Annotated in this window: 97 protein-coding genes and 1 tRNA gene (2 of these 98 only partly in view); 47 read left to right on the top strand and 51 right to left on the bottom strand. The window is 61.6% G+C overall.

Annotation, left to right across the window (positions count from 1 at the left end; translation table 11 throughout):
• The 4 genes from K3166_RS12240 to K3166_RS12225 all read right to left on the bottom strand — a co-directional run.
• Positions 1-209: the beginning of a YjgN family protein gene (locus tag K3166_RS12240; protein ID WP_221422483.1), read on the bottom strand. 877 nt of this gene lie to the left of the window's left edge; 209 of the gene's 1,086 nt are visible here — the first part of the coding sequence; its start codon is at positions 207-209; its stop codon lies beyond the left edge, outside the window.
• A 97-nt stretch (positions 210-306) separates the two neighbouring features.
• A complete protein-coding gene (locus tag K3166_RS12235) occupies positions 307-498 on the bottom strand; it encodes a helix-turn-helix transcriptional regulator (RefSeq protein ID WP_221422482.1) in 192 nt (63 codons plus the stop codon).
• Complete coding sequence (locus K3166_RS12230) at positions 495-1,100, bottom strand: hypothetical protein (RefSeq protein WP_221422481.1); 606 nt, start codon at positions 1,098-1,100, stop codon at positions 495-497. The genes K3166_RS12235 and K3166_RS12230 overlap by 4 nt, the downstream gene beginning before the upstream one ends.
• Entirely contained in the window at positions 1,097-1,282 is a 186-nt protein-coding gene (locus K3166_RS12225) for a hypothetical protein (protein ID WP_221422480.1), read from the bottom strand. The genes K3166_RS12230 and K3166_RS12225 overlap by 4 nt, the downstream gene beginning before the upstream one ends.
• 162 nt (positions 1,283-1,444) lie before the next feature.
• Here K3166_RS12225 and K3166_RS12220 point away from each other — a divergent pair, with 162 nt between their 5' ends.
• The 4 genes from K3166_RS12220 (at position 1,445) to K3166_RS12205 (ending at position 6,858) form a co-directional block, all read left to right on the top strand.
• Complete coding sequence (locus K3166_RS12220; RefSeq protein ID WP_221422479.1) at positions 1,445-3,109, top strand: alkaline phosphatase D family protein; 1,665 nt, start codon at positions 1,445-1,447, stop codon at positions 3,107-3,109.
• Positions 3,110-3,345: 236 nt separating this feature from the next.
• Positions 3,346-5,361, top strand: coding sequence for a threonine--tRNA ligase (gene thrS / locus K3166_RS12215; protein ID WP_221422478.1), 2,016 nt, complete (start codon positions 3,346-3,348; stop codon positions 5,359-5,361).
• A gap of 10 nt (positions 5,362-5,371) precedes the next feature.
• A complete protein-coding gene (locus tag K3166_RS12210) occupies positions 5,372-6,118 on the top strand; it encodes a sulfite exporter TauE/SafE family protein (protein ID WP_221422477.1) in 747 nt (248 codons plus the stop codon).
• Entirely contained in the window at positions 6,115-6,858 is a 744-nt protein-coding gene (locus K3166_RS12205) for a sulfite exporter TauE/SafE family protein (RefSeq protein ID WP_247714646.1), read from the top strand. Before K3166_RS12210 ends, K3166_RS12205 begins: the two co-directional genes overlap by 4 nt.
• Here K3166_RS12205 and K3166_RS13525 read toward each other — a convergent pair.
• From K3166_RS13525 to glnE, 10 genes are all read right to left on the bottom strand, one after another.
• Positions 6,847-6,975 (bottom strand): hypothetical protein, encoded by a 129-nt coding sequence (locus K3166_RS13525; RefSeq protein WP_282098799.1) that lies wholly within the window; start codon positions 6,973-6,975, stop codon positions 6,847-6,849. The two genes, K3166_RS12205 and K3166_RS13525, sit on opposite strands and share 12 nt — an antisense overlap.
• Before the next feature lie 34 nt (positions 6,976-7,009).
• The gene (locus K3166_RS12200) at positions 7,010-8,014 is read right to left on the bottom strand and encodes an agmatine deiminase family protein (protein ID WP_221422476.1); all 1,005 of its coding nucleotides are present in this window, start codon (positions 8,012-8,014) and stop codon (positions 7,010-7,012) included.
• An 87-nt stretch (positions 8,015-8,101) separates the two neighbouring features.
• Positions 8,102-9,835 carry a flotillin family protein gene (locus tag K3166_RS12195; RefSeq protein WP_425594583.1) on the bottom strand — a complete coding sequence of 578 codons (1,734 nt, stop codon included), beginning with the start codon at positions 9,833-9,835 and terminating at the stop codon, positions 8,102-8,104.
• Between the two features lie 39 nt (positions 9,836-9,874).
• Positions 9,875-10,501 carry a YqiJ family protein gene (locus K3166_RS12190; RefSeq protein ID WP_221422474.1) on the bottom strand — a complete coding sequence of 209 codons (627 nt, stop codon included), beginning with the start codon at positions 10,499-10,501 and terminating at the stop codon, positions 9,875-9,877.
• 331 nt (positions 10,502-10,832) lie between these two features.
• Positions 10,833-12,146, bottom strand: a complete 1,314-nt coding sequence (locus K3166_RS12185) for a cytochrome P450 (protein ID WP_221424105.1) — start codon at positions 12,144-12,146, stop codon at positions 10,833-10,835.
• Complete coding sequence (locus tag K3166_RS12180; RefSeq protein ID WP_221422473.1) at positions 12,146-13,693, bottom strand: acyl-CoA synthetase; 1,548 nt, start codon at positions 13,691-13,693, stop codon at positions 12,146-12,148. The genes K3166_RS12185 and K3166_RS12180 overlap by 1 nt, the downstream gene beginning before the upstream one ends.
• Positions 13,694-13,848: 155 nt before the next feature.
• Positions 13,849-14,487, bottom strand: a complete 639-nt coding sequence (locus K3166_RS12175; RefSeq protein WP_247714645.1) for a M23 family metallopeptidase — start codon at positions 14,485-14,487, stop codon at positions 13,849-13,851.
• A 190-nt stretch (positions 14,488-14,677) separates the two neighbouring features.
• Positions 14,678-15,478 (bottom strand): ferritin-like domain-containing protein, encoded by an 801-nt coding sequence (locus K3166_RS12170; RefSeq protein ID WP_221422471.1) that lies wholly within the window; start codon positions 15,476-15,478, stop codon positions 14,678-14,680.
• Positions 15,475-15,945 (bottom strand): peroxiredoxin, encoded by a 471-nt coding sequence (locus tag K3166_RS12165; RefSeq protein ID WP_221422470.1) that lies wholly within the window; start codon positions 15,943-15,945, stop codon positions 15,475-15,477. Before K3166_RS12165 ends, K3166_RS12170 begins: the two co-directional genes overlap by 4 nt.
• Positions 15,942-18,626 carry a bifunctional [glutamate--ammonia ligase]-adenylyl-L-tyrosine phosphorylase/[glutamate--ammonia-ligase] adenylyltransferase gene (gene glnE, locus K3166_RS12160; RefSeq protein WP_221424104.1) on the bottom strand — a complete coding sequence of 895 codons (2,685 nt, stop codon included), beginning with the start codon at positions 18,624-18,626 and terminating at the stop codon, positions 15,942-15,944. The genes K3166_RS12165 and glnE overlap by 4 nt, the downstream gene beginning before the upstream one ends.
• Positions 18,627-18,730: 104 nt before the next feature.
• Here glnE and K3166_RS12155 point away from each other — a divergent pair, with 104 nt between their 5' ends.
• Positions 18,731-20,419: a M28 family metallopeptidase gene (locus tag K3166_RS12155; RefSeq protein WP_221422469.1), complete on the top strand. Its 1,689-nt coding sequence runs from the start codon at positions 18,731-18,733 to the stop codon at positions 20,417-20,419.
• Positions 20,420-20,498: 79 nt separating this feature from the next.
• Here K3166_RS12155 and galU read toward each other — a convergent pair whose 3' ends face one another.
• Positions 20,499-21,377, bottom strand: coding sequence for a UTP--glucose-1-phosphate uridylyltransferase GalU (gene galU, locus K3166_RS12150; protein WP_221422468.1), 879 nt, complete (start codon positions 21,375-21,377; stop codon positions 20,499-20,501).
• A gap of 125 nt (positions 21,378-21,502) precedes the next feature.
• On the opposite strand from galU, the gene murA reads away from it, so the two are divergent.
• The 3 genes from murA (at position 21,503) to K3166_RS12135 (ending at position 24,264) form a co-directional block, all read left to right on the top strand.
• Complete coding sequence (murA, locus tag K3166_RS12145; protein WP_221422467.1) at positions 21,503-22,786, top strand: UDP-N-acetylglucosamine 1-carboxyvinyltransferase; 1,284 nt, start codon at positions 21,503-21,505, stop codon at positions 22,784-22,786.
• Between the two features lie 161 nt (positions 22,787-22,947).
• On the top strand, positions 22,948-23,973 hold the full coding sequence (locus tag K3166_RS12140) for a hypothetical protein (protein WP_221422466.1): 1,026 nt from the start codon (positions 22,948-22,950) through the stop codon (positions 23,971-23,973).
• 63 nt (positions 23,974-24,036) lie between these two features.
• Positions 24,037-24,264, top strand: coding sequence for a hypothetical protein (locus tag K3166_RS12135; RefSeq protein ID WP_221422465.1), 228 nt, complete (start codon positions 24,037-24,039; stop codon positions 24,262-24,264).
• On the opposite strand, the gene K3166_RS12130 is transcribed toward K3166_RS12135, so the two are convergent.
• Entirely contained in the window at positions 24,265-24,558 is a 294-nt protein-coding gene (locus tag K3166_RS12130; RefSeq protein ID WP_221422464.1) for a ribbon-helix-helix domain-containing protein, read from the bottom strand.
• Between the two features lie 86 nt (positions 24,559-24,644).
• On the opposite strand from K3166_RS12130, the gene K3166_RS12125 reads away from it, so the two are divergent.
• Positions 24,645-25,418: a helix-turn-helix domain-containing protein gene (locus K3166_RS12125; protein WP_221422463.1), complete on the top strand. Its 774-nt coding sequence runs from the start codon at positions 24,645-24,647 to the stop codon at positions 25,416-25,418.
• Positions 25,419-25,434: 16 nt separating this feature from the next.
• Here K3166_RS12125 and phbB read toward each other — a convergent pair whose 3' ends face one another.
• Positions 25,435-26,160, bottom strand: a complete 726-nt coding sequence (gene phbB / locus K3166_RS12120) for an acetoacetyl-CoA reductase (RefSeq protein WP_221422462.1) — start codon at positions 26,158-26,160, stop codon at positions 25,435-25,437.
• A gap of 131 nt (positions 26,161-26,291) precedes the next feature.
• Positions 26,292-27,047: a hypothetical protein gene (locus K3166_RS12115; protein ID WP_221422461.1), complete on the bottom strand. Its 756-nt coding sequence runs from the start codon at positions 27,045-27,047 to the stop codon at positions 26,292-26,294.
• A 319-nt stretch (positions 27,048-27,366) separates the two neighbouring features.
• On the opposite strand from K3166_RS12115, the gene K3166_RS12110 reads away from it, so the two are divergent.
• The 4 genes from K3166_RS12110 to holA are packed head-to-tail and all read left to right on the top strand — an operon-like array spanning position 27,367 to position 31,906.
• Complete coding sequence (locus tag K3166_RS12110; protein WP_221422460.1) at positions 27,367-27,816, top strand: DUF3576 domain-containing protein; 450 nt, start codon at positions 27,367-27,369, stop codon at positions 27,814-27,816.
• A gap of 45 nt (positions 27,817-27,861) precedes the next feature.
• On the top strand, positions 27,862-30,375 hold the full coding sequence (leuS, locus tag K3166_RS12105) for a leucine--tRNA ligase (RefSeq protein ID WP_221422459.1): 2,514 nt from the start codon (positions 27,862-27,864) through the stop codon (positions 30,373-30,375).
• Positions 30,375-30,872, top strand: a complete 498-nt coding sequence (lptE, locus tag K3166_RS12100; protein ID WP_221422458.1) for an LPS assembly lipoprotein LptE — start codon at positions 30,375-30,377, stop codon at positions 30,870-30,872. Before leuS ends, lptE begins: the two co-directional genes overlap by 1 nt.
• The gene (gene holA, locus K3166_RS12095) at positions 30,869-31,906 is read left to right on the top strand and encodes a DNA polymerase III subunit delta (RefSeq protein WP_221422457.1); all 1,038 of its coding nucleotides are present in this window, start codon (positions 30,869-30,871) and stop codon (positions 31,904-31,906) included. The genes lptE and holA overlap by 4 nt, the downstream gene beginning before the upstream one ends.
• Here the strand turns inward: holA and K3166_RS12090 are convergent.
• The 4 genes from K3166_RS12090 to K3166_RS12075 are packed head-to-tail and all read right to left on the bottom strand — an operon-like array spanning position 31,903 to position 34,909.
• Positions 31,903-33,048: a nucleotidyltransferase domain-containing protein gene (locus K3166_RS12090; protein WP_221422456.1), complete on the bottom strand. Its 1,146-nt coding sequence runs from the start codon at positions 33,046-33,048 to the stop codon at positions 31,903-31,905. The genes holA and K3166_RS12090 overlap by 4 nt on opposite strands.
• Positions 33,048-33,599: an LptA/OstA family protein gene (locus K3166_RS12085; protein ID WP_221422455.1), complete on the bottom strand. Its 552-nt coding sequence runs from the start codon at positions 33,597-33,599 to the stop codon at positions 33,048-33,050. Before K3166_RS12085 ends, K3166_RS12090 begins: the two co-directional genes overlap by 1 nt.
• Entirely contained in the window at positions 33,599-34,267 is a 669-nt protein-coding gene (gene lptC, locus K3166_RS12080; protein WP_221422454.1) for an LPS export ABC transporter periplasmic protein LptC, read from the bottom strand. Before lptC ends, K3166_RS12085 begins: the two co-directional genes overlap by 1 nt.
• An 18-nt stretch (positions 34,268-34,285) precedes the next feature.
• Positions 34,286-34,909, bottom strand: coding sequence for a ribonuclease D (locus tag K3166_RS12075; protein WP_221422453.1), 624 nt, complete (start codon positions 34,907-34,909; stop codon positions 34,286-34,288).
• A gap of 79 nt (positions 34,910-34,988) precedes the next feature.
• Between K3166_RS12075 and K3166_RS12070 the strand changes: the two genes are divergently transcribed.
• Positions 34,989-35,669, top strand: coding sequence for a uracil-DNA glycosylase (locus K3166_RS12070; protein ID WP_221422452.1), 681 nt, complete (start codon positions 34,989-34,991; stop codon positions 35,667-35,669).
• 38 nt (positions 35,670-35,707) lie between these two features.
• Here the strand turns inward: K3166_RS12070 and K3166_RS12065 are convergent, their stop codons facing one another.
• The 5 genes from K3166_RS12065 to K3166_RS12045 form a co-directional block, all read right to left on the bottom strand.
• The gene (locus tag K3166_RS12065) at positions 35,708-36,826 is read right to left on the bottom strand and encodes an endonuclease/exonuclease/phosphatase family protein (RefSeq protein ID WP_221422451.1); all 1,119 of its coding nucleotides are present in this window, start codon (positions 36,824-36,826) and stop codon (positions 35,708-35,710) included.
• Positions 36,827-36,963: 137 nt separating this feature from the next.
• Complete coding sequence (locus K3166_RS12060; protein ID WP_221422450.1) at positions 36,964-38,400, bottom strand: glutamate synthase subunit beta; 1,437 nt, start codon at positions 38,398-38,400, stop codon at positions 36,964-36,966.
• Positions 38,400-43,061: a glutamate synthase large subunit gene (gltB, locus tag K3166_RS12055; protein ID WP_221422449.1), complete on the bottom strand. Its 4,662-nt coding sequence runs from the start codon at positions 43,059-43,061 to the stop codon at positions 38,400-38,402. Before gltB ends, K3166_RS12060 begins: the two co-directional genes overlap by 1 nt.
• Before the next feature lie 263 nt (positions 43,062-43,324).
• Complete coding sequence (locus tag K3166_RS12050) at positions 43,325-44,122, bottom strand: hypothetical protein (protein ID WP_221422448.1); 798 nt, start codon at positions 44,120-44,122, stop codon at positions 43,325-43,327.
• Positions 44,119-45,357 carry a TIGR04063 family PEP-CTERM/XrtA system glycosyltransferase gene (locus K3166_RS12045; RefSeq protein WP_221422447.1) on the bottom strand — a complete coding sequence of 413 codons (1,239 nt, stop codon included), beginning with the start codon at positions 45,355-45,357 and terminating at the stop codon, positions 44,119-44,121. Before K3166_RS12045 ends, K3166_RS12050 begins: the two co-directional genes overlap by 4 nt.
• A gap of 102 nt (positions 45,358-45,459) precedes the next feature.
• On the opposite strand from K3166_RS12045, the gene K3166_RS12040 reads away from it, so the two are divergent.
• The 6 genes from K3166_RS12040 (at position 45,460) to K3166_RS12015 (ending at position 49,911) form a co-directional block, all read left to right on the top strand.
• The gene (locus tag K3166_RS12040) at positions 45,460-45,648 is read left to right on the top strand and encodes a hypothetical protein (RefSeq protein WP_221422446.1); all 189 of its coding nucleotides are present in this window, start codon (positions 45,460-45,462) and stop codon (positions 45,646-45,648) included.
• Complete coding sequence (locus K3166_RS12035; RefSeq protein WP_221422445.1) at positions 45,641-47,035, top strand: DUF5935 domain-containing protein; 1,395 nt, start codon at positions 45,641-45,643, stop codon at positions 47,033-47,035. The genes K3166_RS12040 and K3166_RS12035 overlap by 8 nt, the downstream gene beginning before the upstream one ends.
• A gap of 114 nt (positions 47,036-47,149) precedes the next feature.
• Complete coding sequence (locus K3166_RS12030; RefSeq protein WP_221422444.1) at positions 47,150-47,599, top strand: MaoC family dehydratase; 450 nt, start codon at positions 47,150-47,152, stop codon at positions 47,597-47,599.
• Positions 47,600-47,659: 60 nt separating this feature from the next.
• Entirely contained in the window at positions 47,660-48,838 is a 1,179-nt protein-coding gene (locus tag K3166_RS12025; RefSeq protein WP_221422443.1) for an acetyl-CoA C-acyltransferase, read from the top strand.
• A 21-nt stretch (positions 48,839-48,859) separates the two neighbouring features.
• The gene (locus K3166_RS12020) at positions 48,860-49,246 is read left to right on the top strand and encodes a nuclear transport factor 2 family protein (RefSeq protein WP_221422442.1); all 387 of its coding nucleotides are present in this window, start codon (positions 48,860-48,862) and stop codon (positions 49,244-49,246) included.
• 53 nt (positions 49,247-49,299) lie between these two features.
• Positions 49,300-49,911 (top strand): DUF4126 domain-containing protein, encoded by a 612-nt coding sequence (locus K3166_RS12015; protein ID WP_221422441.1) that lies wholly within the window; start codon positions 49,300-49,302, stop codon positions 49,909-49,911.
• Here the strand turns inward: K3166_RS12015 and metW are convergent.
• Positions 49,871-50,488 (bottom strand): methionine biosynthesis protein MetW, encoded by a 618-nt coding sequence (metW, locus tag K3166_RS12010; protein ID WP_221422440.1) that lies wholly within the window; start codon positions 50,486-50,488, stop codon positions 49,871-49,873. The two genes, K3166_RS12015 and metW, sit on opposite strands and share 41 nt — an antisense overlap.
• Positions 50,485-51,573 carry a homoserine O-acetyltransferase MetX gene (metX, locus tag K3166_RS12005; RefSeq protein WP_221422439.1) on the bottom strand — a complete coding sequence of 363 codons (1,089 nt, stop codon included), beginning with the start codon at positions 51,571-51,573 and terminating at the stop codon, positions 50,485-50,487. Before metX ends, metW begins: the two co-directional genes overlap by 4 nt.
• A 105-nt stretch (positions 51,574-51,678) precedes the next feature.
• Here metX and K3166_RS12000 point away from each other — a divergent pair, with 105 nt between their 5' ends.
• Positions 51,679-52,758 carry a pyridoxal phosphate-dependent aminotransferase gene (locus K3166_RS12000; protein WP_247714643.1) on the top strand — a complete coding sequence of 360 codons (1,080 nt, stop codon included), beginning with the start codon at positions 51,679-51,681 and terminating at the stop codon, positions 52,756-52,758.
• Here K3166_RS12000 and K3166_RS11995 read toward each other — a convergent pair.
• From K3166_RS11995 to ftsE, 4 genes are read right to left on the bottom strand one after another with little or no spacing between them, the layout of a single operon-like run.
• On the bottom strand, positions 52,755-53,435 hold the full coding sequence (locus K3166_RS11995; protein ID WP_221422437.1) for a lysophospholipid acyltransferase family protein: 681 nt from the start codon (positions 53,433-53,435) through the stop codon (positions 52,755-52,757). The two genes, K3166_RS12000 and K3166_RS11995, sit on opposite strands and share 4 nt — an antisense overlap.
• Positions 53,436-53,439: 4 nt before the next feature.
• Positions 53,440-53,970, bottom strand: coding sequence for a YdcF family protein (locus tag K3166_RS11990; RefSeq protein ID WP_221422436.1), 531 nt, complete (start codon positions 53,968-53,970; stop codon positions 53,440-53,442).
• Positions 53,967-54,899 carry a cell division protein FtsX gene (locus tag K3166_RS11985; RefSeq protein WP_221422435.1) on the bottom strand — a complete coding sequence of 311 codons (933 nt, stop codon included), beginning with the start codon at positions 54,897-54,899 and terminating at the stop codon, positions 53,967-53,969. The genes K3166_RS11990 and K3166_RS11985 overlap by 4 nt, the downstream gene beginning before the upstream one ends.
• Complete coding sequence (ftsE, locus tag K3166_RS11980; protein WP_221422434.1) at positions 54,896-55,630, bottom strand: cell division ATP-binding protein FtsE; 735 nt, start codon at positions 55,628-55,630, stop codon at positions 54,896-54,898. The genes K3166_RS11985 and ftsE overlap by 4 nt, the downstream gene beginning before the upstream one ends.
• A gap of 159 nt (positions 55,631-55,789) precedes the next feature.
• On the opposite strand from ftsE, the gene K3166_RS11975 reads away from it, so the two are divergent.
• Complete coding sequence (locus K3166_RS11975) at positions 55,790-56,626, top strand: MJ0042-type zinc finger domain-containing protein (RefSeq protein WP_221422433.1); 837 nt, start codon at positions 55,790-55,792, stop codon at positions 56,624-56,626.
• Between the two features lie 113 nt (positions 56,627-56,739).
• Positions 56,740-56,827, top strand: a tRNA-Leu gene (locus K3166_RS11970).
• A gap of 110 nt (positions 56,828-56,937) precedes the next feature.
• Here the strand turns inward: K3166_RS11970 and K3166_RS11965 are convergent.
• A complete protein-coding gene (locus K3166_RS11965; protein ID WP_221422432.1) occupies positions 56,938-57,705 on the bottom strand; it encodes a sulfite exporter TauE/SafE family protein in 768 nt (255 codons plus the stop codon).
• A 235-nt stretch (positions 57,706-57,940) separates the two neighbouring features.
• Between K3166_RS11965 and K3166_RS11960 the strand changes: the two genes are divergently transcribed.
• From K3166_RS11960 to K3166_RS11930, 7 genes are all read left to right on the top strand, one after another.
• Entirely contained in the window at positions 57,941-59,245 is a 1,305-nt protein-coding gene (locus K3166_RS11960; RefSeq protein ID WP_425594566.1) for an MBL fold metallo-hydrolase RNA specificity domain-containing protein, read from the top strand.
• A complete protein-coding gene (locus K3166_RS11955) occupies positions 59,242-60,783 on the top strand; it encodes a thymidine phosphorylase family protein (protein ID WP_221422431.1) in 1,542 nt (513 codons plus the stop codon). Before K3166_RS11960 ends, K3166_RS11955 begins: the two co-directional genes overlap by 4 nt.
• Positions 60,780-61,691, top strand: a complete 912-nt coding sequence (locus tag K3166_RS11950) for a ribose-phosphate diphosphokinase (RefSeq protein ID WP_221422430.1) — start codon at positions 60,780-60,782, stop codon at positions 61,689-61,691. Before K3166_RS11955 ends, K3166_RS11950 begins: the two co-directional genes overlap by 4 nt.
• A gap of 457 nt (positions 61,692-62,148) precedes the next feature.
• Positions 62,149-62,775: a Crp/Fnr family transcriptional regulator gene (locus tag K3166_RS11945; RefSeq protein WP_221422429.1), complete on the top strand. Its 627-nt coding sequence runs from the start codon at positions 62,149-62,151 to the stop codon at positions 62,773-62,775.
• 143 nt (positions 62,776-62,918) lie between these two features.
• Positions 62,919-64,247 (top strand): erythromycin esterase family protein, encoded by a 1,329-nt coding sequence (locus K3166_RS11940; protein WP_221422428.1) that lies wholly within the window; start codon positions 62,919-62,921, stop codon positions 64,245-64,247.
• A 13-nt stretch (positions 64,248-64,260) separates the two neighbouring features.
• A complete protein-coding gene (locus K3166_RS11935; protein WP_221422427.1) occupies positions 64,261-64,917 on the top strand; it encodes a dienelactone hydrolase family protein in 657 nt (218 codons plus the stop codon).
• Entirely contained in the window at positions 64,914-65,594 is a 681-nt protein-coding gene (locus tag K3166_RS11930) for a phosphoribosyltransferase (RefSeq protein ID WP_221422426.1), read from the top strand. The genes K3166_RS11935 and K3166_RS11930 overlap by 4 nt, the downstream gene beginning before the upstream one ends.
• 23 nt (positions 65,595-65,617) lie before the next feature.
• On the opposite strand, the gene K3166_RS11925 is transcribed toward K3166_RS11930, so the two are convergent.
• From K3166_RS11925 to K3166_RS11905, 5 genes are all read right to left on the bottom strand, one after another.
• Positions 65,618-66,193 carry an NAD(P)H-dependent oxidoreductase gene (locus K3166_RS11925; protein WP_221422425.1) on the bottom strand — a complete coding sequence of 192 codons (576 nt, stop codon included), beginning with the start codon at positions 66,191-66,193 and terminating at the stop codon, positions 65,618-65,620.
• 83 nt (positions 66,194-66,276) lie between these two features.
• Positions 66,277-67,203, bottom strand: a complete 927-nt coding sequence (locus K3166_RS11920) for a 1-phosphofructokinase family hexose kinase (protein WP_221422424.1) — start codon at positions 67,201-67,203, stop codon at positions 66,277-66,279.
• Entirely contained in the window at positions 67,200-69,614 is a 2,415-nt protein-coding gene (gene ppsA, locus K3166_RS11915) for a phosphoenolpyruvate synthase (protein ID WP_221422423.1), read from the bottom strand. The genes K3166_RS11920 and ppsA overlap by 4 nt, the downstream gene beginning before the upstream one ends.
• Positions 69,611-77,830 (bottom strand): glycoside hydrolase family 94 protein, encoded by an 8,220-nt coding sequence (locus K3166_RS11910; RefSeq protein ID WP_221422422.1) that lies wholly within the window; start codon positions 77,828-77,830, stop codon positions 69,611-69,613. Before K3166_RS11910 ends, ppsA begins: the two co-directional genes overlap by 4 nt.
• Positions 77,827-78,762, bottom strand: a complete 936-nt coding sequence (locus tag K3166_RS11905; protein ID WP_282098814.1) for a universal stress protein — start codon at positions 78,760-78,762, stop codon at positions 77,827-77,829. The genes K3166_RS11910 and K3166_RS11905 overlap by 4 nt, the downstream gene beginning before the upstream one ends.
• Positions 78,763-79,098: 336 nt before the next feature.
• Between K3166_RS11905 and K3166_RS11900 the strand changes: the two genes are divergently transcribed.
• From K3166_RS11900 to K3166_RS11885, 4 genes are all read left to right on the top strand, one after another.
• Positions 79,099-80,133: a sodium:calcium antiporter gene (locus K3166_RS11900; protein ID WP_221422420.1), complete on the top strand. Its 1,035-nt coding sequence runs from the start codon at positions 79,099-79,101 to the stop codon at positions 80,131-80,133.
• 79 nt (positions 80,134-80,212) lie between these two features.
• Positions 80,213-80,953: an ABC transporter ATP-binding protein gene (locus tag K3166_RS11895; RefSeq protein ID WP_221422419.1), complete on the top strand. Its 741-nt coding sequence runs from the start codon at positions 80,213-80,215 to the stop codon at positions 80,951-80,953.
• On the top strand, positions 80,950-83,313 hold the full coding sequence (locus K3166_RS11890; protein WP_221422418.1) for an ABC transporter permease: 2,364 nt from the start codon (positions 80,950-80,952) through the stop codon (positions 83,311-83,313). Before K3166_RS11895 ends, K3166_RS11890 begins: the two co-directional genes overlap by 4 nt.
• Positions 83,313-84,479, top strand: coding sequence for an efflux RND transporter periplasmic adaptor subunit (locus tag K3166_RS11885; RefSeq protein ID WP_221422417.1), 1,167 nt, complete (start codon positions 83,313-83,315; stop codon positions 84,477-84,479). The genes K3166_RS11890 and K3166_RS11885 overlap by 1 nt, the downstream gene beginning before the upstream one ends.
• Here K3166_RS11885 and K3166_RS11880 read toward each other — a convergent pair.
• Positions 84,476-85,042, bottom strand: a complete 567-nt coding sequence (locus tag K3166_RS11880) for a CC0125/CC1285 family lipoprotein (protein WP_221422416.1) — start codon at positions 85,040-85,042, stop codon at positions 84,476-84,478. The genes K3166_RS11885 and K3166_RS11880 overlap by 4 nt on opposite strands.
• Before the next feature lie 76 nt (positions 85,043-85,118).
• Positions 85,119-87,770, bottom strand: coding sequence for a cation-translocating P-type ATPase (locus K3166_RS11875; RefSeq protein WP_282098813.1), 2,652 nt, complete (start codon positions 87,768-87,770; stop codon positions 85,119-85,121).
• A gap of 284 nt (positions 87,771-88,054) precedes the next feature.
• Between K3166_RS11875 and lptB the strand changes: the two genes are divergently transcribed.
• The gene (gene lptB, locus K3166_RS11870; RefSeq protein ID WP_221422414.1) at positions 88,055-88,846 is read left to right on the top strand and encodes an LPS export ABC transporter ATP-binding protein; all 792 of its coding nucleotides are present in this window, start codon (positions 88,055-88,057) and stop codon (positions 88,844-88,846) included.
• 37 nt (positions 88,847-88,883) lie between these two features.
• Here lptB and K3166_RS11865 read toward each other — a convergent pair whose 3' ends face one another.
• The 3 genes from K3166_RS11865 to K3166_RS11855 all read right to left on the bottom strand — a co-directional run bounded on the left by K3166_RS11865 (position 88,884) and on the right by K3166_RS11855 (position 91,279).
• Positions 88,884-89,327, bottom strand: a complete 444-nt coding sequence (locus K3166_RS11865; RefSeq protein WP_221422413.1) for a DUF2267 domain-containing protein — start codon at positions 89,325-89,327, stop codon at positions 88,884-88,886.
• Between the two features lie 245 nt (positions 89,328-89,572).
• Positions 89,573-90,061: an Hsp20/alpha crystallin family protein gene (locus K3166_RS11860; RefSeq protein WP_221422412.1), complete on the bottom strand. Its 489-nt coding sequence runs from the start codon at positions 90,059-90,061 to the stop codon at positions 89,573-89,575.
• Between the two features lie 105 nt (positions 90,062-90,166).
• Entirely contained in the window at positions 90,167-91,279 is a 1,113-nt protein-coding gene (locus K3166_RS11855) for a L,D-transpeptidase family protein (RefSeq protein ID WP_221422411.1), read from the bottom strand.
• A 204-nt stretch (positions 91,280-91,483) separates the two neighbouring features.
• Between K3166_RS11855 and K3166_RS11850 the strand changes: the two genes are divergently transcribed.
• On the top strand, positions 91,484-92,641 hold the full coding sequence (locus K3166_RS11850; RefSeq protein ID WP_221422410.1) for a sensor histidine kinase: 1,158 nt from the start codon (positions 91,484-91,486) through the stop codon (positions 92,639-92,641).
• On the top strand, positions 92,634-93,269 hold the full coding sequence (locus K3166_RS11845) for a response regulator transcription factor (protein WP_221422409.1): 636 nt from the start codon (positions 92,634-92,636) through the stop codon (positions 93,267-93,269). The genes K3166_RS11850 and K3166_RS11845 overlap by 8 nt, the downstream gene beginning before the upstream one ends.
• Here K3166_RS11845 and K3166_RS11840 read toward each other — a convergent pair.
• The gene (locus K3166_RS11840; protein WP_221422408.1) at positions 93,266-93,631 is read right to left on the bottom strand and encodes a hypothetical protein; all 366 of its coding nucleotides are present in this window, start codon (positions 93,629-93,631) and stop codon (positions 93,266-93,268) included. The two genes, K3166_RS11845 and K3166_RS11840, sit on opposite strands and share 4 nt — an antisense overlap.
• 163 nt (positions 93,632-93,794) lie before the next feature.
• On the opposite strand from K3166_RS11840, the gene K3166_RS11835 reads away from it, so the two are divergent.
• Positions 93,795-94,613, top strand: coding sequence for a universal stress protein (locus K3166_RS11835; protein ID WP_221422407.1), 819 nt, complete (start codon positions 93,795-93,797; stop codon positions 94,611-94,613).
• Here the strand turns inward: K3166_RS11835 and K3166_RS11830 are convergent.
• Entirely contained in the window at positions 94,610-94,792 is a 183-nt protein-coding gene (locus K3166_RS11830) for a hypothetical protein (RefSeq protein ID WP_221422406.1), read from the bottom strand. The genes K3166_RS11835 and K3166_RS11830 overlap by 4 nt on opposite strands.
• 235 nt (positions 94,793-95,027) lie before the next feature.
• Here K3166_RS11830 and K3166_RS11825 point away from each other — a divergent pair, with 235 nt between their 5' ends.
• The 4 genes from K3166_RS11825 (at position 95,028) to K3166_RS11810 (ending at position 101,275) form a co-directional block, all read left to right on the top strand.
• Positions 95,028-96,203 (top strand): DUF8173 domain-containing protein, encoded by a 1,176-nt coding sequence (locus K3166_RS11825; protein WP_221422405.1) that lies wholly within the window; start codon positions 95,028-95,030, stop codon positions 96,201-96,203.
• A gap of 15 nt (positions 96,204-96,218) precedes the next feature.
• Positions 96,219-97,121 (top strand): fructose bisphosphate aldolase, encoded by a 903-nt coding sequence (locus K3166_RS11820; RefSeq protein WP_425594565.1) that lies wholly within the window; start codon positions 96,219-96,221, stop codon positions 97,119-97,121.
• Positions 97,122-97,319: 198 nt separating this feature from the next.
• Positions 97,320-97,871, top strand: a complete 552-nt coding sequence (locus tag K3166_RS11815; protein WP_221422404.1) for a PAS domain-containing protein — start codon at positions 97,320-97,322, stop codon at positions 97,869-97,871.
• Positions 97,868-101,275, top strand: coding sequence for a CheR family methyltransferase (locus K3166_RS11810; RefSeq protein ID WP_247714642.1), 3,408 nt, complete (start codon positions 97,868-97,870; stop codon positions 101,273-101,275). Before K3166_RS11815 ends, K3166_RS11810 begins: the two co-directional genes overlap by 4 nt.
• 3 nt (positions 101,276-101,278) lie before the next feature.
• Here the strand turns inward: K3166_RS11810 and K3166_RS11805 are convergent, their stop codons facing one another.
• A complete protein-coding gene (locus tag K3166_RS11805; protein WP_221422403.1) occupies positions 101,279-101,638 on the bottom strand; it encodes a response regulator in 360 nt (119 codons plus the stop codon).
• Positions 101,639-101,738: 100 nt separating this feature from the next.
• Positions 101,739-103,121: a patatin-like phospholipase family protein gene (locus tag K3166_RS11800; protein ID WP_221422402.1), complete on the bottom strand. Its 1,383-nt coding sequence runs from the start codon at positions 103,119-103,121 to the stop codon at positions 101,739-101,741.
• Between the two features lie 112 nt (positions 103,122-103,233).
• Here K3166_RS11800 and K3166_RS11795 point away from each other — a divergent pair, with 112 nt between their 5' ends.
• Positions 103,234-104,829, top strand: a complete 1,596-nt coding sequence (locus K3166_RS11795; protein WP_221422401.1) for an FAD-binding oxidoreductase — start codon at positions 103,234-103,236, stop codon at positions 104,827-104,829.
• Between the two features lie 3 nt (positions 104,830-104,832).
• Here K3166_RS11795 and K3166_RS11790 read toward each other — a convergent pair whose 3' ends face one another.
• Entirely contained in the window at positions 104,833-107,607 is a 2,775-nt protein-coding gene (locus K3166_RS11790) for a phosphoenolpyruvate carboxylase (protein ID WP_247714641.1), read from the bottom strand.
• Positions 107,608-107,846: 239 nt separating this feature from the next.
• Between K3166_RS11790 and mtnP the strand changes: the two genes are divergently transcribed.
• From mtnP to K3166_RS11770, 4 genes are all read left to right on the top strand, one after another.
• On the top strand, positions 107,847-108,719 hold the full coding sequence (gene mtnP / locus K3166_RS11785; protein WP_221422400.1) for an S-methyl-5'-thioadenosine phosphorylase: 873 nt from the start codon (positions 107,847-107,849) through the stop codon (positions 108,717-108,719).
• Complete coding sequence (gene glpD, locus K3166_RS11780; protein ID WP_221422399.1) at positions 108,716-110,203, top strand: glycerol-3-phosphate dehydrogenase; 1,488 nt, start codon at positions 108,716-108,718, stop codon at positions 110,201-110,203. The genes mtnP and glpD overlap by 4 nt, the downstream gene beginning before the upstream one ends.
• Positions 110,204-110,287: 84 nt before the next feature.
• Positions 110,288-113,425, top strand: coding sequence for a bifunctional proline dehydrogenase/L-glutamate gamma-semialdehyde dehydrogenase PutA (gene putA / locus K3166_RS11775; RefSeq protein WP_221422398.1), 3,138 nt, complete (start codon positions 110,288-110,290; stop codon positions 113,423-113,425).
• Between the two features lie 48 nt (positions 113,426-113,473).
• Positions 113,474-114,001: a hypothetical protein gene (locus K3166_RS11770; protein ID WP_221422397.1), complete on the top strand. Its 528-nt coding sequence runs from the start codon at positions 113,474-113,476 to the stop codon at positions 113,999-114,001.
• Here the strand turns inward: K3166_RS11770 and K3166_RS11765 are convergent.
• Together K3166_RS11765 and gyrB are read right to left on the bottom strand one after the other, a co-directional pair.
• On the bottom strand, positions 113,998-115,068 hold the full coding sequence (locus K3166_RS11765) for an AI-2E family transporter (RefSeq protein ID WP_221422396.1): 1,071 nt from the start codon (positions 115,066-115,068) through the stop codon (positions 113,998-114,000). The genes K3166_RS11770 and K3166_RS11765 overlap by 4 nt on opposite strands.
• A gap of 16 nt (positions 115,069-115,084) precedes the next feature.
• Positions 115,085-115,343, bottom strand: partial view of a DNA topoisomerase (ATP-hydrolyzing) subunit B gene (gene gyrB / locus K3166_RS11760; RefSeq protein WP_221422395.1) — the 3' end only. Its footprint extends 2,282 nt past the window's final position; 259 of the gene's 2,541 nt are visible here — the last part of the coding sequence; its start codon lies off the right edge, out of view — the gene reads right to left on this strand; its stop codon occupies positions 115,085-115,087.

The raw sequence follows: 115,343 nt of genomic DNA, 5'->3' as shown, positions 1-115,343 counted from the left end.
TCTTTGCCGGTGCCGGTCCATTCAAGCCGTTCATCGACGAAGCGGCTGTGCGCCCACAGATATTGCCGTTCGCGCGTGGTTGCCCAGAAACGGTAAATTCCCAACGTCACGATGGTCAGCAAGAGGTTGGGAAATGCGATCTTCGCGAATTCCTGCCACGTGCCATCGAAACCGAAGGCGCTTTCCGCCTCGATATCAGTCTGTTCCATATTAAGGTTGCGACCCCCCGGTCCTTAAATAATTGAATTGAACACCCGTCGAATTCGCATTCTTCAAAGCGGGGAGGTCACAAGTCAAGCGCGGGTATCAGCCGCGTAGGAATATCTCTTCTATTTGTGTCTCGAAGACATCGGCGATTCGAAACGCCAACGGTAGGGAAGGATCATACCGGCCGGTTTCGATTGCATTGACCGACTGGCGGCTGACTTCGAGCAGGTCGGCGAGATGTTGCTGGCTCCAGTCGCGTTCGGCGCGGAGGATCTTGAGGCGGTTCTTCACAGTGCGCCCCACGAACCGTAACTGATCTTGTTGGATGCCGCGCCCACGAATTGGCCGAAGAACCAGGATACCGCGAACCAGTAGGCATCGATATGCGGCACCACGTTGGATGCCTCGAGAAAACCCCAGATCGTGGCGAAGCTCAGCGCCAGGGCAGTGGCAATCAGTGCCTGCCGGACGATCAGCATGCGCATGAATTCATCGGTCTCCTCGATGATGAGGCGGCCAATTGCCCAGAAGATGCCGATCAGCGCCAGTCCCGGCAGCACCGCCAGTCCGGCGCGCATGGCGATGGGCGGATCGGTATCCTTCAGCACCATGACCTGAAACGCGAAGACCAGCAGATATGCCGAGCTGAAGATCGCGACGCGCTTGATATAGCGGCGCTGCGCCTCGCCCTTCGCCCCGCACGCTGATTTGTTTCCTGCAACCCGCATCGCCTGAAAGAACAGGGCAGCCGGGACAATCATCAAAATCAGCGTAGTCGATGTATTGATCGCGTCGGTCAGCGCCAGGCCCATGACCGCGCCAAATGCCGCGAAGGTCAGGCCGGTCCAGAACGGGACCGATTTCGTGAAACCGGCTTTCTGCTGCGCATTCATGGCCGCACCCGCTTCAGAAGACTGCAGGAACGATCACGATGCAGCCAAGCACCGGGGAACAGGGCGAGGAGGAGAAAGGGCGCAATTTGCGCTGCCTCCTGTGGAACGATGCCGGCCACGGCCAGCAGCGCAATTCCAATGATCGATGCTGCGAGCAACAGGCTTGCGTGGATCTGTTTCATGACAAGTCTCCTTTTCTTGGTGTAAAGGACATTTGTCATATCAATTCTTAGATGTCAAGTGAGCTTTCCAAAGTGGAGCGGGTGCTTGTCATAATTTATCGAGAGACTTGTCATTCTCCTGCCATCCGGCGCAGTCATGGCGTGAGAGAGAGGACTTGCCGCATGACCCAAACCCAGCCGCCTGCAATTTCACCGATACTGCCGCTCGACCGGCGGAACCTGCTCAAGGGCGGGGCGCTCGGTTTGGGTCTGGCGGCAACGCCACTTTCGGCCACAGTCAGCAAGGGTGGTTTCACCCACGGTGTGGCGAGCGGAGAGCCGGGACGGGAGCGGGTGCTGCTGTGGACGCGCTTTGCGGCCGACCGGGAAACCCGTCTCGTGTGGGAAATCAGCGAGACCACGTCGTTTGCGTCCCCTCATGCGGCGGGCGAAACTGTGGCGAGCCCGGCAAATGATGGCTGTGTGAAACCGTGGGTAGAAGACCTCAAACCGGGGCGCTGGTATTACTATCGCTTCGTCGCACCCGGCGGGGAAGTTTCCGACATCGGACGCACCCGCACCTTGCCGGAAGGCCCGACCTCGCGCTGGCGCATGGCGGTGTTTTCCTGTTCGAACATCGGGTTCGGCTGGTTCAACGCATATGCTCATGCCGCCGGTACGAACGAGTTCGACTGCGCCCTGCACCTCGGCGACTATTTCTACGAATATGGTCCCGGCACCTATCCGTCGGAAGGAGAATGGCTGGGCGACCGTGCCTCGCTCGACCCGGCGTCAGAGATCATTGCGCTGGCCGATTACCGGGCGCGCTATGCCCAGTATCGCAGCGATCCGGACCTGAGGCGTCTCCACCAGGTCTATCCGATGATCTGCGGCTGGGACGATCACGAAAGCGCGAACGACAGCTGGAAGGACGGCGCGCAGAACCATCAGCCCGATAGCGAAGGCGAATGGAGTGTGCGCAAGGCCGCGGCAATCCGCGCCTACCGCGAATGGATGCCCGTTTCGGACGCGCCCTGGGCCGCTTATGAAGTCGGCGATCTGGCCACCCTGTTCCGCCTGGAAACGCGGCTGTCGGCCCGCTCCGAGCAATTCGATTACGGCAAGCTGCTGCGCGGGATGACTTCCCCCGAACAGGGTGTCGCAGCGCTGACCGCGTTCCGCGAAGAGACATACCGCGACCCCTCTCGCGAAGTGCTGGGCCAAGACCAGCAGGCCTGGCTGGCTGACGGGCTTATGCGGTCCAGCAAGGGCGGAACGACGTGGCAGGTGCTTGTCCAGCAGGTGTTGATGGGCAAAACGGCCTCGGCAACTTCGCTTACCGACAGCCTGCCCGATGGACTTCCCGATTTCATCATGCGCCGCATTGTGGCGGGCGCCATCGCTTCACGCGCCGGATTGCCGCTGAACATGGATGCGTGGGACGGCTATCCAGCCGCGCGCGAGCGCCTCTACGAGGCCGCGCTTGCCGCCGATGCCAATCTCGTCAGCCTGGCCGGCGACACGCACAATGCGTGGGCTTTCGACCTTGCTCATTGCGATCAGCAGGTTGGCGTGGAATTTGGCGGTCAGTCGGTCAGCTCGCCGGGTTTCGAAGGGTTTCTTCCGCAGATTGCGCCCGATGACGTTGCGGGCGCTCTGGTCCAGCGCAACCCCGAGCTGAAGTGGATGGATTCCGCGCGGCGCGGCTACATGGCGGTCGAACTTACACCCACCCGTGCCACCAGCGAATACCGGTTCCTGTCCAGCGTGCGCGAAAAGGGAGCTGGGGTGGTCGCTACCAAGCGTATCTCTACCCTCGCCGGGGCGCGGACACTCGATATCGGTTGAGCTTTCGGCCCCTCGGCGCTATCTCGTTTCCCATGATGCAAGCTTGCTTCACGGCCACGACTACCACCACCCCGGGTTCCCGGGGGCGGGTGCGCGCGGCCTGACGCAGCGCTCCGCCGCCCGGTTTCGGGCGGTGCGGTGTCAGCCTCCCGAAATCGCAGCTACAGTGACACCGCCCTTCCGGTGCGCGCTCCATTGTGGCAGGGCGCCCGGAAACGAGACGGAATGCGAGTGACATGACGGAACTGCTCAAGATCAGCCTGCCCGATGGTTCGGTGCGTGAAATGGAAGAAGGCTCCACGCCTGCCGATGTCGCGGCCGCTATCGGCCCGGGCCTGGCGAAGGCCGCGATCGCAGCGCGCGTCGACGGCGAACTGCGGGACATCAACCGCCCCTTCGAAGGCGACGCCGAATTGGCGCTGGTCACCGCGCGCGATGAAGACGACGCTCTGGAACTGGCGCGGCATGATTTCGCGCATGTCCTTGCAGAGGCCGTGCAATCGCTGTTCCCCGGAACTCAGATCACGTTCGGCCCGGCCACGGACGACGGCTTTTACTATGACGTGAAAGCCCCCGACACGCGCGACCCGTTCAGCATCGACGATCTTCCTGCGATCGAGGAAGAGATGCGCCGCATCATCAAGGCCGACAAGCCGCTTACGCGCGAGGTCTGGAGCCGCCAGCAGCTGATCGAGAAATGGGAAGCGGACGGCGAAAGCTTCAAGGCCGAGTGGGCCAGGGAGCTTCCCGAGGGCGAAGAGCTGACTGTTTACCGTTCTGGCGAAGACTGGCTCGACATGTGCCGCGGTCCGCACCTTGCCAGCACGGGCAAGCTTGATCCGGACGCTTTCAAGCTGACCCGCGTGGCCGGCGCATACTGGCGCGGCGATCAGAACAATCCGCAGCTGACACGCATCTATGGCACGGGCTGGCTCAACAAGAAGCAATTGAACGCGCACCTCACGCGGCTTGAAGAAGCCGCCAAGCGCGATCACCGCAAGCTGGGCCGCGAAATGGACCTGTTCCATCTGGCCGAAGAGGCACATGGCAGCGTCTTCTGGCATCCCAACGGGTACATGATCTGGCGCGAGTTGGAGGCTTACATGCGCCGCAAGATGGACGCCTCGGGCTATCAGGAAATCAAGACGCCGCAGCTGATGGACGTGCGCCAGTGGGAGCAATCCGGGCACTGGGGCAAATATGCCGAGAACATGTTCGCCGTGCCCGACATGGTGCCCGAAGTGGACGAGCTGGGCGATGGCCCCGCCGCACCTTCGGTCGCACCCGATGCCGACTGGATGGCGATCAAGCCGATGAACTGCCCGGCCCATGTGCTGGTCTTCAAGCAGGGTATCACGTCTTACCGCGACCTGCCGATCCGTCTGGGCGAAATGGGCTGCTGCCACCGCAACGAACCGCATGGCGCGCTGCATGGCCTGATGCGCGTGCGCCAGTTCACGCAGGACGATGCACACATCTTCTGCACGGAAGCCCAGGTGGTCGAAGAAGTCCGCGCCTTCTGCAAGCTGGCGGACAGCGTCTACCGCGACTTTGGTTTCAGCTACCACGTCAAGCTCGCCCTGCGGCCTGAGAAACGGTTCGGCAGCGAATCGGATTGGGACAAGGCCGAGCAGGAACTGCGCGATGCCGTTGCCGAAGCGGGCATGGCGAACGAGGAATATGGCTGGGAAGAGCTGCCCGGCGAAGGCGCGTTTTATGCGCCGAAGCTGGAATGGCACCTGACAGATGCCATCGGCCGCACATGGCAGGTCGGCACGATCCAGGGCGACCGCGTGCTGCCCGACCGCCTCGATGCGACATACATCGGGGAAGACGGCGACAAGCATCGCCCGGTCATGCTGCACCGCGCAATTTTCGGCTCCTACGAACGTTTCATCGGCATCCTGATCGAACATTTCGCAGGCCGCCTGCCTGTATGGCTTGCCCCGACGCAGGCCGTTGTGGCGACCATCATTTCGGACGCCGACGGTTACGCCAATGAAGTAACAGCGAAGCTCAAGGCAGCAGGCATCCGCGTGGAAAGCGATCTGCGCAACGAGAAGATCAACTACAAGGTGCGCGAGCATTCCGTAGCCAAGATCCCGCACCTGCTGGTTGTCGGCATGCGCGAAGCCGAAGAAGGCACGGTCGCGGTCCGCACACTCGGCCAGCAGCACCAGAAGGTGATGCCGCTCGATGAAGCGATCGCCATGCTCAAGGCCGAAGCCACCCCGCCGGATCTGCGCGACTAACGTGGAATAGATGCCGCTGCTCGACGCATTTGACACGGCGCAGATCGCGGCGGCGTTGCTGGCGGCGTTCGGCTCGGCCTTCATTCGCGGGCTGACCGGGTTCGGCATGGCGATCATCCTCGTGCCGATCCTGGCGCTGGCGCTAGTGCCGATCGAGGCGGTCCTGCTCACCAATTTCCTGTCGCTGTTCATCGGCCTGTCGCAAATCCGCCGGCTGGTGCGCGGGGCAGAGCGATCGGCCTGGATCATCGCTGCCCTGGTAGCGGTGGGGGCACCTCTGGGATTGTTTGCCCTGAGCGTGACGGGCATCGATGCCGCGCGGATCGTGATCGCATTCATCGCTTTGTCTGCCTTCGGAGCCGTCCTTCTGCCGCGGCGCGGCGCACTGGCACATGGGCCGGTAACGACAAGCGGCGTTGGCTTGCTGAGCGGGTTGATGACGGGTTACGCGGGAATGCCCGGCCCGCCGGTCGTGCCGTATTATGTCGGCCGCGATATCCCGCGCGAAGTGACCAAGGCTTCGATGATGCTGGTGTTCACTCTCGCGTCTGCGGCGGGCCTCGTGTCGGGCGCGGCGCTGGGCGTGCTCGACTGGCAGCTTCCCTGGCTCGCGGTACTGCTGTTCCCGGCCATCCTGCTGGGCAATTGGGCGGGCGACAAAGCGTCGGGCAGGATCGAAGACCGCGTCTGGCGGCTGTGTGTAGGGCTGGTCCTTGGCGGGGCAGCAATCGCTGCAATGGCGAAAGCTTTCGGATGATCCTAGGCCTAGCTGCCAGCGCGCTGACCCTTGCTGCCGTGACGGCGCTCGTCGCCGGTTTCGTGCGCGGGTTAGCCGGGTTCGGCCTCTCGGTCGTTATGGTGCCAGTGCTGGCACTTACCATTGCGCCGAAAGAGGCGGTGCTGGTTGGCAATGTCTCGCTGTTCCTGATCGGCCTCACCGATATCGGCAGGGTCCGGCGTGAAGCCGACCGGTCAGCGATCCCGGTAACGCTGCTGGCGATTGCCTGTATGCCGCTGGGCCTGTGGGCACTTGTCGCGCTGAGCGCGGATTGGGCGCGTTTGCTGATCGCGCTCGTGTCGCTCGGCGCATTCGTGCTCGTGGTGATCCCGCTGGGCAGGATCGCCATGCCGCGCCATCCTGCGATGGGATTGTCCGGCTTCTTCACCGGCTTTTTCGGCGGTTTTGCGGGGATGCCCGGACCCGGGATGGCACCGTTCTATTTGCGCGGACGGCTGCCCCCACGTGAGGCGCGTGCCTCAATGATGGCGATATTCCTCGTCCTGACGCCGCTGTCCTCCGCGCTGTTTATCGCGCTTGGTGTCGGGGGGTGGCGCGAGGTTGCGTTGGCATTGCTGCTATTCCCGGCGGTCCTTGCCGGCGACCTGCTGGGTCACGCCGCATTTGGCCGCGTTACGGCGCGGCAATGGCAAGTCAGCGTCGCGCTCGTACTCGGCACGGCGGCTGCAGGCGCAGTCTGGAAATTGTTAGTAGGGTAGCGCGGGTCCGGCGAGGATCAGCGCGAGGGCGCAGCCGCTCACGATCACCATCCGCGCGATATCAGCCGCCGGAACGGCCGGGACATGCGTGCGTGCGAGAGCGATAGCTTTTGCCATGGCTCCATTCTCGCGGAGAAATCCTAACGAAGCGTTAAGGTCGCCATCCGGGCGAGGGCATTTGCTGGCTGGCGCAGTGAAAGCCGCCGCCGCCTGCCAGCACGGCATCACCGGGCAGGCCGATGACTGCGCGGTCGGGGAAGAGTTCAGCGATGGCTGCCACGCCATCCGCGTCATGCGGGCTGCCAAATGTCGGCACGGCGACCAGATGGCTGGTGATTGCAAAGTTCACATAGCTGGCTGGTTCGATATGGTCGCCGCTGGACACGAGCCCGGGCGATGGGATTTCGCGCACCGTGACGCCCGCTTGCTCGGCCCGGCGTTTGGCATCGACATAGATTGCCGCATTGGGATCCTCGCTGCCTGTGGCACGCGGAATGACGATCGTATTGGCGGCCACGAAGCGCGCCAGATTGTCGACATGGCCATCGGTATGGTCATTGATCAGCCCGTCGCCCAGCCACAACACGCGGGTAAAGCCGAGATCGCGCCCCAGCCTCCGCTCGATCTGGGTCCGCGACAGTTGCGGATTGCGATTGGGGTTGAGCAGGCATTGCTCAGTCGTGGCGACAAGGCCGGTGCCATCGCCGTCGATTGCGCCGCCTTCCAATATCCAGTCTGCGGTTTCGAGTGGGAGCGCCTCGTCTTTGGCCAGTTCGGCCCCGATGGTCTGGTCGCCTTCCATCAAGTATTTGCCGCCCCAGCCGTTGAAGCCAAACCGCCGCGCGGCCTGTTCACCTTCCCGGTTTGCAACGATCAGCGGTCCGGTATCGCGCAGCCAGACATCGCCGTAGCTGCGTCTTTCCAGCTTCACTCCAGCTGTTACCAATTGCCTGGCGCGGGCCTCATTGGCACCGCCGCGTACCAGCAGGCGCACTTCCTGCCCGCTTTCCGCAACCGCATTGGCAAAGGCAGCAATCTGCTCCTGCGCGCGCGGAAGAACTTCGGGCCATTCCTGCGGATCGTGCGGAAAGCCGATCCACAGCCAGTCTTGCGGGGCCCATTCCGGGGGCATGATCCAGTCGGGCGTGTCGCTCATGCCGCGCGGTTAGGCTCTTGCGGTGTCGTCGCGCAATAAAAAAGGGGACGCAGTGACGCGCCCCCTCCTCGTTTGTGGTTGAAGCTATCAGGCTCCGGGCTGGGTGCCCTTGCCTTTGGCGCCTTCGCCATCGGCCTTCTTCCTGGCTTTCGCTTCGACTTCCTGAACCTGCTCGGCGATGTCTTCCATCACCTCTGCAAGGCGCGGACTGCTGCCTTCAAGAGCCGGTTCCTTGACCAGCCCGCCGAGCGAGGATCCGTCGAGACCCAGCTCCTTCATCAGGCCGTCGAGAACCGGTGCCTGTGCCCGATACGCCAGTGCTGCGCTGACTGCGTCGGTAGCAAGGTTGCCCGAGCCGCCGCCAGCACTTGCCGCGCCGCTTCCAGCGCCCCTGCCGCCGTTCTGGGTAAGACCGTCCACCTGGACGATCTTGATCGAATCGATCGCTTCCATCGGCTTGGCGCTTTCCCGGATGAGTTCCGGCAGGACATTGAGCAGCTGCAGCTTGGTCTGCAGGCTGATCTGGTCCGAGGACAGGATGTTGGCCGCCTCGTTGATCGCCTTCTGACCGGCGGCTTCGACTTCGAAGCGCACGCGGGCAGCTTCGGCACGCAGCTTCTCGGCTTCGGCTTCACCCTGTGCCTCGAGGCGGAGCGCTTCGGCGCGGTTGGCCGCAGCGTCCTTTTCGGCTTCGGCTTCCACCTTGACCGAGATGGCTTCACGTTCGGCCTCCTTCGATGCCTCGATCAGCTGGATGCGCTTGTCACGCTCTGCAATCTCGGTTTCGCGGGATGTCGCAACCTGCTCCTCGGCGGCAACCGCCTTGGCGCGGGCTTCGTCGGCTTCGGCCTTGGCCTGGCTCTCTTCGCGGCTCTTGTTCTGAACTGCGATCTGTTGCTCCTGCCGGGCAATTTCGAGCGCGCGCTGCTGGTCGATCCGCGCCTCTTCCACGAGGCGGTCGGCCTCGATCTGCTGCGCGTCGACCTGCTTCTTGGCTTCGATCCGGGCAGCATCGGCCTCGCGGCTACGCTCGGCCTGCTCGCGGGCGATTTCCGAGGTCTGCTTGGCGCGGCGCATTTCGACTTCGCGCTCTTGCTCGAGGCGGGCATATTCATTGTCGCGGCTGATTTCGAAGCTGCGCGTATCGGCTTCCAGGTTCTTGGTTTCCATCTGGACGCGCGTGTCCTGCTCGATGTCGTTGCGCAGTTTCTTGCGCGCCTCGATCTGCTCGGTCAGCTTGGTGAGACCTTCGGCATCGAAGGCGTTGTTGGCGTTGAAGTGCTCGATGCTGGTTTGGTCGAGACCGGTAAGCGAGACCGATTCCAGTTCCAGGCCGTTCATGGCGAGGTCGTTGGAGGACACTTGCTGAACCTTCTGGACGAAGTCGGCACGCTGTTCGTGCAGCTCGTTCATGGTCATGCCCGCAGCGACAGAGCGCAGCGCGTCGACGAACTTGCCTTCGACGAGGTCCTTGAGCATTTCAGGCTGCATCGTGCGCTGGCCAAGCGTTTGCGCGGCCATGGCGATTGCATCACCGTCCGGCTTCACGCGAACATAGAATTCTGCCTTCACGTCGATCCGCAGGCGGTCGAGCGTAATCAGAGCCTCTCCATCCCGGCGCACCACGGGCAGTACCAGCGTGTTCATATTGACCGGCATGGTCTCGTGGAACACGGGCAGGACCAATGCGCCGCCATTCATGACAACTTTTTCCCCGCCGACACCGGTCCGCACGAATGCGACTTCCTTCGAAGCTCGGCGGTACAGTTTTGCCAGGAACAGCCCGATTGCCAGAATGCCGATGATAACTGCGCCAGCCATCACCAGCGTGTTTGATAGAATGTCCATTTCCTCTCCTTCTTATTTTGTCATGGGCGACAGGCGGCGTTCGGCCAGCGCGGTCGCGTAAAATGTGTTTCCATCGCGGCGGACGAGCAGAATTTCGTCCCCTGCGTGGAATTCGCTGTCTGCTTCGTGCGGTTCGACCATCACGTGGTGGGGCTGGCCATGAATATCCTTGACCCGGGCCCGTGCAGGCGAACCGCTACGCGAAACACCATCAGTGATCACCGCGCGGCGTCCGACCAGCGAGGCCGTGCTGACCGCAGTGGTTTCGTCCTGAGGCACAATGCGCCCCAGCGGGCGGGCAAGAACGCCTGTTACCGGTAGCGCGCCAGCCCCGGCGAACAGGGCGGCGAGCCAGGGATAGAGCGGCGCGCCAATTAGGCTATCCGACAATTCCTGTATGCTTACCCCGATAGCCGCGAACGACAGCAGGAACACGATCAGCCAGATCGTGAAAGGTATCCGCCCAAGACCGAGCAGCGTTAGCAGCCCGTCGACCGGACCGGCACTGATTGCACCGTCGCCGCCCTCGTCGAGATCGAAATCGATATCGAGAAAGCCGAGCAACTGGATCACGAACACACCCAGCATCAGCGCGAGCGCGCCTGCGAATGGCAAATTGTACGGCTCCAGCAATGTCATGATCCCCCCTTTAAAATGCGCAAAACGCCGCGCTCTCAGCCGAGGCCGAAAGCGTATCGTGCTACTGTTTTATCCATGTCATTCACCTAGCAGAAAGGTCCCGAAAAAGCGAGGGAAATCGGATTTCGCTTGTACGATTTTTCCCGTTTCTACGGGCCTTTGACTTGAATCCCGGCTGTTTCGTCTTGGCCGGTAGTGAGCTTTGCTGCGCGGTCTCTTGGGGCCTAGTCTAATTCGGCACGTCAGCGGCTATCGTGACTTGGAGTGCAGTTAAGGCAAGTCTGTACCGCAGGGACCAAAATGGACACCCTATGGCTTTCCCCGCGCTCGGTCAGGACGCGGCTGGCGTCAATTTGACTGGCAGCGTCTTCAACCCGCCCACGAATGTCGATTTCGCGCGGCGCGGCTCTCCAGCAAGCTCGATGCTCTCGATCCGGTCGAGCAGGGTTTCGAACAATATCCGCATTTCCAGCCGCGCAAGGTGCAGGCCCAGGCACTGGTGCGCTCCGGCGCCGAAAGCGAGATGGCGGTTCGGGCTGCGGCTTGCATCGAAGCGGCGCGGATCGTCGAATTGCGCGGGATCGTGGTTGGCGGCGACGTAATTCATCATCAGCCAATCGCCTTCCGCTATCGGCTGACCGCCAACTTCGGTGTCGTGTGCGGCCGTGCGCATGAAATGCTGGACCGGACTGGTCCAGCGGATCGCTTCTTCAACGATGCCGGGTAACAGCGAGCGGTCGGCCTTCACCCTTGACCACTGCTCCGGGTCATTGGCGAGCGCGAGCATCGCGCCAGCAGTGCTCGCGCTGGTCGTGTCATGGCCTGCCGCGGCAACGATGATGTAATAGCCCATCATGTCGCGGTCGTTCAGCGGTTCGCCGTCCACGACTGCGTTGGCGATAGTGCTGGCAACATCGCCTGTCGGATTGGCACGCTTTTCCGCCGTGATCTTGGCGAAATAGGCTTCGAAATCCTTCACCGCTCCCGCGACGATCATGGTCACCTGTTCGGGTGTCATGTCCTTCATTCCGGACTGGTTCAATTCTTCGTCCTGTCCGCCAAACATCTGCTGGGTAAGCATCAGCATGCGCGGCTCGTCCTCTTCCGGCACACCAAGGATCTGCATCACCACGTGGAGCGGGTAGGGCTGCGACACGAGCTTGCAGAAGTCAGCGGTCTCGCCGCCTTGGGCTGCACTGAGCAGACGGTCCACCGTGTCGCTTGCAATTCCGCGGATTTCATCTTCGAGGCCGCGCAGGTTCTTGGGCATGAACCAGTCCTGCGTCAGCTTGCGGTACTTCATGTGAACCGGCGCATCGAAGGTCACCAGGCTGGCGACCATATGTTCGCTCCCGCCAGAGAACTGCTTCGCAAACTCGATGCCCTCGGTCAGGCTAAAAACGACCGAGCGCGGGTTGTTGAGGAAGGTCGCATTGTCCTTCGAAATGCGCATCACGTCATCATAGCGTGTCACCAGCCAGAACGGAGGGTGTTGCCCCTCGGGCGCTTCGACCAAAGCAACGGGGTTTTCCTCGCGCAGGCGGTCGAACGTGTCGAGCAAGGTGCCCCATTCGGCGTAACTTGCGGGAGAGATCACTTCATAGGCAGTGTCGGGATCGAGGCGGGGCTTCTCCTGCGTGGCCATCATGCCTGCTCCGTCTCTATCTCGGCCAGCCTGGCGTATTCGTCGCGCAGTTCGCGCTTGTATAGTTTGCCATTGGCTTCGCGCGGCAGTTCGGGCCGGAAATCAAACAGCTTGGGCATCTTGATCTTGGCAAGCTGCGGTTCGAGGTAGTCGCGCAGTTCGGCTTCCAATGCCTCTCCGGCTTCGGCCATGTCCATCGGTTGGACCACGGCGACGACCTTCTCGCCGAAATCGGGGCAGGGCGCACCGATCACGGCCGCATCCATGACCTTGTAATGCGTGACCAGCAGGTTTTCGATCTCTTGCGGATAGATATTCACGCCGCCCGATATGATCATGTGGCTCTTGCGGTCGGTGAGGTAGAGGAAGCCGTCTTCGTCCACATGTCCAATGTCGCCCAGCGTCATCCACCCCTTGGGGTGCATGGCATCCGCGGTTTTTTCCGGATCGTTGTGATAGGTCGGGATATTCTCGTTTTCGAAATACAGCAGGCCATCGGTCTGCGCCGGGACTTCCTCGCCGCTTTCGTCGCAAACGTGCAGTGTGCCATGGATCGCCTTGCCGACACTGCCCGGGTGCGTCAGCCAGTCTTCGCTTTTGATCAGCGTCATGCCGATGCCTTCGCTGCCGGCATAATATTCGATGATGATCGGCCCCCACCATTCGATCATTTCGCGCTTCACCGGAACGGGGCAAGGCGCGGCTGCGTGGATCGCGCGGGCATGGGTCGACAGATCGTATTTCGTGCGCACCGATGGATCGAGCTTGAGCATGCGGACAAAATGGGTGGGCACCCACTGACTGTCGGTAATGCCGTACTTTTCGATGGCGGCCAGCGCGGCTTCGGGATCGAACTTTTCCATCACCACGATTGTCGCGCCGACACGGTGCGCCGTGGTGCACCAGCCCAGCGGTGCGGCATGATACAACGGCGCCGGTGAGAGGTAGACCATCGACCCGTCAGCAGGCCAGCCTGCGCCCATCACGGCAAGGCCGACCAGCGGGGTTACCGCAAGAACATCGTCGTTTTCGGGCGGAGCAGGGCGGATACCCTTGGGCCGGCCCGTCGTGCCGCTGGAGTAGAGCATGTACTGCCCGGGAGCTTGATCCGGGATCGGCCCGGCGGGCTGGTCAGCGAGCGCGCTTTCGAGGCTTTCGTCTCCCTCACCGCCGACCAACAGCAAGGGAATGTCGGCGCAATCCGCGCGAATACCGGCCAGCACATCGTCGAAGGCATGCGAAGTGACCAGCAGCTTCGCACTGGCATCCTTCAGGATGTAGCAAATTTCGGGTGCAGTCAGGCGGGTGGAGATCGGGACCATCATCGTCCCGGCGCGCTGCGCGCCCCATACGATCTGGAGGTACTCAGCGTTGTTTTCCATCAGCACCGCGAAATGATCGCCGCGTTTCAATCCGCGGGCGCGCAGCAGGTGGGCAAAGCGATTGGCATAGGCATCCATCTCGCCGTAGGTCACCGTCTTGCCGCTGCCGGCCATTATGATGGCGGGATGGTCCGGGCGTGACTGGGCATGGGTGATGGGGTGCATAGTGGCCTCTCTCAGTGCTGGCGGTCCATTGATTGGACTCGTCCGGTTGCGCAAAGAAACCTACCTGCCTGTGGCCAGTGGGCAAGAAAAAAGGCGCCGGTTTGATCCGGCGCCTACTTGCGACCCTTAAGGCCCTGTCTGATCAGATTGCGATCTTATTCTTCACCGCCACCCTGGCCGCCTTCGCCGACAGCAAGAGCGAAAGCCTGCTGAGCGGACGATTCGACCATGTACGGAACCGGGTTCACGGCCTCGCCGTCGATGCGGACTTCATAGTGAAGGTGCGGTCCGGTCGAACGGCCGGTCGAACCGACATAGCCGATAAGCTGGCCCTTCTTGACCTTCGCGCCGTCCAGAACCGCAATGCTCGACATGTGTGCGTAGCGCGTCTGGATGCGAGCACCGTGTTCGATCGAAACGAACTTGCCGTAGCTTGAGAAACGTTCGGCCTTGCTGACGACACCGTCGGCGGTGGCGTAGATCGGCGTGCCGGTCGGGGCTGCAAGATCGACGCCCTTGTGACCCATGCGGCGGCGCAGCACCGGGTGGGTGCGCATGCCATAGTCACTGGTCAGGCGCGCATCTTCAAGCGGCATGCGCGAAGGCACGGCCACTTGCGGGGCAATCGCCGAAAATGTGTTGTCCTGCGGGTTTTCCCAGCGAGCAAACAGTTCGGTGAACTGTTCGTCGGCTTCGCCTGCGCCTTCGGAGGTTACCTTCGACACGTCGATGGCACCGACCGCTGCTGCTGCGGTGTTCGTTTCCGCGTGAGCTGGTGCGGCTGCGATGCTCATGCCAGCGGCAAACATCATAGCTGCAATTGTGCTGCGCTTGGAAATCATTGCTAAACCCGTCCATCGGGCGCTTTTTGCGCCCTTTTCTTTCTGACCGAGTGGGTAATCCCTTCCCCGCTCGATCAAGTTTTTAATTCTCGCCGGAACCCCCCGGCATCTCGTGAGTTTGGGTTATCGGTGTAAATCTTAATCAAGCAATAGCGCCGTAGAACTCTCGCGATAGACCGGCAGCCGAACGCGCCGAGTCGTTAAATGGCGGCTTCAGACCTCCCGAAAAATGCGTTGTCACTAATTTCTGCCATGATTCTGGCGGGTTCTGACCGCGATTCTCGCACACCCTACAAAAGTGCTTGGCGCCAAAGGCGACATGCCGAATTTCATCGTCAAGGATTCGCTGCAGAATACGAACGCCATTTTGATCGCCTTGCGAGCGCACACGCTCCAGCATGGCAGGTGTGACGTCGAGCCCGCGTGCTTCCAGAACCATGGGCACAATGGCCAGCCGGGCCGCGACGTCATGCGCGGTGTCCTGAGATGCGCCCCACAGTCCGTCATGGGCAGGCAGAGCGCCGTAAAACGAACCCATGGACACCAGTTTGCGCTCGATAAGTGCGAAATGCATCGCTTCGTCGGCTGCGACTGACAAAAAGTCCGAAACGAATTCCTCGCCCATCTGCTCGCCGAAGCGGCCAGCCATGTCGAGCGCCAGGTCGATCGCGACGAATTCGATATGCGCCAATGCGTGCCACAGTGCGATCCGGCCCTTCTCGGAGCCGCCGCGCCCACGCCGGGGCATATTCTGCGGTGCGGCCAGTTGCAGTTCGGCGGGCCAGGTAGGGCGCGCGGGCATCGCTGTCCCGAACGAGAATTCCAACCGGCCCAGCCGCCAGTCTCGCGCAACCTGCCGCGCAGCGAAAACCTTGGCGGACTTCTCGCCGGTCGAGAGTACGTCGTGGATGGCGCTGGAAACGGATCGGCGGAGTGACGTCATGCGGAGCGAGCTGCCTCCAGCACCTCGTCCACATGGCCTTTCACGCGCACCTTGGGCCATTTGCGCAGGATTTTGCCGTCCTCTCCGATCAGGAAGGTCGAGCGGATCATCCCCATGTAGGTGCGCCCGTAATTCATCTTTTCGCCCCAGACGCCGAGCGTGTCGGACAGGCCGCCTTCTTCCGCATCGGTGGCTAGATCGACGCTGAGATCATGCTTCGCGATGAAGTTCTGGTGTTTCTTGGGCGAATCCTTGCTGACGCCAAGCAGGCGGGTGCCCGCTTTCTCGAATTCGGATTTCATCGCGCTGAAGTCCTTGGCTTCGGTGGTGCAGCCCGGGGTGTTGTCCTTGGGATAGAAGAAGATCACCGCCTTCGAGCCTGCCAGATCGGCCTTGGTCACGGTTCCGCCATCGGGCGTTTCCATCGTGAAATCGGGGAAAGCATCGCCCGGTTCGAAACTGCTCATTCGTCCATCTCCAGTGTTTGTCCAAAGACATCCTGCCAGCATGCCGCGACCTCGCTCCGCGCATCGCCCAGGCTGGCCTTCAGCGCCTTGAAATCCGCAGCCCGGCACAGCCTCGCCAGAATTGCTTTTTGCGGTCCGGCAGGAATCGCAAGGTCGGGTGCGAGGAGCCGCGTACCCACCAGCAGGCGGGTCATCAAGTCATGCGCTTCGCCCAGGCCTTCAGGAAGCAATCCCTCATCAATCAATTGGGCAATCGCGTGGTCAAGCCGCGGCGTCAGCGCCGTGCCGTCGCGCAATTGCAGGTAATGCACCACGAACTCCAGATCGACCAATCCGCCGCGCAGCAATTTGACGTCAAGCGGGCCGCGAGGATGTTTATATGCCGCCATCTCGCTGCGCATTTTCATGACGTCGGTTTGCAGGGCCTGGCGGTCGCGCGTGCGGCACAGGACCTCGCGCAGCCCGCTCTCGATCTGGACGCGCGCTTGATCGTTTCCGGTGAGCGCCCTTGCCCTGATCAGGGCCATGTGTTCCCAGGTCCAAGCGTCCTCCGCCTGATAGCGCAGGAAGCTGTCCAGGCTGACGGCAAGCGGTCCCTGTGCGCCTTGCGGCCGCAGGCGCGTGTCGACTTCGTATAGTGCGCCCTCCGCCGTCGGAACGGATAGTGCGGCGCTTACACGCTGGGCCAGGCGATTAAAATAAAGGGTGGCTCCCAGGGGCCGTGCTCCATCCGACTCGCCCTCGTGACTGCCAGTGAAGACGTAAACGATGTCGAGGTCGGAGGCGTGGGTTAGCAATCCTCCGCCGAGCCGGCCCAAACCCAGGACTATGAGCTCGCTGCCTTCGATCCGTCCGTGCCGGGCGGCAAACTCCTCTTCGGCAGCGTGCTGTGCTGTCTCGATTGCCGCTTCCGCAGTGCGCGACAGGGCCGCGGCGATTTCCAGCGGATCATGCGCGGTTTCGATCAACTGAACGCCCAGCGCAAAGCGAATCTCTCCGGTCACAATCCGGATGCGGTCCAGCTTGTCTTCGTAAGTATCGCCGCGCTCACCGCGCTGCATGGCTGCAGTAAGTTCTTCGCGGCTTCCCGGCAGGTCCAGCGCGCTGCGGTCGATCAGGGCGTCCACCAGTTCCGGCCTCATCGCGATTGCGTTGGCCAGCGGCGGGGCGAGAGTAAGCGCATCTGCGAGCAATTGGAAAAGCCCTGGCCTGGCTTCGAGCAAGCGGAACAGGTTGATCGCGCTTGTCAGCCGGGACAGCAAGGTTTCCCACCGCGCCACTGCACTTTCAGGTTTGGTCGCCGATGCGAGCGAATCCAGCAGCGGCTCCTGTATGGCCTCGAAAGCGGACAGGGCTGCGGTGCTGCGCAGCGGAGCAAAGCGCCCGTCGGTCCATGCTTTCACGCGGGCTTCAAGTTCCGGCGACAATGCCGCCCTGGCTTCGGCCGGCCCGACGTGCGGACTGTCGGAAGGCACCGATACCTCGTCTTCCGCCAGGAGGGCGTCATATCGCTGCGCCGCGGGAGCGGTCAGGCCGGTGATGTGCTTCAGCCATACTGCGCCGTCTGCATAACCGTCCAGCTTCGCCGCATTATCGAGCGCCTCCCCGGAAGGCAGCGTATGGGTCTGGCGGTCGGCCACCATCTGCAGGCGGTGTTCTATGCGGCGCAGGCCATCATAGGATTCGCCCAGAGCCTCGGCATCGGCCGGAAGGATATGTTCTGCCTTGGCCAGCGCGTCGAGCGCCCCTCGGGTGTGCTTGTGCCTCAGGTCGGGATTGCGTCCGCCATGGATGAGCTGGTGGGTCTGGGCGAAGAATTCGATTTCCCGAATTCCGCCGCGGCCCAGTTTCACGTTGTACTCCGGTGCCGGTGCCGCCGGTCCGCTCTGCTGTTCGCGGATCCGCCGGGTCAGCTGGCGAACCGCGTCGATTGCGCCGAAATCGAGGCTGCGGCGCCAGACGAACGGCCGGATCTGGTCGAGGAATTCTTCGCCGGCCGCGATGTCGCCTGCGCAGGCACGCGCCCGGATGTAGGCCGCGCGCTCCCATGCCAGCGCCGAGCTTTCATAATGCGTGATCGCAGCCAGCACCGGAATGGCGAGCGGCGTGACTTCCGCTGCGGGCCTCAGGCGGAGGTCGACGCGAAACACGTAACCCTCGCTCGTGACCTCGGACAACAAGCGCACGATATCGCGGGCGTAGCGCTGTGCGGCTTCGCCCGGCTCGTCGCGGTCCCTGCGCGCCAGACGATCCGGATCGTACAGCAGGATGGGGTCGATATCGGAGGAATAATTAAGTTCGCCTGCGCCGTGTTTGCCGAGCGCGAGGGCGATCATGCCTTCGCAGCCAGCCCCTTCGACCCGGCGGCTAATTGCCGCTTCGATTGCCCGGTGCATGGCGCGATCCGCAAATAGCGATAGTTCGCGCATGACCTTGTCCAGGTCGAATGCGCCGGCCAGATCGCCAATGGCCAGCACTGTGGCGAGCGCCCGTTTCTCGCGCCGCAGGGCCACGGCGGTATCGGAGATGCCCTGTCCGGCAGATTTGGCGCGGCTCAGCGCGGCATCGCCGTATCCCTCTGCCAGCAATCCGGCCAGTTCCGGCCATAGTTCCAGCCCCCGCGCCAGATAGGGTGCATGAGAGCGTGCTCTTGCGAGCGCATCGGTCCAGTCGGCAGGCATCGGCAGCGGTGTGCCCTTGGTGATAGCTGCGCGCAAGCTTGCCCTGCCGCGCAAGCGCTGCAACAAGCGCGCGTCACGAATTCCCAAGAGAGGTTGCCAAGACAATGATCCGTACAAGCCTGACCGCCGCAGGAGCCTTGCTGCTCGCTGCGTGCACTGCCGGCGGCGAGGACCCGGCCACCACCGGCCTCGATATTCCCGAAATCGCCGCCACCGAAATTTCCGAAACCACGATGAAGGAAATTACCGAAGCGCTGTCTTCGGATGAATTCGAGGGCCGCATGCCCGGCACTATTGGCGAGGAAAAGACTGTTGCCCTGCTGACCGAACGATTTGCCGCTGCTGGCCTGGAGCCGGGCAACAACGGATCCTGGGTGCAGGAAGTGCCGCTGGTCGAAATAACCGGCAGGGATTATTCGCCGCTCACCATCTCGGGCAAGGGCACCGACATGGCGCTGGAATACGGCAGAGACTGGGTCGGCGTTTCCTACCGCGAAGATGCCAAGACCAGCCTTGAGGATAGCGAACTCGTCTTCGTCGGTTACGGCATCAACGCGCCGGAGCGCGGCTGGAATGATTACAAAGGCGTGGACATGGCCGGCAAGACCGCCGTCATCCTCGTCAATGATCCCGACTTTGGTACCGAGAGCCTCGAAGGTCCGTTCGGCGGCAAGGCGATGACCTATTATGGCCGCTGGACCTACAAGTATGAAGAAGCTGCACGCCAGGGCGCAGCCGGGGCCATCATCATTCACGATACCGAACCGGCTTCTTACGGCTGGAACGTCGTTGAAAGCAGCTGGTCGGGCCCGCAAGCCTATGCCCAGCGCGGGGAAGATGCTCCGCCGCTGACGATCATGAACGGCTGGGTGCAGAACGAAGTCGGCAAGAACATCCTTGAAGCAGCCGGTCAGGATCCGGCCAAGCTGTTCGCGGCTGCCAAGAAAAAGGGTTTCGCGCCTGTTTCGCTCGGCCTGACCGCTTCGACCAGTTTCTCCAACGATATCCGCAAATTCGCATCGCAGAACGTCATCGGCATCTTGCCCGGCTCGGAAGTGCCGGACGAATATGTCATTCACACCGCGCACTGGGACCATCTTGGCCGCTGTACCGCAGCGCCAGATGGCGATGATATCTGCAATGGCGCGGTCGACAATGCCACGGGCACCGCAGCGCTGGTTGCCCTTGCCGAAGCACACGCCAAGGCCGGTCCGGCCCGCCGCACGCTGGTTTTCCTGGCCGTTACGGCAGAGGAATCGGGCCTGCTGGGCGCGGACTATTACGCGGCAAATCCGGTCTTCCCGCTCGACCAGACAGTCGGCGGGATCAACATGGATGCGTTCCTGATTGCCGGACCCAGCAAGGATGTGACCGTGGTTGGTCCGGGCAAGTCCCAGCTCGACCAGTTCCTTGAAGCTGCGCTGACGGCGGATGGCCGGGTGTCGACGCCCAATCCCAACCCGGAAGCCGGTTATTACTATCGCAGCGATCATTTCGCCTTCGCCAAGCGCGGTGTGCCGATGCTCTATGTCGATGGCGGTGAAGACCTGGTGGATGGCGGCACCGAAGCTGGCGCAGCAGTTGCACTCGACTACCGCGAAAATCGCTACCACGGGCCCAAGGACGAATACGATCCGAACTGGGACTGGTCCGGCGTCATGGCCGACCTGCAGCTGTTCTACCGCCTCGGCCGGATGCTGGGCATGAGCACCAGCTGGCCCAACTGGAACGAGGGTGACGAGTTCAAGGCAACGCGCGACGAAACTTGCACGGCGGCCGAAACCGGCTGCTGACAGCTTGGTTCGAGCAAAAAACGGGCCGGTCTGCCATTGCGGCGGACCGGCCCTTTTCTTGTCTGGTTAGTTTATTTCCTCAGCGGGCAAGAAGGCGTTCGGCAATGGCGCGCACTTCGGCGCCCATGTCTTCGCGCGCCAGCGCCAGCGCCAGCGTGGCTTCGACGAAGCCGGTCTTGCTGCCGCAGTCATAGCGATTGCCCGCAAAGGTGACCGCATGGAATGGCTGGTTGCCGATCATGCGCGCCATCGCATCGGTGAGCTGGATCTCGCCGCCTGCACCCTTGCCCTGATTCTCGAGCGTCCGCATGACTTCGGGCTGCAGGATATAGCGGCCCGAAATGATCTTGTTCGACGGCGCTTCTGCTCTCGGAGGTTTTTCCACCAATCCGGTGACTTCGGTGAGCGTATCGGAAATTTGCGCGCCCGGCGCGATGACGCCGTAGCTGGATACCTCTTCCTCTGGCACCTCGAGCACCGAGATCAGGTTTCCGCCGACTTCGTTATAGGCCTCGACCATCTGCTTCATGCAGCCCGGCTCGCCCACCATCAGTTCGTCGGGCAGCAGAATTGCAAAGGGCTCGTCCCCGACGATCGCGCGGGCGCACCAGATGGCATGACCAAGGCCGAGAGGCACCTGCTGGCGGACGGTGATGATATCGCCCGGCGTGGCGCGGGTCGCGTCCAGAACGCTCATGTCCTTGCCGCGCTCTGCCATCGTGGTTTCGAGTTCGAAGGCGACATCGAAATGCTCGACAATCGCGGTCTTGCCGCGCCCCGTGACGAAAATGATCTGCTCGATCCCCGCCTCGCGCGCTTCGTCCACGGCATATTGGATCAAGGGGCGGTCCACGATCGGCAGTAATTCCTTCGGGATCGCCTTGGTGGCGGGAAGAAACCGCGTGCCGAGGCCGGCGACGGGAAAGACTGCTTTTTTGATGGGTTTATGCTGGGTCATGGGGCCGGGATTAGGTCTGCCTGCGGAACAGGTCAATCGATTGGCGGTTGAGCCAGCATTCGGCGGGGGTACTGACAGGCGCGTGATGCTTGCCAGCGCTTCTGCGAACGTTAAAGCAGGGGCTCATGGACAAACTTATCGTACGCGGCGGCAATCGCCTATCCGGCACCATTCCGATTTCAGGCGCAAAGAACGCAGCTTTGACGCTGATTCCCTGCGCGCTTTTAACCGAAGAAGCGGTCACGCTGCGCAATCTGCCGCGGCTTGCCGACATCGACGGCTTCCAGCATTTGATGACGCAGTTCGGGGTGAGCCACACCATTCCCGGCAAGCGGCCCGAAGATTTCGGCCGCAACGTAACGCTCGAAGCGATGCGCATCACCAGTTCGACCGCTCCTTATGACTTGGTGCGAAAGATGCGCGCCTCTATCCTGGTGCTCGGCCCGTTGCTGGCCCGCACCGGCGAGGCGACCGTCTCCCTTCCCGGCGGTTGTGCCATCGGCAATCGTCCGATCGATCTTCATTTGAAAGCCCTGGAAGCGTTCGGCGCGCACATTGAAATGGCGCAGGGCTATGTCCGTGCAATGGCACCCGATGGCGGTCTTCCCGGCGGCGAGTTTGACTTTCCCGTGGTCTCGGTCGGTGCGACCGAAAATGCCCTCATGGCAGCAGTGCTGTGCAACGGCACCAGCATCCTGCGCAATGCCGCGCGTGAGCCTGAGATCGTCGATTTGTGCAATCTGCTTGTCGCCATGGGCGCACAGATCGAGGATATCGGATCGTCCGAAATCACCATCCACGGCGTGAAGAAGCTCCATGGCGCTACCTACCGTGTCATGCCCGACCGGATCGAAGCAGGGTCCTATGCCTGCGCGGCGGCGATCACCGGCGGCGAAGTCATGCTGAGCGGCGCAGATGCGGGCGACATGGGCTCTACCCTGCATGCGCTCCGCAACATCGGCGTCGAAGTCGAGACATCGAAGGAAGGCGTACATATCGCGGCCAATGGCCCGCTCAAGGCGCACAACCTCACGACGGCACCTTTCCCGGGCCTCGCCACGGACATGCAGGCGCAGCTGATGAGCCTGCTCTGCAAGGCCGAAGGCACCAGCGTGCTGAAGGAAACGATCTTCGAAAACCGCTTCATGCATGTGCCTGAGCTGATTCGCATGGGCGCCAATATCGAAACGGCTGGCCGCACCGCAATCGTGCGCGGGCCGGTCGATCTGACCGGCGCTGAAGTCATGGCGACCGATCTGCGCGCTTCGATGAGCCTCGTGATCGCGGGCCTCGCGGCAAAGGGCGAGACGACCGTGCGCCGTCTTTACCACCTCGATCGCGGCTACGAGCGCCTCGAAGAGAAGCTACAACTAGTTGGCGCGGATATCGAACGGGTCGGCGACGATTGATGGCCCGGGCGGTTTGGCTTCTCCCAGCCTTGCTGCTGGCGAGTTGCGAAACCGTTCCGATCACTGAAGACTCGGTGCAATTGACGGTGCTGGGCCCGCCAATCGCCGCGGAGGAAACGGGCCAAAAGTTCATTTATCAACGCCCCCGCGTGCCAGAAGGCATGCCAGACGACGCCAGCACTGCCGGTTTGCGTGCCCAAGGCTGGTCGATGCTCGGACGCGAAGATCGCGGTGCAGCTCTGGGGGGAGCTGAGTACCGGGAGAAGGCTTGCGAGCCGCTCCCCGAATCTCCGGCGGGTCTGGATGCGATCGCCGACCACATAGCGAAGCGTGCCGCCGACCACCGAATCGTCATCATCAACGAAAGCCATATCGTCACCAGGACGAGAGAGCTAGCCCGCATGCTCCTGCCCCGACTGCGCGCGATCGGCTTCACGGTCCTCTCAGCGGAAGCCTTCAGCAGTTCGAAGGACAGTTTGGCCCCCAAGGCCGAGTATTTCGAAAACGGCTGGCCGCATTATCAGCTTGGATATTATTCGCGTGAACCGGCATTCGGACGGCTTGTCAGGGACGCGCTCACCCTTGATTATCGCCTGGCAACTCACGAGCAGTGGCATGATCCCAATGCTTCCCCAGAAGCAGATGTGAATCTATCCATCGCAAACCGTGAAGAGGCCCAAGCGCGCAATCTCATGACAGTTTTGGACGGGATGGGCTCCGACGAACGCCTGCTTGTTCATGTCGGCTATTCCCATGCTCGCGAAACGGCGATTACTCGGGATGATGGCACGAAGACCGAATGGATGGCCGCACGGCTGAAGAACTATACCGGCCTCGACCCACTCACAATCACGCAGACGCAATGTCGCAAAGCTTCCGGTGCCGCGCGCCTCGCCCAGACGCGCTCGCGGATTGAGGGGGCATTCGATATCGTCGTGGACCATCCGGTTGATACATTCGAGCAAGGCCGCGCCGCGTGGCGAACCCAGCGCGGTGATCTGCTCGTTCCAATTCCGGCTACGTTGCGGCCCGTGTCCGCACCCCTGGTGATCGAAGCTTTTTCTGAAGGCGGACCGCAAGACGCTGTCCCCATGGACCGGGTCTTCGCCGAGCCGGGCGAAGATATCGCCCTGTCATTGCCTCCCGGTAGATATTACGTGCGCGCGGTGCGACTGGACGAATACTAGCTGAGGACCTTTCGCGTTTCTTGTCCGTTGGATGGATAAGAAACAGATTTGAAAGGTAACACCATGATCCTCAAGCTCGCAGCACTCAGTGCACTCGGTTATGCCGGGTACAAGTATTACGAAAAGAACCAGCGCGACCAGAATGGCGTCGCTTTCGCAAAAGGGCAGCCGGAAGGTTCATTCCGCAATGCCGGTGCCGAAGCGACTGCATCCAAGGGCGACACAATGAGCACGACTGACGAAGCGCTCGACGAAACATTTCCGGCCAGCGACGCGACCGCGAAATACTGATCAGTCGGTCAGATCATCTTTGAGGGCGGTGGGAGCGATCTCGCCGCCCTTTTCTTGTCTGGCCGCCAGTTCATGGGTGGCCAGCCAGACGCGTATCGCGCCGGCAAGGCCGGGCGGCGTCTCGCTCCGAATGCGGTCGGCATCGATACTGGCTACCAGAGTATTCACAGCCAATCCGCGCCGCGCTGCGGCATGGCGCAGCAAATCCCAGAACACCGGCTCGAGGCTGACCGACGTGCGGTGACCTTCGATGCGGACCGAGTATTTTTTCGGAGGGTGGTAAGGGGTGCTCATAAGTCGCTGATATAAAGGCTTTGGGAAGACCAATACGATTTTTTTGGGGTGTGATCCGGCATGGCATCATCCTAAACTATCCGGTGATGTCGAATGGTCTTGATACACTCACACTCAAGGAACGCGAAACCCTTCGCCTGATTTTGCGCGGGCACGACGCAAAGTCGATGGCGCGTGAGCTTGGCCTGTCGGTCCATACGATCAACGAACGTTTGCGCGGTGCGCGGCGCAAGCTGGAGGTGACCAGCAGCAAGGAAGCCGCTCGAAAGCTGTACGAGAGCGAGGGCGGTATGGCCGAAATGCTGGGGCACAAGCATTTGGGGGATGCGTCGATAGAGGCATCCGCTGATGCTGGGGCAGTTTCGGGCGATGACCGTCCGAGGCAAACTCGAACAATACTGATTGGAGTTGTCCTAATGTCCCTCATTCTTGCCGCATCGCTTGCCCTTCAGGCCCCGACAACAGATGTCCCGTCTGTAGCCCCTCCGGCCACTGTTGCGAAAGAAAGCCCAAGGCAACCCGTAGGCCCGGCGATGCGTGAAAAGCTGGAGTCGGCCGAGCACGCCGCCCTCGTCATGCTGGAGGTGGCAGACGATGAAGAATTCGAACTCACTGCCAAGTCTCCCATTCCCAACGACAGCAACTTTGCTGCATGGAATGCGCTCATTGAACGGCGGCAGCAATTCGGCCGGGCCCTAAGCCGCGACACTCATCGGATCGACGTCATCAACCGGGACGGCCTCGACGAATGGATCGTTCACTTCCTCACCGATTTCGAGCACCTGCAAGGGACTTACGAAAAGGTCACTCTCGCCTACGACGGAGCTGGTTTCATCGTAAAGGAATACGAGATCGAGTAGCAGCACTCCTGCCCGATCAGTACATGTGTTGGCCGCCGTTGATGCTCATGGTCGAGCCGGTCACGAATTCGGCATGCTCGCTGCACAGGAAGCTGACGCCGCGCGCGATTTCGCTGGCGTGCCCAAGGCGGCCGACGGGTATCTTGGCGACGATCTTTTCAAGCACCGGTTCGGGGACGGCGGCAACCATGTCGGTATCGATATATCCGGGCGCGATTGCGTTGACCGTAATCCCGAAGCGCGCGCCTTCCTGCGCAAGTGCCTTGGTGAAGCCGTGGATCCCGCTTTTTGCGGCCGCGTAATTGACCTGGCCATACTGGCCCGCCTGGCCGTTGATCGAGCCGATGTTCACGATCCGGCCCCAGCCGCGCTCTTTCATGCCGGGAAAAGCGGCCTTGGCGGTGTTGAAGCAGCCGCCGAGATTGGTTCGCATGACCGCTTCCCAATCTTCGTAGCTCATCTTGAGGAGCGTGCCGTCGCGGGTGATCCCGGCATTGTTGACCACGATATCGATCGCGCCGTGCTCATCCTCGATCTGCTTGCAGGCAGATTGGACCGCATCGTAATCGCCCACGTCGAATTTCACCGTCGGGATGCCGGTTTCTTCGGTGAACTTGCGTGCCGCCTCATCATTGCCCGCATAGTTGGCGATAACAGTGCAAGCGCGTTCGTCGCGCAGTCTTTCGCCAATTGCGCGCCCGATGCCGCGCGTCCCCCCGGTTACGATGGCTACCCGTCCCATATCGATTCTCCCAAGCATTCCGTAGCGTTCAGCATATCTCTAAGCATGCGAATGCTGTGGCGCAAAGGCAATCGAGCCATCTGCGTGAAAGGAAAATCGTATTCGTTGGGAATTAGCCGGAAAGTACCGGATCAGAAGCGGATCTGCGTGCCCACGTAGACGGCTTGGTCATCGTCGACGCCGCTGGTTAGCGGAGCCAGGCGGTCACGTTCCTGCGACAGGCGAACACCGGCAGTCACATCAAGGTTACGGCTGAGGCTGTAGGAGCCGCCAAGGTCGAGCTGCTGGGAGCCAGCGGCCTCGATCGTACCCGGCGAAGAACCTGCGCGGCCCTGCCGCTCCAGCGCGATACGCGACTGGAACCGGCTGGGTTCACGGCCATCGTCGGCGCGGTAGGTCGACAGGTCCGGCATGGCGATATCGCGGATGCCCGAAGGCACCGCTGCCGCCGAACGAGCGGGCTGCGCGAAGCTCTGATAACCGCGGGCAACCCCGAGATTATAGCGCGTCGGCGTGATCATCAGTTCGGTTTCGATCGCGCTCTTTGCCGCCATCGTGTCGCGCACCGTGCGGCCGGAAATCGACGCTGCGACATCCTTGTCCACGCGGACAGCGAAATTGACTGTGCGTTCACCGGACGGGCGCGGTTTGTTGGCCGGAGTGAAACGCAGGGCATCCTTGCCCATCACCTCGGCCACGCGGGCCGCCAGTGCGGGATCGACACCTGCAGGAGTGAACGGCAGGTATTCCATGCTTACGGAAGGCTTTTCAGCAGCACTCGACACGACCGCCATCCCGGCACCGGGAATGGCCACGGCAAGGCAGGCAGCCGCAAGCACGATCGGAGCGAGCCGACCTGTACCTGAACTGTTGCGCCGTGCGGCCATGGTAAAATGCTACCTCTCTCTCGTGTACGAGGGTCAAGCTATATTAAAGCAGGCCCCCGCTTAACCGTTCCCGAACATGAGAATCGCTTCAAACGACTCGGTACGGACTAGGAAGACTACGACTCCATCCCTCATGTGGCTAGCTTTTCCACAAGCGGTGAAGCTGAACGCAGCAAAGTGTTGCAATACCCCCACAAACGCCCCCGCAATTCAGCGGTCGTTCACGGCTTTCGGGCGTCTATGCGGCCAAGCCAGCGCTTGCTCACAGGCGCGCAGTCTTTATAGAGCCGCACAACACATTTTGACCCAAGGACCGTTCATGACTTTCACGCGCAGTATTCGCCGCCCCGCCGCCATCGTCGGCCTCGTGGCTGCCACTCTGGCTTTGGGCGCCTGCGCCAAGGCGGATCGCCCGCGTGCCGACCTCGCCGCCGCGCAGGTTTCGACGATCGGTGTGAACTCCTATCTGTGGCGCGCTTCGCTTGAAGCCGTCAGCTTTGCTCCGCTGCTTCAGGCAGACAGTGCAGGCGGCGTGATCGTGACTGACTGGTACGCAAATCCCAGCAATCCGGGCGAGCGTGTGAAAATGACCGTCACCATCCTCGACCGCGACCTGCGCGCCGACGCGCTGCGCGTCGCCGCCAGCCGCCAGGTCAACCAGGCGGGCAACTGGGTCGATGCGCCTGTCCAGGCTGCCACGGTCCAGAAGCTGGAAGACATCATCCTGACCAAGGCCCGCGAACTGCGCCGCGAAGCAATCGCGAACTAATCTAGCGGGTTCCATTTGGGCCCGAATTGCCTAATGGCTTCGGGCATGACCGATACCCGTTTTGATCCATCGTCCGCCGACCCGCGCTGGCAAGTAGCGTGGGATGATGCACAGACATTCCGCGCGGACAGCAATTCCGACAAGCCCAAGAGCTACGTGCTCGAGATGTTCCCCTATCCCAGCGGGCGCATCCACATCGGCCACGTGCGCAATTACACGATGGGCGACGTGCTGGCGCGCTACAAGAAAGCGACCGGCCACGAAGTGCTGCACCCCATGGGCTGGGATGCTTTCGGTATGCCTGCCGAAAATGCGGCGATGGAAAAGGGCGTCCATCCCGGCGGCTGGACGCGCGACAACATCGAACACATGAAGGCGCAGCTGAAGCGGCTTGGTTTCGCGCTCGACTGGAGCCGCGAGCTGGCCACCTGCGAGCCGGAATATTACGGTCACGAACAGGCGCTGTTTATCGACCTTTACGAGGCAGGCCTCGTTTACCGCAAGGAGAGCCAGGTCAATTGGGACCCGGTCGACATGACCGTGCTCGCTAATGAACAGGTAATCGACGGCAAGGGCTGGCGCTCGGGCGCCGAGGTCGAGAAGCGCAAGCTCAACCAGTGGTTCCTCAAGATCACCGACTTTGCCGAAGACTTGCTCGACGGACTGGGTACGCTTGATGGCTGGCCTGAGAAGGTCCGGCTGATGCAGGAAAACTGGATCGGCAAGTCCAAGGGTCTGGAATTCAGCTTCGATCTGTCGAATGGCGAAAAGCTGCCCGTTTATACCACGCGTCCCGACACCATCTTCGGCGCGAGTTTCGTTGCCGTGGCGGCTGACCATCCGGTTGCGCAAGGCGTCGACAGCGACGCCGCGCGCGAGTTCATCGCGCTGTGCAAGAAGGGCGGGACGACCGCTGCCGAACTCGAAACCGCCGAGAAGCTCGGTTTCGACACCGGCATCACGGCCAAGCATCCATTCTCAGGCGCAGACCTGCCGGTATACATCGCGAATTTCGTGCTGATGGATTACGGCACCGGCGCGATCATGGCGGTTCCCGGCCACGACCAGCGCGACTTTGAATTCGCGACCAAATACGGCCTGCCGATCCCGCGCGTCGTCGCGCCGAGCCTCGAAGAAGCGGCAAAGCCATTCGATGGCGAGGCCGAAGCGGGCGAGGGTGTTCTGGTGAACTCTGATTTTCTCGACGGGATGGAGGTCGAGGACGCCAAACGCGCGATCATCAAGCGGATCGAGGAACAGGGCCGCGGCCAAGGCAAGACCGTTTGGCGCCTGCGCGACTGGGGAGTTTCGCGCCAGCGGTACTGGGGCACGCCGATCCCCTTCATCCATTGCGATGCCTGCGGGGTCGTTCCCGCTCCCAAGGACAGTCTGCCAATCACGCTGCCCGAGGATGTCGATTTCCAAACACCGGGCAACCCGCTTGTCCGCCACGCGACGTGGAAGCATGTCGATTGCCCGAAATGCGGCGGCAAGGCCGAACGGGAAACCGACACGCTCGACACGTTTACCAACAGTTCGTGGTATTTCCTGCGCTTTGCCAGCCAGCCGGCTGACAAGCCGTTTGACCGCGAAGAGGTCGCCAAGTGGCTGCCGGTAGAACAGTATATCGGCGGCATCGAACACGCGATCCTGCACCTTCTTTACGCCCGCTTCTGGACCCGCGCGCTGGCGCATATCGGGATGCTGGATGTGAAGGAGCCCTTTGCTTCGCTGTTCACGCAAGGCATGGTGACGCACGAGACATACAGCCGCTCCGAAGGCGGCAAGACGGTTTACTTTGCACCCGATGAAATCAGCCGTGAAGCAGAACGCGCGCTCCTGACCAGCGATGGCGGTGAAGTCGAAATCGGCCGCATCATCAAAATGTCGAAGTCGAAGAAAAACGTCGTCGACCCCGACACCATTATCGACACGTATGGTGCCGACGCGGTGCGCTGGTTCATGCTCTCCGACAGCCCGCCCGAACGCGATCTGCCGTGGTCGGAAGCAGGCATCGAAGGATGCTCGCGCTTCGTGCACCGCTTGTGGCGATTGTTCGCCTCCCATGACGGCAGTGCACAGGGCGAAGACAAGCAACTCGATCGCAAGACCCACCAGACCGTCGCTGCCGTCGCCGAAGACATAGAGGCGCTCGGCTTCAACAAGTCGGTCGCGCGCATCTACGAATTGACCGGCGCTATCGAGAAGGCTTCGTCTTCCGCAAGCCGGTCCGCCGCAATCCGCACATTGATACAGCTTGTCGCGCCGATGATGCCGCACCTGGCAGAAGAGGCCTGGGCTTCTCTCGGTCAGGGAGGATTGGTCGCCGACGCCGCTTGGCCCCAGGTCGATCCTGCGCTGCTGGTCGAAGACGAGGTGACGATCGCGGTCCAGCACAAGGGCAAGCTGCGCGACACACTGACAGCGCCCAAGGGTGCCGCAAAAGAAGACCTCGAAGCGATGGCCCTGGCATCCGAGAAGGTTCAGCGGAGCATCGACGGGGCAGAAATTCGCAAGGTTATTGTCGTGCCGGACAGATTGGTGAATATCGTCACGTGATGCGCACGATCATCTCATCTCTGACCCTTGTGGCGGCCTCTGTCGGACTGGCGGCATGCGGGCTGTCGCCGATGTATGCGGGCGGCGGCAGTGGCGCTGTCGCGCAAGGTCTGGCAGCGGTCGATGTACCGCCGATCGCAGGGCGCGCTGGCTGGCTTGTGCGTACCGAGCTCAACGACCGGCTCGGCGCTGCGGGCGACGTCTCGCCCCGCTACCGGCTTGATGTGCGCCTGGACGATAATCTCGAGGCGCTCGGCATTCTGGCCGACGATACCGTGAGCCGCGAACGCAGGACCCTGCGCGCGCGCTACCAGCTCGTCGATGCGAGTACCGGCGATATTCTGCTTGATGCGACCGAGGGCGCGGATGCCGGTATCGATGTCGTTTCCAGCGAATATGCGACCATCGCGGCCGAACAGACTGCGCTCGAGAACCTCTCGCGCGAGATTGCAGACAGGATCGTCACCCGCGTGGCGCTGACGCTGCGCGAGCAGTGAAGCTAAAGGGCGCAGAATTCGCCGCGAAGGCTCCGGGAATTGTGCGTGACTGCTCAATTTACTTCTTCTGCGGGCAGGACGAAGCCGGGGCCAGCGCGGCCGCGGGCGAACTTGTCGCCATGCTTCCCGAACCGGGCGAGCGAGTGGAAATTCCCGGCCCCGATTTGCGTTCAGATCCGGCAAAGCTCGGCGACGAGGCGCGCTCGTCATCGCTCTTCGGGGACAAGCGGCACATCTGGTCGAGGGTAACGGGCGATGAAGCCCATGCCGCACTCGAAGCGCTGATCAAGACCGGCGATATGGGCGCGGGCGAAGCCTGTCCGGTCATCATCATCGCCACCTCTGCTACCGACAAGTCGCGCACCGCAAAGCTGCTGGAAAAGCGCAAGGATGCGGTCGTTGCGATGTTCTATCCGCCGGACCTGCGTTCGGTCACGCAGGCGGTGCGTGCGATGGGTGATGCGGCAGGAGTGCGGCTCGACGGCGCAGTGGCAGAACGCATCGCGAGAGGGGCCAATCTCGATGTCCGGTTAGCGCAGAGCGAGGTGACCAAGCTGGCCACCTACCTCGATGCCAACCCTCAATCGCCCAAGCCCGGCTCGATGGACCATCTCGATGCCGTCGGTGCGGCAAGCGAGGAAGACGGGTTCGCAAGCCTCGTGAACGCAGTGCTTGGTGGCCAGACAAACAAAGTCAGCGGCGAAATCGCTCGCATGAAGCAGATCGGCCTCAATCCGGTCGGCACACTGCTGGCGATCGAGCGCCGCGCGGCCCAGTTGGCGCGAATTTCTGCCGCGCTGGGCAATCGCCGTTACCAGGATCTGGACAAGGGCCAGAAAGCGCGGCTCGGCATCTTCTGGAAAGAAGAGCGCGACATCGCCGAGCAGGTCAATCGCTGGCGCGGCCCCAAGCTCGACCGGCTGACCAACGGCCTGGTCAAGCTCCACCGGGAACTGCTGTCGAACAGCCAGGCGGCAGAGCTGCTGCTCTCGCAAGGCCTGACCAATCTCGCCCGGCTCGCCGCCCGGCGCTAGCCGCCGCTCATCCAGCTTGCGACACTTGCGGTGGCTGCGGCGTCTTGGCGGGTTTGCCTGTTCAGCATGCTGCCCGCCAGCGACACGCCTCTTCCGGCAAGCGATTTCAGCCGCGCTGCCTTGCCTTGAGGGGCCTCCGCCGCATCTAGCGGATGTTGGTGCAACCGGTTTGCCGTATCCCCCAGCGCGAGGCCGGCAAGGGCGTTAATGTCCTTTCTCGCCGCGGGGTTTTGCACCAGCAATTGCTCCGCCTGCGCCAGGACCGCGCTACCCACCTCGATTGGCAGGCCGCTCGCCTCGATCAGGCCAGGGCGGCGCCACTTGTCCACCAAGGTCAGGACAAGTCCAGCAGGCCGATCGAATTGATGTTCGCATGCTCTTTGCCAGAAAGCCCGCCAGTCGATTGCTTCGGCGGCGACCAGGTAATCGATATCCGCCAGCGCCAGCGGGCCGACGTTGAACAGGTGGGAGGATGCGCAGTGAACGACCAGATGGGCCAGCATGTCTTCAGGCGCAGGAACCCGTATCCCCAGTTCCTCATCCTTCCTTGACCGGCGCAAGATGCCGGCATCGTCGCAATGCGGCATGGAAATACCGGCGAGAGGCGCGCTCGACCAGGCGTGAGGATGGAGCTCGCACATGACCCCTTCCGGGGAATAGAGCGGCGGCAGGTGAGTCTCGTCCCGCGCCATCGCGGCAAGCGCTTGGCGCGTCATGGCCGGAGCTTGCCATCCAGCCTCGCGCAGCAATTCATATGCCGTGGCGGCGCTGTCCAGCGGCACGAGGATATCGATATCGCGCATCACCCGCTCCGCAGGTGCCGGCCAGATACTCCACGCCAATGCAGATCCCTTGAGGGCGACCAATTCTATAGAATGCTGGCGCAAGAGTGCATTGGCCTGCACCAGCGCGCGGCGCTGCAACAGGGCAGCAATTGCATTGTCGCGGTGGGCCTCGCGCCACTTATCGGCGATTTGCTGCGGCACGTCGGCGGCAAGCTCGCCTCGGGAAAGGCGGCCATGAAGATGCGGTCTGAGCCTGTGGCCATCGGCCAGCTTGTCCAGCCGATACCATTCATCCGGCGAGAGCGGACCAAGGCCGTCCGCGCGAAAGCCTGAAAGCGCGAGCAGCCGTTCTCGCATCAGTCCTGCGGGACGGAGAAAGTACCTGTGACACGGCCGCCGGATTCCTGCGTCTGGCCGGTGACCGATGACGAACCGCTAGCTTGGCCATCCACGCTGGAGACCCCGCTGGCGAGATCGATCACAAGGCGCCCACCGTTGAGCCTGTCGTTTCCGCGATCGAGGCGGACGTTGCCAGCCATCGTGATGATACGGCGATTGAAATCGTAGATCGCCGTGTCGCCGCTGGCGCGTTCGCTGCCGCGTGAAACGGTGACGCCGCCGGTGGCGATAATCCGCTGGATTTGCAGAGTGCCCGCATCGCTATAGTCAACCACGGTCCGCGCAGCGTTGAGCGTCAACCCGGCCTGCGTGATCTTTACATTGCCGGACAGGACCACGCGGTCCTGCCGGTCCTGCAATTCGATCCGGCCCGCGTCGAAGGACACGGGCGCATTCGAATTGTGGCTGGCGATTGCCTGGGCATTCAATTGCATTCCGCCCAGTGCAGCGCAGGTCAGCGCAAATCCGGCGACAAGCGATTTAGTCATGGCGGGCAGGTGCTGCTTCATCAGGGCATTCTCAGCTTTCCAGGCTCCATGCGCAAGCGCGCATTGCCCGAGAGGGTTACAGTTCGTGCCGAAAGGTCGGCGTCGAGACGGTTGGCGCGGAATGTGCCGGCGGGCGTAGCGCCTTCGACGCCGTCCGCGCCGGTCACGGTCTTGTCGTTGAGCTGGACCGAAACGCCGCTGGCGCGCATCCAGTAACCGTCGGCCGCTTCCATTTGCATGGTGCCGGTCACGTCGATCCGCTCGGCATCGATATCGTACTGGCCGCCTTGTGCGCTGATCCGCGCCGGGCCGTCCGCCATCAGCAATCGCGCGACCAGATCGTCCATTCGCACGATGCCTTCCGCGCTTGAACGCTGGACGGCCTCATCGGCAGTCAGCGAGAACGGGCGCCCTTCGGCGTCCGTGCCTCGGTACAGGGCATTGTCCACGCGCAGGCGTTCCTGGATGACGGCCACTTCATTGCGGTCGAGCAGGAAACTGATTTCGCCGCGCGGCGACAGCGGTGTGATAACCATCAACGCCGCCAGGACACCGACCCCCATCGGCAACGCCTTTGCAAGAAAGCCAACCAGCTTGTCGTGACTGCCGCCGGGCTGCGCGAAATGCTGGCGGCGCGAGCGGAGTTGCTGCGCTTCCTGCGTTTCTATCCTGCGGTTGCGCCGGTTCATGCGTGTCTCTTGCGCGTCCTAGGCTGACATGTGGCTGAAGATGTCGTGATCGTCCCATCCGAGGATGTCGAGATGAGCGCGAGCAGGCAGGAAATCGAAACACGCCTGCGCAAGTTCCATCCGGCCTTCGCGAACGAGGCGGCGGTCGAGCTCTTCCTTCATGCGGTGAAGGAAGCGCACGTCGCTGGCAGCGTAATCGCGCTGCGCATCGCTTAGTACCGGGCCGCCCCAGTCGCTGCTCTGCTGGACTTTGGACATGCTTTCGCCGAGTAATTCCTCGACAAGGTTCTTGAGGCCGTGCCGGTCGGTATAGGTCCGCACCAGCTTGCTGGCGATCTTGGTGCAATAACAGGGTGTTGCCGTCACGCCGAGATAATATTCGATGGCGGCAAGGTCGAAGCGCGCGAAGTGGAACAACTTCAGCCGCTCGGGATCTGCGAGCACGGCCTTGAGGTTCGGCGCGTCGTAATCGCTATCGGGACCGAAGCGCACGAGATGCTCGTCGCCATTGCCGTCGCTGATTTGCAAGACGCACAGCCGGTCGCGGATGGTGACGAGGCCCATCGTCTCTGTATCGACGGCCACGGGACCCGCGGCGAGGACGCCTTCGGGAATGTCTTCTTCATGAAAATGTACTGCCATGGCCCGCGCCTTAGGCTGATTGGGGATTAGAGGGAAGTCCTACTGGCCCGCCAGGCGCGCGAAGGCCAATATGTGCGCGATGATCGAGAGCATACCTGCAAGCTGGAGGCCCGCGCTCCAGCCGGTTCTGGAAACCGACGAGGCACGGCGACTGGGCGGCTGGCTCCAGGCGGAAGAGGACGCGGGCAAGAGGGTCTATCCGCCGCGCGGCAGCAGGCTGAGGGCGCTCGAGCTGACCCCGCTCGACCAAGTGAAGGTCGTGATTCTCGGGCAAGATCCCTACCACGGCGCCGGCCAGGCGATGGGGCTGAGCTTTTCGGTGCCGCAGGGAGTCAAGGTCCCGCCAAGTCTCGTGAACATATACAAGGAACTGGAATCCGATCTCGGCATTGCGCGCCCCGCACACGGCGATCTGAGCCGCTGGGCGCAGCAGGGCGTATTGCTGCTCAACAACACGTTGACGGTTGAGGACAGCAAGGCGGGCAGCCATGCGGGCCGCGGCTGGGATGCGCTGACCGATGCAAGCGTGGCCGCAGTTGCCGCGCGCGAGGCGCCGTCGGTTTTCATCCTGTGGGGCAGCCACGCGCAGGCCAAGGCCAAGCGGATCGGCGGACTTCGCAGCGGCCCGCACCACATCATCGAAAGCCCCCACCCGAGCCCGTTGTCCGCCTACCGCGGCTTTTTCGGATCAAGGCCTTTCAGCCGCGCCAATGAATTTCTAAGCGCGAATGGACGCTTGCCAATCGACTGGTCACTGTGACTCGATGACGGAAAGCGAAGCGAAAGCCTGGTTGAGGCCTAGCCTTCTTCGCCTTCGATCCGGTCCTGCGCTTCGTCTTCCTCGAAATCTTCCATCACGCCCTCGGCGTCTTCCCGATCTTCAGCGCTAGGGCCCTCGGCGTCTTCGTTTCGCTGCCGCGCAGGTCTCGGATCGAGGCATAGCTCAGCCAGGACCGGCCGATGGTCCGACCCGACAGCCTTGCCGACGCTCATGTCGCGAAGCAGGAATTCCTCGGTCACGAAAAGGTGATCGAGCGGCCAGCCAAGCCAGGTGTAATCGGCCGGGAAGGTAGCATAAGTGCCTCGGCCAATACGCGGATCGAGGAAGCTGCCAACCTTCTTGAACAGACGGGTCGTGTCCGACCATGCCACATCGTTGAAGTCGCCGATGGCAAGCACGGGCATCGACAGTGCACCGGACTGCTTTGCAGCCATGATGATTTCCGCGTCACGTTCTTCTGTGTCCTGGTTCACGGTTGGAGGGCGCGGATGGAGCCCAATCATCCGAAACGCGCTCTTGCCGACCCTGAGTGTCGCGACGACAGACGGCGTGTCTGCCTGCGCGAAGTCCTGGATGGACGCATCGCTCATCGGCAGGCGGGTGGCGAACATGATGCCATAGGTGTTGTCCAGCGGACGGTGGATCTGACCTGGATAGGCCTGCATTACCGGTGCCATAGCGTCGGCCCACGCCTGGTCGGTTTCCATCAGGAGGAGCACGTCCGGATCGACGCGGCGGATCAAGTCGGCAGTGCGCTGATATTCCCGGTTGGTCTGAAGCACGTTTAGCGTGAGGAGCGAGAAGCATCCGTCGCCGTAATTTTCCTCCGGCAGGGTGCGCGCGACTTCGTGTCCTGCGAAAGAGGTGTAGGGATAAACACGGTACACCTGCCAGATGCTCAGACCTGCCAGGACGAGCGGTATCCATGGCCGCCATCCGCGATCAAAAAACCACAGTGCAGCGCCTAATACGATCATCGCAATCAGGATCTGGACCCGCGGGAAATCCCAGATCCGGATCCACCACTGATTGAGATCGGTCGTGCTGAGCAGCGTCCCGGCAATCAAAAGTATCGCAAGCACGCGCAAGAGCCAGAGCCCAGCCGTCTTCCACTTGCCAGTCTGACCGGCGCTCATGCAGTTTTCCTCATTCGGCCAGCGCTAGCGGGTTCGCCGTTACAGCGCCAGCCCGGAGGGGGCGTGATCGAGTTGAAGGTCTTCACATGCGAAGGCCACCAGACTGATTGCGGCGGATGAGTAATGCATCCGTTCGATCAGCGCGGAAGTTCGGTCTTCCCCATCAGGGCTTCATCCACTGCGCGCGCCGCCTGGCGCCCTTCGCGGATCGCCCAGACGACCAGGCTCTGGCCGCGCCTCATGTCGCCGCACGCGAAAACATGCGGTTCGCTGGTGGCATAGCGATCGGTGTTGGCCTTCACATTGCCGCGGCCGTCGAGCTCTACGCCCGCCCGGTCGAGCAATCCGCGCCGCTTGGGCCCGGTAAAGCCCATGGCGAGCAGGATCAGGTCGGCCTTCAGCGTGAATTCGCTGCCTTCGATCTCCTGGATCTTGCCGTCCTTCCATTCGATCCGAACGCAGGTTAGGCCGGCGACATCGCCGTTTTCCTCGACAACCCGCTTGGTCAGGACAGCCCAGTCACGTTCTGCGCCCTCTTCGTGGCTGGACGTGGTGCGCAGCTTGACCGGCCAATCCGGCCAGGTCAGCGCCTTGTCCTCATGCTCGGGAGGTTTGGGCATGATTTCGAGCTGGGTCACGCTGGCCGCGCCCTGCCGATTGCTGGTGCCGACACAGTCCGATCCGGTATCGCCGCCGCCAATAACGATGACGTGCTTGCCCTTGGCCGACAGTGTCCCGCGCGGTGCGGCGCGAACTTCGTCGTCGCCGGCATTGCGCTTGTTTTGCTGCGTCAGGAACTCCATCGCATAGCGCACGCCGGGAAGCTCAGCGCCGGGAATGTCGAGCATCCGGGGCTCTTCCGCGCCGCCTGCCAGGACGACTGCGTCGAAATTCTCTTTCAGCGCCTCGAAGCTGACTTCGACCCCGACTTCGCTGGATGTGCGGAACTGGACGCCCTCGGCCTCCATCTGCACCGCGCGGCGATTGATCAGGTGCTTTTCCATCTTGAAGTCGGGAATGCCGTAGCGAAGCAGGCCGCCGATCCGGTCGGATTTTTCAAACACGGTCACCGCATGGCCAGCCCTGGCCAGTTGCTGTGCGGCGGCGAGGCCAGCAGGCCCGCTACCGATCACCGCTACCGATTTGCCGGTCTGCTTTTCGGGCAGCTGCGGTTTGACCCAGCCTTCCTTGAACCCGCGGTCGATGATCGCGCATTCGATGCTCTTGATGGTCACCGGACTGTCAACGATGTTGAGCGTGCAAGCCGCCTCGCACGGAGCAGGGCATATCCGGCCGGTGAATTCGGGGAAGTTGTTGGTCGATTGCAGGACTTCGAGCGCGTTCTTCCAATCGTCTTCATAGACGAGGTGATTCCAGTCCGGGATGATGTTGTTCACCGGACAGCCGTTGTGACAATACGGGATGCCGCAATTCATGCAGCGGGCCGCCTGCTTGCGCAGTTCGTCCTCGCTCGGCGGGACGGTGAATTCCTTGTAATTGGTGACGCGCTCGGACGCGTCGAGATAATCGACATCGCGCCGATCGTATTCGAGGAAGCCGGTTTCCTTACCCATTATTCTGCAGCCTCCATTGCTGCCTGCTCGCGCTCGTCCTCGAGGGATTTGAGCGCGCGCGCATAGTCGCGCGGCATGATCTTGCGGAAGTTCTTGAGCTCGTTTTCCCAATTGCCGAGCAGCGCCTTGGCGCGGGCCGAGCCGGTGTGCAGGTAGTGCCGTTCGACCAGCACCTTCAGGCGTTCGGCGTCATGATACAGCGGATCGCCCATGCCAGGGTTGTCGACCGAGACAGCGCGTTGTTCGGGGTGTCCCCAGCTCTTCTCGGCGCCATCACCGTCACCCGGTTTGACGTCGAGGACGTCGACCTGAGCGTGGTTCACCCGCTTCTCGAACTCGCCGTCGGGATCGTAGACATAGGCAATGCCGCCGCTCATCCCCGCGCCGAAATTGCGGCCGGTCTTGCCCAGCACGCAGACAACGCCGCCGGTCATGTATTCGCAAGGATGGTCGCCCGTACCCTCGACAACGGCAATTGCGCCCGAATTGCGCACGGCGAAGCGTTCGCCGCCGACGCCGGCAAAATAGGCCTCGCCCGCAATCGCGCCGTAAAGCACCGTGTTGCCGACGATGATGTTCTCGGTCGGATCGCGGCTGACATTTTGCGGCGGTTTGACGATGATGCGTCCGCCGGACAGACCCTTGCCGACATAGTCATTGGCATCGCCGGTCAAACTCATGGTGACACCGTGGGCGAGCCATGCGCCGAAGCTTTGCCCGGCTACCCCCGTGAGGTCGATGCGGATGGTATCTTGCGGCAGGCCTGCATGGCCATAGGCCTCCGCGATGCGGCCCGACAGCATGGTGCCAACGGTGCGGTTCACATTGCGAATGTCGCGGGTCAATTGGACTGCCTGACCGCTCTCGATGGCGGGTTTGCAGGCCTGGATCAGCTCGACATCCATCGCTGCGCCCAAGGCGTGATCCTGGTTTTCCGTATGGTGGAGCGCCTGGCCTTCTGCGCGCGGCACTTCGTGCAGGATACGGCTGAGGTCGACCCCGTGCGCCTTCCAGTGACGGCGCACCCGGCGCATGTCGACGCGGTCCACGCGTCCCACCATTTCCTCGAGGGTGCGGAAGCCCATTTCGGCCATGATCTGGCGAAGTTCTTCGGCGACGAAGAAGAAGTAATTGATAACGTGCTCGGGCGTGCCGGTGAAGCGCTTGCGCAGTTCCGGGTCCTGAGTGGCAACGCCGACCGGGCAGGTGTTGAGATGGCATTTGCGCATCATGATACAGCCCGCCGCAATCAGCGGGGCGGTTGCGAAACCAAACTCGTCAGCGCCCAGCAATGCACCGATCGCGACATCGCGTCCGGTGCGCAGGCCGCCATCGACCTGCACCGCGATGCGGCTGCGCAAATCGTTGAGCAGCAGTGTCTGCTGTGTTTCGGCCAGACCGATTTCCCACGGAGAACCGGCGTGCGTCAGCGAAGTCAGCGGACTTGCGCCGGTGCCGCCTTCATAGCCCGAGATCGTCAGGTGATCGGCCTTGGACTTGGAGACGCCCGCTGCGACCGTACCCACCCCGACTTCAGATACGAGCTTCACCGAGATACGTGCTGCGGGCTGGACGTTCTTCAGGTCGTGGATCAGCTGTGCGAGGTCTTCGATCGAATAGATGTCGTGGTGCGGCGGTGGCGAAATCAGACCCACACCGGGCGTTGCATGACGCACTTTGCCGATGCGCTTGTCGACCTTGTGGCCGGGCAGCTGGCCGCCTTCGCCAGGCTTTGCGCCCTGCGCCATCTTGATCTGGATGTCGTCCGAATTGACGAGGTATTCGGTCGTGACGCCAAACCGGCCCGATGCCACCTGCTTGATGCGGCTGCGCATGGAATCGCCGTTGGGAAGCGGCTTGAAGCGCTCGGGCTCCTCGCCGCCTTCGCCGGTATTGGAGCGAGCACCCAGGCGGTTCATCGCAATTGCGAGCGTGGAGTGCGCCTCATGGCTGATCGAGCCGAAGCTCATCGCGCCGGTGCTGAACCGCTTTACGATATCCACTGCGGGTTCGACTTCCGACAAGTCCAGCGGGCGCGGGGCCTTCTTCAGTTCCATCAGCCCGCGAATGGTCAGCAGGCGTTCGGACTGCTCATTCACGCTCTTGGCGAATTCGTCGTAATTCGTAACGTCCCCGCCGCGAACGGCGTGCTGGAGACTGGCGATGTTCTGCGGGGTCCATGCATGGTCCTCGCCGCGGATGCGGTATTGGTAGATACCGCCCACATCGAGCATGCCCTTGTACAGCGGATTGTCACCGAATGCCTGCGCGTGGCGGCGGACCGCTTCTTCGGCGACTTCCTTAAGGCCGATGCCTTCGATGGAAGTGGCTGTGCCCGTGAAATAGGTGTCGATGAACTCGCTCGACAGGCCGACCGCGTCGAAGATCTGCGCGCCGCAATAGGACTGGTAGGTGGAAATGCCCATCTTGGACATGACCTTGAGGATACCCTTGCCGACAGCCTTGACGAAATTCGTCTGAACTTCCGCCGGATCGAGGTCCGGCAGCTTCTTGGCGCGCAGATCTTCCAGCGTTTCGATGGCGAGGTAGGGATTGATGCCTTCTGCGCCGTAACCCGCCAGTGCGCAGAAATGATGCACTTCGCGCGCTTCGCCGGTTTCGATGACGAGGCCGGTCTGCATGCGCAAACCCTGCCGCACCAGCTGATGATGCACGGCGGCTGTCGCCAGCAAGGCCGGCATGGCGATCCGGTCGGGGCCCTGGGCCCGGTCCGACAAGATCAGGATGTTTGCATCGCCCAGCACCGCTTCGGTTGCGGCCCAGCACATTTCCTTGAGCGCCATGGCAAGCCCGTCGGCCCCGGTGCTGGCATCCCAGGTAATATCGATGGTCGCGGTGCGGAATGCGCCGTCCAGAGCCACTTCGACCGAGCGGATTTTCGCCAGGTCGTCATTGGTGAGGATAGGCTGCTTCACTTCCAGGCGCTTGTGCGTACCGCCATCGCGGCCGAGCAGGTTCGGGCGCGGGCCGATCATCGACAACAGGCTCATCACCAGTTCTTCGCGGATCGGATCGATCGGCGGGTTGGTGACCTGTGCGAAGTTCTGCTTGAAGTAATCGTAGAGCAGGCGGCTGCGCTGCGACAGGACAGCGATGGGCGTGTCGGTGCCCATCGATCCGATCGGGTCCTCGCCCTTGGCGGCCATGGGCTCGAGGAAGCGCTGGATGTCCTCCTGCGTATAGCCGAACGCCTGCTGGCGGTTGAGCAGCGAAAGCTCGGACTGCGGGATTCCCGACAGGTCGGGCTCGATATGGTCGAGGTCCTCGAGCTTGTACTGCGCCTTTTCCAGCCATGCCTCGTAGGGCTCGGCAGCGGCGAGGCTGTTCTTGAGTTCTTCGTCCTCCACGATGCGGCCTTCTTCGAGGTCGATCAGCAGCATCTTGCCAGGCTGGAGGCGCCACTTGCGGGTGATTTCTTCTTCTTCGAACGGCAGCACGCCGCTTTCCGAAGCGAGCACAACGAGATCGTCCTTGGTCGTGCAATAGCGCGCCGGACGCAGGCCGTTACGGTCAAGGCACGCGCCGATCTGGCGGCCATCGGTAAAGCACACGGCAGCAGGGCCGTCCCACGGCTCCATCAGGGCGGCGTGATATTCGTAGAACGCGCGGCGGGCGGGATCCATCTGCTCGTTCTTGGCCCAGGCTTCAGGCATGAGCATCATCATCGCGTGGGCCAGGTCGTAGCCGCCCGCCAGCAGCAGTTCGAGCGCATTGTCGAGGCAGGCCGTGTCCGATTGCCCGTGCGGGATGAGCGGCCACATCTTGTCGAGGTCGGCGCCGAGCAGATCGCTTTCCATCGTGCGGCGGCGGGCTTCCATCCAGTTCACATTGCCGCGAACCGTGTTGATTTCGCCATTGTGCGCCATGAAGCGGTAAGGGTGGGCCAGACGCCAGCTGGGAAAGGTGTTGGTGCTGAATCGCTGGTGCACGAGACCAAGGGCGCTGACACAATCTTCATCGCGCAGATCATCGTAGAATGTGCCGACCTGATTGGCGAGCAGCAGCCCCTTGTAGACCACCGTCCGGCTCGAAAAACTCGGGATATAGGCTTGGCTGAGGCCCGGAATTCCGTGCTTTTCCTCAAGCGCGGCAAGCGGGTTGAGCGTTTGCTTGCGAATGACCACCAGCTTGCGCTCGAAGGCATCGTTATCGGCGCAGTTCATCCCGCGCGCGATTACGCACTGACGTATGACTGGCATGGAATCGACAACCGCCCTGCCCAGCCCATCGAGGGTGACCGGAACATCGCGCCATCCCACGATGCGCTGGCCTTCCTTTTCGGCGAATCTTTCCAGCTGCTTCTCGACGAACTCGCGCGCCTCGTCCTGCTGGGGGAGGAAGCACATCGCGATGGCGTAATCGCCCGCTTCGGGCAGGTCGAAGCCGCCGTTTTTGGCCCATTTGCGGATCAACGGGTCGGGCGTCTGGATAAGGATGCCAGCACCATCGCCGAGCAAGGGATCGGCACCGACCGCGCCGCGGTGATCGAGATTGGCAAGGATCGTCAGCGCCTGGCTGACAATCGAATGGCTCTTCTCGCCCTTGATATGCGCAACCATGCCGACGCCGCACGCATCGTGTTCATTGCGCGAATCGTAGAGCCCTTGGCGGTCGGGGTAAGAAGAGTGCGTAACCTGCATGCGCCGAGGCGTCCTCCAGTCGGACCCGCCTCGTATACCAGCCTTGGCGGCGGGCAGAAACGGGTGAAAATGCCGCAGTGCCGCAAGCGCGCACTGCCAAAATTTCGCGAACCCTTCCTTTGAAGGCACGAAAGCACTTTTGCAATGCCGTGAGAGTGTAGCAAAATTTCACATGGCCCAAGATTTCGCGCATTTTGCCGCATTGCAGCAAACGCGAATTCGTATCCATCAAGCGATGGACGGGCTGGGGAATTGCCGAATTATCAGTCGGGTTTGCCGACGCGTCCCAGTTTGTCGAGCGCGCTGCGCAGTGCCGCTTGCGGATCATCGCCCTGCGGCACGTCTTCTCCATCGCGGCGAGATGCTTCGCGCCGGAGGAAGGAGATGACGTGGTCCGGATCGTCTTCTTGAAGTGGTGCCTGTGGGGCTTTTGGACCAGACTTGCTGGCTTGAAGCGCAGCGCCCAGGCGCCGTGTCAGCTGATCGAGCGAGAGATCCGCTAGCGATTCGTGGCGGGGCGCGGTGTCGGGCACTACTTCCGGAGGTTCGGCTGGAGCTTCTACGAATGGCTTCGGGGCCGGTGCCGTGATCACTTCTGGCTCCTCGGCGGCGTCCACATCCTCGGCCTCGTCTATCTCCACGGCGGTTTCGGTGATCGCAATCCCTTCTTCGCCAATATCGTCCCGCGCGGAAAACATGCGTTTGCGGCCGTGATCTTCAGGCTCGGCGTCTTCTTCAATGAGCTCGGGCTCTTCCCACTCGTCCCATTCTTCCTCGTCAGAAGATCGGGCGAGCCGGCGCGCAACAACCAGGCCGAACAGCAGGCCCAGCAAGCCGGCCACTATGGCCACGGCGGCGAATCCGGCCATTCCGACCGGCGGTTCGAAAAAGCGGTGCAGTCCTGAGAGGCCGGCCTGCTGGAACAGCCCATCGCGGGTGGCGGGAGGCGTTACATAGAGCACTCCAAGAGTGCCTGCGCCGATAAGCATGCCGAACCACAGGCCTACAGCCGGGCGGAACCAGGCGCGGCTGGTCAGGCCATGATCATTGTCGCTGCTCATGCGTGTTCGATCCTCAAACGTGACGTCCCAACTTCGCGCCTGCCTAGCAGCTCATCGTAAAGGTCGCGATAACGCGCGATATTGCGTGCCCAGTCATGTTTTGCAGCGACATGGACCACCCCGGCTTCACGCATGGCCTCCCAGCTCTCGCGGCGATCGATCAGATCGGCGAGGGCAGACGCAATGGCGGCTGGATCATCCGGCGGGAATAGCGCGCCAGTAACCCCGTCCTCGATCAATTCGCGGTGGCCGCCGACATTGCTTGCCGCCACGATCCTTCGCTGGGCCATCGCCTCGAGCGGCTTCAGCGGCGTCACGAGATCAGTCAGGCGCGAGCGTTTGCGGGGATAGGCAAGTACGTCGATCAGCGAATAGTACTGTTCAACCTGGGAATGCGGCACGCGCCCGGTGAATGTGATCGCATCTGCCGCTGCGGAGTTCATGGCTTGTGCGCGCAGCGCGTCGTCCATGGGGCCGCCGCCAACCAGCAACAAACGGGCATTCTCATGGCGGGCGCGCAAAGCGGGCATGGCCGCGATCAGATCGTCCAGGCCTTCATAATCGTAGAAGCTGCCGATGAAGCCGATGACGGGCCCGCCGCCAATGCCAAGTCGGCTGGCCAGCGCGTCATCGCGCCCCGGCGGATCGCCGAACAGCGACAGGTCGACCCCGTTGGGCGAAATGCGGATCTTCGAGGCATCATGGCCGCGATCGACAAGGTCGCCGCGCAATCCTTCGCAGATCGTGAAGACGGCATCTGCCTTTCTGACCACGCGGTTCTCGAGCGCGCGGGTCAGCCGGTATTTGGCCGATCCTTCCCGGCCGGTGCCGTTCCCTACGGCGGCATCTTCCCAGAACGCGCGGATTTCATAGACGAAGGGAATGCCGAGCGCGCGTGCAGCCTTCAATCCCGCCATTCCGCAAAGCGCGGGCGAATGGGCATGGATGACGTCAGGACGCCAATCGCGCGCAGTCTGCTCGATCTGGCGGCGCAGCGCCGCGATCTCGCGCATCTCGCGGGCGACCGGCGGTCCCGAGGGTGTTCCAGGCGTGCGGTAAAAGCTCAGCCCGTCAGCCACCTCGACGTCAGGCCCATTGGCCGAGTGGCGCTGGCCCGTGATCCCGCGCACTTCCACCCCGCCCGCTTGCAGGCTCTTCAGGATTGCGCGCGTGCGGAAGGTATAGCCCGAATGCAGGGGCAGCGAATGGTCGAGGATGTGCAGGGCCCGTGTCATTACGTGCATCCTGTGTCACAACAGCCTTAACGCCGCGTCAACTGCGTTTCGCTATGGCGGCGGTGAAGCATCAACAAGGTTGCATCAGGAAAACCACACGGCTTGATCGATTACTTCGCCCTTGCGCTGACCCATGCGTTGATCGTGATCGCGCTGATCAGACTGTTGTCGCGTCCGGAACTGGATAGCGAGGACCTGCTGGCGCGCGAGGAAGAAGAGGTCGCCGAGGCCGAAATGTCGCCGCGTGAAAAACGCCGGGCACGGGCCCGTGCGGAGGCGCGCGATGCTTGATCTTGCGCTGTTCCTTTCCGTCATCGGGATGTTCCTGCTGGGCCTGCGCAAACCGTTTATCTGGGTGCTCGCCTATCTCTATATCGATATCCTTGCCCCGCAGAAGATCGGGTGGTCGCTGGCCCAGTTACTGCCGGTTTCGCTGGTTGCCTTCCTGCTTGCATTCGGCGGCTGGGCGGTTGCGGAAAAGAAGGACGGCTTTCGTTTCTCCTTCAGGCAAGGCATTCTGCTGGCTCTGCTCATCTGGTGTTTCATCACCTTGCAATGGGCCGATTATCCGGATTCCGCTGCGGAGAAATGGGCATGGGTCTGGAAGGCGCTAATCTTTGCGATCTTCCTGCCGCTGACGCTGACGACCAGGCTCAGGATCGAATCTGCCATGCTGATAATGGTGCTGACGGCTGGCGCAATCATCATTTCGGCGGGCCTCAAGACGGTCGGCGGAGGCGGCGGCTACGGCAATCTCTATCTGTTCGTGAACGACAATTCGAACATCTACGAAAGCTCCACGCTGGCGACGGTTTCCATCGCGCTGATCCCGATCATCCTGTGGTTTACAAGGCACGGCACCATCTTCCCGCCCGACTGGCGGGTTAAGGGCTTCGCCGCCGCATTGATCTTTGCTTGCTTGATGATCCCGATCGGGACGGAGGCGCGAACCGGCCTGCTCTGTATTGCCGTTTTGGGAATGATGTTGCTGCGCGATGTGAAGAAGCGCTTCGTCTATATCGGTGCAGCGGCTGCTCTGGGCCTGGTGTCGCTTCCGTTCCTGCCTTCATCGTTCACCGACCGGATGGCGACCATCAAGGAAGCGCAGTCCGAACAATCCGCCTCGACCCGGATGCAGGTGTGGGCGTGGACGCTGGACTATGTCGAGCGCAAACCGCTTGGCGGCGGGTTCGATGTCTATATCGGCAACAGTTTCTCCTACCAGATGCCGGTCAAGGAGGTGGACGGCAACACCACTCGCGTGCGCTACCGTGAGGTGACAGAAAGCAGCCGCGCGTTTCATTCCTCGTGGTTCGAAATGCTGGGCGAGCAAGGCTGGCCGGGCCTTTTCATCTGGACCCTGCTGCACATCACCGGGATCGTCCAGATGGAACGTATCAGGCGGCGCTATGCAGGGAAAACCGGGAAGATCGAAGGGTGGCAAGGGCCGCTTGCCAGCGCGTTGCAGTTCTCGAATGTCATCTACCTTGTCGGCGCGACCTTCCAGGGCATCGCGTTCCAGCCGGTGATCCTGATGCTTGTCGGCCTGCAGATTGCACTGGCGGAACACGTCAAACGGCGCGAATCAGCGATCGACAAGGCTGCCTTCAAAGCTGTCAAAGCGGCGAACAAGCGCGCCGATGCGCGCGGCTCCGCTCCCGACCCTGCTATTCCGTAAGGGCACGCTGCGCACAGTTGCGCGCAGGTTCTCCATAGGCCATGACGACGCCCATCCGTGCGGGTTTCGCCCGCGCGCCCGCCTATTTTTTGAAGACAAGACAGGAGAGAGCGCATGACCCCCCAGGACGTTGCAGGCAAGGTCGGCGAACAGGTCGGCACCAGTGAATGGGTCGAGATGAGCCAGGAGCGCATCAACCAGTTCGCAGAAGCGACAGGTGACCACCAGTTCATCCATGTGAACGAAGAAGCCGCCAAGATGACGCCTTTCGGCGGCACTATCGCGCACGGTTTCCTTACTCTTTCGATGATCCCCTACCTCACCGCGAACAGCGATGTGCCGCGCGTCGACGGGATCAAGATGGCCGTGAATTATGGCGGCAACAAAACCCGTTTCATCGCGCCGGTCCGTTCGGGCAAGCGCATCCGCGGTCACTGGAAGCTGCTCGAAATGAACGAGAAGCGCCCCGGCCAGTGGCAGCAGACCATGGAAATCACCATCGAGATCGAAGGCGAGGACAAGCCTGCCCTGATCTGTGAATGGATGACCATGTACTTCGTCTGATTTCATTCTCCTCCCCGGGGGAAACAGACGTTTCACAACCAAAGAATTGAAGGAATGACCATGCGCGACGCAGTCATCGTATCCACCGCCCGTACCGGTATGGGCAAAGCCTACAAGGGCGCATTCAACTCCACTCCGGGCGCCACGCTCGGGTCCTATGCGCTGGCTCCTGCCATCGAACGTGCCGGCATCGAAGCCGGCGAACTTGATGACGTGCTGTGGGGCGCTGCGCTCCAGCAGGGCGCGCAGGCAGGCAATCTGGCCCGCCAGGTCGCGCTTCGTGCAGGCTGCCCCATCGGCGTGTCCGGCATGACCATCGACCGTCAGTGTTCTTCGGGCCTGATGACCATCGCCACGGCTGCCAAGCAGGTCATCACCGACCGTATGCAGATTGTCGGCGCAGGCGGCCAGGAATCGATCAGCCTCGTGCAGACCAAGGAAATGCGGGTGATGCCCGATCCCGAACTGATGGCCATGCACGGCGCGGTTTACATGCCGATGCTGCAGACCGCTGAAACTGTTGCGCAGCGTTACGGCATCAGCCGCGAAGCGCAGGACGAATACGCCCTCCAGAGCCAGCAGCGCACCGCTGCGGCTCAGGAAGCTGGCCTGTTCGACGACGAAATCGTCTCCGTCAGCACCAAGCACAAGGTGATGAACAAGGAAACGCAGGAAGTCACCGACGAAGACGTGACCATCGCCAAGGACGAAGGCAACCGTCCTTCGACCACGCTCGAAGGCCTGTCCTCGCTCCAGCCCGTCATGGGCCCGGGCACCACGATCACGGCAGGTAACGCCAGCCAGCTGTCTGACGGTTCGGCTGCGGTCATCGTCATGGAAGCCAAGGAAGCTGAAAAGCGCGGTCTCCAGCCGCTGGGCCGTTACATCGGCATGGCTGTCGCCGGAACCGAGCCTGACGAGATGGGCATCGGCCCGATCTTCGCCATTCCCAAGCTGCTCGAACGCTTCGACATGAAGGTCGAGGACATCGACCTGTGGGAACTGAACGAAGCGTTTGCCGTGCAGGTCATCTATTGCCGCGACAAGCTGGGCATCGATAACGACAAGCTCAACGTCAATGGCGGTTCGATCTCGATCGGCCACCCTTACGGCATGACCGGCGCACGCTGTGTCGGCCACATCCTGCGCGAAGGCCAGCGCCGCAAGGCAAAGTACGGCGTCGTGACCATGTGTGTCGGCGGCGGTATGGGTGCAGCCGGACTGTTCGAGATTTTCTAATCACCAGAGGAACCTGATCCCATGAGCAAAGCCACCGAAGTTCTCGAAAATCTTTACGGTGCCTTTGCCGCGGGTGATGGCGATCGCCTGGGGGCACTGCTTGGCAACACCCATTGGGTGGAAGCCAGCGGTGGCCCCTACGGCGGCACTTACAACGGCTTTGCCGAAGTCGCGGCCAATGTCTTTGGCCCCATCGGCAATGACGTGACCGATTTTTCGGCCAGGCCCGACAGCATCTCTCCGGTTGGCGACGATGCAGCGCTGGCGCTGGGGTTCTACCGCGGCAAAACGGCACACGGACCGTTCGAAATCCGCTTCGCCCATCTTGCCCATGTAGATGGCGATGCAATCGTGCGCTTCGAACAGTTTACCGATACACATCAATGGCAGGCGGCAACCGCAGGCTAACCCCTTGATCGCGGATCAATAAAGGCGCACTCCGGCATCAGCAGGAGGGCGCGATGGGTGTAATGGAGATCATCGGCATAGCAGGCAGCGTAAGCCTGCTGGCGGGCTGGCGGCTTTATCTGAGCATCTTCGCCACCGGACTGGCCATGCGGCTGGACGCGATCCCGATACCCGAACACCTGCAAAGCCTCGACGTGCTCGCCAACCCATGGGTCATGGGCATCGCCGCGATTGCCGCGATCGCCGAATTCTTCGCCGACAAGGTCATGTGGCTCGATAGCGCGTGGGACGCGGTGCACACCTTCATCCGGCCCATTGGCGGCGCATTGCTGGCTCTCGCCATCGTCGATCCATCGGACCCGGCAACGCAAGTGGTGGCATTCCTGCTCGGCGGCGGTGCCGCGCTGACGGCTCATGCAGGCAAGGCAGGTGCGCGCGGTGTGATCAATGCCAGCCCCGAACCGGTGAGCAATATTACCGTATCCAGCGCCGAGGACGTGGCCACTGTCGGTCTGCTCTACCTGGCTTACGAATATCCCTATGCAGCCGGCGGCATTGCGCTGGTCCTGCTTGGCCTGACGGTCTGGCTGATCTTGCTGGCGCGCCGCGTAATCCGCTCGTTCTTCAAGCAGGGCGGGGAGCCTGCAGATCCGCCTGGCGGCTGAGCTGGAAGACTGCGAATTCCGCGCGCCAGTTTGCACCGCTGCTGACCCGCTTCTCGCTGGAGAAGAACCATTCCTGCTCGATTGTGGCCCGTTTCTCCCGCGCAAGTTCGCGAAAATCCTTCACGGTGACATGGTGGATGTTCTGCGTTTCGTACCAACTGACAGGGATAGCCCGCGTGACCGGCATTCTCCCCCCGAACATCAGCGCGCTGCGTGTGCGCCAATGGGCGAAATTCGGGAAGGAGACGAATGCCTGCTTGCCGACCCTCAATAGCTGGTCGAGCATAAGGTCCGGCCGCCGGGCAGTCTGCAACGTCTGGCTGAGGACCGCGTAGTCGAAGCCCTTGTCGGGATAATCGGCCAGCGCGCTATCGGCATCGCCCTGTACGACCGAAAGTCCCTGTGCAACGCAGCGCTCGACGCATGATCCGTCAATTTCAATGCCGCGTGCATCGACCTGCTTTGTATCGCGCAGTTCGGCGAGCAGCGCACCATCACCGCAGCCGATATCGAGCACACGGGTGTTCGGCGCGATCGCGGCGGCGATTGCGGCAAGGTCGGGCCTCAGCGCGTTCATTCGATGAAACCCTTCACCACCCGGTCCAATGCGGGCACATCGAGCAGGAAGCTGTCGTGACCGAACGGAGCCGATAGCTCCACGAAACTGACAGCCGCGCCCGCTGCGTTCAGGGCATGCACCACATGACGGCTTTCTGCTGTCGGATAGAGCCAGTCGCTATCGAAACTGACGAGGCAGAAACGTGCCCCGGTCCCGGCGAATGCATTGGCCAGCGTGCCGCCATGTTCTTCCGCCAGATCGAAATAATCCATCGCGCGGGTGATGTAGAGATAACTGTTCGCATCGAACCGGCGGGTGAAGCCGCTGCCCTGGTATCGCAGATAGCTTTCTACCTGGAAATCGGCATCGAAGCCGAAGCTCTTCGCATCCCGGTCCTGCAAATTGCGGCCGAACTTCTCCGTCAGCGCTTCTTCCGAAAGATAGGTAATGTGCGCTGCCATGCGGGCCACGGCGAGGCCGGAATCTGGGGCATCGCCCCCATAATAATCGCCATCGTTCCATCGCGGGTCGGCCATGACTGCCTGCCGTCCCAGCTCGTGAAAAGCGATGTTCTGGGCCGAATGGCGACTGGTCGATGCCACCACCAGTACGCGTGCGGCCCGCTCGGGCCAGTTCGCGGCAAGGCTCAGAGCCTGCATCCCGCCCATCGATCCGCCCACCACCGCGTGAAGCGTGTCGATCTCCAGGGCATCCAGCAGGGCGACCAAGGCGCGAACCATGTCGCGGATGGTGATGACGGGAAAGCGCATCGCATAGGGCTTGCCGTCCGAAGCTACGCTTGCCGGGCCGGTCGAGCCCATGCAGCTGCCGATGACGTTGGCGCAGATGACGAAGTAACGGTCGGTGTCGATCGGCTTGCCCGGTCCGACCATGCGTTCCCACCAGCCGGGTTTGCCGGTCACTGGGTGCGGGCTGGCCACGTGCTGGTCGCCGGTCAGCGCATGGCAAATCAGGATCGCGTTGGAGTGGTCAGCGGAAAGCTCGCCATATGTCTCATAGGCGATCTCAGCGCGCGCCAGTTCGCCTCCGCCGTCGAGCGGCAGCGGATCGGTCAATTGCAGAACGTGTGAGGCCCCGGCCATGATTTGCGCTCTACAGGCAAGGCAGGTGCTTGTCGAAGGGCCCTTTTTCTTTCATGCGACGAAGCCGCAATGACAGACCAGCCCAGCAATCAGCCCCGACCGACAATGAAGCCGTGGATCGAGGCGATCCATGCCTATGTTCCGGGCAAGTCGAAAGGCAGCGACGGACGCGAGCTGATCAAGCTTTCCGCGAATGAAAATCCATTTGGGTGCAGTGCCAAGGCGATAGCGGCCTTGGAAGATATCGCAAATCCGGCGCTCTATCCCGATCCAGATTCCACTGCGCTGCGTGAAGCAATTGGAGAAGCGCATGGGATTGATCCGGCGCGGATTGTCTGCGGTGCGGGCTCTGGCGAATTGCTGCACGGCGCAGTGCAGGCGTTTGCTGGAGCGGGCGACGAAGTCCTGTGCGCGCGCTATTCGTTTTCCCTTTATCCCCTGCTTGCCGCCAAGGTGGGCGCGCAGGTCGTTTATGCCGATGACGATGATCATGCACCGGATGTCGGTGCGCTGCTTGCGGCAGTGACGCCGCGAACCCGGGTCGTCCTGCTGGACAATCCGAACAATCCGGTCGGCACCTGGCTGGCCCGCGAAGAGGTCGAGCAGCTGCATGCCGGTCTGCCGCGCGACGTGCTGTTGGTGATCGACCACGCCTATGCCGAATACCTCGCGCCGGGCATGGACGATGGCGGGCTGGCGCTGGCCGCCACCCAAGAAAACGTACTGGTCACGCGAACCTTCTCGAAGGCATTCGGCCTAGCCGGTGAGCGCATTGGCTGGGCCACGGGCACGCCGGAGCTTGTCAGCGCGCTCAACCGTCTGCGCGGCGCTTTCAACGTCACCGCCGCGGGCCAGCGCGCGGCACTGGCCGCGATGTCAGATCCCGCCTTCGTCGAACGTTCGCGCGACGAGAACATTGCGGCACGCGCCCTGTTAGAGCGCGAGATCCAAGCGCTCGGCAATTACGGCCTGCGCAGCAAGCCGAGCGAGGCCAATTTCGTATTGGTGCTGTTCGAGGGAGCGCTTTCGGCAGAGGCTGCGCTGCATGCGCTGGCAGAGGGCGGCTACGCCGTTCGCCACCTGCCGGGACAAGGGTTGCCCCACGCCCTCCGCATTACGATTGGCACAGCTCAGCAGATGTCGGAAATTGCAGCTATCCTACGCCAGGCTGCCGAAGCGGCCTAGTCGTTCAGCGCGTTAATTGCGTTCAACACACGCTCTTCGACTTCGGCGCGCGGCAAGCCAGCCGGAATAGTCTCGCCGAAGCGGTAGGTGATGCGGCCAGCCTTCTTCAGCGGAGTGTGGTAGAGCGGGCCGCTGTCCACGGCGATCGGCACAACCGGCAGACCAAGCATCTTGTAGAGGCCGGCGAAGCCCGATTGCAGCGGGCGGCGCTGACCATGTGGGACCCGGGTGCCTTCGGGAAAGATGACAAGCGGGCGTCCATCGGCGGACATTGCCTTGGCCGAGCGGATCATCTTCATCAGCGCACGTGCGCCCTGGTCCCTCGCGACAAAGACCAGTCCGTAAGCCGTGGCGGCGCGGCCCCATCCCGGAATGCCGCCCAGCTCCTGCTTCGCGAATACCGAAGGCGTGTCGAACAGGGCCGGGGCATCGATAGCTTCGAAAAAGCTTTCGTGTTTGATCGCATAAAGTGCCGGTTCGCCGAGCGGCTCGCCCTCAATGACGAGTTCGATGCCAAGCAGGTTCCGCGCGCACCAGCGCTGCCAAGAGCTCCAGTTTTTGACCCGGCGGCGAAAGGCGGGCTTGGAGAACGGAACGCTGACCAGGGCGGCGGCCGTGATGAGGATCGAGCCGATATAAAAAGCCAGGTAAAACGCGATATTGCGCAAGAGAGTCATCGGATCAGACCGGCAATCCCTGAGAAATCTCGGATGCCAGCAGCTTGTTATATTCGAGGAAAAGCGTGGCGAGATCGGGATGCGATGCGACGGCGTCTTTCACCAGCCGGATTTCGGCTGGCAGGGTCCCGGCAACTTCCGAATAGGCGCGGGCCATGTGCCAGTCAGTGGTCACCAGCCGCGCAGAAGTGAATTCCTTTTCCTTCATCCACTGCGCAACTTCGCCGGCGTTGCTACGGGTATCGACGGCAAGATAGCCCAGCGTGACACAGCAATTCATGGTTCGCTGCGACACTTCGAATTCGGCGGCGAATTCAGCCGGCTTTACTTCCGGATCGACGCCGGAAACGAACATTTCCTGTGCCTGATCGCTGGTAACGACCTCGAGGCCGCGTGCAATGCGGCCCGGGCCGCCTGTCAGCACGATCACGGCATCGGTTTTCGTTTCGGACGCGGGCGTGGGCAGGGTGGTCGCAAAGGCGACGAAGCCGAATGCGTAGATCAGCACCAGGGCAGCGAAGAAGCGCAGGATCACAGCAGTTTTCGCAAGGAAGCAATTACGGTCATGCGGGCCGTGTAGACTGCAATCGCGACCGCGAAAAGCGGGACCAGTGCGATAATGACCCAATCGAGCGTCGATAGTGACCCACCTGCAACCATCCCGGAATCCAGCGCGGCAAACCGGCTGGCCAGAAGCGTGATTGCAGCCGCGCCGAGGATCAGGCCAAGCAGCCCCCCTACCAGTGCGTCGAGCAGCACCGAACGCTGGAAGACCCGCGCGATCTGTTCATCGCTGCCGCCAAGCAGGTGAACAATCTCGATGGTATCGCGGTTGCCGCCAAGCGCGTTGCGGGCAGCAAGCCAGACCGCCGCAGCGCCGGTAAACGCCAGCATCACGATCAGTCCGAACGCCAGCAGGCGCAGCGATTGAAGTGCCTCGAGCACCGGGGCGAGCCAGACTTCCTGTGCATCGATGCGGGCGGAAGGTGCAGCCTGGACGATCCGCGTTTCCAGGGCTGCAATCTGCGCTTCGCCTGCGCCTGCGACCAGTGTCAGGTCGATGAGTGTCGGCAGGGGCACGGCCTCGATGGTTTCTTCTGTGCCCAGCCAAGGCTCCAGCAATGCTGCGATTTCTTCTTCGGGCACGATACGTAAATTCTCGACCACGGGATCGCTGCGCAGGAGGTTTGCAACGCGCGATGCTTGCTCGGCCCGCAGATCGTCATCGGCTTCAATGATCTGCACGGTTGCACTGCCAGCCAGATCCCCGCGGGCGCTTGCTGCCAGGTTGGACAGCGCCAGCGCGCAGCCCATGGCCAGCACGGTCAAAGCCACCATGATGGCGATCACCCATGGCACCGGCCCGCCCAATCGCGCGCGCGGCAACAGGTTCGCCGCACGTTTGCCGCGGAAGGGCGCAAGTCCGCGGTCCACAGCACGCGAGACGGTGGGCGGCCGCTTCATGCGAACCGGCCCCCAGGCACGGTGCGCTTGGGCGGATATCGCAGCGCACCCGTGGGATCGGACAGCGTGCCCTTGTCCAGACGCATAATGAGGCTTTCGGGTACCTTGCGGATCAAGTGAACGTCATGCGTCGCCACGACCACCGTCGTTCCCAGGCGGTTGAGGGCTTCGAACAGCCGGATCAGCTTGAGCGCCATTTCCGGATCGACGTTGCCGGTCGGTTCGTCGGCCACGAGTATCTCGGGCCGCGCAATGACAGCGCGGGCGATGGCGACCCGCTGCTGTTCGCCGCCCGACAAGGTGGCCGGACGGGCGTGCGTCCTGTGGCTGAGGCCAACCCAGTCGAGCATGTCGTTGACTGGCCCGACAAGATCACTCTCGCGGACGCCCGACACCCTCAGGGGCAGGGCGATATTGTCGAAGGCTGAAAGATGGTCGACCAGGCGGAAGTCCTGGAAGACCACGCCCATCCTGCGGCGAAAGCCGGGCAGCTTTTCGCGGGGCAAGGTGATGACGTCAGTCCCGAACATCCGCATACCGCCGCGCGATGGCCGCTGTGCGAGGTACAGCAATTTCAGCAATGACGTCTTGCCCGCACCGCTAGCCCCGGTGAGGAAGTAGAAGCGGCTGGAGAACAGCGTAAACGAGATATTCGACAGCACTTCGCGTTCGGTGCCGTACCGCAATCCGACGTTGTCGAATTCCACGATTGCGCTTTCCGGGGCGCTCATCGGCGACAATTTGCCGTGAATTGGGAGAGAATAAGGGCTGTCATGGTCGAATTGTGGCCTATAACCCCCCTTCGATGTGGAAAAAAGCCGCTTCGAGCATTCACGCACAGATGCGCAGCTTGTCGCGATTCGCGGCAATGCGTAAGGCTTTAGTCGACTATGATTATTGCATGCCCCGCCTGTACCACTCGCTATGTCGTTCCCGACAGTGCAATTGGCGTGGATGGCCGGACAGTTCGCTGCGCCAAGTGCAAGCATTCATGGTTCCAGGATGGGGCCGAAGTCGAAGGCGTCGTTGCGAGCGAAGCGGCTGCGCCGCCGCCGCCGCCTCCACCAGCGCCGCCGCCTTCAGCGGATGATGAAAAGACCGCGCGTCCCGGTTTCGGGTTCAGCGCCAAAGCCGCTGATGAAGCTGCCCCGCCAGCGGTTGAGCGCGATGCGCCTGATTTCGATGAAACCCCGCCGCCATCGTATGAAACTGCCCCTGCGCCTGCGCCAGTAGCGGAAGATTACGACGACGAAGACGATTACGTCTCCCGCTTCGAACACTCGCCGCCATTCCGCCCCCGCCGCAACATGATGAAGCTGTGGACCTGGGCCGCAGCGATCTTCGCTGTATTGGCGCTCGGCGCAGTGGTGGCGATTACGCAATTGGGCACCCCGTCGTGGTGGCCGGTGGACAAGCCGGCATTCGGGCAGGACCAACCCGACCTGGAACTTCGCTTCCCGCCGGAAGCGCAAAGCTGGCGCGAGCTGGAAAACCGGACCTATCTGTTTTCTGCCCGGATCGAGGTTGAAAATACCTCCCGCGAAAGCCGCCCGCTGCCGCCAATCCAGATCGTGATGCTCAATGAGCGCGAAGACCAGGTTTTCACCTGGATCGTCCAGCCGCCCCAGGCAGAGCTGGCTCCGGGCGAGACGATCACCATCGACGAAGCGAGCACGCAGGTTCCGCGCAACGCCGTCTATGCCGATGTTGGCTGGGCGCCGCTGTAATTTAGGCGAACAAGGTGCTTGCGAGGGGGCAAAGGCGCTGCTAGTGGCGCGCTCCTACCGGCGGTAGCACCCGTCCTGCGCAAGCAGGATTCGCTACTGATCTAAGACTGTGTGCGGTCGTGGCGGAACTGGTAGACGCGCAACGTTGAGGTCGTTGTGGGTGAATAACCCGTGGAAGTTCGAGTCTTCTCGACCGCACCAACAGTCCTTCGTGGACGTCACAAAATTTTTTGGCGAAATATCGCGGTCTCGAACGGCACCGTTCTACGGCCTTCCTGGCGTGCTGCGGTTGCTACTGGCGGCGAGAACAGTCAGGCAAGACTGTCGATGAGCCAGTATCCGGTCGTTACCGTGAGGACGCTGCCGACGAGAACCAGCATGACATTCGCCGGAAGGTATTTCGCGGCCACCGCACCAAAAGGCGCTGCAAGTACGCCGCCGATAAGCAGTCCCAGCGCTGCACCGGCCACCTGTTCAAACCCGAACTGGCCCAGGAAGGCGCCCGATATGGCCATCGTGACGAAGAACTCGGCACTGTTGACCGAACCCACCACCTTGCGTGGTTCGGAACCCTGAAGCAGCAGGCCGGAGCTCACCACCGGCCCCCATCCTCCACCGCCCAGCGCGTCCAGCAAACCGCCCACGAAACCGAACGGCGTGACCGCTTTCGGGACGCGGTGCTTCGGCTTGCTGTGCAGTCCCTTCCCGATGAGGATGATGCCGATCAAGGTCAGGTAGACGAATACGAACGGCTTGATGAATTCGCCGTCGACATGGGACAGCCCGTAGGCGCCCAGCGCGCCGCCAAGGATGCCGGGAAACACGACTTGCAGGAACATCCTCTTGTCGATGTTGCCGCCGATGGCGTGGCTGATTCCGGAAATTGCTGTGGTGAAGCATTTGATGACGTGGACGCGGTAAGACGCCTGCGCCGGCGGCATACCGAGAAAGCCGACCAGCAAGGTCGTCGAGATTGCCCCAAAGGCCATTCCCAACGCCCCATCCACGAGCTGCGCGACGAAGCCGATGGCGATCAGCGGAAGCAGTTCCTCAAACGAAGCATCGAAGATTTCGAACATGGGCCTTCCCCGACGCAAGGTACGGGGCAGGAGGTCCAGACCGTATCAGGAACTATACGTGCCGAAGTGGGCGGCAGGTGGGATGCCGAATACTCAGGGGGATTACTGATACACTTGTGCCAATCTGGCCGCTCCAAGGAGATCAGGCGGGGCAGAAGGTCCTGCAGGGAGATCTTCCATAGTCCAAATCACGTTTCTAGGCGGTGCCGATACAGTCACAGGATCGAAATTCCTGGTGGAGACGCCTTCCAGCAGGGTTCTGGTCGATTGCGGGCTTTTCCAGGGATACAAGGTCTTGCGGGCGCGCAATCGGCAGCCCCTGCCATTCGATCCGGCCAGCATCGATGCGGTTGTTCTGACGCACGCGCATCTCGACCACTCCGGCTATTTGCCGCTGCTGGTGAAAAATGGATTTGCCGGACGCGTCATCTGTACCGAGGGGACCCAGGCACTATGCGGCCTGTTGCTACCTGACAGCGGGTATCTTCTCGAAGCCGATGCGCGATATGCAAACCGCAGGGGGTTCAGCAAGCATCACCCGGCCTTGCCCCTTTATACCAAGGCAGATGCTGAACTCGCGCTCAAGTCATTGTCCCCGAAACCTTTCGGGGAGCGCATCGAGGTTACCGGCGATTGCAGTATTCGCTTCCGCTACGCCGGACACATCCTCGGCGCTGCGAGCGTCGACATGATTGCCGCTGGCAAGCAAATCGCTTTTTCGGGCGATATAGGCCGCTACGGTGACCCGTTGATGTTCGACCCGGAGCCGATACCGCAGGCTGACGTGGTTCTCGTGGAATCGACATACGGAGACCGCTTGCATCCCGACATTGCCCCGCAGCAGGTGCTCAAGGAAATCATCGAGCGCACGGTCAGGCGCGGGGGCAGCGTGATTATCCCCTCCTTCGCAGTGGGGCGCGCACAGATGCTGCTGTTTCATATCAACGCGGTGCGGCGCCGAGGGCAGGTTCCCGATGTGCCGGTCTATCTGGACAGTCCCATGGCAATCAGTGCGACTGCACTGTTCACGCGGCACGCGCGCGACCACCGGCTGAGCGAGGCCGAGTGCGCGGACGCCTGGGACGACGTAATTTATGTCCGCGACGTTGAAGCTTCGAAGCGTCTCGACGCAGAGCCCGGTCCCAAGATCATCATTTCAGCCAGCGGGATGGTCACCGGCGGGCGGATACTCCACCGGCTCAAGAAATACGCACCCGACCATCGCAGCACCATTGTCATGGCCGGTTACCAGGCCGGCGGTACGCGGGGTGCAAAACTGCTCGCCGGGGCGGAGACGATCAAGATTCACGGGCAACAGGTTCCTGTCCGCGCCGAAGTCGTTTCGCTCGATATGCTTTCCGCACACGCGGACCAGCATGAGCTGCTGCGCTGGCTCGGCGGGTTCGAGGCACCGCCGCAGCAATGCTTCGTGGTACACGGTGAAGCGGATTCAGCCGACCAGTTCCGGCTGCAAATCACCGAGCAGCTCGGCTGGAAGGCTCGGGTGCCCGAGCACCACGAGCGGGTCGAACTGGGATGAACGATGCTGGCTCATTGCCGGGCGATTTTAGCTCCAGGAACCTGATCCCGCTCAAGGCGGTGCGCCTCGAACTCGAAACGCAGCACGAAGCCATCGCGATCGTCCATCAGGACTGTACGGTGGCGCGGTCGGAAGGCTTGACCGCAAGGGCACGTGTGGAACTGCAGGTCGGTGACCGGAAGATCATCGCGCGGCTTTTCCAGGTTGGAAGCGACCTCGTGTCAGCCGACGAGGTGGGCCTGTCCGAAACCGCATGGAGACACCTTGGGGTGGAGCAGGGCGCATCCGTGACCCTCCATCACCCACGCAACCTCGATTCCATGAGCGGACTGCGCAGCAAGGTCTACGGGCACCGCCTCAATCAGCACACCGCCTCGTCCATATTCCGAGATATCGTCGATGGGCGTTATTCCGACGTCCAGATTTCTGCCTTCATTGCGGCTCTCGCCAGCCACGCTCCGGATCTCACCGAAGCGATCGCGCTCACCCATGCAATGGTCGGGGTCGGGGACCGATTGTCCTGGCCCGGCAAGATCATCGTGGACAAGCATTGCGTGGGCGGGCTTCCCGGCAACCGCACCACGCCGATCGTGGTTGCGATCGTTGCCGCGGCGGGGCTGACAATACCGAAAACCTCGTCGCGGGCGATAACCTCGCCGGCCGGTACGGCCGATACGATGGAAACGATGACGCGCGTCGACCTGACCAACGAGGAAATGCGCAAGGTCGTCGAGAAAGAATGCGGCTGTCTGGTGTGGGGCGGAAGCGTGCGACTTTCTCCGGCGGATGACACCATGATCCGCGTAGAGCGGGAATTGGAGCTAGACTGCACCTCGCAGCTGGTCGCATCGGTCATGTCCAAGAAAATCGCGGCAGGATCCACGCATGTCCTGATCGATATCCCGGTCGGGCCGACTGCAAAGATCCGCTCGGAAATCGATGCTGCCGAATTGTCTGAATTCCTGATCGGGATTGGCGAGGCTTCCGGCATGCGGGTCCAGCCGATTATTTCCTCGGGGCTCGAACCGGTCGGTGACGGGATCGGGCCATCGCTCGAAGCAAAGGATGTGCTCCGAGTGCTCGAATGTGACCGGGATGCGCCGCTCGAACTGAGGGAGCGGGCCTTGCGACTGGCATCGGTGATGCTGGAAATGGGCGGTGCCTGTCCCCCGGGCCGAGGCAAGGTGACTGCCGCCTTGATCCTTGATGACGGGCGCGCCATGTCGAAATTCGTCGCAATCTGCGAAGCGCAGGGCAGATTTCGCAGGCCGCCTACCGCTGCTTTCCAGCACGTGCTCGAAGCGCAGCGCGGCGGCCGGATCGGCGGTGTCGACAATCGCCGTCTGGCCAGGCTGGCGAAACTGGCGGGCGCTCCGCGATCTCCGGCAGCCGGACTGGAGCTGCACGTCAATGTTGGCGATGCGGTCCTGCGGGGGCAGCCCCTGATCACGCTGCATGGCGAAAGCATCGGCGAGATCGAATACGCGGTTGATTACTACCGTGAGAACACGGACATGGTACAGGAATTCTCGGTGTGAAGCCGCTCCTGTTCACGCTCCATGCCGCGCCCAGCCTGGTACAAGGCATCCTTGCCGATGAGGCGTTCGAGCTAGGCAAGCTCGACCACCGGCAGTTCCCTGATGGCGAAAGCTATATTCGCTTGCGAAGTGCAGTGAAGGAGCGGGCGGTGATCTTCCTGTGCAGCCTCGATCGCCCTGACGAGCGACTGGCACCGCTACTCCTGGCCGCCGATGCTGCGCGCCGGCAGGGAGCGAGCAAGATTGGCCTGATTGCGCCCTATCTGGCCTACATGCGGCAGGATTGCGCGTTCCGGCCCGGGGAGGCGATCTCGGCAGAGACCTTTGCCGGCATCCTGTCGCTACATTTCGACTGGCTGGTGACGCTTGAGCCGCACCTCCACCGCATCGCCAGCCTCGATGAAATTTTCGGAATTCCTGCAATAGCCGCCCAGGCGACCGAGCCTGTCGGCAATTGGATTGCAGCCAATGTGGAGCGTCCATTCCTGATCGGTCCAGACGAGGAAAGCGCGCCTTGGATCGAACGTATCGCGGCCTACGCCGGGTGCGATTTCGCGGTTCTGGACAAGGTCCGCACAGGCGACCGCGATGTCCGGATATCGGGGACGCTCGGCGCGAGGATGGCTAGCAAGACCCCGGTCGTTATCGACGACATCGTGTCGAGCGGAGCAACGATGGAAGCTATCCTTGCCCAGATATCGCAGAGCTCAAAAGCGCGATCAGTTTACATTGCTGTCCACGTCGTTTCCGAACGGGATTTCGGTGCGGAACTTCATACGGGCTGGAATGCCGACTTTGTCAGCTGCAACAGCGTATTTCACCCAAGCAATCAGATCGATATCGCTCCATCAGTCCTGGCCGAAATCCACCGCAGTCTGGATGCTGATCAGACCCGTCATCGCCTGTGAAGACGTTTTGGATGACCCATTACGTACAATTCCTGATTCAGCTGTGACGCGAATAGGCCGACTTATCCCACTGCGACCCGAAGCCATTCACTTGGCGAACTTGAGAGGCGGCTTCCGAGCCGCCTCTTTTTTATCGCTTACTCGCTGGGAGCATCAGGCTGCAGGTCGAATTTCGATGGTGCAGACGCAAATCGGCCCGCGGCAATTCTTTGCTGTATTCACTACCTTCCAGCAGTGTCATGCGCAGATTACCGCGAGCCTTATCCGAATGGTTCAGCGTTCGCTTTCGCTCACTCCCCATTCGACAATCCTGTTCTAGCAGCCATGCGAGGGGCCAACTTGACGATCGTCAAGTTCCGACGCGAAACGGTATTAGGTACAATTACCGATCTCGCCCGAGCCGGTCTCGCACTACCTCCATTGCTTCAGCAATTACGGAGCGTGCGGGCCAATGCAGATGATGAGCAACAATCTGCAATTCGATCGTGCGATCGGGATGCCCGCCCGTGCCGGAGAAATACTCTTCCTTCGGGGAGAGCCTTGCGAGCATCTGTTCGAGGTAAGGCGAGGCGTCGCGCGTGCAGTTGCAACCTCGTATGAAGGGGATCGCCAGGTCCTCGCGTTCTTTTTCCCTGGCGATGTGTTCGGCTTGCCCCTGGCTGACGAGCACCGGTTTTCAGCCGAGGCCGTGACGGATATCATCCATACCAAGTACTCGTCGACCGGCTGGCAGGCCCAATTGGCGCAGACGTGCCAGCAAGAGAAATCTATCCTGAATGCCGTCTGGCAGGAAGAGAAGGCATTCATCGCACGCGGCCTGGTTCTTGGGCGGGTAACTGCGCTGGCCAGACTGTCTGCTTTTCTGATCGCCCTGACCCACCGCCTGCCCTCACCAGAGGGGTTGTGCGCGCTTGAATTGCCGCAGACCGACATCGCATCCTACCTGGCGACTTCGCCGGAAACGGTCTGCCGAAATCTGCGGCACCTGCGCGAGCTGAAAGTGATCGCCATGCCGCGCAGGGACCGGTTTGCAGTGCTCCATCCGGGGCGGCTGGAGATGCTCGCGGAGGGCATCCATAACTAGCGCGCGTCCGGCTCAGCTGACCATTTCTTGCGGAACACTACGTATGGATGCCGGGCGAACCGATGATCAAACTTGGCGTGAATTTGGCCCTAGGCTTCTGTCCCGAGGGATTTGACCAAGCGAGTTGAGCAAACGGATATGGCATGACGATCCATCAATCTGATCTTCCCACAAAAGCAGACATCGCCGCATCGTTGCGCGCGCACGTTGAGAACCTCCCGTCACCTGACAGTATGGCGTTCGGCGCTCAGTTCGACCGCTATGCGGACGCGCGCCTCGTCCTGTTGGGGGAGGCGACACACGGAACGCATGAATTCTATACTGCGCGCGCAGCTATTTCGCGCAGGCTTATCGAGCACCACGGCTTCTCGATCGTCGCTGTCGAAGGGGACTGGCCCGACATCGCGCGACTGGACGACTATGTCCGCTTGCGCGGCCCGCGTCCGCGTCTGGGCGAACCGTTCGTCCGTTTTCCAACCTGGATGTGGCGTAACGAGGAGATGGTCGGTTTCATCGACTGGCTGCGGGGCCACAATGCGGACCTGCCCGAGGAAAAGCGGGTCAGCCTGCGCGGTCTCGATGTCTACAGCCTCAGCGAATCCATCCATGCTGTCATCGATTATCTGGAGCGCCGCGATCCATCAGCGGCCGAGAGGGCGCGTCGGCGTTATGGCTGCATAACGCCCTGGCAGGACGAACCGCAGCTTTATGGCCACGCGGTCGAGAGAGGCGGGCTGGCCGGAGCGTGTGAGGATGCGGTGGTGGAACAACTCCGCGAACTCCTCGACCGGCGGATGGACTGGATCGCGCAGGACGGTGAGGCCTTCTTCGATGCAGAGCGCAATGCGCGGATCGTGCGCGCGGCGGAGCAATATTATCGCTCGATCTACCGCGGTGCTGCCGAAAGCTGGAATCTGCGCGATCGGCACATGTTTGAAACGCTTCAGGCGTTGATGGCCCATCACCACGATGCTCGCGCCATTGTCTGGGCGCACAATTCGCACGTCGGCAATGCGGCAGCGACATCGATGGGCTGGCGCGGGGAATTCAACATCGGTGAGCTGGTCCGCGCCGCTTATGGCGACGGGGCAGTCCTGATCGGTTTCGGGACAGATCGCGGGACCGTTGCTGCGGCGTCGGACTGGGGTGCGTCAATGGAAGTCATGCAATTGCGGCCGGCACGCGACGACAGCTGGGAAGGGGCTTTCCGCGCGATCGGTTCGATGCGGTGCCTGCTCGATTGGCGTCGCAGCGATGACAGCTCGCTGAAGGCTGCGTTATCCCGGACCATGTTGGAACGCGCGGTAGGGGTCGTTTATCGGCCGCAAAGCGAATTCCTCAGCCATTACTTCGAATCGGTACTGGGCGAGCAATTCGATGCTTTCGTCTGGTTTGAAGACACCCGCGCCGTGACGCCGCTGGGCCCCGAGCGCCCGCACGGCGCCCCCGAGATATGGCCATTCGGACTTTGAGCGAGAACGAATTATGGAACATTCGGTCCAAGATACACACGAAGTGATATTGCCCGGCGAACCTCCCCTGCACGCCATACTTGGCGTACCGGTCGATGCGCTGGGCCTCGTGATCTTCGCTCATGGCAGCGGCAGCGGCAGGCTAAGCCCGCGCAATGGCTATGTCGCACAGCGCCTGCGGGACGCCAAGCTGGCAACGCTGCTGCTCGACCTTCTTTCGCCGGCAGAGGAAACCGATCGCCGTAATGTATTCGACATATCCCTGTTGGCATCGCGTCTTCGCAGGGCAACGGACTGGGCATCGCAGTTCGAGGAAACACGTTTACTCAAACCGGCATATTTCGGGTCCAGCACCGGCGCTGGCGCAGCGCTGCGGGCAGCTGCGGGTGATGAGCGTATCGTATCAGTCGTTTCCCGCGGAGGCCGCCCGGATCTTGCGGGAAGATCGGCGCTCGCGGCAGTGAAGGCGCCGACCTTGCTCATCGTCGGTTCGCTCGACGAGCCGGTCATCACGCTGAACCGATTGGCCGCCGGGGCGCTTGGCTGCGTCCATGAGATTGCCATAGTGCCGGGGGCCACCCACCTGTTCGAGGAAACCGGTACGCTCGACGAGGTTGTCGAACTCGCCGGGGACTGGTTTCGTACCCACTTCCGAGGAGTGGTGCCGTGATCCGGAATCTCCTGTTCCAGAACCGGGCCGAGGCTGGAAAGGCCCTCGGTCGCGCACTCGTCGACATGAAGCTGGCCGACCCGGTCGTTCTGGCGCTTCCGCGCGGAGGTGTCCCGGTTGGCTACGAGGTCGCAAAGGCTCTTGGCGCCCCGCTAGACGTCATCCTGGTTCGCAAAATCGGTGCGCCGGGACACAAGGAATACGGGATTGGCGCCGTTGTCGATGGCTCTGCAATGCAGACCGTCATCAACGAAGCAGCTGCACGCATGGTGGGGGCCGACCGTGCATATATCGAGCGCGAGGTTGCACGCGAACTCGGCGTCATCGAACGCCGGCGGGAGGCCTACCGGAGTGGTCCGCCGGTTCCGGTCAAGGGGCGGACGGTCGTCGTGATCGATGACGGGATAGCGACGGGGAGCACTGCGATGGTTGCGCTTCAGGCGCTGGCCAAGGCTGGCCCTTCCCGAATTATCCTTGCCGTTCCGGTGGCACCGCGCGATTCCTTGAACAGTTTGCGCGGCCTGTGCGACGACGTAGTCTGCCTCTTGATGCCCGAACCATTCCACGCGGTAGGTGCGCATTACCGGGACTTCGGCCAGACAAGCGACGATGAGGTTATCCGGCTTCTGGAGGACGCCCGCCTCGATATTGAGGATCACGCCGACCGCATGGGCTAGACGGCGCGCCGTGGGTAGCGCAGTCAGCTACCTCGCCAGCCGAGCCTTTCGACCTTGCGCAGCCATTTTTTGCGGTGTGCCGAGCTGCCTTCCACGTTCCCGACAAGCGAAACCTTGACCGGCGAAATGCCTGCAAATCCCAGGATACTGCGTTTCAGGCTTTTCACGCTATGGGCGCGGAACCAGACGGAATAGATACGTGACGGCATCCCCATGGTGACGATAAGGCGGCCGGACTTGCCCTTCAGCAGCTTCTTGTAGCTGCCGTTTTCCAGCCGCTCGATCGCGATGCCAGGCCGCGCCAACTGTTCCAGCATTGCCTTGAGCAGGGCGGGCATCTCACCCATCCAGAGCGGGTAGAGTATCACGACATGGTCAGCCCAGATGAGTGCATCCATCGCTTCTTTCAGTCCTTCGGGCAGTTCCCCTGAAATCCAGTCTGCCGGGTTCCTCAGGATCGGAAAGTCGAGCTTTGCGAGATCAACCCGCCTCACCTCGTGGCGCTCACTTGCGCTGGCGGCATATGCCGAGGCCAGAGCGTGGACATAGTGATCCGCATCGTTGTGGGGATGACCGTTGAGAACGAGAATACACCGCATGTCTGCAGGTTAGGTCGCGCCAGCAGAACTGCGGTATGCGTAGATACCCTTAAGACGGTTAGCCCCTCGCAATACCGATCCCTTCAGGACGATAAACGATTAAACAGGCGTTTGACGTCATCTGCCCGGCAGAGGTCGGTGCCGGGTGTGAGTACGGCGGCCGCTCCTGCAGCAAGGCCAAATCGAAAGGCCTCGTCCACGGGTTTGCCGCTGGATAGCGCGTGGACCATGGCCGCCAGAAAGCTGTCGCCCGCACCAACCGCGCTTTTCGTCTGAACCGTGATGGCAGGCAGCCGCAGCGATCCGCCAGCGCTCGCCAGCAATGCGCCCCGTTCCGCCATCGTGACCGCCAGGTATTCGACCTTGCCGCTCCGGACCAGGTCGGTTGCTGCCTCTGCAATTGCGGTATCGTCGGGCAGGTCGCCGCCCACCAGGGCGCGAAATTCGCCGAGACTGGGTTTCGCGAGGAAGACCTTGCCGCCGGCGATCCCCTGAGCAAGCGCTTCGCCGGAGGTGTCGAGCACAAATCGCATGCCATTTTCCGCCGCGATGGCTGCGACTTGTGCATAGAAATTGGTCGGTACACCGCGCGGCAGCGATCCGCTGGCGACCAGGAAATCGTGGCGCGCTTGCCCCAGCTTTGACAGACATTCGCGCCACTCTGCTTCTTTCACTTCGGGCCCGCCGGGCACGAAGCGAAATTCCTGGCCGGTGCTGCGTTCATGGACAGCAGTGCTGACACGGGTTTCGCCTGCTATCCTGATCGGCGAGCGCACAAGTTGATGCAGGTCGAGCAAACCGTCGAGCGCAATTCCCGTGGCACCGCCGGACAGGTAATAGCAGCGAGCATTGCCGCCAAGGCGGACGAAAACCCGTGCCACATTGATGCCGCCGCCGCCGGGATCGTAATGCTCGTTCCGCGCCCGCATCTTGCGCATGGGAATGACTTGCTCGACCTCGCAAGCGACGTCGAGCGTCGGGTTGAGTGTCAGGGTGCCGATATCCATCATGGACATTTCTCCAGCTCCGGGGTGCCTGCCTCAAGCGCCTGCTCGGCAGCGGCGACATGCGATTTGACCGCCACGAAACTGTCGGGAGTGACGGAGATAGAGTCGATCCCGCATTCGACCAGAATTCGTGCGAACGCAGGATCGTCGCTCGGAGCCTGTCCGCACAGGCCCACTTTCGTGCCATGTCGGTGCGCCTCTTCGATGACATGGCGGATCATCCATTCGACAGCCGGATCGCCCGCGTCGAACTGGTCGGCAAGCAATTCGGAATCGCGATCGATACCAAGCGTAAGCTGGGTGAGGTCGTTGCTCCCGATCGAGAAGCCGTCGAACCGCTGGGCAAAATCTCCCGCGAGCACCACGTTCGACGGGATTTCGCACATCATATACAGCTCGAGATCTTTTTCGCCCCGCACCAGCCCTTCATCGCGCATCGTCTCGATCACGCGGTCAGCTTCTTCCACCGTGCGGCAAAACGGGATCATGATGGCCACATTGGTAAAGCCCATGGTTTCGCGCAGGTGCCGGATCGCCTGGCACTCCAGCGCGAAACCGGCCCGGTATTGGGGCGAGTAATAACGCGCGGCCCCCCGAAAGCCGAGCATGGGGTTTTCCTCGATGGGTTCAAACGCTGCCCCGCCGATCAGTCCGGCATATTCATTAGTTTTGAAGTCGCTCATGCGCACGATGACCGGCCGGGGGAATTGCACTGCCGCAATCCGGGCGAGTCCTTCCGCGAGCTGGTCGATGAAGTAATCGCGCTTGTCTTCATACCGCGCAGTCAGACGCTCGATCTCGGCCTTTGCGGCGGTGTCTTCGAGCTCGGAGAAGTGCACAAGCGCCATCGGGTGGACCTTGATGGTGTTGGCGATGACGAATTCCATGCGCGTGAGCCCGACCCCGTCGCTCGGCAGCTGCCACCAGCGACCCGCAGCGCCTGGGTTGGCGAGATTGAGCATGATCTTGGTGCGCGTTCGGGGCAGCGCGGTCACATCCACCTCGGCCACTGTGACAGCGGCTTTGCCGGAATAGACGATCCCCTCGTCACCGCCGATGCAGCTGACAGTCACTTGCTGCCCCGATTGGAGCACCTTTGTCGCATCGCCCGTTCCCACGACTGCGGGAAGGCCGAATTCGCGGCTGACGATGGCGGCATGCGATGTGCGGCCGCCGTGGTCGGTGACGATGGCCGCTGCGCGCTGCATCACGGGCACCCAATCCGGATCGGTGGTCGATGTGACCAGGACAGAGCCGTCGACGAAATTGGCAATGTCGGCAGCGCTTTTGATCAGGCATACGTCGCCGCTGGCCGCCGCCCCGCCAATGGCAAGGCCCCTGACAAGTTCGTCGCCTTGCTTGGAAAGCGAATAGGTCTTGAGTGAACCTGCCGCCTTGCGCGACTGCACTGTTTCGGGCCGGGCCTGGAGAATGCAGAGACCTCCGTCCGGACCGTCCTTGGCCCATTCGATATCCATCGGGCATCCGTAATGCTGTTCGATCAGGACTGCCCAGCGGGCCAGCTGGAGCACTTCTGCGTCGGTCAGTACGAATGCCTCGCGTTCGTCCTTGCTTGTCTCGATGCTGAGCGTCGAAAGATGCGGCCCGGCCGCGTAGACCATTTTCACTTCCTTGCTGCCGCGGCGCCGCGCCACGATGGGGCTCACACCCGGATCGTCGAGGAGCGGTTTGAAGACCTGCCATGCGTCGGGATCCACAGCCCCTTGCACGATATTCTCGCCCAGCCCCCACGCGCCGTCGATCAGCACCATGTCGGGAAAACCTGTCTCCGTATCGATCGAGAACATCACGCCGGAACAGGCCTGGTCCGCGCGCACCATTCGCTGCACGCCTACTGAAAGGGCAACCGACCCTTCGGCAAAGCCGTGCGCTGCGCGGTATGTGATCGCCCGGTCGGTATACAGCGATGCGTAACAGCGGCGGCACGCATCGAGCACGGCATCTTCGCCGGTGATATTCAGGAATGTCTCCTGCTGGCCCGCGAAGCTCGCTTCAGGGAGATCTTCGGCTGTGGCGCTCGAGCGGACGGCTACCGCCGGTTCTTGTCCTCCTGCATGCTCGGTCATCTGCGCATAGGCTTCGCAAATTGCTCTGCGCAGTTCTTCCGGCCAATCGCCCGCGGTGACGGCGTTCCTGATTGCCTTGGCGGTATTGGCCAAATCGTCCTTGCCGCCCTCATATGCGGCGATGAGATCGGCGATGGTTCCGTTGAGCCCGTTGAACTCCAGAAACAGCCGGAAGGCGTTGGCACTGGTCGCGAAACCGCCGGGGACCGCAATTCCCTTGGGGACGAGCGACTGGATAAGTTCGCCGAGCGAGGCATTCTTGCCGCCGACAATTCCGACATCTTCCTTCGAGACCTGGGCGAGGTTCAGCACGAGTTTCTGTGTCACAGGGTTTCTCCAACGGGTTGGCGCAATGTTGCTTCACACCGCACATCGATCCGGCGCGTTTCTCCATCGGGAGGGAAGGCAATTGCGGCGTCCGAAACGCTCTCGCCATCGACCGTGATTAACTGGCCGCGCACGTCAGCTGCTGCCGAAACCTCGAAAACCAGCCGCGCATTGCCTCGGCGCAGGGTTGCGCGAAAGCCCGGCCAGCCGCTTGGCAGCGATGGGTTGATGCGCACTTTGCCTTCATCCATCGAGATGCCCAGAATACCCTCGACGCCAAGTCGCCACGCCCATGCCGCAGCGCCTGTGTACCAACTCCACCCCCCTCTGCCGCGGTGTGGTTCTGCCGAGGCAATGTCGCCCGCCACGACGTAGGGTTCGATCCGGTAAAGCTCCGCACCCTCGGCGCTGGCAGTGCGCCTGGCCGGGCAGATCATGTGGAACACGTCGAGAGCGCTGTCGGCGTCACCGGTCTGGGCGAGTGCCAGCCCGAGCCATGCAGCAGCATGGGAATATTGTCCGCCGTTTTCGCGCAGCCCCGGCGGGTATGCTGCGATATAGCCGGGATCGATCACGCTCTTGTCAAATGGCGGCCACAGCAGGCGGGCCAGACGCGCCTCGCCATCAATCAGCTCGCTGCGCGCTGCATCAAGCGCAATTGCAGTGCGTTCGGGGTGCGCGCCGGCAAACACGGCCCAACTCTGCGAAATGGAATCGATCCGGCATTCGCCATCCCTTGCAGAACCGAGCGGATGCCCTTCGTCATCATAGGCGCGGCGGTACCAGCCGCCGTCCCATCCTGCATCTTCGGCATTACGCCGCCAGGTGCGCGCGGTTTGCGCCCATTGCGCGGCCTCGTGCTGGCGGTCTAATCGCTGTTCGAGATCTACGAGCAATCCCGCCGTGACCGATGCGAACCAGGCCAGCCACACGCTTTCCCCGCGCCCCTCGTCACCGACACGATCCATACCGTCATTCCAGTCGCCCGTGCCCATGAGCGGGAGGCCGTGTCCGCCCAGCGCGACCCGTTCGAGCGCGCGCTCGCAATGCTCGATCAGCGGCGCATCGGTGAGGGCAGTGGCAAATTGCGCATAGCGATCATGCTCGTCGGGATTGAGGGGCGGTGCGGTGAGAAAGGGTACGATTTCGCTGAGGATCGTGAGGTCGCCGGTCGCGCGGACATATGTTCCGGTGGCATAGGGAAGCCACAGCAGGTCATCGGAGAAGCGCGTTCGCACGCCGCGGTCGGAAGGCGGATGCCACCAGTGCAGGACGTCACCTTCTTCGAACTGGTGCGCGGCGCAGGTCAGGATATGAGCGCGCGCTCTTTGCGGAGCGATGTGCAGCAGGCCCAGCACATCCTGCAGCTGGTCCCGAAAACCGATCGCGCCGCTCGCCTGGTAGAATCCTGCCCGCGCCATGATGCGCGACGACAGCGATTGGTAAACCAGCCAGTGGTTGATCATCATGTCAAAAGCGCGGTCGGGAGTTTCCACCGTGACCGCGCTGAGCAAATCGTCCCATCTCGCAGTCAGGGCAGCTTCGGCGCCTGTTATCGCAGCGGGCACGCGCCATTCCGCAGCGAGGGCGAGCGCCTCTTCCTCATTCGCCGCTTCCCCCAGGATAAACGTCACTTCGCCGGTTTCGCCCGGCGCAAGATCGATATGGACCTGATAGGCTGCGCAGGCATCTTCGCCAGCGACCTCGGTAGCGGCCAACCCCCACCGCCGCAGTCCTTCGGGCTCTTCATATCGGCCTTCACGCCCGAGAAATTCTTCCCTGTCGGTGGTAAAACCATGCGCCCTCCGGGTGGCACAAAGAAATGCACAGCGACCGGCGAAATCCGCGCTCCACGGACTGGAGGCGAGTAACGTCTGCGTGGCCTCGTCGAACCGGCACGCAACATGGCGGCGGGAAACAGAAGGCAGGGATCCAAGCAGCCATTCCGCGTAATAGGTCGCAGTAAGCCTGCGGGGCCGATCCGCCTGGTTCCCCAGGCGCAGGCGTACAAATTTGACTGGCGCGTCTGACGCCACGGAAATGCGCTGCTCCTGAGCCAGCCCGTGGGATGTCCGGCGCCACTGGGTGAAACCTGCGCCGTGGCGGATTTCGCATGGCTGGCCCTGCCCGGCGGGGGCCGGAGTGACGGACCATGTGGCAACGGTCTCCTCGTCCCGAAGATAGAGGACTTCGCCGGTGCGGTCAGTGACGGGGTCATTGGTCCAGGGGGTCAACCGGTTCTCGCCGCTGTTGACCGACCAGCTGAAGCCGCCGCCGGCTTCGGTCACCAGCGTGCCGAAATCATCGTTGGCCAATACGTTCACCCATGGTGCCGGCGTTGTCTGCCCCGGTTGCAGCTTAATCACATATTCGCGCCCGTCCGGAGAGAAGCCCCCCGTCTCATTGAACATGAAAAGGTCCTCTGCGGCGGGCGCTGGGACAGGAGGATCGGACAACTGCGGCAGCGTTGGCAGGATCGGCGGAGGCAGGGGGACGGAGCTTTTCGCATTCGCCAGCTGATCTTGAAGAGACCCGCCGTCATCATCGAGAATAGCCCATGCCATTGCTTCGAGCATCTGGACCTGATCGGTCCCGCTCTGATCCGCGAACAGCAGATGAATGCCGCCGTTTCGGCCCAACATATCGCTGGCACCGATTTCCCTGAGCAGCTCGAACAGTTCGCCTCGTAGTGGTTCGACATAGGCTGATCCCGAATTCTGCAGGATGACGAGGTCGACAGGCAATCCGGTTCGCCGCCAGAGCTCATGCGCGCTGGCGAGAAGGGGGAGCAGATGCTCTCCATTGCGGTTCACGCGCAGCAACAGGATGGGCAGATCGCCCGATAGCGCCAGGCCCCAGAGGCTCGATTGGCCGAAGCGATTGTTGCGGATCCGGTCCGGACCTGTCCGCAAGGCGCCATGCGGGTGGATCATCAGCGTACCCAGAGCCTGTACGGCAGGCAGATCTTCGACCTTCAGCCTACTGCGCGCGACTACACGGGCGGATTCAAGCGTGGCATCGCCAACAATCCAGTCCATCGAAGCGAGAGTGGCATGGCGGGCGGCCATCTCCCGTGCCTTGGCTCCGCTCGATGCAACCGCCGTGTTCAGGCACATGACTTTCTGTTGCCCCGGCTTCAGATCAATCTCCCACTGGAGCGCCGAAATGGGATCGAGCGTGAATCCGCTCGTGGCGGTAAGAGGCTGGGAGGCACCGATCGGATTATCCAGTCCGCGATTGCGCCCGATAAAGGCCCGGCGATCCACTTCATGCCGAAGCGCGCTAATGGGGCCGTTTTCGTCAATGGCGAACTGGGTCATCGACGCAGGCGTCTCGTTCGCGTTTCGCGGCCGGCGAGTGAACAGAAGCCCGCCCAGGCGCGGTACGAACTCTCCGCCCGTAAACAGCTTGCTGAATGCCGGATGCCGCTCATCGTCAAGCGGCGGCGCAAGCACTATCTCGGCATAGGTGGTCAGGCGCAGACGGCGCAGACGGTCACTTTCGTTGACCAGTGTCACCCGGCGCATCTCGATGTCGTCGCCGCTTCCTACGCACACCTCCAGCCGCAGGTCGATGCCGTGGTCGCGGCGATGAAACTCGGCGAGATGCGGCTGGAACTGGACGTGAAATTCGTCTGGGATCGCACCGGTGGGCTGGCGGGTCGCCGACCACAGCGCCCCGCTTTCCATGTCCTGAACATAGAACCAGAACCCGTCCGCATCGCGAGTGGCGTCGGGTGAAAACCGTGTCAGTGCCTGTCCCTGCCACCGCAGCGCCCCGCCGCCGCTTTCCCCGATCCAGCTCGACAGGCGGCCGTTACCCAGGACCTGGACCTGAGGGAACGCCATCGGTGCAGGTGCCCAAGGCGCAATCGGCCCGACATCCTTGGCGGTCTCGCCATGAGCAAGCGTTTCGAGCCGCTCGATTTCGGGCGGTATTTCATTCGGAACCCGCTCGCTCAGTAGCAGCGACACGAGCTTCATTTGCGGATCCCGCAGGAACCGGGCAACCATCCGGTCATCGGTCAGCGCGTTGGCGATCGCGCAAAGCACCATGCCCTGATGATGAGCCATGTACGCCATGACAGGCATGAAAGCCTGCGACGCGGGAGCGCGGTCAGGTGTAAAGTCGAGCGCCTCCCACATCCCGAAACGGCCTTGCGCACCCAACTCTGACAGTCGCCTCAGATTGGCGGTCGCCTGCTGCGGAGCCACAGCCAGTGCCAGTGCCGATGCATAAGGAGCAATGACGTTATCGCGGGCGAGCCCTCGCTTAAGCCCGAGGCCGGGAGTCCCGAAAGCCTGGTAGCGATAGCGGTGCTCGGGATCGCGTTCGGCATAAGCGGATTCCGAGACGCCCCACGGTGTACCAAGCGCCTTGCCGGATCGCCGCTGGATCTCCACCGACACCCGTTCGCTCTCGCCCAAGAGGGTATCCGGTTCCCCGCGCAGCAGCAGGCGCGGCATGAGGTATTCGAACATCGAGCCGTTCCACGAGACGAGCGACAGCCCCCCTCGCACACGCGTCACCGGGCGCTGCAAATGAAACCAGTGCTCGATCGGAACATCGCCCTTCGCGATGGCGAAATAGCTCGCAAGCCGGGCTTCGGAGGCAAGCAGGTCGTAATGGTGCGTGTCGATCCGGCTCGCGGTGACATTGTGTCCGATGAAGAACAGCCGCCGTTCGCGGTCGTAAAGCCAAGAAAAATCCATTGACCAGGCCAGCGCGATGACTTCTTCGGCCAAGGACAGCATTTCGTCCGGCAGATCGTTGAGCGGATCAAGATCGCGGTGCATCTCGTCCACGTGATGACGCAGACGATCGAGCCAGATCAGCAGGTCGCGCATGTGCTCGGGCGTGGCATCTCCGGCTGCCTCGGCGACTGCTTCCGCAGTGTCTGCAAGCCCTGTCAGTTCGGTTTGGCGTAACCAGTGCACAAACTCGGCGAGGTCGGTCTCGCTGCCTCTGGCGGCCTGTTGCGCGCGCGATTTTATCGCGGCGATATGAGCGCGCAATTGCGCAGATCCGGACAGCCCCAGCGCCGCCTCGTCCAGCAATGCAATGATATCTTCGAGCCCACTCCAGCGCTGCGCTTCGAATCCAGCGCTGCTGGCGGCCTCTCGCAGTGTTTCCGCATACGCGATCAGGCTTACTGCGAGATTGCCGCTGTCGACAGTCGAGACATAGCGAGGCTCGAGCTGGTGAAGATGCCGGGTTTCATACCAATTGTAGAAATGCCCGCGATAGCGTTCCAGCTGCGCCAGCGCATCGAGCACATTGCGGCCGCGCGCCGCCAGTTCCGCTCGCCCGAGAAAACCGAGATCCCAAGCCGCGGCGGTCGAGACGAGCAACATGCCGATGTTGGTTGGCGAGGTGCGATGACCGATCTCTTCATGTGGCGGGCCCTGGTAATTGTCCGGCGGCAGCCAGTTGTCCTCCGGCCCGGCGAACCTTTCGAAGAAATACCACGTGCGGCGGGCCAGCAATCTCAGGAACTGTTCGTCGCCTGTCCCCAGCGGTGCAGCCTTGGTTTGGCGCGGCCTGCTGCTGAAGAGGGCGATTTCAGGTGCCACCAGCCACGCTGCGATAAGCGGTAGGGCCACCGGCAAAGCTGCCGGCCTCAGGAGGGCCAGGGTCACTCCGATCACGCCGGCAAGCACAGGACCCATCCACATTTCGCGCCAGACCAGCCGGCGCGGGCTGAGCTCGGCCATGCGCGAGGCGATATGCGCGGCAGATGTCCATTCGAGCAGGTGGTGGTGGCTTACGAATGTGCGCCACAAGGTGACGGTAATGGCATGCAATGACAGGACCGCCTCGTGCATCAGGTAGACCATGAGCTGCAGCCAGCGCCCTGCCTGGTCCGCCCACCGCGCACGCATGCCGTATGTAGCCCCTACCCGGCGTCCTCTCGCCAATCCGCTGACGATATCCGTCATCAATTGCCAGCCGGGCGCCATGACGACGAGCGCTGTCCAGAACCACGGGGCCCCCGGCAGTATCAACCAGCCAGCCACCGCGAGGAAAAGCAGGCCGGGCGCGACCATGCTGCGGCGCAAATTGTCGAGCATCTTCCACCGGTCTATTCCGGAAATGGAGTTTCTCAGGCGCGTGCCGTCAGGACCCGGCACACGCGGCCAGAGCCAGGCGAGCAATTGCCAATCGCCGCGGACCCAGCGGTGCAGCCGCCGGGCATATTCGGGATAACTCGCCGGGAAATTTTCGTAGAGCACGATGTCCGTCGCAAGCGCGGTGCGGCCATGCGCGCCCTCGAAAAGATCATGACTCAGGATGCGGTTCTCAGGAACACGCCCGTCAACGGCGGCATGAAAGGCGCGAACATCGTAAATGCCCTTGCCGACGAAAATGCCCGCACCGAAAAGGTCCTGGTACACATCGGATACCGCCCGGCTGTAGATGTCGATTGCGGTGTCTCCGGTGAACAGCCTGGCATAAAGGCTGCGATTGCCGGCCGGGGGCGATATCTCGACGCGCGGCTGCACCAAGGCGTAGCCTCGCTCGACCGTGCCGCTTTCGGAATCGTACTCCGCCCGGTTCAGCGGGTGGGCGATGGTTCCCACAAGGCGCGCAACCGAACTGGGTGGCAGCATGGTATCGGCGTCGACCGTCACGACGTAACGGACATCGCGAAATGCTGCCTTGTTTCCAATGTGCGCCGAAAAGGCAGTCCAGTCGCCTTCCACGATCAGCCGGTTGAACTGCTCCAGCTTTCCGCGCTTGCGCTCCCAGGCCATCCAGCAATCCTCGGATGGATTGAACAAGCGCGGGCGGAGCAGGAGATGGAACGGTCCTTCGGGTGCGCGGTCGCCGTGGCGATGGTTCAGTTCCTTGATCGCCCGGTTCAGGGCCTCGGCGATGCGCGCGTCTTCCGGCATGACCTCAGCATCGGCGTCTGCGAAATCGGCCAGCAGCGCCACTTGCAACAGGGGATCGACATTGGCCAGCCAGTGGGTTTCCAGTTGCTGGGTGAGGCTTGCCAGTTCCTTCTCCGAGCCGATCACCACCGGCACTACGACGAAGCATTTCGCATCGCGAGGCAGTCCGTGGCGGCAATCGAGTTTGGGGAGCACGGTCGGAGAAAGCAGACGTGTGATCGCCCAGTGGACGGCCGTGATCGCGAGCACGGAGGCGGGCACGATGCTGGCAATCATCGCAATCATCCAGCCGGCAAGCGGCGCTTCGACATACGCAAGATAGAGCGCTGGCAGGATCAATGCCAAGATGCCGCTGAGCGCGATTGCCAGGGCGTAAAATCTGCCCGCGTGGCCCATTACAAGTCGGCGCAGTCGCAGGCCCGGATCGACGACCGTACCCAGCTCTCGTTCCAGAGCGGGCCGGCCAGCATCGACCAGCCAGTATCCGACGTGGTGCGCGACCTCTTCATCCGGGCTGGCGCGTGCGTGGCGGACGGCAGCTTCGGCAACTTCACGTTCACCGCAATTGCTGGCTCGCGCCAGCTGTTCGACAGCGTTGCGGTAATGGTCGCGCGTCTCGAAATCCATCCGTGCATAGAAATGCGTCGGATCGCGCGACAGGATCTTTTCGACCACGCTCACCCGGTCGAAGAAATCCTCCCAGGGGATTGATGCGATGATGCCAAGGTTGGAAATCGAGCGTGCAACCCGCTCGGTTGGATCGAGCGACAGTGTGTCGAGGCCAAGATCGCTGGCAGAGAAAGGAAGGTCTCGCGGGGTCGCAAGCAGTGATGCAAACGACACCACGAGATGTTCCACGCACGCAATTCGCAGCATGGTCGGAAGCGCCCAGACTTCCGCGATCTTCAGCGGCAAACGCTGCTGGTAAGCCTCCACGAATTCGGCGAGGCCATTGAGTGACACCTGCATGTGACTGGCACGCAGGTATTCCGCGGCCAGGTCATAAACGCGCGGGATACCGCGCTGGTCTGACCGCAGCGCCGGCAGTTGGCGGTAGAAGGCGGGCGGAAGATCCTTGTCGATCCTGCGCAGCGCGCGATAGACTTGGTAGTCGTTGTCGAGCAGCCACTCTGCTGCCTTTCCGGCGTCCGGCGGGGGGTCGACGCAGACCTGCCTCGTTTCTTCGAGCCATCGTTTGATGTCCGGAAGGTGGTTCAGGACAGTGATCGGAACGGGATGAGCGCGGCCAAGCCGATGTTGCGTAGCCAGTTCGTGCGCCGCATGTTCGAGCGGCGACTCGAGATCGGCGGGGGCGGTCACTCGTCAAAGCGAAAAACGGAAGGATTGCGGCAATTTTTCTCCTTCGGACCGAAACTGCAGCGTAAATTTGGCCTGACGATCAGGAGGGGCGCCGGTGCATGTTCGGCGAGGTATTTGGTAACGCTGCCACAAGCGACATCGCTCAATCCGGTGGTGCCATGCGATGCCATCACGATCAGATCGACATCTTCCGAGATCGCCGCGTCGCGCAGCATTGAACGCGGATCGCCTGGCCCGCGAAGGATCGTTTCCACCTCGAGACCGTCCTCGATGCTCCGGCTGCGAAGCTCCTCCAGGTGGTTCTTGCCGTGGCGCCTTTTCTGTTCGTCCAGCTCGTTACTAAGCCGGTGAAGCTGCGGGGCGTTTACTGTTTCAAGAATTTCGGTCGGCGGTACGATGTGGATCAGCATCAGGTCGGCCCCGTGGGTCCGCGCAATGCGGCGTGCGACGGGCAAGACCGCATCTCCGCGGCCGGAACCGTCGATGGGAACCATGATCCTGCGATACGGGCCTTTTCGCGGTTGGCCTGGTGGGACTATCAGCAGTGAGTGTTCGCCGCGTTCAAGCAGCGACTGGGCCGTTGAACCCATGCCCCTGCCGTCTTCGAAGCGCCGCCGCCCCGTGGCCAGCAGAGTGGCACCATGATCTAGCGCCCAGTCGCTCAATTCGTCGGCTGGCGTACCGGCCAGAAGCACCCTGTTGGTAATTACCTGGCCTTCTTCCTGACCGGAAAAGCGGCGCAGGTCCTCTTGCTGTGTCCGCCGCCGCAGCTGCCATTCGATCGGGTCCGCTGGCGATGCAAATTGGCCCGGGGCATCGATTACGCGGGCAAACGTCACTTCCATGCCCAGACTGCAGGCAATCGCCAGTGCCTGCGCCGAAACGGCTTTTGCCATCTCCCCGTCATCAATGCACGCCAGCAGGCGAGGCACCTCGCTTTTAGGGCGAAAGATTCCTTGCGGCGAAGTGCGCGAACCGTATGAGGTCGTGGCGGTACGCGGTCCGATTTCAGCATAGTTTCTGAACTGGCTGCCAATCACTGCGATCTCCTAGAAGGGTGACGCGGGGGCGAGTCTCCGGCGTCTTGATCAAGCATGAGGTCGGGGCAGGTCGCAGCCTATACGGAACCCTCCTTAATCGCTGCACTCAGGACACTTACGGATGGAGCGGACCGGGCGCACTCTGCGAACCTGAGCGGCAATGCGCTCCACCAAACTTCTGCTTCATCAGACTTCGCCGTTTCCAGTCGGCGTGACGGGAAACGGGCGGTGAGCGGAGTTACCCTCGCGCCACCGATCATCGGCTTCTGCCTTGCCGCCAGCGCGGTGTGGTGGGCGGGCACGCGCCTGCCTCGTTTCGTCGTGGCGCTCAGTGACAAGACAAGTCTGGGCCAAGGGTTTGCCGGGCTGCTTGTACTTGGCGGCATTACATCCCTGCCTGAATTGGCGACAGCGACGACCGCAGCGGCCATCGGTGCTCCGCTGCTTGCAATGAACGACGTCCTGGGCAGCGCGGCGTTCAATGTTCTGTTGCTTGCAATTGCCGACATGCTGCTGGGACCGCGACCGCTGACCTCGGTCGTGGCGCGGCCGGTCACGCTGATCCAGGGCGTGTCGGGGATGATGGTCCTTGCGCTTATCATTGCGGCGATCACTTCCGATGGCCGCGCACCCATAGGCGGACCCTATCTATGGCCAGCCATAATTTTTGCCGCCTCTATTGCGTCGATCCATATCGCCGATCGCACGGAACGGCGGCCGATGTGGCAAGTGATCGACCAGCCGGAACGGGCTTTCGCCGAGGCTGCCAAGCAGAGTGAGATCAGCTGGCGCACACTGCTCCTCTGGTTGTCGATACTGGCAGCGATCATCATGGTTGCAGGGGCGACGCTCGCAGCAACGGCGGCTCGCATCGCCACGCAGACCGGGATCGGCGGCAGCCTGATGGGTTTTCTCTTCGTGTCGGCCGCAACGTCGCTGCCCGAGTTTTCGGCCATTATCGGCGCCATTCGTCACCAGCGCTACGAACTGGCAATCGGTGAAGTATTCGGGTCCAACCTCTTCAATTTTTCGTTCATCCTGATCATCGACGCTGTCTCGAGCGGGCCGCCGGTGCTTGGGCTGGCAGGTCCGTTCGAGGCGATGGCAGCGCTTCTTGCCCTGTTGATGTCCGGCGTTTTCGTGCTCGGACTGGTGGAACGGCGTGATCGAACCATTCTGAGGATGGGAGAAGATTCGCTCGCAGTGATTGTCGTGTATGGTGCCGGCCTCGCGTTCCTGCTCGGTGCTGCACCAGGTCATTGACCGCGAAGTTCAGGGGCCTGCCTGCAACTAAGGATAGTCCCTTAGCGCGCGCATCGGGCCCTTTGCCTATCGTCGGATAATGTCAGATGCGGTCGATACGAAGCCGTCAAAAAGACGCGAAACCGCTTTTGTCGGGCAATCGCTCAAAAAGACTTACATCACGGGTGAAACCCAGGTGCATGCCCTGCGCGGCGTGGACCTCGAGATCAAGGCCGGCGAGATCCTCGTGCTGCTGGGCCCGTCGGGAAGCGGCAAGTCGACGCTGCTCAATATTATCGGCGGGCTCGACCGACCCACGTCAGGTCAATTATGGTACCGCGATACCGAACTCACTGCGCTGAACGAAGCCGAGCTAACGCGGTTTCGCCGGGCCAGCATCGGGTTCATCTTCCAGTTCTACAACCTCATTCCCAGCCTGACTGCCGAAGAGAACGTGCGGCTGGTTATCGATATCGCAGATGATCCCATGCCGGCGAAAGATGCTCTGGAGCTGGTCGGCCTAGCAGACCGGCGGCACCATTTCCCGGCCCAGCTTTCCGGCGGCGAACAGCAGCGGGTGGCCGTGGCCCGCGCCATCGCGAAGCGGCCGGGCGTCCTCTTGTGCGACGAGCCTACCGGGGCGCTCGACAGCGCAACCGGGGTCAGGGTTCTCGAGACGCTGGCGCAGGCCAATCGCGAACTCGGCACGACGCTGATCCTGATAACCCACAACGCCGGGATCGCCGCCATGGCCGACCGGGTGTTCAATTTCCTCGACGGGCAAATCGCGTCGATCCAGACCAATGACGTCCGCATTTCCGCATCGGAGATGGTCTGGTGAGAGCGCTCGATACCAAGCTGATGCGTGATCTGTGGCGCTTGCGCGGACAGGCCTTGGCGATCGGGCTGGTGATCGGGGCCGCGATGGCGACCTTCGTGATGGCGATGGGTGTGCACCACTCGCTCACCGAGACACGTGATGCCTATTATGATCGCTACAAATATGCCGACGTCTTCGTCAGCATGACCCGCGCCCCGCGCAGCATCGTGCAGCGGGTCGAGGCGATCGACGGCGCGGCCATTGCAGAAGGCCGGATAGAACAATTTGCCACGCTTGAATTTCCGGGCCGGATCGAACCGGTGCGGGCGCTCATCAACTCGGTCGGTGCAGGCGGGCATAGCAAACTCAATCAGCTGGTAGTGATCAGGGGGCGCGGCCCCGTGGTCGACAAGAGCGACGAGGTGGTGATCGACAAGGCCTTCGCCGATGCCAACGAAATAGGCCTGGGCGCGCATATCGATGCCATTATCTACGGTAGCCGGATTCGCCTGAAGGTGGTCGGGATCGGCCTCGCACCGGATTACATCTGGTCGATTGCGCCGGGCGAACTGGTCCCCGATGCGAGACGATTCGGGATCTTCTGGATGGGCGAGAAAGCGCTTGAGGCTGCGTCCGGTCACACGGGCGCGATCAACGCGTTATCGCTGAAGCTGGAGCGCGGTGCGAGCGAGCGGGAAGTTATCCGCCATGTCGATGCGATCGTCGGGCCTTATGGCGGCACCGGTGCAGTTGGCCGTGAAGACCACCTGTCTAACGCCTTCCTCAACAGTGAACTCGATCAGCTGGAGGCGATGACCACCATTATTCCGCCGATCTTCCTGCTGGTATCCACCTTCCTTGTTTATGTTGTGCTTGGCCGGATCATCCGGACCGAGCGCGAAGAGATCGGGCTGATGAAGGCCTTCGGCTACGGAAATGCAGAGATCGGCTGGCACTATTTGAAATTTGCCATCGCAGTCGCGTTGATCGGCATCGTGCTGGGTTCCTCCGTCGGATGGTGGATGGGACGTTCCATGACCGAGCAATATGCCGAATATTACCGGTTCCCCTTCCTCTACTATCAGGTGTCCGCGAGCGTTTTCGCGACCGGCGCGGCCATGGCTTTTGGATCAGCCGGCATCGGCGCTATCGGCGGTGTCCGAGCGGCGGCCGCCTTGACCCCGGCCGTTGCAATGTCTCCTCCGCCTCCGCCAATCTACCGTGCGGGCATGAGCGAGAAGCTGGGGCGATGGGCAGGAATTTCCGCCGTCGGGAGCATGATCGTTCGCCATATTGCACGATGGCCCGGGCGCTCGGCAGTGACTGTGAGCGGCGTTGCCCTGTCGCTCGGCCTGCTGTTCGCGACCATTCAGTTTATCGACGGGTCGCGCGCGATGCTGGACAACTACTTCTTCCGCGCGCAGCGCCAAGATCTCTCCGTCACCTTCATCGAGCCCCAGAACGAAAAGGTCCTGACTGAGCTGGCCTCGCTTCCGGGCGTTCTGAGGGTCGAGCCTGCGCGCGCGGTTCCGGTCGTTCTGCGCAATGGTGCCCGGTCGGAGCGGGTCGGAATAGAGGCGGCCGGCAGCGACGACCGCCTGACTGTGCGGGTCGACGCCGACGGCTATGAAGTCCCGCTGCCCGCCGCGGGCCTGATGCTCAGCAGGCCGCTGGCAACCAAGCTCGCGCTCGCCCCGGGGGACCGCGCGGAGGTGGAATTGCTGGGCGGGCGCCAGACTAGGACCACGCTGACAGTCGCGAGCATCATCGACGAACTCATCGGAACCCGCGCATATGCGCGCAGCGAGGCCCTGTCCCGCCTCACCCGCGATGGCACGCCGGTCGGCAGCGCGAACCTGCTGATCGATCCGCTTTACCGCGACCGGCTCATCATCGAACTGGGCGAAATGCCCCAGGTCCTCGGATTGACGGAGCGTGACGCAGCGATGAAACTGTTCGAACAGATAATTGACGAAAATATCATTTCGATGATGGGTTTCTACATCTCGTTCGCATCGGCCATCGCTGTCGGCGTGGTCTACAACAGCGCGCGCATTCTGTTTTCCGAACGCGCGCATGAACTCGCGACGATGCGGGTACTCGGCTATCATCGCAGTGAAGTGGGGATCGTCCTGCTTGGAGAACTGGCCCTGCTGGTTGCGATCGCCGTTCCGTTCGGGTGCGTAACCGGCTTTTGGCTGGCCCAGCTGATGGTCAGCATGTTCAGTTCGGATCTTTTCCGCCTTCCCTTTGCACCCAACAGGTCCAGCTATGGCTTCGCGACGCTGGTGGTGCTGGCTTCGGCCAGTGCAACCGCGCTGATCGTGGCGCGCCGCGTTGCAAGGCTCGACATGGTGCGGGTCCTCAAGGCGCGCGACTGATGTGGGCGCGGATCAAGAGTTGGCGCTGGGCCATGATCATCGCCGCGCTGCTGGTGGCGGGCCTTGCCTACAGCTTCTGGCCGGAGGCAGAGGCGGTCGACCTTGGTTCGGTCACTCAGGGGCCGATGGAAGTCGGACTGACCGATGACGGGGTGACCCGTGTGCATGACCTCTACACCGTGACGGCCCCCGTGACCGGGTATGTAACGCGGATCGAACTTGAGCCCGGCGATCAGGTGGTGGCCGGCCAGACGGTAATTGCGCGCATGGCGGGCATCCCGTCCCAGCCACTCGACAAACGTAGCCGCGCGGAAATTGCCAATGCGATCTCGGGTTCGCGCGCGGGCGAGGCAAGCGCGTCTGCGGCGCTGCGGCTAGCCGAGGCGGATCTTGGCCGGGCCGAGGCGCTGGCGGATCGCGGCTTCTTGGCCAAGGCAGAGCTCGACGCCCGGCGTGCGGCTGCGTCCTCGGCCCGCAGCGAACTGGCCAGAACGCGCGCAGAAACCCGCCGACTGCAAAGCCTGCTGGCCGAGCCTGCTGCGTCCGGCCTGCCGTCGGGCGGCGCTGTGGCAGTGCGCTCGCCTGAAAGCGGAGTGGTCTTGCGCCGCCTTGTCGAAAGCGAAGGCGTGGTCACACAGGGAGCAGCGCTGGTTGAAATCGGTAATCCCGCGCGCATCGAAGTGGTTGCAGACCTACTTTCCAGGGAGGCGGCGCAGATCGAACCGGGTGATGCTGTGAAGATAACCCGCTGGGGAGGTGAGGATGCACTGCCAGGCCGGGTGCGCCGGATCGAACCCTTCGGGAAGCTCAAGATATCCGCGCTCGGCATCGAGGAGCAGCGGGTCAATGTGATCATCGATTTCGAGCCCGCTGCCGCCCAGCGCATTGCGCGGCTCGGCCACGGGTACCAGGTCGATGCCACGGTGATCCTCTGGAGCGAGAATGAAGTCGTTCGCGTGCCGGTGGGCGCGCTGTTCCGGGCACCGGAAGGCGGCTGGCAGGTGTTCGTCGAGAACGGCGGCAAGGCGCAGTTGCGGGATATCGAGGTCGGCTACATCAACGAGGATTTCGCACAAGTTCTCGGTGGCTTGCAAGAGGGAGAGCGGGTCATCCTCAACCCCTCGGGCAACATCGCGGACGGTACCCGCGCAACTCCGCGCGATTAATCGTCGCCGGGATATTTCACGCGCGGGCCAATCCGGGCAATCACTTCTCGCGCATCGAAGGCGCGCAGATTGCCGTTGGGCATCGGGCCATCGCCGAGCCTTATTTCGGCGATCGCCTCGAACCGGTCGACCTCGCGGACATCGACGTGGTCGGTCCAGAAGGAATGGCCGTAATAGGGGTACCATGCCCGCCAGCCGCGCGGCCCGTAATACCTCCAGTAAGGGCGCCAGTAACCGTAATAGGAACCATACCAGGGATCGTAGAGGGGGTCAGCCATTACCCTGCGCTCGACCTCGTGTTCGACGACCCGGTCTTCGATCACGAACCAGGTGCGGCCTTGCTCAAGCGTCAGTTCGGCGGCGCGGAACAGCAGGTAGCTCTCGACCTGCTCGCGCGAGGTCAGTGAATTGCCGGCAAAAGACACTCTGAAGCGGTTTTCGCTGAGCCGTTCATCGCTGTACCCGCCCGAAATCCTGTTTGACGAAGAAACCGGCTGGTACGGCGTGCTGCTGTAGGCACAGCCGGTCGTTGCCAGGACACAAATGGCGAGTGCGGCTGTCATGACCCGATTAATTGATCGCTGCATCAGGGTTCTCCTCAAGCAATTGAGCTGCCTGCATTTTGTCTCGGCTCAGCTCTCACGCCATAGGTAATGTTCCGGTGACAGGCGCGCTTCGCCTGCGCGCCAGCCACCACTTCGCAGCTTCGGTGGAAAAGAGGACCAGCAGGGCGGCGCCAAGCCCTTGCGCGACCACTTCGGCACCAACCGGGCTGATGCCGAGCATGGTCTGCGTCAGCGGCACGTGCTGGGCCACGATGTGAAGCACCAATGCGGTGCTGAGCCCGGCAAACAGCCATCCGTTTTCCGGCGGATGCCACCTCCAGAAAGGCATGTGCAGATTGCGAACCGTGAGGAGGAAGGCATTCTGGAAAAGCACCACGATAAACAGCACGGTATTGCGGGCTTCATCAACACTATCCCCTGCCGCAAGATGGTCGGCCATGATCCAGACGGCTGCCGCTGTCATCACGATGGTCCCGGGAAGCATCAGGATGATGGCTTCGTGATCGACCAGCGTAGCCAGCTTGCGCCGCGGGGCCTTTTGCAGTTCGTCTCCTTCGCCTTTGCCAAAGCCGAGCGTCACATCCTGCAGACCGTTTGTGACGATGTTCAGCCACAACAGCTGAACCGGGGTAAGCGGCATGGGTAGCCCGAAAGCCAGCGCGCCGATGAACATGAGAATTTCCGCCAGTCCGGTGGCCAGCATGAAAATCACGATCTTGCGGACATTGAGGAAGGTCACGCGCCCTTCTTCGATACCCGCCAGAATTGTCGCGAAATTGTCGTCAGCGATGACCAGGTCCGAGGCCGCACGGGCGACATCGGTCCCGCCTTTGCCCATTGCAACGCCGATGTCCGCAGCATGCAGAGCGGGGCCATCATTCACGCCGTCACCCGTTACTGCGACAATATGATCGCTGCGCTGGAGCGCCTTTACGATCGCCAACTTCTGCGCAGGTTCGATCCGTGCAAATACTTCCGCCTCGCTCACGGCGTGTGTGAAAGCATCGCTTTCGGGATCGAGCCGGGCCAGCTCCGACCCGGTCACGACATTTGCGGCCTCTGCATCCAGGCCCAGTTGCCGCGCAATGGCGAGGGCCGTTGTCGGGTGATCTCCCGTGATCATCCGAACCGAGATTCCTGCTTGAAGGCAGCGGGCAACCGCTTCGACAACGCCCAGACGAAGTGGGTCACTCAGGCCGACAAAGCCCAGCAGCCTCAGGCCATGCAACCGGTCATGGATGGGCCCGGCAGCTGATGCCGAATTTGCGTCGGCCAGCACCAGCACACGGTAACCCTCGCTTGCAATTTTCTCGGCAATATTGAGCGCATCTTCAGGACATTCTGCGCACATGGCGAGCACTGTTTCCGGAGCGCCCTTGACCACTAGGCGACTGCCTTCGGGTGATCTGGCTTCCACTGCAGCAAAGCGGGCCGCAGGCTCGTATGGCATGATGGCAAGGCGCTCGATCCCCAGCAACTGCTCGGGCTCGTTGCCGGTCTCGTGCGCCAGATCCAACAGGGCGATATCGACAGCATCACCGACCGGGCTGCCGGTGTCGGTCAGATGCGCTTCGTTGCAAATAGCTGCTGCCCGGCCGATCTCGCCCAGGCCATCGCGCATCATCCCGTCGAGCCACTGCTGGCGTTCGACACTCGTCCCGTCGGCAAGCACTACTCGATTCACGGTTAGCCGGTTCAAAGTCAGCGTCCCGGTCTTGTCTGTGGCGATAAGGGTGCACGATCCGAGCCCCTCGACCGCCGGCAGCGACCGGACGATAACGTTGCGCTGAGCCATGCGGCTTGCAGCCGCGGAAAGGGCAACGGTCACGGCGATTGGCAGTCCTTCCGGTATCGCTGCAACGGCCAGCGCGATGGCCAGCAACAGGAGCTCGCGCCATCCATCGCCTTGCAGTGCCAGCAATGCGGCAAGCACCAGGATCAATCCGACGGTGCCCACCGCAATGCGCCGCGCCAGTTTTGCCATCTTTCTGACCAGCGGCGTTTCAGCTGCGTTTCGGGCAGTGTCGGACAGCATCGAGCCGATCCCCGCCAGCAATGTCGCGGCGCCTGTTTCAACCGCGATGCCCTTGCCGCGGCCTTCCACCACGACAGTTCCGGCGTGCGCCATCGTGAGCCGGTCGCCTGCAACGGTCTCGGCATCAAGCAGGAGATTGGCGTCTTTCAGGACCGGCATCGATTCCCCGGTGAGCGAGCTTTCATCGATCCGGAGGCCGTGCGCATCGACGAGGCGCACGTCGGCCGTCACCTTCATCCCGCTTTCCAGTTCGACGATGTCACCGGGCACTATCTCTGCAGCGGAGATTTCTTGCACGGCCCCATTGCGGACGACACGGGCCACCTGGGGCACCAGGTTTCTCAGTGCGCGCGCGCCTGCGTCGGCCTTGTATTCCTGATAGCTGCCGACAAGAGCATTGGTTGTCAGGACGCCGAAGATGAACACGGCATCCAACCGGTCACCGATGGCCAGGGAAAGAACGCCGGCGACAATGAGCAGATAGATCAGCGGGTTGGCGAACTGGCGCGCAAATATGTCGATCAGGCCTGCTCGCCGGACCTCTGGCAGCAAGTTGGGGCCGTACTCGGACAGGCGTTCATCGACTTCGCTTTGGGTAAGGCCGCCATTCCTGGTGTCCTGCTGCACAAACACTTCGGCAGCAGTGCGTGCGTGCCAGGCCTGATTGGCCCCGAGGCGATTATTCTCGATCGAATGTCTTCTCCGCGGCCGTGTGTCCAGTTTCGGTCATGGGATGTTCCCCCGGGTGAGGGCCGCAGCCTGCGAGAAGAGAAGGGCGCTCGCTATCAGTAATTCTCCATACGGGGTTTGGCTGGCTCCGGCATTTCGCAGCGGGGGGCAACCGTCCGATAGGGGGCATTCCGGATGGCAGTTCTACAATGCGCCCCGCAGTCTGGCCGGGTCAGGGCAGGCCGATATGGTCATCGCGCCGCATTTGCACCTGTGACAACCGGTTTGAAAGGCAAGCAACGGCAATGGACAAGCAGAGCGCCGAGCCAGCAGCCGAGGCGAAACCTGCTATCGATCCGATCGCCATGGCTCGCCAGGCACCCGTAATTCTCGAAGCGATTGACCTGTTCAAGACGTTTGGAAAGCGTCCCGTCCTCAAGGGTCTTTCCCTCAAGATCCGGGAGGGCGAAATCTTCGGCCTATTCGGCCCCGATGGGGCGGGGAAAACGGTAAGTTTCTATTGCGTGCTCGGTCTGTTGAAGCCGGATCTCGGGCGGATCATGCTGCGCGGGCAGGATATAACGCGCCTTCCGTTCTATCGCCGCGCCATCATGGGAATGGGATACTTGCCTGAACAGCCATCCGTTTTTCGCGGGCTGACGGTGGCGCAGAACATCGGGGCAATGGTCGAAATCGTCGAGCCGGATGCAGAACGACAAGCCGCGCGTGTGGAGGAGCTGATGAGAGATCTCGATATCAAGCATCTGCGCGATACGGCGGCGACGGCGCTTTCGGGCGGGGAAAGGCGGCGCTGCGAGATCGCACGCGCGCTCGCGCTGGATCCCGCCCTCATGCTTCTCGACGAGCCTTTTGCCGGAATCGATCCACTGACGATCGCCAATATCAAGGAACTCGTCCTCGATATGAAAAAGCGCGGGATTGCCGTCCTGCTAACCGACCAGAACGTCGATGTTATGCTCGAACTCATCGATCATGCGTGCGTCATCGACGAAGGCGAGGTGATATTTGAAGGAACGCCGGACCAAATGCTCCGCGATCCGATCGTGATCGAACACTATCTTGGCGCCGATGACTGATCCGCCACGCGGGCGGCCGCGCGGGGGCCGGATACAGTCAGACGTCCGAACCTTGGTACTCTGGCCACAGCCCGCGTATCTGCCTTGGAAGCGCGCGGTATACCTTGTCCATCTGGCCAGCAGATAAATGGCGGTCGAGGACAGCGATAACCGCATCGATCGCGTCGCTGGCGCCCACTGTTCGGGCATCCGAAAGGCCGGCGGAAATATGTTGGCGGAATTCTTCTGCAGTGTGCCAGCTGGCGGGCAGTTTCGAGGGATCGAAACCGGCATAATAGGTGCCGCGGACAAGCAGCGGCAATTGCGCGCCAAAGTGAGCGGCCAGTTCGATCGGCAGACGGTCGCGCAGAGCCTGCAATACCGTCGACAGCACTTTCCATGCCAAGGTGCGGTCGGGGCCGATGCGATCCATTATCTCGTCGAGCCAGGTATGTGTCGATTGCAAAGTCTTGTCGAAGACTTCCAGGCCAGTGGTGCTCATGACAATTTCCTTCACTTCGCTGTCGAGAAGAATGGCATGCTACGTCCGGCTAAATGGGAGCGCACTAAGGGAACCCCCGCATTTCCTGACGAAAACAGGTTGGGCCTCTATTGGCTGCCGGTAATGAATAGGCCCCCGGTGCCTAGGGGACACCGGGGGCTCCGTTTGAGCGGTCGACGGGTTGCGCACCGCTCTACTGAGCTGCTCTGCGGGGACGGGAGTCGAGACTTAGCAGGCAGCTCAATTCAGCTATTGGTATGGGTGTGAATTTCGATTTTCCTCTTCGCCGACTTGGCATCCTTGCTGCGCGGAATTGATATGCGCAGCAGGCCGTCTTTTCTTTCGGCTTCGATCTGGTCGGTCAGCGCGTCCTGAGGAAGGGCAATGCGCCGTTCGAACGATCCATAGGCCCTTTCGCTGATGACATAATCGCAGTCTTCTTCGCGGCGTTCTTCCTTCTTCTCGCCCTTGAGGATGAGCGTGTCGCGGTCGATCTGCAATTCGATGTCTTCGCTGGCTATCCCCGGGACCTCTGCGGAAATTGTGTAGAGCTTATCAGTCTCTGTCATTTCGATGGCTGGCGCTGCGGGAAACTGGAATGCCGACCAGCGTGCGGGGAGATCTTCGATCAGGTGATCCACGCCGGTACGCATCTTGTTGAGCGGCTCGATAAACCGCTCGGCAAAGCTCGGCTCGATACGCGTTGTGGGGGCTGTGAGAGTTTGATTGACCATTTCCGAGTCCTTCATTCGTGGATTTCGTGAGATGAAATTATCGGCCGCGTACCAGCTCTGCGATACGCAAACTTCCGTATGTAGAGCCTTGCTCGGCGGAAGGTTTCAGCAGCTCGGCGGCAGCGCACATTCGCGCGTCAGGACATCTTCCGGAAGCGCTGCGTCACCGTCGCGCCCATAGACATCGTGGAGGTATTTGACCGTGCCGGAGGAACCTGGCTCGGCCGTGAAATAGGCGATGTAAACCGGGAGCGGTTCGGGCAGGGAAATGGTTACGGTTTTTCCCGCAGCGACAGTCTCGTCGGTGCGGGCCTGCGTCCAGCCACCGGGTTCGAGCAAGGCGGAAGCAAATTGCAGCGCCTGGTCGACCCTCACGCACCCGTGGCTCAATGTCCGCTCGTCGGAGCTGAAAAGCTCGCGGTTCGAGGTGTCGTGCAAAAACACACTGTAGGGGTTCGGCATCACCAGCTTCATCCTGCCCAGCGCATTATTGTCGCCCGGCCTCTGCCGGTAACGGCCACTGCGGTACACATAGCCGCGCTGACGCGCCAAGGCAGGGTTCCGGCGGACCATCGCCGCGATCCCTTCCGCAGCGATGCTCGGGGGGATCTCCCACCAGGGATTGAACACCACGCCCGATACTTCGGCCGAGAAGATCGGTGTCGGGCTCGACGGCTTTCCCACGATCGTGCGCCAGCGCTGGATAGGTTCGCCTGCTTGCCACAGTGTAACTTCCTGGCTTGCGGCATTAACCAGGAGATAGCGCTGTCCCGGAGTGCGCGGCATCCAGCGCCAGCGCGCCAGATTTAGTGCCAGCACGCGTTTCTTCGCGCCGTCCTGCTCTCTCGCGTAGGCAAGCGAAAGCTGGCGATAGTATGGATGCCGGGGCTGCATGCTGCGCAGGAACAGATCGAGCCGGTCTTCGATCAGGGCATCGGCCAGGAGGCGGCGCAATTCATCGTCATTGGGCGTTGGGCCGATATGCCAATTGCGCGGGCGCACGGGACCGCAGCAAAGCCCGTGGTAGGCGCGCAGCAGTTCGAGCGCGGCTTCATTGGCGACCGGATCCAGATCACCCTGAGATTGCGCGGTGATGGCAGCGCGTAGATTCTCGCCCGCATCCTTCGGGAGGATGATCGCCGAATCTGCAGCACGATCAATCCAGTGAGAAAGGTTTTCAACCTGCTCGGGCCGCCAGTTCGCAGGGGAATTGGCCAAGGCAGCGCAGGGCAAGTGCAGAGCGAGCGTTATGGCAAAAAATAGAGTGCGCATCCTACCCGCCGTAGTGGTCGCGCAGTGCTGGAAAATAGGGTATTTACCGTAACGCCAGTACACATTTCGGAACACAACTATCGCAGCCTTGAACCTCGCCGCTCCCGCAATAACTGATTAGGAGGCCGTTCCATTTCTTTGGCATGACCTATGAAAGAGCTACCTGCAAACAGCCGAGTGACCAACCGGATGCTTCGTCGATTCGACGACCTCCACGGGCTGACCGACGTCGTTCCAGACGCGGTGGTGGTGATCGATCAAGCGGGGGGGATCCTGTCTTTCAACACGGGTGCCGAGCGAATGTTCGGATATAGCGAAGAGCAAGTTCGCAACGAAAATGTCAGCCTGCTCATGCCGTCGCCCGACCGCGAGGCTCACAATGGCTATCTTGCCCACTACCTGGATACCGGGGAAAAAAGGATGATTGGGACGGCGCGCGTGACCAACGCTCGCCGCCGCAACGGAGATACATTTCCAATCGAGCTTACGGTCGGAGAAATGAAGTTCGGTGACAGGCTGTATTTCGCCGGCTTCATCAAGGATTTGACCAACGTCGGGGAAAACGAACAGCTGATGCATTCGCTTCAGGCTGATCTCGCCCATGTCTCGCGCATTTCATCGATGGGAAGTCTCGCCAGTTCCATCGCGCATGAACTCAATCAGCCGCTCACATCTATTGTAAACTATGCGGCAGCAGCGAGCGATATGCTCGATGATGCGGCGATGGATGGGTTGGACGATGTCCGGCACGCCCTGTCCAAATGCCGCAGCGAGGCGCTTCGTGCGGGCGAAATCATTCGCCGGTTACGCGACTTTATCTCTCACGGAGATATCACGCCTGAGATCGACAACCTGAGGCGCATCGTGAACTCTGCCACTGCCCTCGCGCTGGTCAACGGGGACGGGAGGGACGTGGACTTTTCCAGCCAGATTGCTCCCGAATGTGAGAGCGTTCTGGTTGTCCCAATCCAGATCCAGCAGGTCCTTGTAAATCTCATACGGAACGCCCTCGAGGCGATGCAGGGATCCCCAAACAAGCGTTTGCGGGTCACCAGCGCGTGTCACGATGATGGCATGGTCCGCATTTCCGTGAGCGATAGCGGCCCCGGGCTCGACCCCCACGTGGCACAGCGCCTGTTCCATCCCTTTGTCAGCACCAAGGCAAGCGGGATGGGGCTTGGCCTTTCGATCTGCCAGACCATCATCAACGCGCATGGCGGCAAGATTTGGGCCCGGCCTTCCGAGCTGGGGGGGACTGAATTCTCGTTCACGTTGAAAAGCGCGAATTTCGGAGGTGAGAATGACTGATTATCCGGTTTACCTCGTCGATGACGACCCCTCGATCAGGCGATCGGTCGGGTTCATGCTCCGCACGTCGGGCCACACGGTCCGCACTTTCGAAAGCGGAGCCGAGCTCTTGAGCACGGTCGACAATCTGGACCCGGGATGCATCCTGATGGACATTCGCATGCCGGGCCCTGACGGCCTGGATGTGCAGGACGAAATCGGCGAGCGCGGCATCACTTTCCCGGTAGTTGTCATGACCGGGCACGGAGAAGTGGAGCTGGCGGTAAGGGCGATGAAGGCCGGAGCGGTGGATTTTATCGAAAAGCCCTTCGACAAGCCCCAGCTGATTTCCGCGATCGAAGAGGCATCTCAGCGCCTCAATGACGCAGACCGATGGCGCACCACCAAGAACGAAGCGCAGGCGCGCCTACAGCCGCTGACGACCCGCGAACGAGAAGTATTGGAAGGGCTGGTCAAGGGCTGGCCTAACAAGACGATCGGATATGATCTCGGGATCAGCGCGCGCACGGTCGAAATCCATCGTGCCAACCTGATGTCGAAGCTCGACGTACATAGCTTGTCCGACCTGCTCCGCGTAGCGTTCATGGCAGGGGTGGGCGAGGCTGATCGGCAGCAGGACGAAGACTAGAACGGCGTGATCTCGGCGACCCGGAAGGTTGAAACGGTCCCGTCGCGCTCGGTAATTTCCAGCACTGAGCCCGCCGTTATCGACGCGTCCAGGATGCTGGCAAACCATTCATCTGGACCGGCTGCGTCCGCATCGCGGAAATACCAGCCGCTCGTAGACTTCACGATATAGCCGGACAAATCGTGCTGGCTTGGCCAGAACCTCCTGACCGCCGCGCTCTGCGGCTCCCGGGACAATCGCATATTGTCGATCAACCCCGTTTCATCGAGCGGAGCGCGGATAAAATAGGCCCGGCTTACAGATCCAAGCGGGTATTTGGCTGACCTGTCCAATTCGAGTTTTATGAGACTCCACTGGCTCATGCCGGGATGCATCTCCGTTTCTGCCACAATGGTGCAGGCAGGTGCGCGATCCGGGAATACGGAATTTGCCGAGGTTTGCTTTCAGGACATTTGCGTAATTTCGAGCCAGCGCCCTCCGCCTAGGACCAGTCGGGCCCAGTTCCCAATCAACGGAGGCAATGGCATGCGTTCGATATTACTCCACATTCACGAAGATGACGGCATGGAAGCGAGGTTTCAGGCTGCGCTTGATCTTGCGCGCCGCTTCGACAGCCACATCACCTGCCTGCAGGCCGTACCCTACGAATTTGGCGTCCCCGGGGATCTCTATTTCTCGATGGCCATGGAAATGGCCGCCACCTTCCGCGAGACTGCCGACCAGTTCCAGGAGAAACTTGAGAGCCGCCTGGCTACCGAAGATGTCCGGTGGGACTGGGTGCGGAGAAAGGGAGACGCGATCGACGAGATCAATCACCTCGCGCCGCTTTCCGAAATCGTGGTCCTCGGGGCAAGCAATCCGGTGGGAGAGCCAGCACACCCGTCAAGGCTCGCTACTGAAACCGTGGTCACTGTGCGGGCCCCTGTGCTGGTCGTCCCGTCATCGGCCAAGATGTTCTCCATGCAAGTCCCGGCAGTTGTCGCCTGGAATGGCTCTGCGGAAAGCGGTCATGCGCTGCAAGCGGCGCTGCCGATCCTGCGAGAGGCCTCGGAAGTCCACATCCACTCCGTGCGTGAGACAAAAGCGCGGGACAGCCGGCGGCTGACGACGTCCGATGCGGCCAAGTTCCTCGCCCGTCACGATATCGAGCCGCTGATCACGGAGCTGGCCCTGAACGATGAGGGCTCGATTGCTGCGACCCTGATCGATGCCGCTCAGATACGCAGGGCAGGGGTCATAGTAATGGGCGCTTACGGGCGGTCGCGTTTTCGCGAACGCGTCCTTGGCGGGGTCACGCGCGAGATGCTTTCCGATCCGGCGATACCGCTCCTGTTGAGCCACTAGGTGCTGGCAGCATCCGGCGCAGGAAATTCGTCAGGACTACGATCCGGCTCATCGAAATCTGGCGCCGTTGGGATGATTTCCGGCTCCCTGCCGGGCTGAGGTTCGTCAGGCTGAACCGGGGTTTCAGGCGGTGACTGGGGCTCGATCCGATCTGGCTCGTGTGGGGGTGTGGTCGCCATAGATGTCGCCTTTCCTTGCGTTAAACTGCCGTTCGCGGTTCTTGAGGCCGGTGGCCGTGCTGACGATACGTATAGCCACCTATCGGGCGCGCTGCATCCCGTTTCGCGGTGGATCACATCAATCGCACCGATAGCTAAGGGGCATCCCGTAAAGACCCCCCGACGCATCTCGTGGGAACTTGCGCATCGACCGGACGCCGAACCTTGTGACGGCGCCCCAAGAACAGGAGCAGCCATGTTTTTCGAGATCAAGACAATCGCAAGGCTATTGCTCGTGCTCGCCCTGATTGTGCTGGCAGCCCTTATCGCGACGAGGGGTAATACGCAGATCACGGGAGAAATCGGCGAGGCCATAGACGTAGGCGCAAAGGCGCCGGACATGTCTTTCTTTTCGGCCGAAACCATCAACCTCAAGGTCAATTCGGCCGACGACGTGTTCGCGTTCGGAGGGACTGTCACAGTCAACCAGACCAGTGCGGATCACCTGATCATCGCCGGCAGCGAAATTACGATCAGAAATGTAGCCATCGACGACCTGTTCGCTGCCGGCGGTGAGCTTGAGTTGGTAAGTGGCTCCGTTGCCGACGACATCGTCGTTGCCGGGGGCGAGGTCGCTATTCGCCGCGGCTTTGAGATCGGCGGCTCTGCCGTTGCTGCCGGGGGCGAACTGGTTATTGAAACGCCAATTCCGGTCGATCTTCGGGCAGGCGCCGGCACAGTCTATCTCAATTCCAGCGTCGGCGGTGATGCACGCTTGAGCGGGGAGACCGTGACCTTGGGACCACAAGCCAGAATTGGCGGGGACCTGTACTATCAAACCGAAAATCTCGTGATCGAACCCGGCGCGGTGGTGACGGGCGAACGCCGCGTCCTGCCCGCGCAAGAACATTCGGCATTCGAAAGCTGGGGGCGAGGAGCCGGCGAGCTGTTCGGAATGATGGCGCTTGCGGCGATCCTGGGGTTTACAATCCTCGTTCTGGCCATTGCGTTTGCCGTGCCGAGTTTGATGCGATCCTCGGCATCCTTCATCAAGAGACAGCCATGGCAGAGTTTGGGCATCGGCGCCCTGATCGCAGTCGGCACACCGGTATTGATCACGTTGCTCTTCGCCAGCGTTATCGGGGTGCCTTTGGCGTTGCTCCTCGTCGCCATCTGCCTGGCCATCACCCCTGTGGCGGTTGCTGCGACGGCATTCTTTATCGGCGTGGAAGGTCGCCGTCTGACGACCAAATCAGAAGCGGATGCAACCGGCTGGGGCGCGCGACTTCTGTGGCCGACGCTTGGTGCGCTTGTGATCCTGTTGCTGGGAATTGTCCCCTTCCTGGGTGTTCTGGTTTGGATATTCGCGCTGCTGTTTGGCCTCGGCGCGGTGGCAAGCCGCGGCGGCAAGGCGCTCGCCGTGAGCGCATAGGGCGGGAGCGTGGGAGTGCTCGATCCGCATATGATGGAAAAGATCGAGAACGCGCCCGGCTTCATCGCCGCACTCGATCAAAGCGGCGGATCGACGCCGCGCGCGCTGGAAGTCTACGGGATCGGCCGCGAAGCTTATTCGGACGAAAACGAAATGTTCGCGCTGATCCATCAGATGCGCACCCGCATCATGATGTCCCCCAGCTTTGCCTCGGGCAAAATCATCGGTGCGATCCTGTTCGAGAAGACGATGACAGGAATGGCCGGTGACAAGCCGGTGCCGTTGCTACTTCGCGATCTGGACATCGCTGCTTTCCTGAAGGTCGACCAGGGCCTGGAAAAGCGCGCCGACGGCGTTCAACTCATGAAGCCTGTCCCAACGCTCGGCGGATTGCTAGAAAGAGCCTCGGCTTCGGGGATGGCAGGGACCAAAATGCGTTCGCTCATCCATGCCGCTTCAAGGTCTGGCATCGAGGCGGTGGTGCGCCAGCAGTTTGATCACGCAAGGCGTATTCTGGACCATGGACTTCTGCCCATCATCGAGCCTGAAGTGCACCTTGGTAGCAGCGATCGCGAATTGTGCGACCTCCTGCTGGTCGATGAATTGCACGCGCAACTTGAAACCATCCCGTCCGGCCAAAAGGTGATCCTGAAACTATCGCTTCCAGCACGGCCAAACAGCTACGCCGCCCTGATCGATCACCCCCGGACCGCGCGCGTCGCGGCCCTTTCAGGCGGATATTCGCGCGATGCAGCGTGTGCTGAGCTGGCACGCAACCAGGGGATGATTGCCAGTTTCTCGCGGGCGCTCCTTCAGGATCTGCGGTGTTCGATGAGTGACGCGGAATTCGACAGCACGCTCGCTCGCGCGATTGACGAGATTTACGCGGCCTCCACCAGGAAGCCAGAAGTGGTCTAAGTCACATCGCCTGCCGGGAAGGCAGATGTAGAATGCAGGGTCCTGCTTCGCACCGTACCATCCACCAACCGGTTCCTATCCCCAGAAACCAACAGATATTGCTTTGAGCGCGCCACTTGTGACTGCGGGATGTTTTGCATAGAGCAAATATTGGAGTCTGAAGGGCTTGCGCGAGCAGGAAGCATCGTCATGTATTGGTTGGATAATAAAAGCGAGCCTGCGCGCGGATTTGGCGATGTTTTCGACAAGAGCGGTGTCTCGCTTTCGCTTGCCGATGCGCGGCTGGATGATGCGCCATTGATCGGGGTCAATACAGCATTCTGCAAAATGTCCGGATACACGGCCGAGCAAGCCCTTGGGCGTAACTGCCGGTTCCTCCAGCCCAGCGGCGGAGCAGGTCCGGTACGCGGGCGGATGCGCAGTTTTATCGCAGACGACCAGCTCACGGAAGGCAAGTTCGTTGTCCCAAATGTCAGGGCCGACGGGGCGCCATTTTTGAACTTGGTTTACATGTCGAAACTGAAACTTGATGGGAAGATTAGGTACATATTGGGTTCCCAGTTCGAAATCGTACGACACGATGACAAGGCTCTGGGTCTTTATGAAATGGCTCTGCAACAAGATATTCGCGAATTGCGATTGGTGGCGGGTGAGATGGGCATGGTGATGCTGGGGACATTCGGTCAGCTAGCATCCAGCTATTCGATTATCGCGGAAATGCGATTGTCGGATGTAAGGGGCGATACGTGAATTCAAAAACCGAACAGAACGTGCCTGTCGTTGCGATTGGCGCTTCGGCAGGCGGCCTCGAGGCGCTACGCGAATTGTTCAGCAGCAATTCTGAACCGACGGGCATGTCGTTTGTCGTCATCCAGCATCTGGATCCGACTCACGAATCGCTGATGGCGCAATTGATCGAGCGCTATACCGACATGGATGTCACGCAGGCGGAAGGCGGCGAAGAATTGCTGGCCGATCACATTTACGTGATCCCGCCAGCGCATGGCTTGGCGATCAAGGACAACACTCTTCAACTAACCGAGTTTTCCGATCCGCGCGGGCAGCGGCGCCCGATCGACGATTTCTTCGACAGTCTTGCCAATGCCCGCGGCCCTATGGCTGCCTGCGTTATTCTGTCCGGAACCGGTGCGGACGGCAGTCGGGGGCTGCGCGCGATCAAGGAGATGGGCGGCCTGGCGGTTGCCCAGGATCCGCAAAGCGCCCGCTATGACGGGATGCCCGTGTCCGCAATCGGAACAGGACTTGTCGATGTCATCGTATCACCGGGTGACATTATAGAAGTCGTTTCGAACTTCTTTTCCCGGTCGCCCTCGGATGAGGCCGAGGATGCAGCTGAAGTAGTCGCCGACCGCATTGACGAGCTGTGCGAGGTTTTGCGCGAAGCGGTTGGGCATGATTTCTCCCGTTACAAGCGCTCCACCCTCGTGCGGCGAGTGGCGCGGCGAATGCAGGTGCTTTCGATCGAAAACGGATTTGAATACGTAAAACGTATCCGGTCCGATGCCGATGAATGCCAGGCGCTTTTCCAGGACTTGCTGATCAACGTAACGCAGTTCTTCCGTGATGCGGACGATTTCAATGCGCTCAGCGAACAGGCCATCACGCAGTTGGTCAGGAATGCGCGCGATGGTCAGGAAATCCGGGTCTGGGTTCCAGGCTGTTCGAGCGGTGAGGAAGCTTACACGCTGGCGATGCTGTTCGCCGAAGTGATGCGCCACGAAGGCAGGCGGCCCTATGTGCAAATTTTTGCCACCGATATCGATGACAAGATGCTCGATATCGCGCGCAGCGCGACTTATCCGATCTCAGCACTTGCTGACATTCCTGCCATTCATCAGCACCACTACATCGTCGGCGGAACCGACACCTTCTCACTTGTGCCGCAGATCCGCGATATGGTGCGCTTCAGTCTGCACAATGTCGTAAGCGACCCGCCTTTTTCCAAGATCGATCTGGTGTCATGCCGCAACCTCCTGATCTATTTCGACGAGGAATTGCAGCGGCTCGTCCTGCCATTGTTCCACTTTGCACTGCGCGACAGCAGGTTCCTTTTCCTTGGCACTTCGGAAGGTATCGGGCGGTTCGAAGACCTGTTCGAGACAGTCGACCTGAGTTCGCGCATTTTCCGCCGCAGGAATGTGAAGAGCAACTATACCCTGAACGTCGCCAAGAACAGCACGCCGACATATGTGCGCCGCCGCGAGCGTTCCGACGCGGCAGCAGAGCCGAACAATTCAGGCTCAACGGAAAATGCTGCACTGCGCAGGCTTGCGGAGAAATATTCTCCGGTAAGCTTCCTTTTAAACCAGGAAGGTCTGCTGCTCCAGAAATGGGGCGCTGCCGGGCGTTTTCTCGAATTTCCTGATCGCCTTGAACGCAACATTCACGTTCCCACCCTCGCTCGTCCGGGCTTCAGGGAGATTATCGGCCCGCTGCTGCGCAAGGTAGTCGAAGGGCAAAACCGCCTCGTTGCCAAGGATGTGCAAATCACCACGGAATTCGGTCTAATCAAGACGTCCGTTCTGTGCGAGCCGATTGCCCCGGGCGGATACCTTGTCGTCATCCGCGAAACCGGAGCGCTGCAACCCTTCGATTCGGACGAATTCGAAGATTTCGAAGCTGGCGATGGCCAGCTGCAGTTCCTCGAAGAAGAGCTGCAGAATACGCGGCACCGGCTGCGTTCGACCGTTGAAGAGCTTGAGACCACGAACGAGGAACTCAAGAGCAGCAACGAAGAAATGATGTCGATGAACGAGGAGCTCCAGTCTACCAACGAGGAGCTGACTACGGTCAATGACGAACTGAAAACGAAAATCGATCAGGTCACGGTCGCAAACGCCGATCTGAAAAACTTCTTTGCAACCACAGAGCTGATGGTGCTCGTAGTTGATGCCGATCTGAACCTGCGTAGCTTTACCGAGGCTGCGACGCGGATCTTCCCGATCAATACCCGAGATCTAGGCCGTTCGCTGGACGTTTTGCCGACCGAACTCAGGAACCAGGAATACCTGCGGATGGCGCGGGCCGCTTCTGCGCAGGGCCGGTCCGAGGATTATAAAACAACGCTCTCGGACGGGAGCCGCGAATATGTCGGGCGGGTCATCCCCTATCGCCAGATGGATGGCGAGATAGACGGTGCGACGATCGTCTTCACCGACGTGACCGATGCACTGGTCATGGAACGCGACCTGCGCGAGGAACGCGAGCGTCTGCGTTTGGCATTGGAAGTCGCGAGGATCGGTGTGTGGGAATATGAACCTTCCACCGATCGTACGGTCCTCGACAAGACCGAACGTGAATTGCTCGAAATCCCGGAAGAGCAAGGCGACACCATGGAGCCGATCCTCGCCAAACTGCCCACCACCGATCGAGACCGCGTCAATTCTGCGCTACGCCAGGCGATGGACGGAGAGAAAGACTTCGACGAGGTATTCACGCTGCCACTCAAGGATGGGTCGACCCGCTACCTCCACGGGCTTGGCCGCCGGATTGTGAACGGCGAAGGCGCCAAGTTTATCGGCGTCACCTATGACATCACCGCAGAGCGAGAGACCTTGGCCGAGCGTGAAATCATGCTCCGTGAAATGAACCACCGGGTGAAGAACCTGTTCGCGGTCATCGCCGCGATGGTTGCGATCTCGAAACGCGAAGCCAGCAATCTTGACGAGTTCGCGGAAGACTTGCGCAACCGGATCCACGCGCTTGGCCGGTCGCATTCCCTGACCACGCGTCACGCCGAAGGTGGGTCGGTCATGCTACGGGAGCTTCTTGAAACTGTCATCGCGCCGGCACACGAAAATCAGCAGCTGGATTTTGATGGCCCTGAAGTAGTGGTGCCCAATTCCAAGCTGACATCGCTGGCCCTGATCCTGCATGAATGGGCCACCAATGCGTCCAAGTATGGCGCTCTTGGTGATCCTGAAGGAAGGGTTTCAGTCGATTGGACCAAGAACGATGGCGATCTCAGTCTGACCTGGAAGGAAGAGGGGAGCACCGGATACCAAAGTGCGGGAGAAGGTTTCGGAACCCGCTTGCTGGAAGTTACGGCGCGTCAGCTGTCTGGCAAGATTGAAGGCCAGATGACCGAGAACGGATATCTGCGCAGCGTCGTATTTACCGTGGACGATCAGTAGCTGCTACGCCGCTAATCCGGATTTGAGAGCGTTGAGCAGGTCCTTTTCAGAGACCGGCTTGTCGAGTTTGGGCTCGTTCCTGAACTCATTGTCCAGCTCGTCATGGCGCAGGTTTGCGCTGACGAAGACGATGTGCGTGCCCGCATCACGCAGCTGACGGGCGAGCGGCCAGACCGGGCAGTGGTTGAGATCGATGTCGAGAACAGCTGCGCGCGGCATTTCCGCACTCACGATTTCGAGCGCTTCATTAAGTGATGTGGCGGGCCCCATCACCTCGAACCCGGCATCCTGCAGGGTCATCTCGAAATCAAAGGCAATCAATGCCTCGTCGTCGACGATCAGAATCTTATTGGAAAGCGACACGTGTTTAATTCTCCCGGGGTACCAAGGAAAATTCACCGCAGGTCGAAAGGTTTCTCGAATTGTAACATTTGTTTCATGTGGCTGCGCAGCCAGTCCGCGCCTAGCGCTCGTCGATGGGACTAAGGCTCCACCATGGGCCGCCTGCCCGCTGGGCCTTGTGGCGCCCCAGATCGCGGAGGCAGGCCATGAAGCCGGGCTTGAACATCTCGCTCTCTTTCGCGCAGTCTGCGTCCGGACACGTGCATTCGAAGCTGTCCCACTGATCGGCAGTCGTCAGGTGAATATCGCCATAGGGGTTGAGCAGCCGCAATCCTGCGATGGCACCGACTTCACTTTCATTGACCAGCAAATCGTAACCGCGCTTGCCGTTGAGGATGGGGCCGTCCTTGCCATCGAGGTCGGGGTCCGAGGTGCGGACCGTCGGGCCGTTGCGCACGACGAAGAAGGCTGGCGTAACCGCTGCGCGGTCCTTGCCGGCAGGGTGGTTGTCTTCGGGACGGCCAGCGTGTTTGCAAACGCTGTCGTGCATCCGCTCCATCGATCGTTCGAAGAAGACCGACCGGCGCACGCCGCCATCGTAAAGCGATCTTGCCCCCTTTTTGCTGCCGGTAACGCGCAACTGCTGGTGGAAAACAGGCATTGCCGAAGATGCCATGGTCGCTGCGGAAAGCGCGTCTACTGCTTCGTCGTTGCTGTTTGCGGCGCGCGCCAGGCCGCGCACGTCGACATAATGGAACAGGCCGCAGTTGGCTTCGACGAAGCCGATGTAGCCAGCGATGCTGGAATTGCGGATTGCATCGATCAAGGTAGCATCGCCGTTCTCCATCAAGGCATTGCGAATGCGTTTGCGCAGCGGCTTCGTGCCTGCTTGCGCTCCGCGGAAAGGCAGCATCGCCAGCCCGGTATTCTGGACGATCTCGCTTTCCGCAGTGGGTGAATACCCCCATTCAAGTCGGTCCATCGCGTAGCGCCGCGTTTCGGGCCTCGCCTGTTCGTCCAGAGCGACCATCAGCAACAATGTTTGCAGAGACCCGGTCGATATGCCGGTGATGATACGCACGCCTTCCATCGCCAGATCGTTGTCGCTTGCATCATGGAGCGTTCGGAACAGGCCTGCACCGTAGGCGCCCCACTGCCCGCCGCCGGACAGCATCAATACCTTGTCGCCGTGAGCGCGTTCGGGCTTCGATTCATCCCGGGCCAGCTTGATGCCGTCTGCGTCATGGCGATGCAGGGCGCAGTCTTCGACCAGCTTTTCGAGTTCGTCGCCCAATGGATCGGCGTGTTGATGGTCGTCGTGATCCACATTGGCATCACGCTGGATATCGCGGACGAAGCGGCTGGGCGCGGCGTTATGCACGTGGTCGTGGAAATGGGGGCAGGCAATCTCGTGCGCCCCCCAGTTCAGCCATTTGCGCAAGAACCACGCCAGCAGCACCAGCAAACCGATCGCGGCTGCGCCGATAAGGATTTTTTCCAACATGACCCTGCCCCCCTTTTGGCGTTCTCTGGACGCGCCCTCTAGTCGTTTCTCACCAATAGTATCATGATGCAAAGCGGTATTGGAGAGCCGCGACATTACAAGGGGGCAGGGAATGCGCATCGAACGCAGCGGGGGCGGGCCGTGGGTCAACGAGCACCGCTCGATCATGAAGTTCATGCGGCGCACTGCCGAAGTTCATCAGGAACCGCAAAGCGATCCAGTCGAGGCACTCGCCAAGCGCCGTGCGGTGATGGGCGAGCTGATCGACCATGAAGCCGCTCGCGACCGTGAACTGTGCGTCACTGGGTCGGGCTGGTCGCAAAGCAAACTTTTTCGCGGGTTCTCCAGCCATGTGAATACCGATGCGGACGAAGGCATCTGGCCGGTACCTGATGAAGCATTTGTCGACGGCGTGGAGGGCCGGCAGCGTTATGTCCTGGTGACCGGCGGCACCAAGATCCACCGCCTGATGGACTGGCTGGGCAAACCGGTCCGCGATCTATCCCTGCGCACAGCAGGGTCGCACAAGGGTCAAAGCCTGGCCGGCCTGATTGCGACAGGTTCGCATGGCTCGGCGATGGGCGAAACCGGCTCCGAAACGCATGTCAGGGGGATGGTCGTGTCCACCGGCAAGGACAAGGCGGTCTGGTTGGGCGATCCGGATCGCCCGGTGCTGCGCGGTGACTGGATCGAACAATTCGCCGAAATCGGGGACCAGGCTCACTTCGCGCCCGCGCTCGTGCACTTGGGCGGAATTGGCTTCGTCTCCGCCTACCTGATCGAAGCGGTAGACGAATTTTACTGCGGCCTCGTCAAACGGGCCCGGGTCCTGCCTGCCGATTGGGACGAGCTCGTTTCAAAGGGAAGGTTTGCCGAGGCTATCGGCGATATCGCCGATGATCGCACGCCGCATTATTACGAGCTGACCTTCGACCCGTTCTGCGGCAGGACCAAAGAGGTGCTGGAAACGATCTGGCTGCGAATGGACCGCGACGGCAAGCCTGACGATTTCGGCAGTCAGATAAAGCACTCGCTATATGACGGGTTGAACCTTCGCGGATCGAAACAGCTCAAGGCAGTCACGGAAAACCCGCTGGCGGCACAGATGATCGAAGGCCATTTGCGCGACCTGATCGACGTGCCCGACATGATCTTCGATGACTTCAAGGACCATGCTTGCGATGAACGTGACACGCCCCGTACACTGGCGCAGCTAACGGCGGAGTGGGCACCTCACCGGCTCTTCGGCATTCGCGTCGATGTGTATAACGCGGCCTTCGCCGTACCGTTGGAGCGCCTGCCCGAGGCGCTGTCGATTGCGATGGATATGGCTGCTGGCACCGACGACAATATCCGGACGTTTTCCAAGGACTTTGTCTATACCGTGCGCTTCGCCAAGAAGAGCCCGGCCTCGATGGGTTTCCTGCGGTTTGACGATAACGCGATCATCAACATCGACGGTCTGCCCAGGAACTTCATTCTCGGTACCGATGCACATCTCGCGGCCGAACGCTTGCAATACCTGCTCAAGAAGGCTGGCATTCCATTCGGGATGCATTGGGGCAAGGATGCCCAGCTGGATGCCGCCGTCATCCGCAGCCAGTACGGCGCGAACGTCGATGCTTACCGTGCCGCGCGCGAATCGCTGCTGGGCAAGGATGCAGAGGTTTTCATTTCGCCTGCGCTCGAGCGCTGGGGCCTCGCCTGAGGATCAGCCGTGCGCGCCGAATAGATTGGCGATCGCGGTCGAGATACGCAGCGAGAGGTTGTGAGCGTCTTCGATCGGGTCGATGTAATTCTTGCGGATCGCGTCATATCCCTCGCCGGTTCCGCGCGGATAGTCGCCGCTTTCGTCCATCGCGAAGTCGCTCTTCTTGGGAAAGCTGGTGGGATAGGCGCGGCGTAGCTGTGCCAGCGCTTCATCGACGCGGAGCGTGAAGACCATTTCCATCACGTCGGTCCGGCTGATGTCGTTGGCGCGGCTGAATGCCGGGACGGATACGACCTTCAGGAACATATGCTGCATCAGCGCCAGGCGTAGGGCCTGAAGGACGCCGATTACCCGGCGTGCGTGTTCGCGTTCAGGGTGCGGTTCTTCGTCGGGGACGAGCTCGAACAGGCGGTGCAACTTCAACGCATCGACCCGCAGGCGCGATGCAAGGCGGCGGAAAACGCCGTTGCGGTCATCCTGGATGAGATATTCCGCCAACGCTTCGCACCCGCGCGACAGGTGATCTTCGGTGCCGCGATACGGGCGGCTGGCCCAATAGGCGGAATTGAACAACTCGCCATAAGCGGCAACCGTCTTGATGCTGGCCAGCGCATTTGAGGCGCGCACCAGCCGCATGATCTGGCGGCCGCGCGGGCTGTCGCGAAGCAGCTCGGCAATATCCTCGTAATTGCTTTCCGCCGCACTGCCGACCCCTGCAATAATGTTCACCGGGTAACCGAGTTGCTGGAGGATGGCATTGTGCGGAATGGCGCGGATTTGCCGCAGGCTCATCTCGCGATCGGCGTTGATGTCCGACTGGCGGCGCGACACGCGGCTGCCGGTGGAATTGAGCAGGCCAAGGCCGAAGGCGGTGATCGCTCGGCTGTAGGTGCGGCTTTCGAGATGCTCCTGCTGGTGGTCCTTGATCGCGCGGTAGAAATCCAGGCTGAGATCTGTGCGCCTGTAGAAGGGGTCTGCAGGCGCATCGAGATCGGCAGTCGCCGGCGCACGCTCAGCAATTTCGGCGAGGGTGGCAAGTGCGAGGTCCGGCGTTGCGAAAAACAGGTATCCATCGCCGCCCTGAAAGCTGGCTTCAGGCTCGAGCCTGATCCCTGCGCGGGCAAAGCGGCGGCGGGCCCATGGGCTCATCGGCCATTCGAGCCGGTCCTTGAAGGATGCAGGATGCGCGCCGCGGCCCATGCCTTCACCGTGCGTGTTGAAAATCAGTGCCGCCACGTCGGTCAGCCCATTGGCTGCCATCGCTTCGGCCAGCCGGCCCTGCATACGCTCGATTGCGAGACTTGCAGGGATCTGTCCGACGAACCGCCCGGCATCGGAAAAACCGGTCTGGATCGCTACCCGGCCGCGCTTCCTGGCGTAGTCGCGATAAGCCTCTTCGGCGAGCAGGGCGTCGAGGAACCGTCCGCCGTGCTCCAGCGCGCTCTCTGTTTCGAACAGGGGCGAGACATCAACCTTGTCCTCGATCCCGAACAGCTTGGCGAAATAGAGCGCCGCGAGGACGGTTGCAGGCTGTTCGCACTCGGCTACCAGCATACGGATCGGCGCATCGGCATCGATGTGCTTGAGGATCTGCGCCATGGCGAGGAATTGCCGTACCGCGGTGGAGCTTTCGATCGCAAGCGAGGCGAAATTGGCAGACAGCGGCTCTGCCTTTGCCAGCAGATCGCGCAAGGCAGCCAGCGCGCCCTGGCTGCCGAGGTCGAGATCGTCACCATTCTCGAACCGTGTTCGGATGGCATTATGCAGCTGCTTGGCGTTCACGCGGAAATGGATGTGGCTCATCCCGAGACCGTCGGCGCGCATGGCGGCAGCGAGGGTCTTGAAGGCAATCGCCTTGTGCGTATCGGCGGCGCGGGCCTCGTCTTCCAGTTGGGTGATGATTGGTGTCAGCGACAGGAGCTTGTCGCTATTGTCATGCGTCAGCCGGTTTGCCGCTGCCGACAGGTCCGCCGGATCAGTGAGGTCTGCCGAAAAATCCTCGACACTCGCGGCCGTCAAATCATGTGCGGCGCGCAGCTTGGCGAGAAGTGGATGGCTGCTGTCGATGTTTTCCAGCTGGTCTGCATAACGCGCCAGGCGCTCGGCCTTCTCAGACAGGCGGAAGCGGATCGAGGTGTACCATTTGATGTCGGTGCGCCCGTCCATGTCGTAGCCGACCCAGCTGGCGAAGCGGAACGGCACAGGCTGCAATTCGTGCCAGCGGTCCGGCCATTCCTTGCCGGCGCTCGAAAGGAGGGAGGAAACAACCCTGTCGCGGGCATCCTGTGCATGGACGAGTGCGGACATGGCTCGTCCATGCTCGTAATCGAGCGTGATCGGCTCTTTCTGGCTATCGGCTCCGCTGACTGGCCCCCCATCGGCGGCAGCTTGTGCCACCGCTTGCGCCTGCCCGGGCGAGAGGAGGAAGGTGGGATGGGCGGTGAACACCACGTGCAATTGGGGGTGGGACCAACGCTCCGCGAAATCTTTGAAGCTGCCGACATCCGATGAAAGCTGCGCAAGTTTTTCGCCGGACTTGGCAGGTTCGACCAGCCCCCTGAGCCTGTCAGCCCGCGCAGTCAGCGTATGCGTGCCCAATTCCTCAACCAGATCGCCGAGATCGCGCAGGGAGATTTCGCCAGCTTCGAGATCACGCGAGATGTCGTGTGCAAGCTGGAACACCGGATTGAACAGCGGTGTTTCCTGCGTGCGTAGGTGCAGATCGCGAAGGCGCTGGGCCAGCGTGTCGAAGGTTAGCGGCGAAAGATCGGTCAAGCGGGTACTCCAGTCGTATTCTTTACCTACGAATGCGCGCCAAACCGGTGCCCGAGTCAAGCGCAGGGCCTGCATGAATAGGTTTGCACCATGTCTGCGGCGGACTATCCCCGCTTCGCCCTTTACACACCGGGCAACCTTCTTCACCCAAATGCTCACGTTAACCGCAAGCGCGAACCGGCAGGTGACGGCTTTGATGCAAGGGTTGGCCGCAAGGGCAACATTACAGGAATGATAGCATGAGCGACTGGACCATCGGCATAATCGGCGGATCGGGCCTCTACGAGATCGATGCGCTGGAAGACGCGCAGTGGATTGAGGTGAACTCGCCCTGGGGCGAACCGTCCGACCAGATCCTGTGCGGGACGATCGGCCATGTCCGTGTTCGCTTCCTGCCTCGTCACGGCAGGGGCCACCCGATAATTCCAGGCAGGATCGATGCCCGCGCCAATATCGATGCGCTCAAGCGGTCGGGCTGCACCGATATTCTCGCGATCAGCGCAGTGGGTTCCTTGTCGGAAGAACTATCTCCCGGTCGCTTCGTGGCGGTGGACCAGTTCATCGACAATACGAAAGGTCGCCCGTCGTCATTCTTCGACAGCGGATTTGTCGCACACGTGCCCTTCGGTGATCCGGTCTGCCCGCGCTTGTCGAAGCATGCTGCAAAGGCGGTCGAGAAATCAGGCGGCGATGTCACATCCGGCGCGACTTACCTCGCCATGGAGGGCCCGCAATTCTCCACCCGCGCCGAAAGCAAGCTTTACCGCCATTGGGGTGCCGAAGTCATTGGCATGACTGCCATGCCCGAAGCCAAGCTGGCCCGCGAGGCGGAGCTTCCTTATGCCTTGCTGGCGATGGTAACCGATTGGGATAGCTGGCGCGACGACGAAGCCACCGTCGATGTCGCCGAAATCGTCGCGCAGATGCAAAAGAACTCCGACCTTGCCCGAAAGTCGGTCGAGGCATTCTGCAGGGGCTTGCCCAAGAAGCGCAACCCGTCGCCGATTGACCGCGCGCTGGATGATGCAGTGATCACCGCGCCTGATCATCATGACAAGGAATTGATGACCAAACTCGATGCCGTCGCCGGGCGATTGTTCCGCGCACGATGAGCGAGCGCTTCGACCTCCTCGTTGTGGGCGGCGGGATCAACGGTGCCGGGATCGCGCGCGATGCGGCGGGCCGCGGCCTGTCGGTGGCGCTGGTCGAGAAGGACGATCTGGCTTCGCACACCTCGTCTGCCAGCACCAAGCTGGTGCATGGCGGATTGCGCTACCTGGAACATTACGAATTCCGGTTGGTCAGTGAATCTCTGCGCGAACGAGAAGTGCTGCTCGCCAACGCGCCGCATATCATCTGGCCCTTGCGGTTCGTCCTGCCGCACGAACCGGGGATGCGGCCCAAGTGGATGCTGCGCGCCGGGCTGTTTCTTTATGATTTGCTCGGCGGCCCCAAGAAGTTGCCCAGATCGCACAAGGTCGATCTGCGCAAACCGCCCCACCGTGCAATCTTGCAGGAGCACCTAACCAGCGGGTTCGAATATTCCGATTGCTGGGTCGAGGATTCGCGCCTCGTGGTGCTGAGTGCGATGGACGCGCAGGAGCACGGCGCGAAAATCTGGACGCGGACCGAATGCGTCGGACTGGAACGAGCGCGGGATCATTGGCGCGTTACACTGCGCTCGGACGGGCAGGAGCGAACAGTCGAGGCCAGGGCGCTGGTCAATGCGGCCGGACCATTCGTGGACAAGGTGGCCAAAACGGCGCTTGGTTCAGGAACGCCTGCTCACCTGCGCTTGGTCAAGGGCAGCCACATCATCGTGCCGCGCGCCTTTGCGGGCGAACACGCCTACATCTTCCAGCAGGCCGACGACCGGATCGTCTTCGCCATTCCGTACGAACGTGATTTCACCCTGATCGGCACGACCGACCTGCTGTACGACGGCGATCTGGACAAGGTCGAGATCAGTCCCGAGGAGCGCACCTACCTGCGCGATGCAGTCACGCGGTATCTCAAGAGCGGCATCACCGAAGAAGACATCGCCCACACCTATGCCGGTGTGCGCCCACTCTACGAAGACAATGCGAAGAGCAATTCTACGGTAACGCGCGATTACGTGTTCGAAATCGACGCCGAGGACGGCGCGCCGATCCTGTCGGTTTATGGCGGCAAGATCACGACTTACCGCAAGCTGGCTGAACACGCGCTGGAAAAGCTGGCGCATCATATCGAAATTCCGTCCGAAGGATGGACCGCCGCTGCACCGCTGCCCGGCGGCGACATGGAGCGGAGCGATTTTGCGCATTTCCTGTGGCAGGCGAGCGAGCGGCATGACTGGTTGCCGGCAGAGATGTTGCTACGCCTTTCCCGTGCCTATGGAACGCGGATCGACCTGCTAATTGGCGAGGCGAGGTCGCTGGCTGATCTGGGCGAACATTTCGGCGGCGATCTGTACGAGGCAGAGCTTCGCTACCTTGCCGATCACGAATACGCCCGTTCGCCCGAAGACGTGCTTTGGCGGCGCAGCAAGCTCGGGCTTCACTTGCCCGAGGAAACGGCTGAAATGCTGGCTAATTGGTTCGCCCGGAACGGTTGAGCAGCGCGAGCTTTCACAAAGCTTGAAAGGGCAGTGTGTCAGGTCCAAGTGGGGCCTTAAATCACTCGTACTTTCTGGAGTCGCATGGCCCTGCACGATCCTGTTCGCCTTACCCCTATTTCCCGTCAATCGCTGCGCGAAGCATACCGCGCGGAAGAGAACGCCTGTGTCGCCGAGCGGCTCAGCCAGGCAGCGGCGGTAAGCGCGAAACATCCCGCAGCGGCGGGCCTTGCAGCAAAGCTGATCGAAGGCGCGCGCAGGACCAAGGCAAGCGGTATCGACGCTTTCCTGCATCAATATGGCCTCGCGACCGAAGAAGGTGTCGCGCTGATGTGCCTGGCAGAAGCGCTGTTGCGTGTGCCTGATGCGCCGACCGCCGATGCGCTGATCCGCGACAAGATCGGCGATATCGACTGGTCAGAACATCTCGGTGAAAGTTCGTCGACCTTCGTCAACGCTGCAACTTTCTCGCTGATGCTGACCGGCGAAGTGCTGGAACGCCCTCAAGAAGCGCAAAAGGGCATGCGCCGGTCATTGAAGAGCGCTGTCACGCGGCTCGGCGAGCCGGTTATCCGCAAGGCGACCTTGCAGGCCATGCGCATTCTTGGCGGCCAGTTCGTTTATGGCCGCACCATCGGCGAATCCCTCAAGCGCGCCGCGCCGGAGCGGGCAAAGGGCCTCACGCACAGCTTCGACATGCTGGGCGAAGGGGCGATGACCTATGATGATGCCGAACGCTATCGCACCAGCTACGAAGCCGCGATCGATCGACTGGCCCGCGAAGCGACCGGCGATCTGGCTACGTCCCCCGGCATCTCGGTGAAGCTTTCGGCGCTGCATCCCAAGTACACCTTCCTCCATGCCGATCTTGCCATCTCCGGTCTGCTGCCGATGCTCAGGCCGCTGATTGCCAAGGCGCGCGATGCCAATATCCACTTCACTATCGACGCCGAGGAAGCCGACCGGCTCGAATTGTCGATGGACATCATCGAGGCCCTGGCGCGCGATGACGACCTGTTCACGCGCCCCGACGGTTCGCGCTACGAAGGGTTCGGCCTCGCCATCCAGGCGTACCAGAAACGCGGCGTGCCAATGTGCGAATGGGTTGCGCGGCTGGCGCGCAAATACGACCGGCGCTTCTTCGTCCGGCTGGTCAAAGGTGCCTATTGGGATACCGAGATCAAGCTGAGCCATGTTGGCGGCTTCACGGATTTCCCGGTGTTCACCCGCAAGCTTTCGACCGATGTCAGCTATCTCGCCTGCGCGGACAAATTGCTGGCGGCGGACGATGTCATCTACCCGGCCTTCGCCACCCACAACGCCTACACCATCGGCGCGGTGAAAGCGCTCGCAGGGTCGAAATCTTTCGAATTTCAGCGGCTGCACGGCATGGGCGAAGACGTCTACAGCGCGCTTGCGCAAGTCGAAGGCCATCGCCGGACCAATGTGCGTATCTATGCGCCGACCGGAACGCATAAGGACCTGCTCGCCTATCTCGTGCGCCGCCTGCTGGAAAACGGGGCGAACTCGTCCTTCGTCAACCGCATGGCCGATGCCGAGATTCCGGTTGGCGAGCTGGTCACCGACCCATGCGCCGATCTGAAGGCGCTCGAGCCTTACCGAAATCCGGCGATCCCGCTTCCCGCCGACATCTTTCCCAACCGCCGGAACTCTGCCGGGCTCGATCTGTCCGACCCGCTTGAGCGCGAGCCGTTGCTGGACCGCCTGCATGAACTCGACACGCGCCATTGGCATGCCGAGCCGACTTTCATGTCCGGCGCAGAGGGCGAAGTTGCGCCAATCAACAAGCCGCACGACCTGACCGCCGAAGTGGGCACGCGCCGCGACACGCTCGACTTTGAAGTCGAAGAGGCGATCACGCGCGCTGAAAAAATCCAGCCCGGTTGGAATGCGCTGGGCGGCGAGCGGCGTGCGCTCCTGCTCGAAGAGGCCGCCGATCTGTTCGAAGAGCACACGGATGAATTCCTGTCCTTGTGTCAGCGCGAAGCAGGCAAGACCTTGCAGGACGCCATCCTCGAACTGCGCGAAGCTGTCGATTTCCTGCGCTTCTATGCGGGCGAAGCGCGGCGCCTGTTCGAAGGCTCGATCGCGCTGCCCGGTCCGACGGGCGAGGAGAACCGGCTGAAGCTGGCCGGGCGCGGGGTTTTCGCGACGATTAGCCCTTGGAATTTCCCTCTGGCGATCTTTATCGGCCCTGCTGCTGCGGCGTTAGCCTCCGGGAATACTGTCGTTGCCAAGCCAGCCGAACAGACGCCGCTCATCGCGGCGCTGGCCGTCCGGTTGTGCCATGAAGCGGGTATCCCCGAAGAGGCTTTCCAGCTGCTTCCCGGAGCGGGCGATGTAGGCGAGTTCATCACTTCCGACCCACGCATTGCTGGCGTGGCCTTTACCGGTTCCACCCAGACGGCGCAGGCAATCAACCGCAGCCTGGCCGCGCGCGACGGACCTATCGCGACCTTCATCGCTGAAACGGGCGGACAGAATGCGATGATCGTCGATTCCACCGCCTTGCCCGAACAGGTCACACGCGATGTGGTCGCCAGCGCTTTCCAGAGCGCGGGGCAGCGCTGTTCCGCCTTGCGCGTCCTGCACATTCAGGACGAGGTCTATGACGAAATGCTCGAGATGATCAGCGGCGCTTTCGAGGCACTGACCATCGGCAATCCGGAGAATCTGTCGACCGACGTCGGCCCGGTGATCGACCCCGATGCCAAGGCCGCGCTCGAACGCCACGTTGCCCGCCGCAAAAAAGCAGGGCTACAAGTGTGGCGCCGCCGTCTGCACCGGGGTGCGAATGCCGGATGTTTCGTTGCGCCGACGATTATCGAGATGGGTTCCATTCTCGACCTGCGCCGCGAGAATTTCGGGCCGGTGCTTCATGTTGTGCGCTTCAAGTCGCAAGATCTCGGCCGCGTGGTCGATGAAATCAATGCAACCGGTTATGGCCTGACCCTGGGTCTGCACAGCCGCAATGACGACACGAGAGCATTCGTTGAATCGCGGGCGAGAGTTGGCAATTTCTACGTCAATCGCAACCAGATCGGCGCGGTCGTGGAAAGCCAGCCATTCGGCGGCGAAGGCCTGTCTGGCACCGGTCCCAAGGCGGGCGGTCCGCACTATGTCGCGCGCTTCGCAACAGAACGCGTTGTCTGCATCGATACGACAGCAGCGGGCGGGAACGCGACATTGCTCGCCAGTTGACGCCTAAGCTATTGCGAAACCTCGATCAGCTGCCCTAAAAAGCGCGGCATGGTTCGCATCATCAGAAATCTCGCCGTCCTGTTCGCGCTTGCGTGCAGCAGCATGGCGTCTGCAGCCGTCGAAATCACGTTCCACTCTTTCAATGGATCGGTTTTCGTGGGTCGGTATCCGCACGCCTTCATATCCATGGAAGGCACCCTGAAAGACGGCACGCAGATCAAAGAGAATTACGGGTTCTCCGCCAAGAAGGCGACAATCGCCGTGCTACGCGGCCCGGTCGAACACATCGTCATGACGGAGAAGGAAAAGTGGCTGGCCAAGACCAACCGGCATTTCACGCTGACCATGAATGATGAACAATATTGGAAAGTGCGCGGTCACGTCGCGGCATGGCGCGATGCGCCGGGCAGATACTATGATCTGGATACGCGCAACTGCATCCACTTCGTTGGCGAGATCGGGAAGATTCTTGGCCTGAAGGTTGAATATCCGGACGATATGCTGCGCAAACCCAAGAGCTGGTTGAACCACGTCTCGAAGCTGAACCCACGCCTAGATGCGCGGCAAGTCGACTAGTCTGCGAGCTGATTGCGCCGCTGCTCGCCGAGAATGCCCCAACCAGCCAGGAACAGGCCAACCACTAGCGGGCCGATAACGATCCCCGACAGGCCGACAAGGGCGATTCCGCCGAGCGTCGTGACCAGGATCAGCCAATCGGGAATTCCCGTATCGCGTCCTACCAAGATGGGGCGGAGGATGTTGTCGATCGTTCCGATCAGGGCGACGCCTGAAAAGATGACGGCCAGCCCCTCCCAGATCGCGCCAGTTGCGAGCAGATAGATAGCTGCCGGCACCCAGACGATTGCAGGTCCCACGGCCGGCAGCAGTGACGCGATCGCCATGATGACGCCAAACAGCAATACCGATGGCATTCCGACGATCCAGAACGTCAGTGCCCCGAGTGCGCCCTGAACCAGTCCGACAACGATGGATCCTTTGATTGTCGCCCTGACGATGCCGAGGAAACGCTCGGCCAGGCGTTCGGAAATCGAATGTTCGAATGGCAACGCGTCGAGGATACTTGCGCTGACTTGCTTGCCGTCGCGCAGCAGGAAGAAGCTGACGTAAAGGCCCACCGCAAACGCTAGGACATAACCGAATACGCTGCCACCGAAAGCGATGGCTTGCTGCGCTATGAGGCCGAGGCTGTCCTGCGCGAATTCCTGGGCGCGCTGTTGCAGTGCGCTGAGGTCGCCCCAGCCGCTTTCGACTAGCGAGGCCTGGATGTTGGCGGGAAGCGCGCTGAATATTTGCTCGAACCATTCCGCGACATCGATCTGTCCCTGCTGGAATGCGATGACCAGCCCCGCGGCTTCGTCGACCACTTCGCTACCGATCCAGAAAGCGGGCAGGATAACGGCCACGAAGATGACAAGCAGCGTCAATAGGGCGGCAACGGTATCGCTGCCGCGCACCCGCTGCAGGAACCAGCGCTTCAGTGGATGGAACATGATCGCAGCAAGGGCCGCCCACAGCACTGGCTGCAGGAACGGCATGACTACAATCAGGAGAGCCAGCGTGATGAGGCCAAGGAATAGCAGGAAACCTCCCTGCTCTATCGCCTTGCTGCGCGCTTGCTCCATCCGGTGCTTTCCCTGATCAGACGTCGAGGTTCGCGACGTTGAGTGCGTTCGCCTGAATGAATTCGCGGCGCGGTTCGACCACATCGCCCATCAGGCGCGTGAAGATCTCGTCCGTCACGTCAGCATCTTCGACCTTGACCTGCAACAGCGCGCGATTGTCCGGGTCCAGCGTGGTTTCCCAAAGCTGTTCGGCGTTCATTTCGCCCAAGCCCTTGTAACGCTGGATCTTCTGACCCTTGCGCCCGGCAGCCATGACGGCATCGAGAAGCTGCGTG

It is taken from the genome of Qipengyuania psychrotolerans, from assembly GCF_019711355.1.
In the GTDB taxonomy this organism is placed as follows: Bacteria; Pseudomonadota; Alphaproteobacteria; order Sphingomonadales; family Sphingomonadaceae; genus Qipengyuania; species Qipengyuania psychrotolerans.
The sequence above is the reverse complement of the archived record's forward strand: the minus strand, read 5'-3'. Positions and strand labels throughout refer to the sequence as shown.

Coding starts and splice junctions, on each gene's coding strand:
- K3166_RS12230 (WP_221422481.1), bottom strand. CDS start 1,100: ATGAATGCGCAGCAGAAAGCCGGTTTCACGAAATCGGTCCCGTTCTGG.
- K3166_RS12225 (WP_221422480.1), bottom strand. CDS start 1,282: ATGAAACAGATCCACGCAAGCCTGTTGCTCGCAGCATCGATCATTGGA.
- K3166_RS12220 (WP_221422479.1), top strand. CDS start 1,445: ATGACCCAAACCCAGCCGCCTGCAATTTCACCGATACTGCCGCTCGAC.
- thrS (WP_221422478.1), top strand. CDS start 3,346: ATGACGGAACTGCTCAAGATCAGCCTGCCCGATGGTTCGGTGCGTGAA.
- K3166_RS12210 (WP_221422477.1), top strand. CDS start 5,372: ATGCCGCTGCTCGACGCATTTGACACGGCGCAGATCGCGGCGGCGTTG.
- K3166_RS12205 (WP_247714646.1), top strand. CDS start 6,115: ATGATCCTAGGCCTAGCTGCCAGCGCGCTGACCCTTGCTGCCGTGACG.
- K3166_RS13525 (WP_282098799.1), bottom strand. CDS start 6,975: ATGGCAAAAGCTATCGCTCTCGCACGCACGCATGTCCCGGCCGTTCCG.
- K3166_RS12200 (WP_221422476.1), bottom strand. CDS start 8,014: ATGAGCGACACGCCCGACTGGATCATGCCCCCGGAATGGGCCCCGCAA.
- K3166_RS12195 (WP_425594583.1), bottom strand. CDS start 9,835: ATGGCTGGCGCAGTTATCATCGGCATTCTGGCAATCGGGCTGTTCCTG.
- K3166_RS12190 (WP_221422474.1), bottom strand. CDS start 10,501: ATGACATTGCTGGAGCCGTACAATTTGCCATTCGCAGGCGCGCTCGCG.
- K3166_RS12185 (WP_221424105.1), bottom strand. CDS start 12,146: ATGGCCACGCAGGAGAAGCCCCGCCTCGATCCCGACACTGCCTATGAA.
- K3166_RS12180 (WP_221422473.1), bottom strand. CDS start 13,693: ATGCACCCCATCACCCATGCCCAGTCACGCCCGGACCATCCCGCCATC.
- K3166_RS12175 (WP_247714645.1), bottom strand. CDS start 14,487: ATGAGCATCGCAGCCGCACCAGCTCACGCGGAAACGAACACCGCAGCA.
- K3166_RS12170 (WP_221422471.1), bottom strand. CDS start 15,478: ATGACGTCACTCCGCCGATCCGTTTCCAGCGCCATCCACGACGTACTC.
- K3166_RS12165 (WP_221422470.1), bottom strand. CDS start 15,945: ATGAGCAGTTTCGAACCGGGCGATGCTTTCCCCGATTTCACGATGGAA.
- glnE (WP_221424104.1), bottom strand. CDS start 18,626: ATGCCTGCCGACTGGACCGATGCGCTCGCAAGAGCACGCTCTCATGCA.
- K3166_RS12155 (WP_221422469.1), top strand. CDS start 18,731: ATGATCCGTACAAGCCTGACCGCCGCAGGAGCCTTGCTGCTCGCTGCG.
- galU (WP_221422468.1), bottom strand. CDS start 21,377: ATGACCCAGCATAAACCCATCAAAAAAGCAGTCTTTCCCGTCGCCGGC.
- murA (WP_221422467.1), top strand. CDS start 21,503: ATGGACAAACTTATCGTACGCGGCGGCAATCGCCTATCCGGCACCATT.
- K3166_RS12140 (WP_221422466.1), top strand. CDS start 22,948: ATGCCAGACGACGCCAGCACTGCCGGTTTGCGTGCCCAAGGCTGGTCG.
- K3166_RS12135 (WP_221422465.1), top strand. CDS start 24,037: ATGATCCTCAAGCTCGCAGCACTCAGTGCACTCGGTTATGCCGGGTAC.
- K3166_RS12130 (WP_221422464.1), bottom strand. CDS start 24,558: ATGAGCACCCCTTACCACCCTCCGAAAAAATACTCGGTCCGCATCGAA.
- K3166_RS12125 (WP_221422463.1), top strand. CDS start 24,645: ATGTCGAATGGTCTTGATACACTCACACTCAAGGAACGCGAAACCCTT.
- phbB (WP_221422462.1), bottom strand. CDS start 26,160: ATGGGACGGGTAGCCATCGTAACCGGGGGGACGCGCGGCATCGGGCGC.
- K3166_RS12115 (WP_221422461.1), bottom strand. CDS start 27,047: ATGGCCGCACGGCGCAACAGTTCAGGTACAGGTCGGCTCGCTCCGATC.
- K3166_RS12110 (WP_221422460.1), top strand. CDS start 27,367: ATGACTTTCACGCGCAGTATTCGCCGCCCCGCCGCCATCGTCGGCCTC.
- leuS (WP_221422459.1), top strand. CDS start 27,862: ATGACCGATACCCGTTTTGATCCATCGTCCGCCGACCCGCGCTGGCAA.
- lptE (WP_221422458.1), top strand. CDS start 30,375: ATGCGCACGATCATCTCATCTCTGACCCTTGTGGCGGCCTCTGTCGGA.
- K3166_RS12090 (WP_221422456.1), bottom strand. CDS start 33,048: ATGCGAGAACGGCTGCTCGCGCTTTCAGGCTTTCGCGCGGACGGCCTT.
- K3166_RS12085 (WP_221422455.1), bottom strand. CDS start 33,599: ATGAAGCAGCACCTGCCCGCCATGACTAAATCGCTTGTCGCCGGATTT.
- lptC (WP_221422454.1), bottom strand. CDS start 34,267: ATGAACCGGCGCAACCGCAGGATAGAAACGCAGGAAGCGCAGCAACTC.
- K3166_RS12075 (WP_221422453.1), bottom strand. CDS start 34,909: ATGGCAGTACATTTTCATGAAGAAGACATTCCCGAAGGCGTCCTCGCC.
- K3166_RS12070 (WP_221422452.1), top strand. CDS start 34,989: ATGATCGAGAGCATACCTGCAAGCTGGAGGCCCGCGCTCCAGCCGGTT.
- K3166_RS12065 (WP_221422451.1), bottom strand. CDS start 36,826: ATGAGCGCCGGTCAGACTGGCAAGTGGAAGACGGCTGGGCTCTGGCTC.
- K3166_RS12060 (WP_221422450.1), bottom strand. CDS start 38,400: ATGGGTAAGGAAACCGGCTTCCTCGAATACGATCGGCGCGATGTCGAT.
- gltB (WP_221422449.1), bottom strand. CDS start 43,061: ATGCAGGTTACGCACTCTTCTTACCCCGACCGCCAAGGGCTCTACGAT.
- K3166_RS12050 (WP_221422448.1), bottom strand. CDS start 44,122: ATGAGCAGCGACAATGATCATGGCCTGACCAGCCGCGCCTGGTTCCGC.
- K3166_RS12045 (WP_221422447.1), bottom strand. CDS start 45,357: ATGACACGGGCCCTGCACATCCTCGACCATTCGCTGCCCCTGCATTCG.
- K3166_RS12035 (WP_221422445.1), top strand. CDS start 45,641: ATGCTTGATCTTGCGCTGTTCCTTTCCGTCATCGGGATGTTCCTGCTG.
- K3166_RS12030 (WP_221422444.1), top strand. CDS start 47,150: ATGACCCCCCAGGACGTTGCAGGCAAGGTCGGCGAACAGGTCGGCACC.
- K3166_RS12025 (WP_221422443.1), top strand. CDS start 47,660: ATGCGCGACGCAGTCATCGTATCCACCGCCCGTACCGGTATGGGCAAA.
- K3166_RS12020 (WP_221422442.1), top strand. CDS start 48,860: ATGAGCAAAGCCACCGAAGTTCTCGAAAATCTTTACGGTGCCTTTGCC.
- K3166_RS12015 (WP_221422441.1), top strand. CDS start 49,300: ATGGGTGTAATGGAGATCATCGGCATAGCAGGCAGCGTAAGCCTGCTG.
- metW (WP_221422440.1), bottom strand. CDS start 50,488: ATGAACGCGCTGAGGCCCGACCTTGCCGCAATCGCCGCCGCGATCGCG.
- metX (WP_221422439.1), bottom strand. CDS start 51,573: ATGGCCGGGGCCTCACACGTTCTGCAATTGACCGATCCGCTGCCGCTC.
- K3166_RS12000 (WP_247714643.1), top strand. CDS start 51,679: ATGAAGCCGTGGATCGAGGCGATCCATGCCTATGTTCCGGGCAAGTCG.
- K3166_RS11995 (WP_221422437.1), bottom strand. CDS start 53,435: ATGACTCTCTTGCGCAATATCGCGTTTTACCTGGCTTTTTATATCGGC.
- K3166_RS11985 (WP_221422435.1), bottom strand. CDS start 54,899: ATGAAGCGGCCGCCCACCGTCTCGCGTGCTGTGGACCGCGGACTTGCG.
- ftsE (WP_221422434.1), bottom strand. CDS start 55,630: ATGAGCGCCCCGGAAAGCGCAATCGTGGAATTCGACAACGTCGGATTG.
- K3166_RS11975 (WP_221422433.1), top strand. CDS start 55,790: ATGATTATTGCATGCCCCGCCTGTACCACTCGCTATGTCGTTCCCGAC.
- K3166_RS11965 (WP_221422432.1), bottom strand. CDS start 57,705: ATGTTCGAAATCTTCGATGCTTCGTTTGAGGAACTGCTTCCGCTGATC.
- K3166_RS11955 (WP_221422431.1), top strand. CDS start 59,242: ATGAACGATGCTGGCTCATTGCCGGGCGATTTTAGCTCCAGGAACCTG.
- K3166_RS11945 (WP_221422429.1), top strand. CDS start 62,149: ATGATGAGCAACAATCTGCAATTCGATCGTGCGATCGGGATGCCCGCC.
- K3166_RS11940 (WP_221422428.1), top strand. CDS start 62,919: ATGACGATCCATCAATCTGATCTTCCCACAAAAGCAGACATCGCCGCA.
- K3166_RS11935 (WP_221422427.1), top strand. CDS start 64,261: ATGGAACATTCGGTCCAAGATACACACGAAGTGATATTGCCCGGCGAA.
- K3166_RS11925 (WP_221422425.1), bottom strand. CDS start 66,193: ATGCGGTGTATTCTCGTTCTCAACGGTCATCCCCACAACGATGCGGAT.
- K3166_RS11920 (WP_221422424.1), bottom strand. CDS start 67,203: ATGATGGATATCGGCACCCTGACACTCAACCCGACGCTCGACGTCGCT.
- K3166_RS11895 (WP_221422419.1), top strand. CDS start 80,213: ATGTCAGATGCGGTCGATACGAAGCCGTCAAAAAGACGCGAAACCGCT.
- K3166_RS11885 (WP_221422417.1), top strand. CDS start 83,313: ATGTGGGCGCGGATCAAGAGTTGGCGCTGGGCCATGATCATCGCCGCG.
- K3166_RS11880 (WP_221422416.1), bottom strand. CDS start 85,042: ATGACAGCCGCACTCGCCATTTGTGTCCTGGCAACGACCGGCTGTGCC.
- lptB (WP_221422414.1), top strand. CDS start 88,055: ATGGACAAGCAGAGCGCCGAGCCAGCAGCCGAGGCGAAACCTGCTATC.
- K3166_RS11865 (WP_221422413.1), bottom strand. CDS start 89,327: ATGAGCACCACTGGCCTGGAAGTCTTCGACAAGACTTTGCAATCGACA.
- K3166_RS11860 (WP_221422412.1), bottom strand. CDS start 90,061: ATGGTCAATCAAACTCTCACAGCCCCCACAACGCGTATCGAGCCGAGC.
- K3166_RS11850 (WP_221422410.1), top strand. CDS start 91,484: ATGAAAGAGCTACCTGCAAACAGCCGAGTGACCAACCGGATGCTTCGT.
- K3166_RS11845 (WP_221422409.1), top strand. CDS start 92,634: ATGACTGATTATCCGGTTTACCTCGTCGATGACGACCCCTCGATCAGG.
- K3166_RS11840 (WP_221422408.1), bottom strand. CDS start 93,631: ATGAGCCAGTGGAGTCTCATAAAACTCGAATTGGACAGGTCAGCCAAA.
- K3166_RS11835 (WP_221422407.1), top strand. CDS start 93,795: ATGCGTTCGATATTACTCCACATTCACGAAGATGACGGCATGGAAGCG.
- K3166_RS11830 (WP_221422406.1), bottom strand. CDS start 94,792: ATGGCGACCACACCCCCACACGAGCCAGATCGGATCGAGCCCCAGTCA.
- K3166_RS11825 (WP_221422405.1), top strand. CDS start 95,028: ATGTTTTTCGAGATCAAGACAATCGCAAGGCTATTGCTCGTGCTCGCC.
- K3166_RS11800 (WP_221422402.1), bottom strand. CDS start 103,121: ATGTTGGAAAAAATCCTTATCGGCGCAGCCGCGATCGGTTTGCTGGTG.
- K3166_RS11795 (WP_221422401.1), top strand. CDS start 103,234: ATGCGCATCGAACGCAGCGGGGGCGGGCCGTGGGTCAACGAGCACCGC.
- mtnP (WP_221422400.1), top strand. CDS start 107,847: ATGAGCGACTGGACCATCGGCATAATCGGCGGATCGGGCCTCTACGAG.
- glpD (WP_221422399.1), top strand. CDS start 108,716: ATGAGCGAGCGCTTCGACCTCCTCGTTGTGGGCGGCGGGATCAACGGT.
- putA (WP_221422398.1), top strand. CDS start 110,288: ATGGCCCTGCACGATCCTGTTCGCCTTACCCCTATTTCCCGTCAATCG.
- K3166_RS11770 (WP_221422397.1), top strand. CDS start 113,474: ATGGTTCGCATCATCAGAAATCTCGCCGTCCTGTTCGCGCTTGCGTGC.
- K3166_RS11765 (WP_221422396.1), bottom strand. CDS start 115,068: ATGGAGCAAGCGCGCAGCAAGGCGATAGAGCAGGGAGGTTTCCTGCTA.